Raw genomic sequence first — 114,061 nt, forward strand, 5'->3', positions numbered from 1 at the left:
ACGAAGGAACTCTATGCAACTGGTCAAGACCGAACGAGACACCCTCCTCAGGCCGCTGCAAACGGTCAGCGGCATCGTCGAACGCCGCCATACGTTGCCGATCCTCGCCAACCTGCTGATCACCAAGAACGGCCCGGACGTTTCGTTCCTGTCGACCGACCTGGAGCTGCAGATCACCACGCGCGCCGATTTCGGCGTCGGCGGCGACCAGGTGGCGACCACCGTCGCGGCCCGCAAGCTGCTCGACATCCTGCGCGCGATGCCTGACGGCCAGGTCACGCTGTCGCTCGCCGACAAGCGCCTCACCGTTCAATCGGGCAAGAGCCGCTTCGCACTGCAAACCCTCGCGGCCGACGAGTTCCCGACCGTCGCGCAGGCGAAGGATTTCGGCGCGACCCTCACCGTCCCGCAGAAGTCGTTCCGCCAGCTGCTCGGCATGGTGCACTTCGCGATGGCGCAGCAGGACATCCGCTACTACCTGAACGGCATGCTGCTCGTCGTCGACGGCGACCAGCTGATGGCCGTGGCCACCGACGGCCACCGCCTCGCGTTCTCGTCGATGAAGCTCGAAGGCGGCACGTTCGGCCGCCAGGAAGTGATCGTCCCGCGCAAGACGATTCTCGAGCTGCAGCGCCTGCTCGAGGACATCGACGACACCGTCACCATCGACATCGCGCAAACCCAGGCCAAGTTCACGTTCGGCCAGGTCGAGCTCGTGTCGAAACTCGTCGAGGGCAAGTTCCCCGACTTCCAGCGCGTGATCCCGAAGGCGCACAAGAACACGTTCGAGATCGGCCGTGAAGAACTGCAGCGTTCGCTGCAACGCGCGGCCATCCTGACCTCGGACAAGTTCAAGGGCGTGCGCTGCATCATCGCGCCGGGCCAGCTGAAGATCATGTCGACCAACGCCGATCAGGAAGAGGCGCAGGAAGAACTGGAAATCGCCTACCAGGGCGACACCGTCGACATCGGCTTCAACGTCACGTATCTGCTCGACGTGCTCGCGAACCTCAAGGTCGACACCGTGCAGGTGAGCCTCGGCGACGCCAGCTCGAGCGCGCTGATCACGGTGCCCGAGAACGAAGAGTTCAAGTATGTCGTGATGCCGATGCGCATCTGACGCGCGCGACATCACGACACACACCAGGGGGCGGCAAGCCCCTTTGGCGTTTTTATGGCGAACCGACAACCCGTCCTTTCGGTGCCTGACCGGCACCGTGGACGAGCCAGGAAACTGGAGCGGCCCGGCGATTTCTCTCGCTGAAACGTACCGCGCCGCCACTAGAGTGGCCTCGCAGAACCGGAAGATATCCATGAGTGAACAGCACAATTCGCAACCCGATAACAGCAGCTACGGCGCCTCGTCGATCCAGATCCTCGAAGGTCTGGAAGCGGTGCGCAAGCGCCCCGGGATGTACATCGGCGACACGTCGGACGGCACCGGTCTGCATCACCTCGTGTTCGAGGTGCTCGACAACTCGATCGACGAAGCGTTGGCCGGGTACTGCAACGATATTCACGTCACGATTCACGCCGACAACTCGATCACCGTGACCGACAACGGCCGCGGCATTCCGACCGACGTGAAGATGAACGACAAGCACGAACCGAAGCGCAGCGCCGCCGAGATCGTGATGACCGAGCTGCACGCCGGCGGCAAGTTCGACCAGAACAGCTACAAGGTGTCCGGCGGCCTGCACGGCGTGGGCGTGTCGTGCGTGAACGCGCTGTCGAGCTGGCTGCGCCTCACCGTGCGCCGCAACGGCAAGAAGCATTTCATGGAGTTCCATCGCGGCGTCGCGCAGGAGCGCGTGCTCGAGCAGGTGGACGGCGTGGAAGTGTCGCCGATGCTGGTGACCGGCGATACCGAGAACCGCGGCACCGAAGTGCACTTCATGGCCGATCCGACCATTTTCGGCACGGTCGAGTATCACTACGACATCCTCGCGAAGCGCATGCGCGAGCTTTCGTTCCTGAACAACGGCGTGCGGATTCGCCTGACCGACCTGCGTTCGGGCAAGGAAGACGATTTCGCGTTCGCCGGCGGCGTGAAGGGCTTCGTCGAGTACATCAACAAGACGAAGACCAACCTGCACCCGACGATTTTCCACGCCATCGGCGAGAAGGAAGGCGTCGGTGTCGAAGTCGCGATGCAGTGGAACGACAGCTACAACGAGAATGTGCTGTGCTTCACCAACAACATTCCGCAGCGCGACGGCGGCACGCACCTGACCGGCCTGCGGGCCGCGATGACGCGCGTGATGAACAAGTACATCACCGACAACGAAATCGCGAAGAAGGCCAAGGTCGAGACGACCGGCGACGACATGCGCGAAGGGCTGTCGTGCGTGCTGTCGGTGAAGGTGCCGGAGCCGAAGTTCAGCTCGCAGACGAAGGACAAGCTGGTTTCGTCCGAAGTGCGGGCGCCGGTTGAGGAAGTCGTCGCGAAGGCGCTGGAAGAGTTCCTGCTGGAAACGCCGATCGACGCGAAGATCATCTGCGGCAAGATCGTCGAAGCCGCGCGTGCGCGCGATGCGGCGCGCAAGGCGCGCGAGATGACGCGCCGCAAGGGCGTGCTCGACGGCGTCGGCCTGCCGGGCAAGCTCGCAGACTGCCAGGAGAAAGACCCGGCGAAGTGCGAAATCTACATCGTCGAGGGCGACTCGGCAGGCGGCTCGGCCAAGCAAGGGCGTGACCGCAAGTTCCAGGCGATCCTGCCGCTGCGCGGCAAGGTGCTGAACGTCGAGAAGGCGCGCTACGACAAGCTGCTGTCGTCGGAGCAGATCGTCACGCTCGTGACCGCGCTCGGCTGCGGCATCGGCAAGGAAGACTACAACCTCGACAAGCTGCGCTATCACCGCATCATCATCATGACCGACGCGGACGTCGACGGTGCGCACATCCGGACGTTGCTGCTCACGTTCCTGTATCGACAGATGCCGGACATGATCGAGCGCGGGTACGTGTATATCGCGCAGCCGCCGCTTTACAAGATCAAGGCGGGCAAGGACGAGCGGTATCTGAAGGACGACGTCGAGCTCAACGCGCACATGCTGCGCTTGGCGCTGCAAGGCTCGGAGCTGGTGCCGGGCGAGAACGCGGCAGCGATTTCCGGCGATGCGCTCGGGGAGCTGGCGCGGTCGTATCTGCTGTCGAAGAGCGTCATCGAGCGGTTGAGCCGGTTGTATGACCCGGCCGCGCTGGAAGCGATCATGGATGGGGTTGCGATCGATCTTTCCGATGAGGCTTCGACGGAGGCTTCGGCGAAGGCGCTGCACGCCGCGTTGCATGACGAGGCTTTGAAGAACGAAGTGCGCGTGGTGCCTTCGTATGATCCGGTGCGCGAGCAGCGGTCGCTGCATGTCGAGCGTACCCATCACGGGAACGTGCGGGTTTCGGTCATCGACCAGGAATTCCAGCACACGGCGGATTATCAGCAGCTCGTGACCACCGCGAATACGTTCAAGGGGCTTATTGGGGAAGGCGCGGTCATCAAGCGCGGTGAGCGCAGCATGGCCGTGACGGACTTCAAGAGCGCGATGAAGTGGTTGCTCGCGGATGCCGAGCGGAATGTTTCGAAGCAGCGGTATAAGGGACTCGGGGAGATGAACCCCGGGCAGCTGTGGGAAACGACGATGGATCCGACGGTGCGGCGTTTGTTGCGCGTGCAGATCGAAGACGCGATTGCCGCGGATGGGATCTTTACTACGCTCATGGGGGATGATGTGGAGCCGCGGCGGGCGTTTATTGAGAGCAATGCGTTGAGGGCGGGGAATATTGACGTTTGAATTTTTGTCGCAGACCGGACGAGTAAGCGCGACAAGCTCCACAATCCTGCAACTGCGTGGCTAAGTTATCGCACCTCTCGCACTGACTGCGGCGACCGCCTCACTATCTCGACCTGTGGACGCTCAATCCGTAGGTCGAGTATTCGAGTCACTCACGCTCCACCAATGAATTCCCTTCAGAATCAAGAAACTATGCCACTCTAGCCAGTGGCATTTTTTCATTCTGCTCTCCATCTTGACCAAAACTTGACTGTATCTGCGTATCCGGCCAAGTGGCTGGAGCGACGTGGGTGTACTTCTCCTCCATCTCAACCCTTTCCCAGCGATCCGCCCTTATGCGACATATCAGTTGTCTCATCGCTGTTTCGATAACTTCTATGGGGAAGAACGAGCCTTCACTTCCCCTATGACTGGGGATAAAGAGAGGACGAAGTCGCTTGTGCGCCTGGGCCACCGTTGCCTTTGTGTCAGGCTGGGCGCACGACCGGTGGCTCGACCGACTGAACGCCCGTCGTGTCCTGAATAGCAGGCGCCCCGAGCAGCGCGCGGAGCTACCGCTCATCGCTCTGCCGGCCGGTAGGTCGACCTCTCACACATCCTCACCTGTGATCAACCGGGCCAATCACAACCGAAGCCAAGCTGGGTCTCGGATGGGAAAAAAAAACCTAGCCGTCAGTTATAGATAAAATGTGCGCCATATCTGACAACATAGCAGGATTAGAAAGCGATGCTCGGCCTGACGCTTCGGGAAGAATTTAGGGGCAAACGCCTCAAGGGCACAGCCATTGAGTTGTCCAATGATCAGAACACCGGCGCGACGCAAATTGCAGCGCAGCAATTTCTGAAAATCACTTACCCCACGCACGACGTGCTAAAAGGGATCGAGGCAGTCGGTCCCAACCAAGGCCGTCCCGTGGTTGTAATCGGCGACCGCGGACTCGGTAAGTCGCACTTGATGGCCGCGCTCTACCACGCGGTGACCGACCCGGCATCCACCGGCGCGTGGCTCAATGCGTGGGCGACCACGTTGGCCGACCCGAGCATCGGGAAAATCGCGCTGCGCGACGGGATGCACGTCATCGGTGAAAGCCTGCACCGCCACCGCTATAAGTTCCTGTGGGACGTATTGTTCGAGAATCATCCGCACGGCGCCTTCATCAAGGGTAAATGGGAAGGCCAAGGCGCGTCCAAGACCGAAATCCCATCCGATAAGCTCATCATCGAATTGCTGGAGAACAAGCCGACAATGCTGCTGCTGGACGAGTTCCAGACGTGGTACGACGGCCTCACCAACACCAAGCAGTACCCATGGAAGAACTGGGCGTTCAACTTCATCCAGATTCTTTCGGAGATCGCCAAGGAGCGCCCTGACTTGCTGGTGCTGGTGATCTCCGTGCGCAATGGTGGCAGTGATGCATACCAGCAGGTGCATCGCGTCAACCCGGTCGCTATCGACTTCAAGGCGGGGGGCAGCGCGGAACGCATCCAGCAGGATCGCCGCCGGATGCTTTTGCACCGATTGTTTGATAACCGTTTGCAGATCGCTGACGGCACCATCGAATCGCTGATCGCGCAGCACGTCGCCGAATCTTTTCGCCTGCTCGACGTGCCGCCTGCCGAGCGAGAGCGTAAGCGCCGCGAGTTCACTGAGTCGTGGCCCTACGCGCCCCACCTGCTACGCCTGCTTGAAGAGCAGGTGCTGATCGCCACCGATGCACAGGAAACGCGCGACTTGATCCGCATCCTCGCCAACCTCTATAAGAGCCATGGTGACGCCGTGCCCGTGCTCACCGCTGCCGATTTCCGGCTGGATGACGACGCCTCCGGTATCGGCGCATTGCTGGAAGCCGTGGCAAACCAGCATCACCGCACCCTGCGCGAAAAAGCGCAGCAGAACATAATCTCGGTTCAGGAAGCGCGGCACGACCACGCCAGCGTCGCTCCACACCTGCAAGAGATCGTGGGCGCGCTGTGGTTGCGCTCGATTGCCGTGGGCAACCTCGCCGGTGCCGAACCGGCCGCGCTGCAACTGGACATCACCCGCGACAAGGCGATAGACGACAACGCCTTTCAGGTCGAGCTGGCAACTATCGTCGAGAACAGCTTCAATATCCATCAGGAAGGTACGAAGCTGCTTTTCCGCGAGGAAGAAAACCCGCGCGCCAAACTCATGGCCTACGCGCGCAACGATAAGCTGTTCGCCGACGGCACGGATCAGGAGCAGCTCGCCAAGCAGGTGCGCTACGTTATCGGCGGCAGCGACGAAGTCGCTAAGACCTTCCGCGTAATCGCCTTACCGAAGGCATGGGCCGCCGATCCGTGGATATCGCTCGACGACGCCGAACGGCCCGAGAAGTGGGACGACCGCTTGCCCATCCTCGTGTTGCCGGAAGAACCGGAAAGGCTCGACCCAACACTGGGCCGCTGGCTCAAAGACCAATTACAGAAGCGCCGCAACACGGTGCGCTTCCTGCTGCCACGCACGGGCAGCGCCAATGCCTTTCTGGATCGTGACCTGCTCGTCCTCGCCCGCGCCGAAATGAAGGCACAGGAATGGAGCAGCCAGAACCCCGAGTATAAGAAGCTGCACAAGGAATTCGAGAACACCCTGCGCGACATTCTCAAGAAGCGGTTCGACCGCTTCGCCGTACTACACCGCTGGAATTTCGCCGACCCTGCGCAATGCAAGTTCAGCGTCGAACGCCTCGACAAGCAAGGTTCGCAAATTCCCGAGGCCATCGAAGAGTCGCTGACAAGCGACCTGTTCGTGCCGGAGGACTTCGAGGAGCTAGTTCTCGAATTCGCCAACAACAACGAATCGGTCGGCAAGCTGCTGCGCGAACTGCAGGAGCCACGCCCCGCCGGTCAGGACTGCATCCCGTGGTTGGGCGAAACAGCGGTGAAGGAACGCCTTCTGCGCCTGTGCGCCAAGGGCAAGGTCGCCATCAACGTGCGCGGCATGGAATACCTGCAAACCCATCCGGGCGAGGATGAAGACACCGCATGGCGGCGTCTGCGACCCAAGCTCTCGCTGACGGGCCGCCACCTCGACGACGTATTTGTGATGCTACCCTCGGCGGTGCCTGCGACGGGTGGCTCCCCCCAGCCCGCGCCACCGCCGAACGGTGGCGTGGTTTTCGGTGACGATGGCACAACACCATCCGTGCCGCTCGCACCGGGCGGTGACACGACGACCGGCACGCCGTCAGCCCCCACGCCGGGCGGCATCTTCGGCGACCCTGCGACGCCCAAGCCGCGCACGTCGCTTTCCAACCCGGCCACGTCGCCGCTCAACCTAATCGGCAAGATCGAGGGATGGGGCATCGGCCCGGCCACCCGTGTGGCCGAGGTGTCCATCAAAGTGTCCGCTGCCACTGGCGCACAGCTCAAGGAGCTACTCAAGAAGCTACCGGAAGGCATGACCTTCGAGCTGAACCTTGAGAAGGAGGACGACTGATGGCACTGACCGCTAGCGCGCTGCATTCTCTGACACAAGGCTCCGATGCCGATGCTTGGTGCGTCATCATCGATCACGCGGTCGGTATTGCCTCGAAGCCACTGGCCACGGGCAATGCGCTCAGTGAGGTCGTCAAGCGCGACCGCGAAATCGGCGAGCTGGATTTGTTCCTCTCCTCCAGCGGTTGGGATTTGTGGCAAGCCTTCGATGGCAGCGTCGAGCGCACCTCGGATCGCTTGGTGCGCTGGTGGGGCGAAACTTTCAGCGCCAAGGCCGTGCTCATCCTCGATGGACTGTCTCTACGTGAAATGCCGTGGCTGTTACAGGGTGCGAAGGAGCGCGGTTTCACTTTGCACGGGGCCAGCGCCAACGCTTCCGAACTACCCGGAGAAACCGATGAATTCGCACGAGCCCTTGGCTTTGCCAGCCGGAGCAAGCTCCAGAACAACGGCGGCGGCCTCGCACACAAGTTGCAAGCTGCTAGCACCGAATCAGCGGATTTACCGTGGAAGGACTGTGAAGCCCTAATCAGCAGCACACCGAATCAGATCTTCTGGCACCACTGGCCAGACGCCAAACTGCACGACGGCTCCGGTGCAGGACAAGGGCTGGAGCCGTTAACGAAGGACGTGGTCGAGCAACTGACCAGCGACGACTTCTGGGCCTTCGTCGAACGCCTCGCCACCGGGCGGCGGCTGGTCATCACCTCCGACCACGGCTACGCGGCCACCGGTTACTTTCCCGATGCCGATGGAGAGGTCGGCCAGTTCCTCAAGCAGACGTTTTCCAGCAGGCGCAGCAAGCAGGGGGCGGGAGACAGCGGCCCCTTCGTGCCTCCCGTGGCATTGCAAATCAACAATTCGCACGGCGCACACCTGTTGGCATTGGGCCGCAGGAAATGGCGCAGCCAAGGCGGGTATCCGACGCTCACGCATGGCGGCCTATCACTGCTGGAAGTGCTGTCGCCCTTCGTCGAGCTGACCAAGTAAGGATTTAAGGCTGATGGCCACAAAGAAAGAACTACTCGCACAAGAGGTCGCAAAGGCCGTCGGCACAGGCAAGGCCGTCGCGCTGGAAACAGTGGACTTCAACGACCCGAACCGTCCCAAGACCTGCCTTGAGGTGGATTTCCCCATCCTGCCGGTCAATCAGGTGGCGGTGATTGAGGGCAACGCTGGCAAACCGATTTACCAGATGTCGAAGTGGTGGGCGCGGCGGCGGTCCAGCGTGTTCCGCTCGATGCTGATCGCAGCGGCGACCAAAGCGCCGGACGATCCTTCGCACGCGGCCCGGCTGGTGTGGGACAACTACTACGCCAACCACCAGAAGAAGGGCGCGTTCAAGCACCTGAAAGTGGCAGATATTTTCATGGGTGGAGGCACCACGCTGGTGGAAGGCTCGCGCCTCGGGATGCAGATGATCGGTAACGACCTCAACCCGGTCGCATGGTTCGTGGTCAAACAGGAACTGGCGAATGTCGATCTGGAGGAAGTGAAGAAGCTCCTCGCCGACATCGAGGCCGAGGTCAAGCCGCAGATCATGCCGTACTACTACTGCGACGGGCCAGAGGACGAGAAAGGCAAGTGGACACATCTGCCGACGAACAAGGTTATGCCCTCCGACTTCGACCCTCTCGCCATCTCACGCGACGAGCGCAAGGACTACCAGTACGAAGGCCCGGAGATCATCTACACCTTCTGGGCAAAGCACGGCCCGTGTCAGGTGACGGGCTGCGGCCACCGCACGCCGATCATGACCAGCCCAGTGATGGCGGTGAAGACGCTCGCCGTCAAACATTGGGGGCACACCTGCGGCAAGTGCGGCGAGGATTTCGACGTGGAGGAAGAAGCTGCGCGCATGGCACCCGACGCGCCGCTCTATGTTGCTCCCACCGAGTTTCCGTATTCCGTGCTCGACCGCAAGAAGGGCGTGATCTGCCCGCACTGCGGCCACACCGCATTGGTGAACCTTGGCAAACCAAAGAAACCGCATAAGAAGGTAGAACTGAGCCTGCTGGTGCATCCCCAGTGGCTGGCGGGCGCGCCGAAGCAGGATGTGAGCGGCCAGGCTTACGGCGGGTCGGCGCAGGACGACGTGGCGGCGACCACGCGATGGGATGCGGCACGCGCTGCAAACATTCGCCTGCTAGAGGTGCGCGGCGAGTTGCCGGATGAAGTGACCGACCCAGAAACGGGCGTCACCTTCGCGCCGGAAAAGGGCACGGTGCCGAAGAAGTCGCACTACGCCTGCTCGGCCTGCGGTACGACGCAGGATGTCCTGACCACCATCAAGGCCACCGGCAAGACCGGGCCGATGGCCGCCTATGCGGTGCAGGGCTACGCACCCAAGCGCGATGCGGGTCGCAAACCTTACAGCGGACGTTTCTTCGCTGCCTACGATGCGGCACACGCGCGACAGTACGACGCTGCGCTCACGGAATGGGAAGCGCGCAAGGATGTCGATCTGAAAGACTACTGGCCGCGTTCCGAACTGGCGTACGGCTTCATGACCCACCACCTGCAAGGCGGCGTGCCCAACCACGGCTTTACGCACTGGTGGACGATGTTCAACCCGCGTCAGTTGCTCGTTCACGCGCAACTGCTCAAAGCCATCGTCGAGGTCGGCAACTACGACTGGAGGACACGCGAGTATTTGCTCGGCGCATTCCAGCAGTACCTGCGTAACCAGAGTCAGTTTGGATTCTGGAATCCGCAGCGTGATACCCCCGAGCCAATGTTTTCGAACAATAACTTTCACCCGAAATCCACGGTTATTGAGAATTGCGTATTCCCGGCACTGGGGCGTGGCAATTGGGCAGCCTGCGTTGAGGGCATTGTCGAAGGACGCGAGTGGGCTGCTGAGCCTTGGGAAGCGGTAAGTCTTGAGGCACTGAAGCGACAAGCTCCTGCATTGGTCGAGCAAATTTCGGGCAAGAGCGAGAAGGTCTACCCCGGTGATCCGGTCGGCGAGGTTGGTACGTTCCAAGGCTCGTCCACTGACCTTTCGCATGTCCCCACGGCTAGCCTCGATCTGGTCATCACCGATCCGCCCTTTGGCGGGTTGCTCCATTATTCGGAGCTGTCTGACTTTTTTTACGTTTGGCTGCGCCTCGCGCTGAAGGACAAGTACCCGGATTACTTCCGAGCCGAGTACACGCCCAAGTCGCTGGAGGCGGTTGCCAACCGCGCGCGCGAGCCGGAGGACCCTGACGGTTTCTACCAACGCCTGCTCACACAGTGCTGGCGTGAAGCGCATCGCGTCCTCAAGCCCAGCGGCATTCTGGCCTTCACTTTCCACCACAGCGAGGACGAGCCGTGGGTGGCAGTGCTGGAGTCGCTGTTCGACGCGGGTTACTACCTCGAAGCGACGTACCCCATCCGCTCCGACGAAACCAAGGGTGAAGGCGAATTCGGCTCCAAAACCATCGAATACGACATCATCCACGTTTGCCGCAAACGCACGGAAGAACCCAAGCCGGTGAGCTGGGGCCGGATGCGTCGCGAGGTGATGGCCGATGTGCGCCTGTTGCAGGCCATGCTGGAAAACCACGCGAAGGAAGGGCTACCCGCCGCCGACATCCAAGTGATTCGGCGCGGCAAGGCGCTGGAATACTTCTCGCGCCACTATGGCAAGGTGTACGTAGACGAAGGGCGCTCCATCTCCGTCAAAGATGCGCTGCTCGGCATCAATCAGCTCATCGACGAAGACGCTGACAAGGGCAAGGAGCCGCCACCGGTCAACGCTGAACCGATGACACGCCAGTTCCTGCGAACCTTTGGCGTGGCTGCTGATTTGAAGCGCGACCAGTTGCAGAAGTTCCTGAAGGGCTCCATCACCACTCCGGACGAGTTTGTGCAGCGTGGTTGGTGCGCAGAGAAGAACAAGGTGTTCACCCGCACAGATCCGCTGGATTTCGCGCGCGAGTGGTCCGGCAAGCATCGCCGCCGCCTCATCTCCGATCTAGATCAGGCGCTGGTACTGATCGGCGCGTGCTTCGACAACAGCGGCATCAATGCCTCCGATACACTGAAGAACGAAAACTTCAAACCGCACGTCGCGCTGAAACCGCTGCTTGAATGGCTGCACCGCAATGGCCCGGATCAGGTTACTCGCAATGCTGCTTCGCGTGCAGCGTTAATCTATAACGCATGGCGAGCCAGCCAGGCACCACAGCCCGCACAGGGCTCCTTGTTCGATGACAATGGAGAGTACGAACGATGAGGCAATTGCTGGACACGGTGTGGCAGCGGCGTGGCACCAGTTGGGTGTGGGACGAGGAGGCGCGCAACCAGATTTGTGTTGCCAGCGAAGTGTGGAGCCTGCGCCAGTTCCTGCGCGCGGCCGGCAACTGGCCGGACGCTCTGCCGAGCAATGGCGACCAGACGCTGGTAGTGGCGGGATTGGATGGCAGTCTCGATCTACTGATGCCTACGGATGCCGAGGCGTGGCTGGGCGATGTGGTCAAGCCAGCCGTCCTATCGTTTCAGGATGCCTACGCGGGCGACGCGGCGCTAGTGTTCTGGCTGCCGACAGGTCACACTCGCATCAAAGTGCAGGTCTCCACCGACGCGGTGAACTGGCTGTGTGCCCCCCCGCACGGCCAGAGCCAGATTGATTTCGGACGCATCCTGTGGGGCGAGGCCAACGAATACCCGCAGGAAATCCTGCTGCGCGACGGCGGCAGGCCCGCAGGCCTATTCCACCTTCGGATTACGTGAGGCAAGGCTGAGTGACGACAGAGATTCAGTTCCAACCCGGCGAGCGCATTACCCATCACGAGTACGGCCAAGGCGTCGTGCTCGATCCGGCGCGTGACGGCTATCTGCGCGCGTTCTTTGGCGTCGGCGAGCGCCGAGTGCCGGTGGCCTCGCTGCGACGTGAGCTTACGCGGACCGAGCGTATCCTGCGCGCCGTGGATGGTGGTGTGGAGCGTGGGCGCAAGGCGTGGCTCTCCTATGAGGCGCACACATTGCCGGTGATGGAAAGCGCCTCGGCGCTGACCTCCGCCAAAATCGACCTGCTGCCGCATCAGGTGGTGCTGACCCACCGCATCGCCACCGCGTCGCCCCGTCGCTACCTGATCGCCGATGAAGTGGGCTTGGGCAAGACCATCGAAACTGCGCTGATCCTGCGCGAGCTAGCCAGTCGTGGCGAATTGAACCGCGCGCTGATGGTGGTGCCTGCCGGCCTTGTGAACAACTGGCACCGGGAATTGAACGAAGTGTTCAACCTCGACTTCGAGGTGTTCGGTTCCGAGGGTGACATCACCGACCGCAAGACCAATGCCTTCGCCAAGCACGACCGACTTATCGCCAGCATCGACACATTGAAGCGCCCTGCACGTATCAAGCGCTTGCTGGATGCGTCGCGTTGGGATCTGGTGGTGTTCGACGAAGCGCACCACCTGACGGCCTATCGCACCAGCGGCAAGGTGCGCAAGACCGAGAACTACAAGCTGGCCGAGGCGCTGAAGGATCACTCGCGCGACCTCGTGTTGCTGTCGGCCACGCCGCATCAGGGAAACCACTTCCAGTTCTGGATGCTGGTGCAACTACTGAACCCGACGCTGTTCCGCAGCCCGGAAGAAATGCTGGAAGAGCGACATCGGCTCAACACGGTGATGTTCCGCCGCACCAAGGCCGACGCATGCCAACCGGATGGATCGCCGCTCTTCGCGCGCCGCTGGGTTCACACCGAATCCTTTGTGATGAACAACGCCGAGAAGCTGTTCTATGAGAAGTTGCGCGAATACTTGGAGGACGGTTTCGACCTCGCGCGCCGTCAGGGCAACCAAGGTCGCGCGCTTGGCTTCCTGATGGCGATCTTCCAGAAGATTGCGGCATCGAGCTTCGCCGCTGTGCGCCGAACACTCAAGCGCCGCCTGCTGATGCTGACGCTGCAAGAGGCGTTTCTGCGCGATAAGGAATTGGATATTGAAGGCCGCGAACGGCTGACAGATGAGGCGCGCGAGCTGATCCACGAGGAATTCGATCTGCCGCACGACAACATTGGCCGCAGTGAGGTGGATCGTGTGCTCGCCGATCTGAAATACCGGCTGGTAAAGAAGCTGGATGAGGAGGCGTTGGAGAGGGCCTCCGACCCTTACGGCAGCGAGTATTCGGCCACACACGCGGAAGAAGCTGCGTCAGCGGTGGTGAACCTGCATCTACCGGAAGAACGCCTGCGCATTGGCGACCTGCTGCGCGTGTCCCCGGCGCATCGTGAAACAAAGATGCAGAAGCTGCTCGATGGCTTGGGCACGCTATGGCGGCAGAACTCGAACGAGAAGATCGTGATCTTCGCCACCTATCTCGGCACGGTGGACATGATCGCCCGAGAGATCGGGCAAACCTTCCCAGGTCAGGGTGTCGTGGTGCTGCGCGGCGGCGACCACGGCGCGAAGGTGGCGGCGGAACGACGCTTCCGCTTGAAGGACGGCCCGCGCGTGCTGGTATGTACGGCGGCTGGACGCGAAGGCATCAACCTGCAATTCGCGCGCATTCTGTTCAACTTCGACCTGCCATGGAACCCGATGGACATGGAGCAGCGCATCGGGCGCATCCATCGATACGGCCAGAGCCACACGGCGCAGGTCTACAACCTCGTGTTGTCGGACACCATCGAAGGCCGCATCTTCCTGTTGCTGGACGAGAAGCTGACCGAAATCGCACGCACGGTCGGCAAGGTGGATGAGCAAGGCAACGTGGCCGAAGACCTGCGCGCGCAGATTCTTGGGCAATTGTCCGAACGACTGAACTACGACAAGCTCTACCAGGAAGCGTTGTCCGACCCGGAACTGAAACGCACGCAAGTGGAATTGGAAGCGGCGCTCTCCAACTCCCGGGAGGCACGGCAAGTGGTGTTCGATCTGTTCCAAGACCTCGATGGCTTTAGTCTCGACGACTACAAGCCCTTCTCAGACGTGTCGTCCAGTCTGGATCGGCTGGTGCGCTTCCTCACAGCGGCAGTTGCCGATCGCCAGCAGAAGGTGGTGAAGGTGGACGACGCCACCTACGATCTCGTTACGGCAGAAGGCACGTGCCGCACCCGCTTTACCTTGAGCCGCGATGCGGCGACGAATCAAGACACACTGCAACTTATGGGCTTGGATCACCCGCAGGTGCAGGATGAATTGGGGCGCTGGCGCAGCATACCGCCAGAGGAAATTGGCATCGCCGTGTCGGGCGACGTGGAAGAGCCGGTGCTGCTGTCGCTGTGGATGGTCGAGGCGTCCGCCGGCAACGGTGAGCGCCGCGTCGTGGTGCAACCCATCGCTGTCAAGCAGGATGGCACGCGCGTTCCGGCGGTCGAGCGTTCAAGCGAAAAGTACCTAGTGGCCCCAACCACCACGCCGACCTTCCAGCCAGAACAGCGGATCAACCTATTCGTCCATACCGTTGAGCCAACATTGCAGCGAGAGTTAAAGCACAAGGGAACTGCAAACGGCGATGGCAGTTATTCGGCAGAATTGATTGGGTACGTGGAAATCCTGCCCGCGCTGGACATGAGCGTGGCCACCCCTTCCTAGATCATTTGGACAAGAGGGGGCAACCTAGTCGACGAAAGCTTCTTGCCAGCGAATACCTGCGAAGAAACGCACTGGGCAGATTTCAATTGGCGTTGACAGCTAGCACTAGGTACCGACCTCATCACCGCCCGCCTTCAGGTACTCATCCTTCAACCTCTGTCGATAACGAGCGTCCCTCGTTCGAATCGCATCAATCCATTCTACCCACTCCGCCTCACTCAGATAGGCGTGGGCTGATGATCGCCGTCCATCGATAAAAGCATCCTGGTCAGCCAGACTCAGACTTTCCCAATACCGATCCCACACATTCTCATACCAATACTGCGCATCGCCCTGCAGGTTGTATATCAACGACCCGAGTTCGTACCACGTAAGCCATGGCGGTGGCGGATTAAATCCGGCAGCCGAAACCGAGCGGACAAGCTCGACATCATTCGTCAGCAAATTGACCTGCTTCCCAGAGTAGCGATCGACACCGGAAAGGAATGCGTGAATCGACCCGTCTCGCACGAACTGGCGTGGCCCCACTCGCTCCCTGCCCGCGACCACAAGATTGACGTAGACCGGGAACTGCTGAACTTCGACATCCTGCATCACGCAGAATGCTTCGACGCCAAGGTTCCCCATCCATACCGCCCCGGGATAGTCCGGAAACGACTCTGATTGGAGTGTCTCCGGCGCTCCAGCAAACGTCTCGCGCAAGTACGTCAGATCCGCCTCGAAAAGCACCTCAATGGCCATCTGTTGCTGTTCGAACAGCTCTCGCGACGCACGCCTGCCCTGGCGCCCATCCATGAAGTCGCCAAAAATTCTCTTCCAGTTCGACACATCAACTCCCCGTCATTTGCCGACGATCTCGTCAGCAGCAAGCCCGCCTCCGAAATACCCGATGGACCCGAAAACCAGGCCACCGACAAGTCCCGTGATCACGGCGCCCGGTCCAGTCTCAATGCCGACCAGCGCTCCGGCAGCTGCGCCCATCTTCCAGCCAGCAATAGCACCGCCCCAGCCGCCCATCTGACGAATCACCTCTTTCTCAATCGGCTTCACGGACTTCGCCTTGAACGACTCGTTTGTGGCAACGGAAAGATCGTACGCGGTGAATCCGATTCCGATGACTTGAACCACGCGCGCGAACTTGACCAGACCGAGTGTGACAGCCAGCCCCCGCGTGGTGTAAATCCCGGACGGCGGAACCGTCGGATTCGGCTTGACGAGCACCTCCTTGTCGAGCCCTTCCGCGTAACTCTTGATACGGGCAATCCTGTTTTTCAGGTGAGGGTACTCCGCCGCGTATCTATCCAACGCAAGCCTGATCTCCTGCGTCGTCACAAGCTTGGCGCCTGCACGCTTGGCTTGCGCGATGTCGACGTAAAGCACCTTGCCCTTGAATCGATCAGCTCCACCTGGAAAGTCACTGCTAGTGGAAATGTAGCTCGTCAGCTTGTCGTAGCCCATCACATGCTCGGCGATACTCGCGCTCGAACCCGGCCCCCTTGGCCACAACCCGTACTTTTCCGGGTGCACTTCTCGCATCGCCTCGAGCGGCCCCAGCCGAAGTGCCTGCAAGTATGGATCGTGAATGGTCGTGTAGCAGCGCCGAACGAGAAACCCGTCTTTGCCCGGCTCATCTACCACCACAAGTACGAACACGCGCGCGGGCATCAAATGCCCGAGGACGTCGTATTGTGATCCCGAACGATCGTTTGTCGGCGCTCGATAAATGTAATCGCTCATCGGTCCCACCTTTCCAGAGCTTGAACGCCTAGCGCGATGTCGAGCTGTTGAGGGTTGTCTGTATAGACGCGAGGACAGTACCCCTGGCTATCGGTTAGCCCTTTGTACGTGGCACCGGTTGCGGAACGAATGTGATACGGCACGCCGGATATTGGATTTCCAGCACGATCCACAACGCGCACCTGCTCGTCGTACGATTCGCGACGAGGCTTCGGGAGCGGATTTCCTGCAGGGCCGAAGCCCATCTCGGCAAGTTCCCCTGATGTGAAGTCCAGAGAAGCAGTATCTTGAGATGCCCGCATCACCGGGCGGGGATGGCAACGGCAAGCGCACAGATCACCATCTAGCGCAGCGTGCTTGCCCATGATTGAGTCTGGCCGTCGTGGCCCGTGACCGACGATGACTCCCGTCGAGTCGCACGCTGAACAGTAAACTTTGGCCCCCAGAAATGTCACCGGCGTGCCGTGATGCATGAAGAAGTCCATGCCCTCCAGAACAACACCACCGTTCGAAGACCGGTCTCCTTTCTTGAGATAGAACCGTTTCATTCTTCTTCGCCTTATTTTATTAGGTGTGCGAAGTCATATCATGCAGATCATCACAAAACTATTGGACAGGTACGAAACCATATCTACGGCTAGCGCTGATCAACTCGTCACATCTACCAATCGGCCAATCTGTACATCACGGTGATTTATGAGATGCGGCAGACACTAAACTGTCCATACACACTGACTGACGTATCCACCTCGCACCTCTTCGACTGTTCCACTACACCTATGACTTTTTCGGATCGACTCGCAACCTTCCGCAAGCAGAGAGGGTTCACTCAACAGCAACTGGCCGATCGCGCAAAGGTTCACATGGTGCAGATCAATCGATATGAAGCCGGGCTGACTCGTCCGAATCTCGACGTGATGAAACGCCTCGCAATCGCTCTGTATGTAAGCACCGATTCGTTGCTGTTTGATTCGAGCGAGTTTCGACTGGACGAGGACTTTCGCCTGATTTTCGAAGGCTTGCGGGCACTCGGCCCCGACGACAAGCTCGTCGCCAAATCAGTACTTGAGGCTCTGCTTCTCAAGCATCGAATGTCTGTCGGCGGGCCCGTCGCGCCAGCAGTGGGAAAGATCGTTTCTCTTGGAAACGCGAATCCAATCAAAGACTGAAGAGAGCAAAGCAGTAAAAGCGCGGGCCGCATGGGCTGCCACCCATACGACCCGCTGACCACAACCAACTCACCTAAGGAGTCGGAAATGGCTAACGCCAATCATAAGTCACGCCCCGTCGTAACGGAACGCTTCGTCAAGGTTCAAGAATCAGCACGCTATCATTCCTTGTCTACCGCCCTCCGTGCCATCAGAGCACACCGGAGGCTGAACACGACGTATTACCCGTGGATCAAATTGGCGGGAGTATGGCTTGAGGACGCGGGATTCGAGGTAGGAGAACGCGTCCGGATTACTGTCGAGGACAAGCGACTCATCATCACGCCGATGTGATCGGCGCATTGCCCATGGTGGGCATCGCAAGTCACTATCCGCCCGGAAGCTCGGTGCCCGATACTTCGCACCGTTAGTAACTGTGACAAGCGACGATTGTTCTGCAAGTGCAGCGGGCCGGTCAGTCAGGTCCGCTGCCGTGTAGCCTTTCAGCACGAGCTGCAACCCATGCCAGGCGCACCGCCCATCTCCGTCGCCGAAATGCAAAAACCCCCGCCTTTACGGGCGGGGGTTCTTGGCTTAGGGAGCCTGACGATTACCTACTTTCACACGGGAATCCGCACTATCATCGGCGTAGAGTCGTTTCACGGTCCTGTTCGGGATGGGAAGGGGTGGGACCGACTCGCTATGGTCATCAGGCAAAGAGGGTTGTCGCGTTGCTTCGCAGCGCGACCAATCGGGAAGAAGCAGTAATTTTGGGGTTGTGAGGTTGTATCTCACACGTACGCGGTTACTCAACCGCTGTACGTCGAGTGCCTTGCACTCGACGCTCGATGTCCGTAAGCGCTAAAGCGCTAACGGGCATCGAGACAGACTTGTTATAGGATCAAGCCTTACGGGCAATTAGTATCAGTTAGCTGAACGCATTACTGCGCTTACACACCTGACCTATCAACGTCCTGGTCTCGAACGACCCTTCAAGGGGATCTAGTCCCCAGGGATATCTCATCTTAAGGCGAGTTTCCCGCTTAGATGCTTTCAGCGGTTATCTCTTCCGAACATAGCTACCCGGCGATGCCACTGGCGTGACAACCGGTACACCAGAGGTTCGTCCACTCCGGTCCTCTCGTACTAGGAGCAGCCCCCTTCAAATATCCAACGCCCACGGCAGATAGGGACCAAACTGTCTCACGACGTTTTAAACCCAGCTCACGTACCTCTTTAAATGGCGAACAGCCATACCCTTGGGACCGGCTACAGCCCCAGGATGAGATGAGCCGACATCGAGGTGCCAAACACCGCCGTCGATATGAACTCTTGGGCGGTATCAGCCTGTTATCCCCAGAGTACCTTTTATCCGTTGAGCGATGGCCCTTCCATACAGAACCACCGGATCACTATGACCTGCTTTCGCACCTGCTCGACTTGTCGGTCTCGCAGTTAAGCACGCTTATGCCATTGCACTATCAGCACGATTTCCGACCGTACCTAGCGTACCTTCGTACTCCTCCGTTACGCTTTGGGAGGAGACCGCCCCAGTCAAACTGCCTACCATGCACTGTCCCCGATCCGGATCACGGACCAAGGTTAGAACCTCAAACAAACCAGGGTGGTATTTCAAGGACGGCTCCACCGAAACTAGCGTTCCGGTTTCATAGCCTCCCACCTATCCTACACAGATCGGTTCAAAGTCCAATGCAAAGCTACAGTAAAGGTTCATGGGGTCTTTCCGTCTAGCCGCGGGTAGATTGCATCATCACAAACACTTCAACTTCGCTGAGTCTCGGGAGGAGACAGTGTGGCCATCGTTACGCCATTCGTGCAGGTCGGAACTTACCCGACAAGGAATTTCGCTACCTTAGGACCGTTATAGTTACGGCCGCCGTTTACCGGGACTTCAATCAAGAGCTTGCACCCCATCATTTAATCTTCCGGCACCGGGCAGGCGTCACACCCTATACGTCCACTTTCGTGTTTGCAGAGTGCTGTGTTTTTATTAAACAGTCGCAGCCACCAGTTTATTGCAACCCCTTCACCCTTTGCCCGCAGGGGCATCAAGCTACAAGGGCGTACCTTATCCCGAAGTTACGGTACCAATTTGCCGAGTTCCTTCTCCCGAGTTCTCTCAAGCGCCTTAGAATACTCATCTCGCCCACCTGTGTCGGTTTGCGGTACGGTCATCATTAGACTGAAGCTTAGAGGCTTTTCTTGGAACCACTTCCAATTGCTTCGCTCCCTAAGGAGCTCGCGCCACACCCTTGAATCCTGCGCCCGGATTTGCCTAAGCGCCTTCTCCAATGCAGCGACCGGGACTTCCAACACCCGGACAACCTTCCGCGATCCGTCCCCCCATCGCATCTAACAATGGTGCAGGAATATTGACCTGCTTCCCATCAGCTACGCATTTCTGCCTCGCCTTAGGGGCCGACTCACCCTACGCCGATGAACGTTGCGTAGGAAACCTTGGGCTTACGGCGAGGGGGCCTTTCACCCCCTTTATCGCTACTCATGTCAGCATTCGCACTTCCGATACCTCCAGCACGCTTTTCAACGCACCTTCGCAGGCTTACGGAACGCTCTCCTACCATGCGTGCAAAGCACGCATCCGCAGCTTCGGTATATAGCTTAGCCCCGTTACATCTTCCGCGCAGGACGACTCGATCAGTGAGCTATTACGCTTTCTTTAAAGGGTGGCTGCTTCTAAGCCAACCTCCTGACTGTTTTAGCCTTCCCACTTCGTTTCCCACTTAGCTATATTTGGGGACCTTAGCTGGCGGTCTGGGTTGTTTCCCTCTTGACACCGGACGTTAGCACCCGATGTCTGTCTCCCGTGATTGCACTCTTCGGTATTCGGAGTTTGCTATGGCGGGGTAATCTGCAATAGACCCCCCAACCATGACAGTGCTCTACCCCCGAAGGTGAGACACGAGGCACTACCTAAATAGTTTTCGGAGAGAACCAGCTATTTCCAAGTTTGTTTAGCCTTTCACCCCTATCCACAGCTCATCCCCTAACTTTTCAACGTTAGTGGGTTCGGACCTCCAGTACGTGTTACCGCACCTTCATCCTGGCCATGGATAGATCACTTGGTTTCGGGTCTACGCCCAGCAACTGAACGCCCTATTCGGACTCGCTTTCGCTACGCCTGCCCTATACGGTTAAGCTTGCTACTGAACGTAAGTCGCTGACCCATTATACAAAAGGTACGCCGTCACCCCTTACGAGGCTCCGACTGTTTGTATGCATGCGGTTTCAGGATCTATTTCACTCCCCTCCCGGGGTTCTTTTCGCCTTTCCCTCACGGTACTGGTTCACTATCGGTCGATCACGAGTATTTAGCCTTGGAGGATGGTCCCCCCATCTTCAGACAGGATTTCACGTGTCCCGCCCTACTTGTCGTACACCTAGTTCTTTCATACTGTTTTCGCCTACAGGGCTATCACCTGCTATGGCCGCACTTTCCAGAGCGTTCGGCTAACAATACAAATAAAGAGTACAAGGCTCATCCCATTTCGCTCGCCACTACTTTGGGAATCTCGGTTGATTTCTTTTCCTGCGGTTACTTAGATGTTTCAGTTCACCGCGTTCGCTTCACATGGCCTATGTATTCAGCCATGGATACTCCAAAAGGAGTGGGTTTCCCCATTCGGACATCTACGGATCAAAGCTTGTTTGCCAGCTCCCCGTAGCTTTTCGCAGGCTACCGCGTCCTTCATCGCCTGTGATCGCCAAGGCATCCACCACATGCACTTGTTCGCTTGACCCTATAACGAGTCTGTCTCTCCGACAGTCGTTACAGGTTGAGTTTTCGCGTTGTGCCGTATTCCAATTGATGTCGGTCCGGCGTTAGCGCTTTAGCGCTTACGCTGGCCCCACTCCCGAAGGGAGTAGACCCGAATCATCTTGAGATACATCGATACAATCACAACCCGGATAGTTTCCACGTCCATCTCAAGACGCTTCCGCTATCCAAATTACTTACTTCTTCCAGATTGTTAAAGAACGACAGCCGATACTTTCGTACCGCTCTGACTGGCTCAATCGCCAATGAAAAAGACTCGAATCGAACTTGATTCGAATATTTATCATTGAAGATTATTGAAAGCGGCCGGCATTATAACCGATTTAACCGCAGACAGCTAGCCTGTCTTAATCAACAGCCGATAAGCGTGAGCGCTCAACTTTGCGAGATAGCTCTGGAAAGGAGGTGATCCAGCCGCACCTTCCGATACGGCTACCTTGTTACGACTTCACCCCAGTCATGAATCCTACCGTGGTGACCGTCCTCCTTGCGGTTAGACTAGCCACTTCTGGTAAAACCCACTCCCATGGTGTGACGGGCGGTGTGTACAAGACCCGGGAACGTATTCACCGCGGCATGCTGATCCGCGATTACTAGCGATTCCAGCTTCATGCACTCGAGTTGCAGAGTGCAATCCGGACTACGATCGGTTTTCTGGGATTAGCTCCCCCTCGCGGGTTGGCAACCCTCTGTTCCGACCATTGTATGACGTGTGAAGCCCTACCCATAAGGGCCATGAGGACTTGACGTCATCCCCACCTTCCTCCGGTTTGTCACCGGCAGTCTCCTTAGAGTGCTCTTGCGTAGCAACTAAGGACAAGGGTTGCGCTCGTTGCGGGACTTAACCCAACATCTCACGACACGAGCTGACGACAGCCATGCAGCACCTGTGTATCGGTTCTCTTTCGAGCACTCCCACCTCTCAGCGGGATTCCGACCATGTCAAGGGTAGGTAAGGTTTTTCGCGTTGCATCGAATTAATCCACATCATCCACCGCTTGTGCGGGTCCCCGTCAATTCCTTTGAGTTTTAATCTTGCGACCGTACTCCCCAGGCGGTCAACTTCACGCGTTAGCTACGTTACTAAGGAAATGAATCCCCAACAACTAGTTGACATCGTTTAGGGCGTGGACTACCAGGGTATCTAATCCTGTTTGCTCCCCACGCTTTCGTGCATGAGCGTCAGTATTGGCCCAGGGGGCTGCCTTCGCCATCGGTATTCCTCCACATCTCTACGCATTTCACTGCTACACGTGGAATTCTACCCCCCTCTGCCATACTCTAGCCTGCCAGTCACCAATGCAGTTCCCAGGTTGAGCCCGGGGATTTCACATCGGTCTTAGCAAACCGCCTGCGCACGCTTTACGCCCAGTAATTCCGATTAACGCTCGCACCCTACGTATTACCGCGGCTGCTGGCACGTAGTTAGCCGGTGCTTATTCTTCCGGTACCGTCATCCCCCGACTGTATTAGAGCCAAGGATTTCTTTCCGGACAAAAGTGCTTTACAACCCGAAGGCCTTCTTCACACACGCGGCATTGCTGGATCAGGCTTTCGCCCATTGTCCAAAATTCCCCACTGCTGCCTCCCGTAGGAGTCTGGGCCGTGTCTCAGTCCCAGTGTGGCTGGTCGTCCTCTCAGACCAGCTACTGATCGTCGCCTTGGTAGGCCTTTACCCCACCAACTAGCTAATCAGCCATCGGCCAACCCTATAGCGCGAGGCCCGAAGGTCCCCCGCTTTCATCCGTAGATCGTATGCGGTATTAATCCGGCTTTCGCCGGGCTATCCCCCACTACAGGACATGTTCCGATGTATTACTCACCCGTTCGCCACTCGCCACCAGGTGCAAGCACCCGTGCTGCCGTTCGACTTGCATGTGTAAGGCATGCCGCCAGCGTTCAATCTGAGCCAGGATCAAACTCTTCAGTTTAAACCTGTTACTGTTTTCGGTTCGGTTAAGAACCGGTCGCTCACTCAAAGCTGACAGGAATATGAATTGCTTCATAAACCTGACTTACTTTAGTGTGAGACTCTTGATACTTTTGCTATCTGATCCGAGGATCAGCTCGCTTCCATCAAGCGCCCACACTTATCGGCTGTTAATTTTTAAAGAGCATTCTGCGAGGAACTTGGTGTTTCTCAGCAGCGCTGCGTTTTCAGCAGCAGAGAAGCGAGATTATTAACCGTTTTTTAAAACTCGTCAATAACTTTTTTAACTACTTCGTTTCGACGACTGCGGTTTAATTTCGTGTGCGCCAGGGTCGCTATAACCGACCTCAACAGCACCGCTTCCCTTCTTCCCCCCGCGCCGTGTTTCCGTTAGCGCGAAAGAGGCGAGATTCTAAGCATCTGCCCCGATCTCCGCAACCCCCTTTGTGAAATTTTTTTGACGTGCAGTTCCGCGGGCCGCCGAGCCTCCCTCGCGGTCATATATAAGCGACACGACAGGAGTGGCCTCGGTCGCCCGTGAACAGCCCCGCCGTATCGAAACCAACCCTCCGTCGCTCACCGCCCCACCATCGCCCTCACCACGCCGTCACGCCGGATCAACCCGTGATACAGGGCGGCCGCGAAGTGCGCGAGGAACGTCGCGAAGAACAGGTAAGCCAGCACCCGATGCGCGACCCTGAGCCAGGCGAACGTCACCGGGTCGGCCGAAACAAGCGCCGGCAGCTGCACGCCACCGCCCAGCGTCACCGGATACCCGCCGGCCGAAAGCATCGCCCACCCGATCAGCGGCATCGCGACCATCAACGCATACAGCACGAGATGCGACCCATGCGCGGCAACCTTCTGCCACCACGGCAGATCCTCAGGCAACGCCGGCGGCTTCGACACCATCCGCACCACGATCCGCACACACACCAGCACCAGCACGGCCACACCCAGTGGCTTATGAATCGCCACCAGAAACGCATGTCGCTCGGAGACGGACGACACCATCCCCACCCCGATAAACAGCATCGCGACGATCATCGCGGCCATCACCCAATGCAGCACCCGCGCCGGCAAACCAAACGTCGTAGAAGTCTTCATCACCGCCCCTCCGAACTCAACTTGGCCACGCCCGCCACCCCGGCCTCTTCACTCGTCCTGCGCAGATACGAATCCGCATAAGCGGCCGACCGCGCCGCCAGCAACGGATCCCCCGACACCTGAATCCCCTGCGGCAGCACCGTCGGGTCGTAATTCACGTCTCGACACGGTCCGCTGTCCTGCGCCTCCACCCGGTCGAGCACGAGCGTCCCCGCATCGATCGTCGTCCGCTGCGCGGGCCAGACCTTCGTCGCGTCGTCCACCGGATCGCCGGGCTCCGCCAAGGTGACCAGCAGCTTCCACTTCTGCGCACCGGCCGCGATGCGCTGCGTCACGTCCTGCTGCAACACGTTCGGATCCGCGGCCGTCGCAACGTCCCCTGCGCCGGCCGTCTGCTCCGGCACGACGCGCCACCGCACCGCCTGCCGCTTGCCCGCTGCGTCGACGAAGTAGAACGCGTTCAACCCGTAATAACTCTCGGTGACGTAACTCGCGCTCGGCTTCGCACCCTTCACCCACTGCAGGAACGCGGCCGTCTCCGGATGCGCGCCGAAAAACGCCTTCACCTTCGCCGGATCGGGCTTGCCCGTCTTCGGATCGGGCCGGGTCGCCAGCGTCTGCTGATAAAACGCCTGCGGCGTCGCCACCGGAAACACGGGCATCGCGTTCATGCCGGTCCGCCATTGCTCGCCATCCGGCGCGGTGAGTTTCAGCGCGAGGCTGCGGATCGGCACGCTGCTGTCGGGCGCATACGGATTCCCGCCCGGCAGCGCGAACCGCCCGACCACCGGCGTGCGCACCGCCTTGAAGAACGGCGCGACCGAATACGCGCTCGCGGCACCGTTGCCTTCGAAGTAACCGGTCACGCACACGCCCTTCGCGTGATTGCGCCGGTACCCGGGATGGATGCCGCTGTTGGTCTGCAGCGCGTCGACGAGCCGCTGCGGGGTCAGACGCGCCGGCGCGAGCCACCCGCCGGCATACCCGAACGCGACGGCCACGCCGGCCACCGCGCCGCCGATCGCGGCCCAGCGCCACCACCCGCGCCCGGGCTCGCGCTGCGGCGAAGAAGAAGAAGGTTGCTTCATGAATGCGCTCCCGATCGTCAGATCATTGTCGAACCCGCGTAGGACGCCACCCGCGCCGCTTTATTCCACGAAAATTTTTTTCCTATGCTTGATGGAATAATCGGTGCCGACCGGCGTCCTACGCGGCATCTCGACCCTTTCGGCAACCGGCCCGGCCATGCCCTCCACCGCCCTCGACGACGACGCGTTGCGCGAACTCCTCCCCAGGCTGCGACGCTTCGCGCTCTGGCTGGCGCGCGACGTCCACGCGGCCGACGATCTCGTCCAGTCGACGCTCGAGCGCGCGCTATCGCGCTGGACGAGCCGCCGTGACGACGCGTCGCTGCGCAGCTGGCTCTTCACGATCCTGTACCGGCAGTTCCTCGACGGGAAACGCAGCGCGAAGCGCTACAGCTGGCTGCTCGGCCGCATTCGTGACGACGACGAAGCGCACTGGCCGTCCGCCGAACGCGAATTCACGGCGCGCGCGACGCTCGAAGCGTTCGGCCGGCTCTCGGACGAGCAGCGCAGCCTGCTGCTGCTCGTCGCGGTCGAGGGCTTCACCTATCAAGAAGTCGCCGACCTGCTCGAGGTGCCGATCGGCACCGTGATGTCGCGGCTCTCCCGCGCGCGCCAGGCGCTGCGCCAGCTCAGCGATGGCGAGCTCCCCGCTCCTTCTTTGCGATTGATGAAGAATTGACGCCCTCCTCCGCCAAAAGTCGGAGGATTCCCACACCTGGCGATGCACGTCCGCATCGGAGAATGTTCAGCGCAGCGTTGATATCTCGATCATGCAAGACACCGCACTCACTGCAGGCCCACTCTCTTATTCGCAGTCCCGCGATACCTTTCGGCCGCGTCGTGCTGTCTTTCGACCCACACGCCGAACAGGACTGGGTGGAACCGCTTTCGTCGACTTCCTCGAACGTGGCTCCGTGCGCGATCGCCTTGTAGCGGAGTTTGTCTCGGAAGGACGACCAGGATGCGTCGTAGACGCTTCTCACCATCCTGGTTCTGGCGAGCTTGGCAGCCGAAACGTTGCCGATCGCGATGTAGTCGAAGCGCCGCACCAGATCGAGCGCGAGCTTGTGCTGAAAATCGGCGCGGGCATTCGCAACCTTGGCGTGCAGCTTCGCGATATACCGCTTGTGCTTTCGCGCGCGTTGCGCTTTTGCCAGCTTCTCTGCTGCTCGTTGGCCGAACCTGTCGTTCGGCAGCTTCTCGCCCGTCGAAAGTGTGGCGAAGTCTTTCAGGCCGAGATCGATGCCAACACCGGAACGGATCGGTCGGACCTGTACATCCGGCACTTCGATCACGATGTTCAGGAACCAGTTGCCGCGTGCGTCCTGCGCAAAATTCGTTCCGTCCTTGATCTTGCCATCGGGCAGCGGGCGGCTGCTGAATACGCGGAAAGTGCTGCCAGCGAAACGAAACGCATCGCCCTCGCGCTTCAGATCGCGGCCCTTCAGAGGTACCCAGCCAAGCGATTTCCTGCCGCGATAGCGCAGGTAAGGGCGCCGGTGTTGGCTGCGCGACTTCGCGTATTGTTCGCACGTTGCGTTGATCGTGCCGGAATGGATGCAAAGCTCTTTGCTAGAACCCGTCGTCAATACGTTCAAGTCGAACCCTGTCGGCCACTTCTTGTTCCACTTGAGGGCATGCTTCTGCGTGTCGTTGCAGAAGTTCCAGACGTAGTTCACCGCGCGGCTCTGCTTGTTAAGCAGCCCGTTGAGCGACTTTACCCGGTAGCGATAGACAAGGATCATGCCGGCCATCCTAGCCGGTGGACGAAGCTGCCTGTCAAACGCGCCCTGCGCTACCCGCCATGCGCCCCGAAGGAAGTCCCCTTGCGGGAAACGGCGGGGTTTCTCGGAGCACATCATGATGAACATTCCACCTAACGAACACGACCTTCAGGCCTACGTCGACGGCCAGCTCGACGACGAGGCGCGCGCCGCGGTCGAGCGCTATCTCGCGCTGCATCCGGAGCGCGCGGAACAGGTGAAGCAATGGCAGCAGGATGCGCAGCGGTTGCGGGCCGCGCTCGAAAGCGTGCGGATGCCGGCCGATAACCCTGCGCTCGATCCAGCGGCGATTCGCGGCCGGCAGGCGGAACGCTCGCGGATGCGGTTCGCGATCGCGGCTTCGTTCGTGTTCTGCGTCGGGCTGGGGACGTTTGGTGGGTGGCAGGCGCGTGGGTGGAATGCGGCGCCGGCTATCGCGCCGATGAGCGATGCGGTCGAGGCCTACCGGATGATGGTGGTCGATCAGACGGCGAAGGTGGATTACCGGCCGACGGGTGCGGGCGATTTGCAGGGGTGGCTCACCAAACGCGTGGGGGCGTCGGCGAGGCTGCCAGATTTGAGCGCGGCGGGGTTCCGGCCGGTCGGTGGGCGGTTGTTCACGACGGACAGCGGCGCTACTGCTGCGATGGTGCTTTATGAGGACGAGGCCGGGCGGACGCTGAGCTTCTATCTCCGGCCGGCGGAATCGAAACATCGGCTGCTGCCGGCCGGGCAACGCGTGGATGGTGCGTTGCTGGCACGGTATGGGTCGGTGAACGGGCTCAACTATGCGGTGGTCGGGCCGGCCGGGAGTCTTGGGGAGAAGGCGGTCGTGCAGGCGCTCGATCAGCAGACTTGAGTGGTACGATGCGCGCCGCGGTGGGGGCGTTGGCAAGGCGCCAGCGCCCTGCGCGGTGCGGCTTGGCTGGCTTGAGCGTGCTTACGCTCACCGCTTGAATGCACAGCGTTTCGAGTGACTTTGCTGAGCGGTTGTCCACATCGGAACGTTGTTCGGTGCCCTCACCTTTGAAATCACAGGGTTTTGAGTCGGCGCGGAACGGGATATCCACACCGGTCATGGCGGTGCCGCTTGCCGTCATCGGTCGACTCGCTCACCTTTGGTCTGCACAGTGTTTCGGGTTGTTTTGGGGCTGCGATATCCACACCCCTTGCGGTAAAACGAATGCCTGCGCCGGGTTCGATTGCTCTCACTGGTTGAACGCACAGGGTTTGGAGTTCTTTGGCTCCTGGATATCCACAACGCATCCAACCTCGGGGCGTCGCCCGCGAATTCTGCGAGTCATCCGATCGATTCCGGCAAAAAGCCCGCCAAACAAGGCATTCGGGGTGATCCTTCTTGTCGAAAACAAGACGCTCACCCATCCAATGCACAGAGATTCGACTGGACTGGCGTGCGGGTTGTCCACATGCCTCCTGCCGACAGCGGCAAGAACGGCGATGGCCTTTCAGCGCTCGACTATGCGCTGGAAAACAACGCGATCGACCGTCATCCGAATTAGCCGGAATCCGCGCCCAGCATGCGATCCTAACCCACGCTCACCAACCGGCCGCACAGCGTTCCGAATCGTTTCGTGCGCCGGTTATCCCCAAACGGAGGCAAAGCACCGTCGCATCACGAGCACGTCATCGGCATTGCCGCGATATGAGCATTCGTTAACGCCATGCGCCACGTCACCCAGCGCACCGTGAGCTCGCCCAGGTTGTCCCTGACCAGCATGTCCGGCATCACCACCCCAGCTTCGACGCGCAGCGTCTTGCCGCCGTATTCGTCCGTTTGCCGTTCGCCGGAGACCGGGCAGATATCGCCGGTGCGGACCTGCGTGACAGTGTCACGGTTCGGCTGCAACGGCGACGGCGGCTCAAGGAAATACTGCGATTCATCGGGAATGATGCCGTCCGCATATCGCTTGTCCTCCCACAACAGTCGCCAGTGCGTCTTGACGGGCGTTCTCGTCTCGTCGTTCCTTAGGTTCGGCGCGCGGATGTCCCGAATGAAATAATTGAAGCAGCCATTGCCGCGCAGACTGCGATTGCCGACCGGCACGATGCCAAGCAACTTCAATTGATCGACAACAACGGGTTCCCAGATGCCGTCACAAGGCACCTTCTCGCCTGACTTGATCACCGGGCCGACTGGTTCCGGAACCTCGGGCAAGTCCTCCGGAAACACCGGATACGGAAGCGTGTAGAAGGTGTTCCTGTATGCATTCGGGGACAGCAGCAGCCCCTCCGAGCGCAGTTGCGCCAGATCGTTGTTCAAACTCGACGGCTCGAGCGGTGCATGCTCCATCTGGTATTGCGATGCGTGCAGCAGTTGGGCCAGCGCGTTGACCTTCGGCGGATAGGGGGCAAACTGCGCACCACGCTCCCAGTAGTTGTAATGGGGGAAGAAATACGCGTTCAAATAGTTATACCTGTCGACTGCGTATTCCAGCGGCTCGCCGCGCTGCCAGACAAACCGATACCCGCGGGCCAGCTCGGACAATCCTTGATCGTAAGCGGCGAGAATTTCGCAGATGATCGGCAAGTGGCCGGCGTGCAATGGCTCCGGATCGTCTTCAGGCCACGTCTTCACCGCGTTCTCGTATTCGCTTGCAAAGATCGCAAACGCATCGCGTTTGCGCTTCCAAAGCGAAAAGCTGGTCAGGCGTTGAAGCAGCCAGAAAATCCTGCGCCGCGTCGCGTCATCCGTCAGGTCGTACAGCTTGATCGTCATCACCAATCCCCGCGCAACGGCGCCGGTTCCATAAACGTCATGATCGCTCCGCTGCGTTCACGCCGGCGTGCCATCGTTGCTCAAGCCACTTCGCTTCAATACCTCCCGCAGGCACACCGGACACACGTACTCACCGGCATCCCACAGCTTCACGAACGTGGCCCGATCGTCGATCCGGAATGCCGATTCGACGATGTCGATATCCGGCCCGAGCACCTTGCGCAAAAACGCTTCGTCAAACCAGTGCTTCGGTTCGTGCTTCATCGTGCCATCGGTCACCTGCACGACATGGCAATCGCGAATCACGTCGATCGTCAGGATCGCGGCCTCGATATCCGGCGACGTGCGCGTCGGCCAGATCAGCCCGTGAAGCTCGCATCGCGCGTGATTGCGAGGCCACTTTGCATTCGCCGCGACAACGGACGTGTCGAACGCCTGCTCTTTCGTCGTCGGTTGATAAGGCGTTTCGCCGGAGCGCACGAGCAGTTCGTCCAGGCACGCCAAACACTCATACGCGCGCAAGCGCTCCAGCGCCGCGATCTTCGGAAATGCCTTCACGTGCGCGACCTGATCGACAAAGGTCGCATCGACCTCGTGCTCGTCGAACTCGGCGCGCAACATCCACATCTCCCGGCTGTATCTCGGCCGGTCGAGCGAAACCTTCACGAGTTCGCCGGGCACACACTGCCCCCTCAGTTTGATGCGTGCGGTAACGCCCGTCGACGTCGTCGCCGTGGAAGCACGTCCGTGCCGATGGCAAACGATCAGTCCCATTACTTGCCCCAGTTGCGAGCGCCGCTCGCGTCACCCTGCTCTTTCTTCGGTTTCATCGCGTCGGTTTTCATCGTCGCTAACTCAGGATTCAAAGTCGACCGTCGTCCGTCGCGACGAGAAATGCGCAGTAATCGCCGAAATCACGGCCTGTCGCGTGACGACATCGATCGCCTCGTCGTGTCTCGGCTCCACGTACTTCATTGAATCGACGTAGACGACGAATGCAGGGCCGTTGTCCACGGTAGGCAGCAGCGCTTCGCCCAGCACCCGGACGGCACGCTCGCCATCGGACAGCACGATCGCACCGCGTGACACCGTCAGGACCTTGTACGTCATCGCTTTGCCTCGCGTGATTCAGTCGTTACGGAACTGCACCTCGAAACTCAAATCCCCTTGCCTCGGATCGTAGCGAAACTCGGCAACTCCCCACGCACACGGTTCGAGCTGTGCTACCGCAGGATGCTCGCTCACCACCGTCAAGCCCGCTGACTTCGCAATCGACCGCACGATCTTCGACTCGGTGATGCCTTTGTCGAAAAAGCGGATCGTATCGAACAGGATCGTCACGCTCGCGAGTTGCCCTTCATTCACGTCGATCACGCATTCGCCTGTGTGGCCGCCGAAGGTGATCTTCTGCAACACGCGATAACGCACCGCACCGTTCGCCGCTGGCTGCGCCGACGAACACAAGCGACGAATGTCCTCACCCAACTGCCCGTCGCTTCCGACCTCGATGCGAGTACGGTCCGCATGAACCGCACCGCTTTGCCAGTCAACCCGAATCGCCAGTGCCATGTCGCGAGGCCTTCACATCCTGAATGCCGGCGATTCTACAGACACGGAGGTTCGCACCTTGCCCACATGCCTCACGGGCTGCGGCTTGGTCCATCCGTTCACAGCACGCAGTGCATATCCCGCGCGAATCACAGTCGACGGACTGTGCTTATCCAAAGGTGTTAACAGGGTTCGTATACATACGTAGTGATAGTTAACAAGCCCTGTGCCTCACAGTGGATAACCTCCCTAACGCACTGAATTATCAACACGAAGCAGGATGCATAACCATGGGCACCTCACGTGAACAGCTCCGCGGAGCACAGAACAACTTTTCGTCGATTCACAGCCGCGACGACATATCCTCAATCGCTCCACTGTGAATCCAGAGGCTTGCAAGACGGTTATCCAGAGGGGAATGTGGATAACTTCGCGGCACCGACACGTTTCGCTGTGACACGAGGCATCACGCACGCGCAGCAACCAACAAGACCACCCACCCGCACACGCACCCCCGATTCAAAAAATTTTCACGAAGGGGCTTGTGCTCCTCAAAAACCCTCTCTATAATTCGCGGCTTCTTAGGCTCGTAGCTCAGTTGGTTAGAGCACCACCTTGACATGGTGGGGGTCGTTGGTTCGAATCCAATCGAGCCTACCAACGAACAAAATGAAGGGGTCCGGCAGCACACATTGCCTACAGGCAATGCGGCTCGCCAAACATACAAACGCCACGCGGCAACCTCGCGTGGCGTTTTTCTTTTTCCGGCCGAAACAGCGCATGTTGCCCCGATGTGTTGCGCGATCCACGGCATCGCATCCTTACCCGCCTATCGACCCGCAATTCACACCGAGTAGAATCGTGTGCGCATCGAAGCGCGCTGCGCGGCAAGCCTCCTGATCTCCAGCGCACCCAAACCGCATCAGAACAACGACGCGCGATCCGCGCGACTGAGAGCAAACGACCATGTCCGAGGTCACGACCACCACGCCGTCCGCGAGCAACGACGAAATCGCCGCGTACGTCGGCAAGAAAGCCACCTGGTACGAGCGGAAATGGACGATCGCCGAATCGCGCAAGAGCCGGCAGTCCTGGAACTGGGCAGCGTGCTTCCTGGGCCCGGTCTGGATGGCATATCGATGCATGTACTGGCAAGCGGCCGCCGTGCTGGGTGTCACGCTCGGCATCACGCTGGTCGAACTGCTGTACTTCCCGAAATACTTCGAATCGAGCACGCTCGACCCGGTCACGATCGCGATCGCGGTCTCGCTCGGCTGGTACGGGAACGGCATCTACAAGACACACGTCGAACGCAAGATCGACAAGCTGCGCCCGAACGCGACGTCCGGCGAATCGTTTCTCGCGCTGCTGGAGGCGCAAGGCGGCACGAACTGGCTCGCGGCAACCGGGTTCGCCGTCGCAACGCCGCTGCTCGGTTTCCTGATGATCATGGTCCGCAACCTCGTGGTCGGGACGTATTGATTGCGGTAACCGGCGACCGGGAAAGCAGGGCGGAAAGAAGCGGGCGGAGGGCGCCGTCGCCATGCATCCGCACGGCACGCGGCGCACGATTCCGCCGCCCTCAATGCAGATGCTTCAACTTGTCAGGATTCCGCACGACATAGATCGCGACGATCTTCCCGTCCTCGATCTCGAGCGCCGTGGTCTGCAGCTCGCCGTCGGATTCCAGCGTGACGAAACCCGGCAGCCCGTTGATGAACCCGGCCCGTACGAGTTTCGACGCGTGCGTGGCGAACAGCTCGGCCAGGTATTCGTGCACCTTCATCACGCGCTCGAAGCCGAACACCGGCTTGCCGGCGGCCGTGCGCTTGCCGCCGCCGTCCGAATGCAGGCTCACGTCCTCGGCGAGCATCGCGCCGAGCGCGCGCATGTCGCCGCTGCGTGACGCCGCGAAGAATGCTTCGGCCAACTCGATCCCGCGCTGCTTCTCGACATGAAAACGCGGCCGCGCCTCGCGCACATGCGTGCGGGCCCGCGCGGCGAGCTGCCGGCACGCGGCCGGGTCGCGCTGGATCGTCGTGGCGACTTCGTCGAATTCGAGGCCGAACACGTCGTGCAGCAGGAATGCCGCGCGTTCGAGCGGCGAGAGCCGTTCGAGCGCGAGCATCAGCGGCAGCGTGACATCCTCCTGTTCATCTTCCTCGACGACCGGCTCGGGCAGCCACGGACCGATATAGGTCTCGCGCTGGTGCCGCGCGGACTTCAGCTGGTCGAGGCACATGCGCATCACCATGCGGCGCAGGAACGCCTCCGGTACGCGCACCTCGGTGCGGTCGACGTCCATCCAGCGGATGAACGCTTCCTGCACCATGTCCTCGGCATCCGCGACCGAACCGAGCATCCGGTACGCGACGCGGATCAGCGTGCGACGCAGCGGATCGAAGCTCGCCGCCGCGTCGGCCCGTTCTTCGGGGCTGCCCTTGGCCGGATCGAGGTTCGTCATCAGGCCACCATCTGCGCGGTGGCGGCCTTCGCGTCGGCCGGATCGATCCACAGCCCGAAGCCGACGGCAAGCCGGTTCCAGCCGTTGATCACGTTGATCATCAGCGTGAGTTTCACCTGTTCCTCCTGGCTGAAGTGGTCGTTCAGCGCCGCATAGGCCGCTTCGTGCGCCGCGTGGCCCTCGGACAGCCGCGTCAGCGCCTCGGTCCAGCCGAGCGCCGCGCGTTCGCGGTCGGTGTAGCAGGGCGCTTCGCGCCACGCGGACAGCAGATAGATGCGCTGCTCGGTCTCGCCTTGCTCACGGGCTTCGGCCGTGTGCATGTTAATGCAGTTCGCGCACGCGTTGATCTGCGATGCGCGGATCTTGACCAGCTCGATCAGCGTCGGCTCGAGGCTCTTCGCGGCGGCGACCGACACGGTCATCCAGTTCTTCATCAGTGCGGGAGCGGCGGCAAACGGATTGAGTTTCGCAGTCATGGTTCCTTCTCCTTTCGTGTGGGTTCCGGTGATATGACGAGCGAGCCCCCCGCGTGTGTGACATCGGCGCAAAAAATTTTTTCGAAGTGCGCGTGGATGCGGATCGCCGGTGAAGGGTGGGGCGGTTGCCGCACCGATGACGGCGCACGGTCGCGTTCGTCAGACAAACTGCGCGTCGCGGAGCCGTCACTCACGATCGCCGCATGGATGTCATGGGCCGTCAGTAGCCGCGCGCGCCGGCAAGCGCGTTGCGAACACCTTCATCTGCACGCCCCGACAGGCATCGCCGGCTTGTCACGCATGCGACACGCGCACGGTCGACACTTTCATTTTTCTTTCGAACGCGCTGCATCGACATCCCGATTCGCAGCATTCACATTTCTGGCCCATACTGTTCTGCACGGGCAGATGAAGTGACGCCGCATCCGCGGCCCGGCGCGCGCGCCGGCTGCCCGACGACGCAGCAGCAGGTCGCACGTCAGCCGCGCGCATCACGCGCAAGGCTTTCCTTTTTCCGGCAACGCAACGCAGCGAATCGCGACGTGGACGGTTAACCGATGAGCCTCCTTGCATCACAGCTTCAGCGCCGTTTCCAGGACGTGCGCGCCCATAGCGTCGCATTGACCGCGACGCTGTCCGCCGAAGACCAGGCCGTGCAGTCGATGCCGGATGCAAGTCCGACGAAATGGCATCTCGCGCATACGACCTGGTTCTTCGAAACTGTCGTGCTGATGCGACGCGTGCCCGGCTACGCGCCGTTCAACGACGCATTCCAGTTCCTGTTCAATTCCTATTACGAAGCACTCGGCCCGCGCCATCCGCGGCCGCAGCGCGGGCTGCTCACGCGTCCGTCGCTCGACGACGTGCACGCGTACCGGCAGCACGTCGACGACGCGATGCTGCGTGCGCTGGCCGGCGCCGATCCGGCGCTGCTCGAGGCGATCGCGCCCGAGGTCGTGCTCGGCCTGCATCACGAGCAGCAGCACCAGGAGCTGATCGTCACGGACATGCTGCATGCGTTCTCGTGCAACCCGCTGAAGCCGGCGTTCCGGCCGCGCAACGGGACGGACGGCAACCAGGCGATGGCCGTGGGTGATGCCGGTGCGCCGCGCTGGCTGCATCAGCCGGGCGGGCTCGTCGAGATCGGCCACGACGGCGACGCGTTCTCGTTCGACAACGAACGCCCGCGCCACACCGCGCTTGTGCGGCCATACGAAATCGCGAACCGCCTCGTGACGAATGCGGAATTCGCGGCGTTCGTCGCCGACGGCGGCTACACGCGCCCCGAATTCTGGCTGTCCGACGGCTGGGCGACGGTGCAGCGGGAAGGGTGGCAAGGGCCCGCGTACTGGATGCCGGACGACGACGATGCGGCAGCCACGCGCGTGCGGCGCACGTTCGGCCTGCACGGCGTCGAACCGCTCGCGCCCGACGCGCCGGTGTGCCACGTGAGCTTCTACGAAGCGGCCGCGTATGCGGAATGGGCCGGCGCGCGGTTGCCGACCGAGTTCGAATGGGAAGCGGCGTTCGCGGCGGACGGCATCCGGCAGATGCTCGGTCACGTATGGCAGTGGACGCGCTCGTCCTACGAGCCGTATCCGGGCTTTCGGCCGCTCGCGGGTGTCGCGGCCGAATACAACGGCAAGTTCATGGTCGGCCAGCAGGTCCTGCGCGGCAGCAGCATCGCGACGCCGCCTGGGCACGAACGGCCGACGTACCGCAATTTCTTTCCGCCGGCCGCGCGCTGGCAATTCACGGGGGTGCGACTTGCGCGAGACGTCTGACCTCACGGCCACGAGCGGTGGCCAGCAACCCGCCCGCGATTCGCGGCCGAGCGCGTTCGAGCGCGACCTGATCGACGGACTGTCGCGCACGCCGCGCAGCATTTCGCCGAAATACTTCTACGATGCGGCCGGCTCCGAGCTGTTCGACCGCATCTGCGAACTGCCCGAGTACTATCCGACGCGCACCGAGCTCGGGATCCTGCGCGATCGCGCGGCCGAGATCGTGCGGCGCGTCGGCCCGCATGCGGACATCGTCGAATTCGGCGCGGGCTCGCTCGAGAAGATCCGCGTACTGCTCGACGCGTTCGCGGGCAACTACGCGAACGCGCCGGCGCGCTACGTGCCGGTCGACATCTCCGCCGACTACCTGCACGGCGCGGCCGCGCGGCTGCGTTCGGCCTATCCGTGGCTCGACGTCGCGCCGATCGCGGCCGACTACACGAAGGCCGAGCAGCTGGCCGAGCTGACCGCGACGCCGCGGCGGCGCATCGGCTTCTTTCCGGGCTCGACGATCGGCAACTTCTCGCCGGAAGAGGCCGACGCGTTCCTGCGTGACGCCGCGCGGCTGCTGCGCGGCGGCGGCCTGCTGGTCGGCGCCGATCTCGTGAAGGACGAGCGCACGCTGCATCACGCGTACAACGACGCGCAGGGCGTGACCGCGCAGTTCAACCTGAACCTGCTGGTGCGCGCAAACACCGAGCTCGGCGCGAATTTCGATGTCGATGCGTTCTCGCATTGCGCGTTCTACGACCGGGAGCGGCAGCGCATCGAGATGCATCTCGTCAGCGACATCGCGCAAACGGTCCACGTGCGCGGCCACGCGTTCCGCTTCGAAGCCGGCGAGCGCATCCACACGGAGAACTCGCACAAGTTCACGATCGACGGTTTCCAGGCGATCGCGCGCCGCGCGGGATTCGAGCCCGATACCGTGTGGACCGACGCGGACAACCTGTTCAGCGTGCACTGGCTGCGCAGCGTCGACGATATCCGCGCGTAACGCCCGCTCTCGCGAACCGCTCGCAGATGGTGCGGGCGGTTCGCTCCCCGCGCACGCCGGTGTGTTCCGACCGCCCGGTTTCGTGCCGAAAATCCTCCTTTTACCGACTCGATGCGCCGTTGCAACGGTGCGTGGCGTGCTGCCTCCGCCTTGTCCCGTAAGGCTTTGCGGCGGGCCGTAATCGTCCGTTACCGGTCTCGCATACCCGTTTCACCTGTGTCGGCACCGCGTGCCTAGACTCCGAACCGTATTCACATGACGCACGACACGTGCAGGGAGTCGCGAGATGAACAAGAAACTTATTCTCGGTGCAGTTCTCGGTGTAGCGGCGCTGGCAGCTTCGGGCGTCGCATCGGCCCACGTCGACCTGTCGGTCGGCATCGGCGTGCCGGGTGTTTACGCGGCGCCGGCACCGGTCTACGTGGCACCGCCTCCGCCGGTCATGTATGCGCCGGTCGGCTATCGCGACTATGGCTATCGCGATGACGGCTGGCGTGCGCGCGAATGGCGCGAACACGAGTGGCGCCGCCGTGAATGGCGCGAGCATGAGTGGCACGATCGCGGCGGCTGGCGCGGCGGCCGCTGGGATTAAGCGGTTCGGCTGATCGCAACAAGGGGAGAATGAAAACATGATGCCTATTCGACACATCAGGCTGTGCGTCACCGCCGCCATCGTTGCGCTCGCAACGATCGGCAGCGCGCACGCGGCGGGCTGCATGAAGGGCGCGGTGGTCGGCGGTGTTGCCGGCCACTACGCCGGGCACCACGCCGTCGTCGGCGCGGTCGGCGGCTGTATCGTCGGCCACCACATGGCCAAGAAGCACGCGGAAGAGCAGGCCGCGCAGCACAAGGCCGCCGTGCAGGGCATGCAGCCGGCGCAGTAAGCACGATCCACGATCGTCACCGGGGCGGCGCTGCGGCGCCGCGCCCGCCTGCTTCGTTTCCCCGTTCACGCATGACCGGATCGCGGCGTCGTCCGGATTGATCTGACGAATGCATGCCGCGTGCATCGTTACGATCATTTACAACGTCGAGTGGCGCGAAGGCCGCGCGTTCTTAGAATGCAATCACACGAACGCGCTCCAGGGAGCACAAGATGAAACATCAACGATATCTGTCCGTACTGACGGCCGCGCTGCTCGCGCTCGGCACGGTTTCCGCGTATGCGGCGGCCGGCGGCAATGGCGGCGGCAACGGCGGCGGTCATGGCGCAGGCGGCTCGGGCGGCAACGCGGGCGGCATGTCCGGCGGCCACATGAGCAGTTCGGCATTCGGCAACTCGAACAGCATGCATGCGGGCGACCGCGACAAGGGCCTGTCGCGCGCGGCCGACCGTTCCGATACGATCGCCGATCGCGCCGGCGTGCAGCCGGGCCACGGTCACACGCACGGGCATGCGCATGGCCATACCACGCATGCGTCGACGTCCACGCATCATTCGCATCACAATGCCTTCGGCCGCACGCTGTAAGCGCGGCACGAGAATGCGGCAGAAGGGCGCTTCGGCGCCCTTTTTTCATGGTGGCGGCGCCACGCGGCTGTCGCGCGAAAACATCGCGCCGACCCGATTTGCAACCAGCCGTAACCGCGCTGCGGACGCGCGAGAATGCGACTGGCTTTCACGCGGATAACAAACGGAAATTCGACGCCTGGAGCAGGTGTCGCAACGGTGCCTGCGCACGGTCCTCCGGTCGATAAAAAAAGGGCGGCTCATCGCCGCCCTTCGTTTCAGCGCCCGGCGCCTGCCAGCGGCGCCGCAGGTTCGAACAACGCGTCCGCCTGCCTGACACGCACGAAGCGCGCCGCGCCGTCGCCGTCCACCAGCGCACGGAAATGCGCTTCGCCGCACGCGAGCTTCGCCCGCTCGTGCTCGCTCGGCACGTTGCCGTCCGCATTCGGCGTATCGACGACGAAGTACAGCCGCTCGCCGCCGTCCTGTTCCGCGAGCACGGCCCAGTCCGGGTGATAACTGCCGAGCGGCGTCGGCACGCGGAACCATGCGGGCAGCTTCGCATACAGCTTCACGCCGTCGTGCGCTTCGAGCGCATCGGCGAACGCGCGCTCCGCATCCGTCTCGCATACGACCGCTTCGTGGATCGACTTCCGCGCATCGGGCCGCAGGTTGCGCAGATAGCCGGTCAGCGCCTCGCTCTCGAACGATTCGAGCGCATGCACGTGGCGCTCGCCGAGCCTGCGGTACGCGATGCCCGCGACGAGCGCGAGCCGCTTGCAGCGGTTGATCGCGTCGGCCGCGACCGCGATGAACTGCTGCGGGTTCACGCGGAAATCGTCGAGCCGGCCGCTGTCGGCCAGGATCGTCGCGAGCGAACGGCGCGTGAGCTGCGTGCGGTCCTGCAGCTCGGTGAGCAGGTCGGGCAGCGGCAGCTCGCCTTCGTCGATCAGCACCGTGCCGGCGCCGGCCACCTCGATCGCCTCGATGCCGGCCTTGCCGATGTCGATCTCGGCCTTGCGCCACTGCAGCCGCGCACGTGCGATATCCGGCGCGTCGTGCAACGCGGCCGTGCAGTCGCGCACGAGCTTCGCGTTGTCGAACTCGACGCGGTACACGGTGCGATGGCGAATCCGGTCCCACAGCGCGCGGAAGTCCTCGCCGAACACGACGGCCTTGCCCGATGCATCGCGACGCAACGCGATCTCACGGCGCTCGTCCGCGTTGCGCACCGCGAAGCGGCCCGACAGCTTGCGCAGCGTCGCGACGATCGGCCCGCGCAACATCTCGAACGCATCCGGCAGCACGAGCGCGCTCTGGCGCAGCGCATCCTTCAGCCGGTCGAGCACCTTGCCCTGCGCGTCGACGTAGCCCTGCTCGTGCAGATGGGTCCACAGCACGCGCGACAGCTCGATGCCGAGCGCATGCGCGGGCCCGTCGCCTTCCTGCACGGGCAATGCCGCGAACTGGTGTTCCTCGACGATCCCGAAACGGATGCCCGTGTCGGCCTCGATTTCCTTCTGCAGGTTCTCCGCGAACGACTCGTAGCGCTCGGTCGCGATCACGGTGAGCGTGTTCACGCCCGCATCGCGCACGCGGTCGCCGTCCTGGTCGACGGCGAGGCGCAGCCCGCGGCCGAGCGTCTGGCGGCGCTCGCGTTCGGTCTGGATGTCGCGCAGCGTGCAGATCTGGAACACGTTCGGGTTGTCCCAGCCTTCCTTCAGCGCCGAGTGCGAGAAGATGAACTTCAGCGGCGTATCGAACGACAGCAGCGCTTCTTTCTCGCGCATGATCAGGCCGTACGCGCGCTCCGCGTTCTCGCGGGCCGCGGCGCTGCTCTCGCTCGTGTCGGTCCAGCCGCCCTTCCGGTCGATCGAGAAGTAGCCGTTGTGCGCGCGCTCGACTTCGAGCGCCACGTCGACGCCGTCGAACAGCGCACGATAGGCCGGCACGCGTGCCGCGCGCGCATATTCCTCTTCGAAGATCAGCGCGTAGTCGCCTTTCACGGGCATCCCGCTCTCGTCGTAGCGGCGATAGCGTTCGACCGAATCGACGAAGAACAGCGACAGCACCTTCACGCCGCGTTCCGCGAGGCGCAGTTCCTTGTCGAGATGCTCACGGATCGTGCGGCGGATCATTTCGCGCTGCACCGCGAGCGTATCGATGTCGCCGAATGCCTCGCCGAGCGACAGGAACGCCTCGCCTTCCGGATGGCGCAGTTCGACGTATTCAGCGCTCTTCACCGCATGGACTTCGCCGACCCGCAGCCCCGCGTACAGCGCGCGTTTGGTCAGGCGTTCGAGGTCGTCGCCGTCGGTGACCGACACGATCTGGCGCTTCACGCCGGCCGCCGTCGCCACGTCGAGCTCGACGCGCGCGCTGATCGCGCCGCGCCGGTTCGACACGCCGACGAGCCGCACGTACGGCTTGTTGTGCGCATCCTCGACGATCGCCGACGCGATCTCGATCTGCTTGACGAGCTTGCGCTCGTACGCGTCGACCGCGTCGAGCCGGTACACCATGTGGTGACGGTCGACGTGGGTCGCCGAATAGCGCAGCGTGCAGAGCGGCGCCATCGCGGCGAGCGCTTCGCGCCCGCGGCCTTCGAGCCCGCCGTCGACGCTCTGCGGCTCGTCGACGATCACGATCGGCCGGGTCGCGCGGATCAGGTCGATCGGCTTCTCGCCGCCGGTCTTCTCGCTGTCCTTGTAGAGGTTGTTGATTTCCTTCTTGTTGATCGCGGCGACGGTCATCACCATCACCTGGATCGCCGCGCTCGCCGCGAAGTGGCGCACCTGGCCGAGCTTCGCGGAGTCGTACAGGAAGTAGTCGTACGGGACGCCCGCGTACAGCGCGCGGAAATGGTCCTCGGTGATCGCGAGCGTCTTGTGCACGCCTTCCTTGATCGCGATCGACGGCACGACGATCACGAACTTCGTGAAGCCGTAGCGGCGGTTCAGCTCGAAGATCGTGCGCAGGTACACGTAGGTCTTGCCGGTGCCGGTCTCCATCTCGACGGTGAAGTCGCGCGAGCCGGGCAGGCCGGACGGCGGCAGCCCGCCGCGCAGCTGCACGTCGGCGAGATTGCGCGCGAGCGCGTCGTCGGTCAGCGACAGCCGGTTGCCGACCCCCTGTTCCGACACCGCGAAGCCGAGCGAGCCTTGCGCCGCGGCCGTCGTGCCGGGCGCGGCGTTCGCGAGCACGCTGAAGTCGCCGCGATACGATTCCTGGCCGCGAAACAGGTCGCAGACGGCGTCGATCGCCTCGCGCTGATAGTCGAGATCCGCTTCGAAATGCAGCCGCATCACAGGCTCCGCACGCGCTTCACGCCGTGCTGTTCGAGCAGCGCGGCGAGATTGAGCTTCGCGACGTCGTCGACGAAGCCGCTGTCGCGGAACAGGCACGTGACGTCGCGCGATGCGCCGGTCGCGTCGAGCAGCGCGACGATGCCGTCGGCGAGCGGGCCCGCGTCATCGCGCGAGATCCGCGCGTCGAAGCACGCGACGATCGCGCGGCCGATCAGGTGCACGGCCTTGCCGGCCACCGCGTGATGTTCGACCGGCGTGCACAGGTCGAGGCCGAGCTTCAGCGTCAGCTCGGCGAGCAGGTCGTCCTCGGTGCGGCCGGTCTTCACGTGCTCGACGGACGCGAACAGCGCGTGGTCGAAGTCGTCGCGGCGCGGGTCCCACTCGATCACGTTGGTCGTGTCGAGCCGGTACACGCGGAAGCCGAGGTCGCCATAGCTTTCCGGATAGTCGCGCGCGACCTGCTGCGCGGCGCGGCGCAGGCGCTCCTTGGTGACTTCGGCGAGCGTTGCGGGCTTCTTCAGCTTCGCGCAGAAATCGGCCGCGCTCTGCTGCGTCTTGTCGCGGCGGTCGAGCGCTTCGGGCAGTTGCACGAGCACGTAGCGGCGCGCGCCGCCGTCGGTCGCGTTCACCTGCATCACCGCGTGGCCGGTCGAACCGGAGCCCGCGAAGCAGTCGAGCACGATGTCGTCGCCGCGCGTGCACCAGCCGATCACGGCGGCCGCGAAGTCGACCGGCTTCGGCAGGTCGAACGGGATCCCGAGCGTCTTCAGCAGCGCGTCGTCGGAGCCGGCGAACGGCAGCACCGACGGCACGTTCTCGTACATGTTCTCGTCGAGGTAGTAGATCCGCTGCGGTTGCGTGCTTTCATCCGCGCCGAATTCGATCTGGCCGCGCTCGATCAGCGCCTGCATCGTCGCGGGCGGGTTGCGCCAGCCGCGTGCCGGCATCGCGCACGGCTTGCCGGTGACCGGGTGGATCAGCGGCGTGAAATACTCTTCCGGCGCCTTCTTCTTGTTCGGCCAGGCCATCGACACAAGGCGGTACACGCGGCCGTCTTCCGACAGGCGGTCGTACATCACCTCGCCGCCGGACAGGTTGGTCTGCGCCTTCATCCACGCGCGGTACGCCTTTTGCGCGTCCTTCGGGTTGCCGCTGCGGTACACGGCGTCGTGCGCGGCGTCGAGCATGCGCTGCGCATTGCGCTTCGGGCGCTTGAGCGGCGCCTGTTCGAGCAGCGTCTCGGCGTTGCGCGCGAACAGCACCAGCGATTCGTGCTGGTACGCGACGCCGCGCGCGTCGCCCTTGGGGTTGCGCTTGTCCCACACGGCGACGCCGAGCTCGTTCTCCTCGCCGAAGATCTCGCGCAGCATCAGCACGAGCGCATGCACTTCGTGCTCGTCGATGTGCACGGCGATCAGCCCTTCGTCCGACAGCAGCGCGTGCGCGAGCTTCAGGCGCGGATACATCATGTTCAGCCAGTCGGTGTGGAACCGGCCGTTCGCCTCGGTGTTGGTGCTGCGCTTCACGCCGCCCTGGGTCTGCCCGGTCATCGCCAGGTAGTGGCGGATGCTGTCGCTGAAGTCGTCCGGATAGACGAAATCGCTGCCCGTGTTGTACGGCGGGTCGATGTAGACGAGCTTCACCTTGCCTGCGTAGCTCTTGTGCAGCAGCTTCATCACGTCGAGGTTGTCGCCCTCGATCACGAGGTGGCGCGTGTCGTCCCATGCGACGCTGTCGTCGGGGCAGGGCCGCAGCGTGCCCGTCGACGGCGTGAGCGCGGCCTGGCGCGCGCTGCGCTTGCCGTGCCAGTGAAAGCCGTAGCGCTCGTCGGCGTCGCCGACCGTGCGTTCGCCGATCAGCGCCTTCAGCACGTCGACGTCGACCGACGCGCCGCCGGGGCCTTCGGTCACGAGTTCGGGGAACAGCGCCTTCAGGCGCGCGACGTTGTCGGCGGTGAAATCCGTCGACATCGCCTGCGGGCTGGCCGCATCGAGTTTCTGCATCGTCTTTTCCATCGGAGCCCGGCCGCGCGCGCCAGGACGTCGGGCGCGCTCACGGCACCGGCGGCAATGGCCACCCGGGCAAACCCGAAACGCTATCGAGTCGGTCGGCGCAGGTCAAGCGCCGATGTGAGCCGAACGCGTGCACATCGGCCGCGATCGCCCGTCCCACGGGCCGCACGCGGCTTCGGGCCGGTTCTCGCACGGCCGGCCGGCGGCGGTTTTCCGGGCATCGCGGGGCGCCGCGGAGAGGACGAAAAAAAGGGCACGGTCGGCGCAAAGCGCCGGCGTGCCCGCATGGAGAATCCCGGACGGAGGGAATGGCGGGGCGCAACCCGCCCCGCTTTACGTCAAAAACGCGTACGGATGCCCGACGTCAGTTCGAGCTGGTTCTTCGCGCCGAACGTCGACGACACCGTGTAGCCGCCATGCAGCTTCATGTAATCGCCGGCCAGGTACACCTCGGTGCGCTTGCTCAGGTGATAGAACACCGACCCGTAGATCGTCTCCTTGAAGCCGTTGCTGACGCCGTTGGTCAGGCTGAACGCGCCCAGGTTCGCGTTCGGCGTGAAGCCGTCGGCGTTGTTCGCGGCGTTCTTGATGCGCATCTGCTGGTAGCCGAGCTCGTAGTCGAGCGCGCCCTTCGGCGCGATCTTCATCGACACCGTCCACGAATCGTCGTGACGCTGGCCGAGCGCGCCCTGGTCGCCGTTGTAGCGGAAGTAGCCGGCATTCAGGCGCACGATGTCGAACGTGTAGTTGCCGCCGACCGAGAACGTCTGGTTCGTGTAGCCGCCGTTGTTCACGTGGTTGTAGAAGCCCGACACGTTGAACGGCCCGCCGTTGTAGCCGAGCGCGAGCTGGTACGCGGAGCCGGTCGCGAACTGCGTCGAGTTGCTGAACTGGTAGCCGGCGCTCGCGAAGATGCCGTTGTTGAACAGCTTCTTCCACGCGATGCCGTTGTTGTAGCGCGTGCCGGTCGGGCCGGCCGCGTAGAAGATCATCTGCTTGAAGTTGTTCGAGTTGGTCCAGCCGCCTTCCTCGGTCGTCAGTTTCGCGCTGCCGTACGGATCGCCGTAGATCGCCGCCGCGTCGCGCGCGATCGTGTTCTGGAAACCGGCCGTCAGCTTGCCGAAGCGCTCGTCCTCGACGCCGACCCATGCGTCGCGGTCGAAGATCTGGCCGCTGTCTTCCATCTGGCCGTTCGCGACCACGAATTCGCTTTCGAGGCGGAAGATGATCTTCGTGCCGCCGCCGATGTCTTCAGCGCCGCGCAGGCCCCAACGGCTGCCGCTGAACCACGGTTCGCCTGCGTTGCCCATCCCGATGACGTGATTGCCGTTCGCGTCGGCGTGGGTCCGGTAGGTCGGAAAGCTCAGGTCCATCAGGCCATAGAGCTGCACGCTCGACTGCGCATGCGCCTGGGTGCCGGCGCACAGGCCTGCCGCCGCGATGGAAAGGGCAAGGGTTTTTCGTTTCAAGATCGTCTCCTCCGAGCTGCCGCATTGAAATCTGGTCGTTGGCAGTACGCAATGTATGCCGACTCTTGCCGGCCACAGCGAGAGGGCCGACGCATAGCATCGTAGAGCGTGCAATCCTTCACGACGCTTTCCCGGACGCAAGAATCGGATCGGTGAAAACACCGAACGCGCAACAATCACGAATCGTGCAGGCGCGAGCAAGCGCACCTGCCGGGCAGCCGGCAGGCGTTCGGGCCATTTCGTGCTACGAATCGATGATCGGGACTGCGGACGAACGCCCGTCAGTCCTGCGCGCTCTTCGTGCGCAGGATGTAACCGAGCCCGCGCAGCGTGATGATCTCGGCCGTGCTGCCGGCGAGATGCTTGCGCAGCCGGTGGATGTAGATGTCGATCGCGTCGGCGCTCGGTTCGTCGTCGAGCGCGAACACGCTGTCCATCAGGCGCGCCTTCGACACGGTCTTGTTCTGCTGCAGCATCAGCGTTTCGAGGATCGCATGCTCGCGGCGGCGCAGCGCGAGCACCGCTTCGCCGCAGCGGAATTCGCGCGTGCCGAACGCATAGACGAGATCGCCGCACACGAGCTGGGTCGTGCCGACGCCGGCCTGCCGGCGGATCAGCGCGCGAATCCGCGCGACCAGCTCGCGCGACTCGAACGGCTTCACGACGTAATCGTCGGCGCCGGCGCCGAAGCAGTCGACCTTGTCGTCGACCGAGCCGTGCGCGGTCAGCATCAGCACCGGCACGTTGTCGTTGCGGCGCCGCAGCCGCGCGAGCACTTCCTTGCCGCTGATGCCGGGCAGGCGCATGTCGAGCAGCACGGCGTCGTAGCGCTCGGTCTTCAGCACCGTGTCGGCGCGCTCGCCGTCGCCGACGCAGTCGACCGCGAAATCCTCGCCGCGCAGCAGGTTCACGATCCAGTGCGCGAGTTCGGCGTTGTCTTCGACCAGCAGGAGTTTCATGACGACATCTCTTCAATCATAGGCGGGCAACCGCACCGTTACGACGATACCGCGATTGCCGGGCCCCGGCGCGAGCGACGCGCTGCCGCCGTGCGCCTGCGCGATCTCGCGGACGATCGCAAGCCCGAGGCCCGAGCCTTCGGTATCGGCCGACACGCGGTAGAAGCGCTTGAACACGTGCGGCCGCGCTTCGGCCGGGATGCCGGGGCCGTTGTCGACCACGTCGAGCACGATCGCGTCGCCGTCGCGCCGCGCGACCACCGTCACGCAGCCGCCCGGCTGCGTGTAGCGCACCGCGTTGTCGACGAGGTTCATCACCAGCGCGGTCAGCAGACTGTCGCTGCCCGCGACGTCGAGCCGTTCCCCGAGATCGGCGCCGAGGTCGATATCGCGCCGCTGCGCGAGCACGATCGTTTCCTCCAGCACGCTCGACACCACGGCCGCGAGGTCGACGCGATGGGTCAGGAGCGTCGACGGCGTCGCCTCCGCGTGCGCGAGCAGCAGCAGCTTGTCGGTCACGTCGGCCATCTTGCGGCTGCTGCGCTGCATGCTGTCGAGCACCGACGCGAGTTCCGGATCGTCGTGGTCGCGCCGCTGTGCGTACTGGATCTGCGTATCGAGCACCGCGATCGGCGTGCGCAGCTGGTGCGCGGCGTCCGCGATGAAGCGGCGCTGCGTGGCCGTGTGCATGTTGAGCCGCGCGATGCACTGGTTGATCGCGTCGACGATCGGCCGCAGTTCGTGCTGCAGCCGCTCGGGGCGGATCGGCTCCAGCTCCATCGGCCCACGGTCGGCGACATCGTCCTTCAGCTTCATCAGCGGACGCAGCTCCAAGGTCAGGCCGAGGTAGACGAGCACCACCGCGAGCATCAGCATCAGCGACAGGCGCACAAGCTGCGGCCGCCAGATCGTGTCGACCATCGCGTTGCGCGAACCCGTCGTCTTCGCGACGACGACCGTGACCGTCTCGACCTGACCCTCGTCGTACAGCTGGCGATCGTAGGCCACCGCACGCAGCGGCAGGCCGTCGAGCGCCGTGTCGTACAGCGTCGGCTCGACGCCGTGGCGCGCGGGCAGGTCGAGCGCCGGCGTGCCGGCGAGCAGGCGGTCGTGGCCGTCGATCACCTTGTAGAACACCGAATCGCGCGACGGCGATTCGAAGATCTCCAGCGCGGCCGGCGGCACGTCGGCGACCGGCAGCCCGTTGCGCCATTCGACGTCCTCGCCGATCGTGCGCGCGGACGCGACGAGCGCGCTGTCCTGCACGAGCCCGGCCGTGCGCCGCGCGGTGTCGTACGACATCGCGCCCGCGATCAGCACAAAGGCCGCGAGCGGCAGCAGCAGCCACCACAGCAGCCGCCCGCGCAGGCTGTGCGCCATCCTGTTGCGCTCCTTCTCGGAAATGCCGAACCGCGCCGGGGGCGCCGGCGCGGTCGGGGGTGTCATGTCATGCGTCCGGCGGCCGCGTTCAGAACGCGGCGGGGCGCCACTTCAGAAGCCGCTTCTCGAGCCAGGTCAGCAGATAGTCTGCGGCCAGCGCGACCACGGCCAGCACGATCATCGCCGCGAACACGCCGCTTGCGTTGAACGCACCCTGGGCGGTGGAGATTAGCAGGCCGATGCCCTGCTTGGAACCCAGGAATTCGCCGACCACCGCGCCGACCAGCGCGAAGCCGAAGCTCACGTGCAGGCTCGCGAGAATCCAGCTCAGCGCGGACGGGATCACGACTGCCGTGGTGATCTGCCGGCGCGACGCGCCGAGGATCTGCGCGTTCGCGATCAGGTAGCGGTCGGCTTCGCGCACACCCTGGAACGCGTTGCCGAACACCACGAAGAACACCATCACGACGGCGAGCGCGATCTTCGACGCCATCCCGAGGCCGAGCGCGATCACGAAGATCGAGCCGAGCACGACGCGCGGAATCGAGTTCGCGATCTGGATATACAGGCCGAACACGTCGGCCATCAGCTTGTTGCGGCCGAGCACGATCCCGCAGATCACGCCGGCAACCGAGCCGATCACGAAGCCGATCCCGGTTTCCTCGAGCGTGACCCACACCTGCGTGAGCAGCGGGCCCTGCGACGTGCCGTTCACGAACCAGTCCTGGATCTGTTCGAAGATCAGCGACGGCATCGAGAAGAAGAACGGATCGATCCACTTGAGCCGTGCGGCGAGTTCCCACCCGCCCAGCACCAGCACAAGCACGGCGATCCGCAGCCCGACGATCAGGTTGCGCCGGCGGCGCAGCCGGCGTTGCGCGGCGCGCTCGTCGTCCTCGAGCGTCGTCGCCGGAAGGGCGGTGGGGGGAAGCGTCATGTCGGTCATGCTCCTGTCCTTGCTGTTCTTTGCGTGCGGCGTATGCGTCAGCCGATCTGCACTTCTTCGCGCAGGTCGTGCCAGATGTCCTTGGAAATTTCGATGAAGCGCGGGTCGTAGCGAATCTCCGACGTGACGCGCGGGCGCGGCAGGTCGATCTCGTACACGCGCTTGAGCGTCGCGGGGCGCGCGGTCAGCACGAACACGCGGTCGGCGAGCGCGATCGCCTCCTCGAGATCGTGCGTGACGAACACGACCGAGCCCTTGTTCGCCGACCACAACTGCAGCAGCTCGTCCTGCATCAGCGTGCGCGTCTGCATGTCGAGCGCGGAGAACGGCTCGTCCATCAGCAGGATTTCCGGCTGGTTGATGAAGGTCTGCGCGAGCGCGACGCGCTTGCGCATCCCGCCGGACAGTTGATGCGGGTAGTGCTTCGTGAACTTGTCGAGGCCGACCTTGCGGATCCACTCCTCGGCCTGCGCGTACGCGACGTCCTTCGAGCGGCCGCGAAACAGCGGGCCCGCCGCGACGTTGTCGATCACGTTGCGCCACGGGAACACGGCGTCGGCCTGGAACACGAAGCCGATGCGCGGATCGATCCCGTCGACCGGGCGGCCCATCACGCGCACTTCGCCCGACACGGGCTTGAGCAGCCCGGTGATCAGGTTGAGCGTCGTCGACTTGCCGCAGCCGGTCGGCCCGACGATCGCGATGAACTCGCCGCGCGCGACGCTCATGCTGAAGTCGCGCAACGCGACGGTGGCCTTGCCTTCCGGCGAAATGAAGCGGCACGACACGTTGCGAAACTCGATCGCCGGTGTGCTCGGGGAGACAGCCTGATTCATCTCATTCGTCCTGCGGGTGAGGAAGGCGTCGCGTCGTGACGCAACGCCGGGCCGGTCAGCGGGCCGGAACGGGGAGCGCCCGGCGGCGGGATCGCCGCCGCCGGCGCCGATGCTTACTTCGCGTTCACGAAATCGTTCGTGTAGGTACGCGCCAGGTCGATGTGCTTGCCCTTCACCGACGGGTTGAACGCCGACAGCACCTTCAGTACGGTCGCCGGGCCGTCGGCCGGCATCTTCGCGTCGGCGGTGTACATCGGCAGCGACGCCTTCAGTGCCGTGACGTACAGCGCCTTGTCCTTCTGGTAGTCGGCCGGCATCTTCGCGGCGATATCCTCGGCGCTGTGCGTGTGGATGAACTGCATCGTCTTCGCGAACGCGTGCGCGAGCTTGGTCGCCTGCTCCTTGTGCGAATCGGCCCATGCCGACTGCACGTACAGGCTCGCGGCCGGGTAGGTGCCGCCGAGCGCCGCACGCGTGCCGTCGACGGTGCGCATGTCGACCAGCACCTTCGCGTCGCCCATCTTCTCGAGCGCGGACACCGTCGGTTCGGTCGTCATCCCGGCGTCGATACGGCCCTGCTTGATCGCGGCGATGAAGCTCGCGTCGGCGCCGACCGGCAGCATCGTGTACTGCGTCGACTGCACGCCGTGCGCGAGCGCGAGGTATTGCGTGAGGAAGCTCGTCGACGAGCCGAGGCCCGTCACGCCGAGCGTCTTGCCCTTCGCGTCGGCCATCGACTTGAAGGTCGGCGCGGCCTTGGTCGACACCATCTCGACTTCGCCCGGCACCTGGCCGAACACGGCGATCGCCTTGACGTCCTTGCCCTTGCTCTGCAGGTCGATGGTGTGGTCGTAGAAGCCGACGACGCCCTGCACGGCGCCCGCCAGCAGTTCGTTCTCGGCGTCGACGCCGGCCGGCTGCGACAGCAGCTCGACGTCGAGCCCTTCGGCCTTGAAGTAGCCGAGCTCCTGCGTGAGCCGCGCGGGCAGGTAGATCAGCTTCGCGATCCCGCCGACCATGATCGTGATCTTGCCGCCGTCATCGGCGAAAGCGGGGGCAGCGGCAAGCGCGCAGCTCAGACTGGCTGCAACGGCGAGGGTGCGCAGGATGGGTCGCATCGGGTCGTCTCCGTTCGTTGTATTCGTATGGCGCGATGCTTGCTGCATCGTCACGACGAGTATAGGGAGACGAAACCTTCCGCTACCTTTCGCGGGCCGGCGATTCCTTTAGGGGTTTTCCAGCAACGGGGGGCCGGAACGGGGAGCGCGGCACGCGACGGGTTCGCGTTTCGCGCGGCCGTGTGCGATCCACGGCGAACCGGTGCAGTTGCGGACCGGCAATCGATTTATCCGATTTGAATTAGGACGAGTTCGATAAATACGATAAACATGAATGGACAGGATCGTTATTGGCTTGTTCAGGTGGTTTTTCGTTGCGATATCCGCATAAGATCCTTAATTCCGGAAAACTCAATCAATAATAAATACACTTTCATTAAATAATCGCGGGCATTAAAGTCAGGCGTGGCGCACGCTTGGGTTCTTTGAGTGCTGTTTGATGCAGTCAGGCCGTATCGACAGGCGTCGTCATGTTTTTTGAAAAAACGCAATTCGAGATATGAAAACAATAACCGTCGCCGTGGCCGACGACCATCCGGTAGTCCTGGAATCGCTTGATCGACTGTTGCAACGGCATCCGCCTTTTCGCCTCGTGCATACCTGCCGCAGCGGCACGGAACTGATTGCCGCGCTGACGCGATCTCCTGTCGATATCGCCGTCGTCGACTATTCGATGAGCCGCGGCGAGCAGCCGCTCGACGGCCTCCCGCTGCTGCGCAAGCTGCGCGATATCGCGCCCCGCACGCGCTGCGTGATGTTCACCGCGCATTCGAATCCGAGCGTGCTTGCGGCCGCACTGAAGCTCGGCGTTGCCGCGATCGTCAGCAAGGATGACCCGCTCGCCGAGATCGTCGACGCGTGCCGGCGGGTCGGTACGGCCCGCGCGCGTTACCTGTCGCCGACGGCGCGGGCCGCCGTCGAGCGCGGCGAGGCGGGCACGCTCGGCGGGCACCCGGCGCTCACGGCGCGGGAGCTCGAAGTCGTACGGTTATTCGCATCCGGGCATACGCTGCAGGACATCGCGAAGCAGCTCGGCCGCTCGGTCAGCACCGTGTCGACGCAGAAATACACGGCGATGCGCAAGCTGCAGGCCGATTCGAACACCCACCTGATTCGTTACGCGTACGAAATCGGGCTGATCTGACGGCGCGGTCATTTGTACGTGACCGTGAAGGTGGCCGAGCTGTTCGCGATGCCCGGCTTCGCGGTCGCACCGGTCTGGTAGTAGCGGGCCGACAGCGGCACCGAGAAGGTCGCGGACGCCGACGGCGAGTCGCTGACCTTCCACGGCGTGCCGAGCTCGACGGGCGTGTCGTCGCCCTTGAGCAACTGGATGCCGACACCGGAGGCCGTGCTCGTCGACGACAGCGCCAGCACGCCTTTCGATGCATCGACTGCCTTGCCGTCCAGCGTCAGGTTGACTTCGAACGCGCCCGCCACGCCGGTATCGCAGCGCAGGCCGATCGCGAAGCCCTTCGATTTCGACGTCGAGCCGGCGCCCGAGCCGATGCCGGACGACGCGCTCAACGCATGGGCCCCGAGGTCGACCGACACCGACGGGGTGGTCGTCGTGCAGGTCGTCGACTGGAACGAGATGTTGTCGAAGCCGTACATCAGGTAGCGGGTTGCGTCGGCGGTCGAGTTGTTCGGGCCGCCGATCAGCACCGTCAGGACCGACAGCACCGGAAACGGCTTCGCGACCGACGGTGTCGCGCCGCTCTTGACCAGCTCGACGTCCACTTTCGCGGTAACGGCAGTCTTCCCGATCGACTTGATCGTCGTGCCCATCGGCAGCGACGACGTGCCGTGCCCGCGGTTGCCGTCGTAGGTCACGTAAAGCGCAAGCCCGTTGGCCGTCAGGTCCGGGTCGTCCGCCCATCGATACAGCGTGGCCTCGACGGCCTTGCTTCCGGGTACCTTCATCCAGCAACTCGCGGCGATCTCGATGCCTTCCTTGCTCCACAGCACGGTGCCGATCGGGGCGTCCGCCGAGATCTTGAAGCTGGACGGCAGCTCGCCGAGCTTCGACGACGACGTGTTGACGCAGGTGGCCGTGGACGCGTGCGTATTGCCGACGCCGGCCGCGCACAGCACCAGCGCGCCGAGCGCCATTCGAAGGCCGGCGCCGCGATTCCCGTCGCGACCGCACGGGTGCGGGTGCGGGCTTCTATTCATTCTGCGGTGTTCCATCACGATTCTCCTGCCGGGGCGCGCCGGACCTCGGGCGCGTCCGCGGGTGGGTTGTCCAGTTCGCAGGGCGCCTCGATGCGCTCGATGCCGATCGGCGCCGCGCGTTGCTCCAGCGGCGGCAGCGCGACCCGGATCGTGCACCGCCACGCATCGGCGTGCCCCCATTTCACGGTCAGCGTGTCGTTCGGCTCGGATAGCCGGGCGTAGACCTGGCCACCCTGCGACACGATCCCGACGTTGTTGCCGCGCCCGTCGAACACCGGTGCGCCGAACGGCAGTTCCGTGCCCGCCGGCGCCGCCGCATGGATCAGCAGCGGGCGGCCCGTCACCGTCGGATAACGCAGCATCACGATCGCCCCCTGGCGCGGCGCGACCTGCTGGCTCGTCGTCTGCAGCTCGACGTCGGCCGGCAGGCCGCGCGGGTCGATCTCGACCTGGTTCACGCGATACGGGCTCAGGTACGGGACGACCGCGTAGCCGCGCCGGTCGAGACGGATGCCGCTGTAGCCGGCCACGGTTGCGCCGCCGGCGGCCGGCGCCGCGACGACGGCCATTGTGTCGGCCGTATACGGGACGGCCGTCACGCCGCCCGGATGGGCGACGACCGTGCCGCTGACGCCGAGCGATGCCGACCCGTAGTCGTTGCCCTTGCCGAGCATCCCCTGCAGTGCGGCGACCGGCGTCCGGTACTGACCCGAGACCGTGCCCGAGTAGGTCGCGTCGGCATTGCGTGCCGCGGAAACCGAGTAATTGCCCTCGTACGCCGCGCCGACGAAACCGGTCGCGGTTGCCGTCGACGTGAAGCCGTTCAGGCTGTCGCGCGCGGCATAGACGCTCAGTCGCGGCGATCGCGCGCTCGCGCCGAGCGGGACCGACACGCTCAGCATCGCCTGCGTATCGGCGTTGCCGCCGGACGCGAGCGAGCGGTTCACGGATACCGTGTAGTCGAACTGGCGGTAGCGGTTGCTGTAGCTGACCTGGAATTGCGTGTCGGTGCCGCTGCGTGTCCAGTAGTTCTGCGTGTAGCCGCTCACGTACAGCTGGCCCCAGCGCTCGCCGAGCGGCTGCGCGGCGGTGACCGACACGCGGTTGCGCGCGCGCCACGCGGGTCGCGCGGCCGCGCCGGTCAGGTTGCGTTTCGCGTTGTCGACGAACGTGAGCGCATTGCCGAAGTCGAGGTACCCCGACGACGAGAAGCGATAGGCAGCCACCGACAGGTTGCTGTTCGTCGCGTCGATCGTCTTGCTGTACGTGACGCGCACGCTCGACCCGCGCGTCCGCTGCCCGTATGCCGACGTGAACGCGCCGGACACGTCGAGCGCCAACGCGCCCAGCGGCGTGTTGAACGCACCTCCGGCGAGCACGTTCCGGTAGTGCTCGTTCGCGAGCACGCCGCCGTACAGCGTCAGCAGGTTGTTCACGCCGCGGCTGTAGGTCGCCTGCACCACGCGCGGCGTGTACGACAGGTCGACGTTGCGCACGGTGCCCGCGACGAAACCGAACCGGCTGCGCCCCGGCCGCAGCGATTGCGCGACCGCCGCGTACGGCACGCTGAAGGTGCGCTCGCTGCCATCCGCCTCGGTGACGGTGACGACGAGGTTGCCGCCATAACCGGTCGGGAACAGGTCGTCGATCACGAACGGGCCCGGTGGCACCGCCGTGTCGTAGATCACCGCGCCGTTCTGGCGGATCTTCACGCGCGCGCTGGTGTTTGCGATGCCGCGCACGACCGGTGCGTAGCCGCGCTGCGAATCGGGCCACATCCGGTCGTCGGTCGCGAGCTGCACGCCGCGGAACGCGAACGTATCGAACAGCTCCCCGGACGTGTTCGCGTCGCCGATCCGCACGCGCGCCGTCAGTGCCGACAGGTCGCGCTGTACGTAGGTATTCGCCACGCTGTAGTGGCGGCCGCCGTGCTGCTGCCAGTTCAACGCGCCGTCGTGGCGAAAATACCAGCCACCGACGTTGATGCCCGCATTCAGGCCGACGTACGCGGTGGTCGCGCCTTGGCCGTGCGTGACGTTGCGGTACAGGTTCGTGTTGTAGCCGACCCAGCCGGCCGTCACGCCGTCGTCCCACCGTGACGGATCGACGTAGCCGCGCGCCGAGCGCCGCAGCAGCGCCTGCGGGATCTGCACGTCGAGGCGCGCCGCGCCTGCATCGAACGACGCGGTTGCGCCGGGCAGCAGCGCTTCGAGCGGCTGGCACGCGTCGGCCGCATCGAGCAGTGCGAGCGCGCCGGGTGCGAACCGTCCCGGGTCCGCATTGAACTTGTCCAGCAGCGGGCGGCCGATGCATACCTGCGCGACGTCCGGGCGCACCTCGCGTACCGTCACGTCGTCGCGGCCGAGCATGACGCCGTTCAGGTAGATATCCGAACGATACTGGCCGGGCCAGACCGGATTGCCCTGTTCGTAGCGCGACAGGTCGAGCCCGCCGGGTGGCGATGCGACGAGGTCGGGATTGAAGCGCACGGCGCCGGCGCCAGTCCCGGCCTCGCCGATCCTCGGCGGCCGGTCGTCGGCGGGTTCGGGTTCGTGCTCGCTTGCGGCGGCGCCGAGCGGCAGCGCCGAACACGCGAGCAACGCCATTGCGTACGATCGGCGCGGGACGGGCACGGCCAGGCGGGCGCACCACCTCGTTGCACGGTCAGCGCGTTCCATGAAATTCGCTCCAGATACTCGAATTGAACGTGTCGCGCACGGGGCGGCGCCCCGGCGCTGAAGATGTCGGCCTCGCGGTGCGGACGGCGCAGCTAGCGGGTGTCGTCGAGCACCGCCTGCCACTCGACGCCGGTGCCGAAGTCATTGATCGTCGAATAGTCGAACTTCGTGCCGGGCGGCAGCGCCGGCAATGCCGCATCGAGCGGAAAGACGTGCGATGCCTGCGGCGCGATCATTGCACCGTCGCTGAGCGAGAAAGTGCGACCGCCGTGCACGATGCGCGCCGACAGCACGACGACGTTGTAAGGCGTCGGATTCGTCGCGCGCAGCGCGTGACCTTTGCCATCCGGCGCGGTCGCGAGCGACCACTTCAGTTGCCTCGCGGCGGCAATGGCGCCGTCCGCGTTCAGTCCGACCGGCCGGAAGAACAGCTTGATCCGCGAGCGAAACGCGAGCTGCAGCACGGTGGTGGACTGCGTCTCGTCGACGCCGGGCGGCACGTCCAGCACGTTCAGCCAGTACACCGATTCGCGATCCTGCGGCAGTGCGTCGCCGGTGTAGACGATCCGCACGGTTTGCCCCCGGCCGGGGTCGATCCGGAACACGGGCGGCATCAGCACGAACGGCACCTTCGTGGTGCCGGGTCGTGCGCGTGGGTCGCCGTCGTCGAGCCACGTCTGCACGAGCGCGGGTTGCGCGCCGTTGTTGTCGAGCTTGACGGTCACTTCACGGTCGCCTGCCGGGTAGATCACGCGGGTGCCGGACACGATGACGCTCGCCGCGGCCTGCTGCGCGAAGCACACGAGCGCGGCGCAGATGCACAGCGAGAACTGGCGCAAAAGGGACGGGAGAATCGGAATCATCATATGTAGCGCGATGGGCAGGGAACGCCGGCGGCCGGCGCACCCTGCGGCACGGTCATGCCGGCGACACCCGCGGTGCCGCCGGCCGATATCGCCGCGACGCGTGCTGCCCGTCGCGGCAGCCTGGGGATCAGAGGTAGTCGATCGAGTAAGTGACCGACGTGCTCACGCCGCCGGCGGTCGCCACGCCCTGCGCGTAGTACTGCGCGCCGTAGACCATCGTGGCGCTGTTGTTGGCGATCGGCACCGAGGTCTTGCCCGGGTCGCGCTGGCTGGTGTCGCCCGCCTTCAGCGCATTGCCGTCCATGTCGATCAGCTGCACGGACACGTTGTTGGCCGCGTTGATGACCGCCCGGTTGGTCAGCGTGCCGTCCGCGGTGTTCACGTTCGGGCCGGCTTCGAAGAAGGTGCGCACCGACTTGCCGGTCGCGTTCGTGCAATTGCTGAGCGCGATCGTGAAATGGGTCGCGCCGGTGATTGCGCCCTTCGACGACAGCGTGCTCGCACTCACGCCAGGCAGCCCGACCGTGCCGTTGTTGGTGCCGTTGTTGATCTTGACGTCGCAGGTCGCGCCGCTCAGCGTGCCCGTGATGTTCACGGTGCCGTCGTACGCATGCGCGGTAAGCGGCGCGAGCGCCATCGCGGCGGTGACCGCCGACGCCAGGGTTAGTTGCTTGATCATGGTCTGCTTCCTCGGTGATTTGCTCGAAAAAACTCCGCCGGCCGTTCAACGATCCGGTCGGATAAATTTAGCTTTCCAGGAAAGGGCGCCACAATCGCAAACGATCCAGAAATGCCGCGTTTTCCATTGAATCAGCATTCCTGAATATCGAGACAACGTGGCGCCCGTTCTGGCAGCGCGCCGGCTATCGCACTGCGCGCCGCAGTACCGCCAGCGAGACGGCGATTGCCGTCACGCCCACCGCGACGGCAATCTTGCCGAGCGTCCCGACTGCCTCCGTCCCGCTGTTGTCCGACGGGAACGGATTGACCCACGGCTCGCGCGGCTCGCGCGGCGCGAACAGGTTGTTGAGCCAGCCGACAAGATCGCTGGACGACAGACCGCCGGATACGGCCGCACATTCCGCATGGTGCATTTCACGCATGATGTTTGCCCTCTGGAAAAAATTGGAATGGATAAACGGGCCCGCCGCGCATCACTTCGGTGCCGGCAGGTTCGGGTCGAACAGGCCTTCCATCACGCGATTGAAGACCCTGAGCGTCTGCGCCACGCCATTGACGAGGCCGTATGCCTTGCCGCCGATCACGCCGAGCGCTGCGCCCGCGATCAGGCCGACACCCGCGCTGAGGATGCCGAAGCCCAGGATCCCGCCCTGGCTGCCGCCCGTCGCCGCGCCCTTGAAGCCGCCGGCGACCAGGCCGGCCGTGGCGCCGAGCAGCGCTGCACCGACGGTGCCGAAAAAGCCGCCGCCGCTCACTTCATGGCATTCCACCGTGGTCAACTCACGCATTTGCGTTTCTCCTTGTTACTGCTGGGTGCCGATCGCGCAAGGCCGGATCGGCATCGGCCGTCTCGCCGCCCGTCGGGCGGCCAAGTGCTTCGCAACGCCGCAGCGTTACGCCGGCTCGGGCGCGACGCGCGCGTCGACGGGTAGCTCATGGACTGCGCCGCCCGCGATCTCGATTACGCGATCCGCGCTGCGGATCGTTTCCGGACGGTGCGCGATGATGATCCGCGTGACGTTCATCGCCCGCACCGCATCGTTGATCAGGCGTTCGCGCGCGAGATCGAGATGGCTCGTCGCTTCGTCGAGCACCAGGATCGCCGGCTGGCGATAGAACGCGCGGGCGAGCAGCACGCGCTGGCATTGCCCGCCCGACAGCGACGACCCCATGTCGCCGACGAGGCTCCGGTAGCCCATCGGCATCGCGACGATGTCGTCGTGGATCTGTGCGAGTCGCGCGGCCCGCTCGACGCGCGCGTCGTCGGGCTGCGGGTCGAAGAAGCCGATGTTGTCCGCGATCGAGCCCGCGAACAGGATGTCGTCCTGCATCACGCAGCCGATCCGGTCGCGATACGGATGCAGGCCGAGCTTGCGGATGTCGATGCCGTCGACCTGCACGCTGCCGTGCTCCGGCGCGAGCAGACCGAGCAGCAGCTTCGCCATCGTCGTCTTGCCGTGGCCCGACGGGCCAACCAGCGCGACCGATTCGCCGGGCGCGATCGAGAATGAACAGCCGTCGAGCACCCATGGCTCGGTTTCCGCGTAGCGGAAGCGCACGTCTCGCACGTCGATCGCGGGTGGCGTTGCATGGCCCGCCCGCGGCGGCCGCACGACCTTCGCCTCCATGTCGGCTTCGACGTCGGTCAGCACGATGTCGGCGAGACGCTCGCCGTGCAGGCGCAGCATCCTGAAGTCGATCAGCGTGCCGATCAGCCCGGCGCCGCGCGCCATGAACTGGTCGGCAAAGCTGACGAACGCGACCAGCATCCCGGCCGAGAACTGCCCGTCGAGCACCTGCTTCGCCGCCAGCCAGACGAGCACCACGCGGCCTGCCCCGGAAATCACGCCCTGCAGCGTCGAGAAGCCGATCGACAGCCGCTCGATCGCGACGTGCTTGTTGGTGGTTTCGACGACTGCGTTCGCATAGGTGGCGACGCGCGCTTCCTGCTTGTTCGCGAGCTTGATCGCCTGCACGCCGCGGATCGATTCGAGCAGGTTCGACTGCGCGCGCGCCGCGTAGACGATCTGTTCCTCGTTCGCCTGCCGGAACGGCCGGTACGCGATCCAGCGTATCGCGCCGTACGCGGCGAACAGGCCGAGCACGAGCCACGTGAGCGAAGGGCTGTAGACGAACAGCATCGCGAGCGTCGCGATCGCCATCACGCCGTCGAGCAGCGCGCCGATGAACTGCGTGGTCAGCGTGGCCTGGATCGTATTGATCGCGCCGAATCGCGACACCACGTCGCCGATATGGCGCTGCTCGAAATACGCCATCGGCAGCCTGAGCAGGTGCGCGCAGACGTTGGCGGTCCACTGCACGCCGAGCAGGCTCGAGAACCACGTCACCACCCATGAGCGCAATGCCGACACCGCGTTCTGGAACAGCACGACGAGCAGGAAGCCGATGCCGAGCAACGTCAGCAGGTCCGCATCGGCCGACACCAGCACCTGGTCCATCACCCACTGCATGTAGAACGGCGTGGCGATGCCGAACACTTCCAGCGCCGCCGACAGCAGCAACACCTGCGCGAACGTCGTGCGGAGGCCCGTGACGCCGCCGACGAGCTTCGTCATCGAGATCGCCTCGCGCGCCTGCGTGCGCTCGAACGACGGCGACGGCATCAGCTCCAGCGCGACGCCGGTGAAGTGCTCGGACACTTCCGCGAGTGGCACGTCGCGACGCCCGCGCGCCGGATCGTGGATCGTGATCCGGCCGCGCGACACCGACTTCAGCACGACGAAGTGGTTCATGTCCCAGTGCAGGATGCACGGGCGGCGCAGCTTGCCCAGTTCGTCGAGTTCGAGCCGCAGCGCGCGCGACGCGAGGCCGAGCCGGTACGCGATCAGCATCACGTCGTTGAGGGTCGCCCCCTTCAGCGACGGACTGAAGCGTCGGCGCAGGCTGACGAGGTCGAGGTCGTGGCCATAGTGGCTCGCGACCATCCCGACGCACGCGAGCCCGCATTCGGCCGCCTGCGTCTGCAGGATCACCGGCAGGCGGCGGCGCCAGCCGAATTGCAGCGCATCGATCCATTTCATGATTGAACGGGCTCCGTGACGAATGCGTTGAGGGTGCGCATCAGGCCGACACGCGGCGACCGAGCGCATACAGCGGCTCAAGCACCCACTCGACCAGCCGGCGCCGGTCGATCAGCACGTCGGCCTCGAGCGCCATCCCGGGCCGCAGCGCCTCGCGCTTGCCGTACGCGACGATGTCCTGGCGATCGAGCGCGACGACGATGCGGTAGAGCTGCTCCGGTACGTTGGCGCGCCCGGTCAGGTTCGCGACTTCCTGCGGCGACAGCGCGGTACGCGACACCTCGGTCACGCGCCCGAACTGCTGGCCGAATTTCTGGAACGGGTACGCCTCGTAGCGCAGCACGACGCGCGCGCCGGTGCGCACGAAGCCGATCGCACGGCTCGGCACCATCAGCTGCGCCTCGAGCGGCGCGCCTTGCGGCAACAGCGACACCGCCGACTGGCCCGCATTGACGATCTGCCCGGGCTTCGCGAGCAGCGCGGCCACGACGCTTGCCTGCGGTGCGCGCAGGATGACCGTGCGACGCGCTTCGTTCTCGGCGATCGACTGCTCGACGTCCGCGAGCTTGCGCTCGATGTCGTTCTGCTGGTTGCGGGTGGTGAGCGGCAGCTCGCGCAGCTGCTGGCGGGTCTGGTCGAGTTGCTGGCCGACGTCGAGCCGCAGGCGGGCAAGCTCCTGCAGCCGCGCCCGCGCGTCGAGCAGCACGCCTTCCTGCTGCTCGACCTGGCTGTTCGACGCATAACCCTGTTCACGCATCGACTGCAGCTTGTCGAGCTGGTGTTGCGCGAGTTCGGCCTGGCGCAGCCGCTGCGCGTTCTGCCGCGCGATCTGCGTGAGCTGGTCGTCCAGCGCCGCCGCGCGCGTGCGCAGGCCGCGCTGCGCTTCGCCGCTCAGTTGCGACTGGCTGGTCAGATCGGTCTCCAGGCGCGAGCGCTGGAACTTCAATTGCCGGGCAACCGTTTCGCGCGTGCCGCCCAGTTCGGTCGCCACTTCAGCCGAGATCGCCAGCAGTTCCGCACCGGCCGCCACCGCCTGTCCTTCGCGCACGCGCGTGCCGACCACGGTGCCCGTCAGCGGCGGCGCCACCGTCAGCAGCCCCGTCGCCGGCAACAGCTGGCCGGTCACGCGCTCGCGCTTCGTGTAGCTGCCGAACACGAAAAACGCGACGACCACGAGCGTCAGTGCGGTCGCGACGCCGATCGTCAGCCAGCGCCAGGGCGGCGAATACAGGCTGACGCTACCCATCAGCTTGTGCCGGGTCGCGTCGAGCGCTTCCTGACGGAACAGGGAATCGGTCATGAGCGGACTCCCGCGGCAGGTGCCGGGCCGTCGGCGCGGCAGCCGATGGCGGCCACGTCGTCGTCGCCGAGCGTGCCGAGCGAGGCGGACAGTTGCAGCCGCGCACGCAGGTAGCGGTAGCGCGCGTCGGCGAGATCGCGGATCGCTTCGAAATAGCGCTGCTGCGCATTCAGTTCGTCGATCTGCGTGCGCAGCCCGACTTCGCGCCCGAGGCGGGTCGACTTCACCTTGCTGTCGGCCGACGCGAGCGCGCGCTCCTGCGCGCGGATCAGCGCGATGCCGTTGGTGATGCCGAGATACGCGGCACGGGCGTGCTCGCGGGCCTTGCGGCGCGCATCCTCGAGCGCGTCGCGCGCCTGGTCGCGCCGGCGGTAGGCTTCGCGGCTCGCCGACAGCGGGCCGCCGCCGGCGAACAGCGGGATCGTGACCGTCACGCCGATCATCGACGAGCGGGTTTTCGACGTCGTCCCGAACACGGTGTCGAGCCCGTTCTCGTTGGCGCCGCGGCTCCAGTTCGTGCCGTAGCTCGCCTGCAGGTTCACGACCGGCAGGTGCGCGCCCGTCGCGGCGACGATGTCGGCCCGCGACTGGTCGAGCTGCTTGCCGGCGATCCGCACGTCGACGTTGTCGCGGGCCGCGTCGTCCATCGCGGTCGCGAGATCGACCGGCGCGGCCTGCGGCGCGCATTGCCACGAGATCGGCGCCAGCTCGGCCGCCGTCAGCCCGGTGATTCGCTGCAACGTGCCGCTCGCGATCGCCAGATCGGTTTGCGCGCTCACCGTGCGCGCCAGCGCTTCGTCGAGATTCGCGCGCGCCTCGTCGACGTCGGTCCGCGTGCCGTCGCCGATTCGCAGTGCGGCCTGCGCCTGATCGAGTTGCTTATGGAATGCCTGCTGCGCGGCTTCGGCGGCCTGCAACACTTCGCGTCCGAACAGGACGTCGAAATAGGCGCCGGCGACATCGGTAATCAGGGTTTGCGACGCTTTCTCGTACTCGATGTCCGCCTGCTCGGCGAGCGTGCCGCCGCGCTTGAAATCGGCGACGCGGGACACGTCGAACAGCGGCTGCGTGACGGTTGCGGAAGCGCTGTGACGGCGGACCGCCGCCGCGTACGCGGCGGTGGGCTGGTCCTGCTTCGTGTAGCTGCCGTTGAGCTCCGCACGCGGCAGCAGGCCTGCGAGACCTTGCCAGCGTTTCTCGCGGCCGGCGAGCTGCGCGTTGCGCGCCGCGCCGATGCCCGCATCGAAGCGCCGCGCCGCGTTCACCGCGTCGAGCAGGTCGGCCGCGTGCGCCGGCCATGCGGCGCCGAGCCAGCCGAGAACGGCCACCAGCCGGAAGGATCGTGTCGAAATCATCTGCCTGTACGCGCCGCTGCCTGTCGGTCGGTCGCGGGAACCGCGGCGAGGTCACGCCGCAAAGCAGAGGATTATTCAGTCAGACGCGGCGACAAGATATCGACGTTCGTCCATTTCGATATCGAACCGCATTACGTTCACTGCACGGTGATGTGCCAGACGCGACGGGGCAGGTGCATCAGCGCCAGCCGATCAGCACGCGCCCCATCGCGTCGAGCCCCATGTCGTACAGGTGCGACACGAACGGCACGAGGTTCGGCACCATCAGTTGCACGAGCAACAGCCCGACCAGCATCGTGACGGGAAAGCCGATCTGGAACACGCCGATCTGCGGCGCCGCGCGGTTCAGGATGCCGAGCGCGAGGTTCGCGATCAGCAGCGCCGCGACCACCGGCAGCGCGAGCAGCAGCCCCATCTCGATCACGACCGTGCCGAACGCGGCGAGCGTGCGCCAGCCGGGCGCATGCAGCAGGTCGGCCGACACCGGCAGCGACTGGAACGACGCGGCGAGCGCGGCGAACACCTGCAGATGGCCGTCCAGCGCGAGGAACGCGAGCATCGCGACCGCGTTCAGGAAGCGGCCCATCACGGGCGTCGCGCCGCTCGTGTGCGGGTCGAAGAAGGTAGCGAAGCCGAGGCCCATCGACAGCCCGATGAAGTCGCCGGCCGCCTCGACGGCCGCGAACACGATCTGCATCGTGAAGCCCATCGCGACGCCGATCAGGAACTGCGTGACGACGATCCAGATGCCCTGCGCGGAGAACACGGTGACGTCCGGCATCGCGCCGAGGGTCGGCGCGACGACCAGCGCCATGAACGCGGCGAGGCCGATCTTGACGCGCACGGGCACCGCCGCGTGGCCCACGACCGGCGCGGTCGCGACCAGCGCGAGCATTCGCACGAACGGCCACAGGAAGGCAGTGAGCCAGCCGTTGAGCTGCGCGTAGGTAACCGAGAACATCGCCGCCGGGGGGAGCGCGGCTCAGCCGGCGCCGAGCGTCGCGACGTGCAGCAGCGTCTGCCGCAGGTAGTCGAGCATCGTCGTCAGCATCCACGGGCCGGCGATCACGAGCGTCGCGGCGACCGCGAGCAGCTTCGGGATGAACGACAGCGTCGCCTCGTTGATCTGCGTCGCGGCCTGGAACAGGCTCACGACGAGGCCGACCGCGAGCGCGACCAGGAGAAGCGGGGCGGCGAGCAGCAGGCCGACCATCATCGCCTGGTGCGCGAGGGTCATCACTTGTTCGGGGGTCATCGCGCGATTCCTCCGCGGCTTACGTAAAGCTCTGCGCGAGCGAGCCGATCAGCAGCTGCCAACCGTCGACCAGCACGAACAGCATCAGCTTGAACGGCAGCGACACGGTGGACGGCGACACCATCATCATCCCCATCGACATCAGCACGCTCGCGACGACCATGTCGATGATCAGGAACGGAATGAAGACCGTGAAGCCGATCTGGAAACCCGTCTTCAGCTCGCTCGTGACGAACGCGGGCACCAGCAGCGACAGCGGCACGTCCTCGGGCCCCTGCATCGGCGCGGCCTTCGAGATCTTCGCGAACAGCGCGAGATCGGTCTCGCGGGTCTGCTTCAGCATGAAGGTCTTGAACGGCGCGACGCCGCGCTGCACGGCCTGCTCCATCGGCATCGAGCCGTCGGAGAACGGCTTGTAGCCGTCGTTGTAGGCACGGTCGAGCACCGGCGACATCACGAAGAAGGTGAGGAACATCGCGAGGCCGACGAGCACCTGGTTCGGTGGCGTCGTCGCGGTGCCGAGCGCCTGGCGCAGCAGCGACAGCACGATGATGATGCGCGTGAAGCTCGTCATCATCAGCAGCATCGCCGGCAGGAACGACAGCATCGTGAGCAGCAGCATCGTCTGCACGCTCAGCGAATAGGTGGTGCCGCCGTGCGGGCCGGGGCTCGCGTTGAACGCGGGCAGGCCGTTCGCCTGCGCGCAGGCGAGCGCGGGGGCCAGGCAGAGGATCAGCGCGGGCGCGAAGCGCGCCGCGCGACGCAGGAATTCGTGTTTCATCGGAATGCGGAAACGGAAAGAGGGCGCGGCGCCATGTCAGCGGTCCTTGCCGCGACCGAGGCGTTTCGCGGCTTCGCCCGCGAGTGCGTCGCGAAACCGCGAACCGAACGTGCCGGGCAGGCCGGCGTCGGACGGTGCGGCGCCGGCAGGTGCATCGGCCGATGCCACCGTCGCGGTGGCCGCCGCCGTGCCGGCCGGCAGCGTATGCAGCAGCCGCACGTTGCCCGGCGCGACGCCGAGCACGAGCCAGGTGTCGCCGATCTCGACGATCGTCGCGCTTTCCTTCGCGCCGAGCCCGACGCTCGACACGACCTTCAGCGGGCCGCCGCGTCGCGCGGGCTGGAAGCCGAAGCGGCGCGCGAGCCACGCGCACGCGAACACGAGACCGATCACGACCGCGAGCCCGACGAGCGTCTGCAGCACCGCGCCGATGCCGAGCGACGGCGCGGCCGAACCGACCATCACGCTCGACGCGATCGAACCGGCGTGGTTCACCGCGTTCATGTCGGCGGCGCCGGCCGGCGCGCAAGCGAGCGTCGCGACGACGGCAGCCGCCGCCGCGATCGCGATGCGCACGCGGCGGCCGGGCTTCGCGACGTTCATCGATTCAGCTTCCGGATGCGTTCGGCCGGGGTAATGATGTCGGTGAGACGGATGCCGAACTTGTCGTTGACGACCACGACCTCGCCCTGCGCGATCAGGCAGCCGTTCACGAGCACGTCCATCGGCTCGCCGGCCATGCCGTCCAGCTCGACCACCGAACCCTGCGCGAGCTGCAGCAGGTTGCGGATCGCGATCTTCGTGCGGCCGAGCTCCACGGTCATCTTGACCGGGATGTCGAGAATCATCTCGATGTCGTTGTGCGTCGAGCTCGCCGCGGCCTTCGACAGCGGCTGGAACACGCCGGCGCCCGTCGCGCCCGGCTGCACCGGCTGCTGGTTCTGCTCGGCGAGCGCGGCGGCCCAGTCGTCGATGCCCTGATCCTCTTCCGCCGCGGCCGGTGCCGCCTGAGCGGCGGCGGCCGATGCCGCGAGGGCCGCATCGGCCATCGCTTGCACGTCGTCCTCGGGCGTCTGGTTCAGCTCACTCATATCCACCTTCCTTCATCGTATCGCCCGCGCTGATCATCTTCTGCACGCGCAATGCATATTGACCATTGAAAATTCCGTAGCCGCATTCCATCACCGGCACGCCGTCGACCTTCGCGGTGATCGTGTCGTCGATCTCCAGCGGCAGCACGTCGCCCGCGCGCAGGTTCAGGATCTTCTCGAACGTCGACGAGATCTCGGCGAGATTCGCGCTCAGCTCGACCTCGGCGGCCTGCACCTGCTGCGACAGCACGCGCACCCAGCGGCGGTCGACTTCGAGCGCCTCGCCCTGGATCGGCGAACTGAGCACGTCGCGGATCGGCTCGATCATCGAGTACGGCATGCAGATGTGCAGCGTGCCGCCCGTCGGCCCGAACTCGATCGAGAACTGCGTGACGATCACGATCTCGTTCGGCGTCGCGACGTTCGCGAACTGCGTGTGCATCTCGGAGCGCACGAATTCGAACTGCAGCGGCCGCACGCTCTTCCATGCGGTCGCGTAGTGCTCGAACACGAGGTTCAGCAGCTTGCCGATGATCCGCTGCTCGGTGGCCGTGAAATCGCGGCCCTCGACGCGCGTGTGAAAGCGCCCGTCGCCGCCGAACAGGTTGTCGACGACGAAGAACACGAGGTTCGGGTCGAACACGAACAGCGACGTGCCGCGCAGCGGCTTCACGTGCACGAGGTTCAGGTTCGTCGGGATCGGCAGGTTGCGGGTGAACTCGCTGTACTTCTGCACCTTCACCTGGCTCACGGAGATTTCCGCCGTGCGCCGCATGAAGTTGAAGATGCCGATCCGCAGCAACCGCGCGAAGCGGTCGTTGATGATCTCGAGGCCGGGCATCCGGCCGCGGACGATTCGCTCCTGCGTGGCGATGTTGTAGGGACGGACGCCCGACGTGTCGCGCTGCTCGTCGACCGTATCGGCTTCGCCCGTGACGCCCTTGAGGAGGGCATCGACCTCCTCCTGGGACATGAACTCCTGGTGGCCCATGCGCGCTCCTTTCGCGGCCGCGTTACTGGACGACGAATTCGGTAAACAACACGTCGTCGACCTTCGCGCGCTGGTTGCCCGGCTGCGTCGGCTGCTCGATCAGGTCCCGCAGTTCCTTCGCGAGCGAACGTTTGCCGTCCGGCGTCGCGAGTTCCTCGGGATGCTTGTTCGACAGCGCGAGCAGGATCCGGCTGCGGATCTCCGGCATCCGCGCGGTCAGTTGCTCCTGCGCCTTCGGGTCGGTGAGCTTCAGCGACAGGCCGACGCGCAGGTAATGCTGCGCGCCGTCGTCCGACTGCAGGTTCACGGTCAGCGGGTCGAGCGGGAAGAACACCGGCGCGGCAAGCGGCGCCGGCTCGGCGGGTGCGCTCGCATGGCCGACACCTTCCTTGCTCAGGAACACGTACATGCCGCCGGCGGCGGCGGCGGCCGCGCCGAGCGCGATGACGGCGATGAGCGCGATGCGCTTGAACTTGCCGGAGGAAGCCGGCTTGTCGGCGGTCGGGTTTGCGGTCGTGGAGGCCATGTGAATGCGTGCGTGATGTCTCGTAGCATGCATTGTTCGGCATCCGGGCCGAGCCCGATGGGCGGAAAAGAGGGGGGATTTGCGGCTATCTCAGCCGATTGTCGGCCGCGTGTCGGCTCGATGCAGGGTGCGGGCGGCGGCGCCACGCGTCATGCCGGGCGCGGCCGAGGGCGGCCCGGCATGCCAGGCGGGCGTCGGCCGCCCGGCGCGGGCCGTCAGATCGGCAGCAGCGTGAGCAGCGGCGCGATCAGCACCATCGCGACGCCGGCGATCATCATCGTGAGGCTCGACACGACGCCTTCCTCGCTGCCGATCTCGCGCGCCTTCGCGGTGCCCACGCCATGGGCGGCCGCGCCGAACAGCGCGCCGCGCGCGAGCCGCGTGCGCATCGGCACGAGCGCCAGCACGATCTCGCCGAGCAGCATCCCGCAGATGCCGGTCGCGATCACGAACAGGGCCGTGAGGTCCTTCGGCGCATGGATCTTGTCGGACACGGCGAGCGCGAACGGCGTCGACACCGAGCGCGTCATCAGCGAGCGCTGCAGTTCGGGCGACAGGTGCAGCAGTTTCGCGAGCAGCAGCGACCCGCACACGCCCGCGCCGATCCCGACCGCGACGCCGACCGACAGCGACAGCCAGTGCCGGCGGATCAGGTCGCGATATTCGTAGATCGGCACCGCGAACGCGATCGTCGCCGGGCCGAGCAGCCACATCAGCCAGCGCGTGTCGCGGAAGTAGACCGAATACGGGATGCCGGTCAGCAGGACGAGCAGCACCAGCACGCCCGGCACGAACACGAGCGGCGAGAACAGCAGCGTCTTCTTGTACGCGTAGAGCCGCTTCGACGCGACATACAGCACGACCGTCAGCACGAAGCAGCCGAACGAGATCGCGGTATTCACGTGGTCGGCGGACAGGTTGGACAGCAAGGCAGGCATGCGCGGCTCCGGCTCAGTGGGCGGGCGCGGCGCTCAGGCGCGCCCGGCGGCGTTCGGCGAACACGCGCTGCACGGCCAGCCGGCGCTCGAGCTTCGCGGCGAGATCGACCGCGACGGCCACCGCGACCATCACGAACGCGGTGCCCGCGAGCATCACCAGCGCGATGCGCCAGCCGTCCTCGCGGAACAGCCCGCCGTACTGGACGGCCGCGACGGCGGCCGGCACGAAGAACAGCAGCATGTCGGACAGCAGCCAGTTCGCGCCGTCCTTCACCCACGCGGGCGCGACGCGGCCCGAGAACAGCAGCACGAGGAGCACCGCGAGGCCGACCACGCCGGACGGAATCGGCAGCCCGATCGTCCGCACGGCCCAGTCGACGGCCATCCACAGCGCGCCGAGCGCGGCGGCCTGCAGCGCGATCCGGCCCGCGCGCGTCATGCTGCCCGGGGCGGCGGGGCGGGCGGCGGCAGTAGCGGTCGGCTTGGTCATGGCAGGCTCCATACAGATATTCCGTTGATGGTGCGAGTATAGGGTTTCCCCTAACCATAAATAAAATGACTTGTCTCTATCCTTTACATTCCAGTTTGGAATTCAGTTTGGATCGTTGCACCAACTTGGGGAGTTTTCGATGGAATTGCGCGCGCTGCGGTACTTCGTCGAGGTGGTCCGCCAGCAGAGCTTCACCGCGGCGGCCGACCGGCTGTTCGTGACCCAGCCGACCATCAGCAAGATGGTGAAGGCGCTCGAGGACGAGATCGGCTCGCCGCTGCTGCTGCGCGACGGCCGGCAGATGGTGCTGACCGATGCGGGGCGCATCGTGTTCCAGCGCGGCCAGGACGTGCTCGCCGCGCAGGCGCAGCTGCAGTCGGAGCTGAACGATCTCGGCACGCTCGGGCGCGGCGAACTGACGATCGGCGTCCCGCCGCTGGGCGGCTCGCTGTTCACGCCGATCATCGCCGCATACAAGCAGCGTTATCCGAACATCGAGCTGAAGCTGTTCGAGCAGGGCGCGCGGATGATCGAGGCCGCGCTGATGTCGGGCGAGCTCGAGCTCGGCGGGCTGCTGGAGCCGGTCGACCCCGGCACGTTCGAGCGGCTGCCGATGGTGCGCGCGCCGCTATGGCTCGTCGCGCCGCGCGAGTCGCGCTGGGAGGATCACGCGGCCGTGCCGCTCGCGGATCTCGCGCGCGAGTCGTTCGTGTTCTATGCGGAAAGCCTTGCGCTGCACGACGCGGTGCTCGATGCGTGCCGGAAGGTCGGCTTCACGCCGTCGATCGTGAGCCGCAGCGGCCATTGGGATTTCATGGCCGCGCTCGTGCATGCGGGGGTCGGCATCGCGCTGCTGCCCGAGCCGTATTGCCGGCGGCTCGATGCGGACCAGTTCACGTGCCGGCCGATCGTCGAGCCGGAAATCACGTGGGCGATCGCGCTCGGCTGGTTGAAGAAGGGTTACCTGTCGCACGCGGCGCGTGCTTGGCTCGACGTCGCGCGGGCGACGCTGCCGGTCGCGCCCGTCGACGATCTCGCGTTCGGCGGGTTGCGGGCGCGGGAGTGACGGGCGCAAGCCCGGTGATCAGACGTGCTGGATCGGCCCTGGATATCGGGCAACGGTAAGGTCGTGCGTGACCAGCGTGACGCCCTCGGAAATCGCCTGTGCGATCAGCAGCCGATCGAACGGATCACGATGAACTACCGGCAACTGCTCGACGGCAAGAACATGCACGCTCGTGATCGGCAGTTCCACGTAGCCGGCGTCGAGCAGGTTGCGGCGGAGCAGATGGGGATCGACCTGGAAGTCGTCGCGATCCAGTCCGCGCTTGATGACGATCTCCCAAAGACTCGCGACGCTGAAAAGCAGCGTATGGGCGGGATCCTCGATGAGCGTGCGAGCACGGTGCGGCAATTCGGCCGCGCCGGCTGCCGCCCAAAGAATCAGATGGGTGTCGAGCAACAATTTCACGCGTCACCCTCGAACAGCTTCCGGACGGCATCGCCACCCATCGTGTCGAAATCGTCCGGGACACGAATCTGTCCCTTCATGAAACCGATCCGGGCCGGCGGAGCGGCTTCGGGCGCATCGATCGGCACCACCTTGACCAGCGGCTTGCCGGCCTTCGCGATCACGAACGGCTCGCCGGCGTGGACCGCCTCGTCGATCAGCCGCGACAAATTCGTCTTCGCGTCATGCATGTTGTAGGTCTGCATCGCATCCCCCAATATGAACTAAGTTTAATTTACACATTAGCTTAGTTCATATTGGGTTGCACGAGCAAGCCAGATTGACCACGAAGCGCGGGACAGGTCGTGCTGCGCGTTCAATGCCCCATCGCCGGCCCCGCGCCCTTCTTCGGCTTCGTGATCCACACGAGCGCCGCGAGCGCGCCGAACATGAACGCCGACAGCAGGAAGAAGTCGTTGGTCGCCATCATGAAGCCCTGCTGCGTGACGAGCTGGTTGAGCTGCGCATTGGCGGTCTGCCCGACGATGCCGAGCTGCGCCAGCGCGCCCTGGTAGTCGGTCGTGTTCTGCGCGTAGATGCTCACCGATTCCGAGAGCCGCGCGTGGTGGTAGATCGCGTCGTTCTCCCAGAACGTCGAGCTGGCCGCGGTGCCGATCGCGCCCGACAGCGTGCGCAGGAAGTTCGACAGCCCCGACGCGCTCGCGAGCCGCTCGTCGGAGACGCTCGACAGCGTGATCGTCGTCATCGGCACGAAGAAGCACGCGACGCCGATCCCCTGCACGAGCCGCGGCAGGATCACGTGGTTGAACGGCACGTCGAGCGTAAACGTCGAGTTCCAAATCGACACGCCGGCGAACACGATGAACGCGAAACTCGCGACCATCCGCAGGTCGAGCCGGTGCATGTTGCGGCCGATCAGCGGCGACAGCACGAGCGCGAGCAGCCCGACCGGCGCGGTCGCGAGGCCGGCCTTGCCGGCCGTATAGCCCATCACCGTCTGCAGCCACAGCGGGAAGATCACGACCGAGCCGAAGAACGCCATGAAGCCGAACGAGATGATCAGCGCACCGAGCGCGAAGTTGCGGTCCTTGAACAGCGACAGGTCGACCACCGGCTCCTTCTCGGTCGCCTCCCACACCAGCATGAACGCGAGCGACACGACCGCGATCAGCGCGAGCGCGACGATGAACGACGAGTTGAACCAGTCGCGGTCCTTGCCGAGGTCGAGCATCATCTGCAGGCACGACACGCCGATCACGAGCAGCGCGAGGCCGACCGCGTCGATCCGCTGCTTCGACGTCTTCGTCTCGCGGCCGCGCAGCAGGAAGTACGCGCAGACCGCCGAGAACACACCGATCGGCAGGTTGATGTAGAAGATCCACGGCCACGTGTAGTTGTCGCTGATCCATCCGCCCAGCAGCGGGCCGAAGATCGGCGCGACGATCACCGTCATCGCCCATAACCCGAGCGCGAGCCCGCGCTTCGCGGGCGGGTAGCTGCGCATCAGGATCGTCTGCGACAGCGGCACCATCGGCCCCGACACGAGGCCCTGCAGCAGCCGGAACGCGATCAGCGTCTCGAAGTTGTTCGCGAGGCCGCACAGCGCCGACGCGATCGTGAACGCGAGCACCGACAGCGTGAACAGCCGCACTTCGCCGACGCGCCGCGCGAGCCAGCCGGTGAGCGGCACCGCGATCGCGGACGCAACCGAGTACGACGAGATCACCCAGGTGCCTTCGCTCGTCGCGACGCCGAGGCTGCCCGAGATGGTCGGTACCGCGACGTTCGCGATCGACGTATCGAGCACCTCCATGAAGGTGCCGAGCGCGAGCCCGACCGTGAGCAGCGCGAGCGCACCGCCGGTGAGCGGCGCGGGTTCGGCAGCAGGGGAGGCGGCGGATGCCGTGGTGGCGGACATCGGAATCTCCTAGACGCGGCGCGCGCGACGCGCCGGTGCAACGCACGGGTGCGCAACGCAGCGCGGCCCGGCCGGGTGGAACGGATAAGGGAAAAAGTGAAGCGCGTGCCCTGTCATCTTCTGCCCAGACAGAGAAATAAGCGAATGCTTAACCTAGACATGGGGCCTCCGCGCGCATCAGCTGTCCGCGTCGTCGGGTTTCGGGCAACCGGTCGTGCCGGGCCCGTTGGCGATGAAGCGCTGCAGCAGGCCGGTGAGCGTCGCGAGTTCGTCGGCCGAGAAACCGTCGAGCTGCGCGTTGAGCGCGGTCGCGATCAGCGACGGCAGCGCGCGGGCCGCGTCGGCACCGCGTTCGGTCAGCGTCAGCTCGATCATCCGGCGATCCTGCTCGCTGCGCGAGCGCGCGACCAGCCCCTTGCGTTCGAGCCGGTCGAGCATCCGCGTCATCGACCCGCTGTCGTACGACATCTTGCGAGACAGCTCGAACGGCGTGCTCGCGTAACCGCGCGACAACAGCAGGATCACGCCGATCTGCTGCGCGGTGAGGTCGAGCGGCTCGAGCGCGCGATCCATTCGCTCGACGAGCGCCTGCTTCGCCTTCGACAGGTAATAGCCGAGGCTCGTTTCCAGCGCGATGTTCTCGGGATCGTAGAGGCCGCCGGTCATGCGATTGCGCACACAGCAATAGTGCGTTTCAGGTTAAAACGCGCCCAGTATCTTGAAAAATGATTGCTTAGTCAATATTATTTGAGGCAACCAGTTACGACGTGCATGTTGCACTGCCGGAGACGATGTTCTGACCGATTCGCCCGCACTGCCGGGCCCCCGAGGATGTTCGCGATGCTGTTCCTGAAAAATGCCGCCGGCGCGCTGCGCCGCAACCTGACCGATACCGCTCATCATGTGTTTTCCGGGCCGCACCGCGGCTGGAAGATCGCGCTGTACGTGACGATGCTGGTCGTGCCGGGCGGCTCGCTCGCGGCGCTCGGGTTCGCGTGGTTCGATCATCGCCGGCAGCGCAACGCGAAGGGCGGCGCACGCCGCACCAGCCAGCCGGCGGCAACGGAGCCGTCGTCATGGCGGTCCGCCGCCGACCCCGTCCCGGTACCCGTGCGCTGCCACTGACGCCGCGCCGCTCCCGCCATCCCGACTGATCGCCGGCCGCGGCCCTCGCGGCGGCCGGCACGCACCTGTCTCCCCGCAAGCGATCCGTAATGGCCGGTAAACCGGCCGCTCGCACCGGTAACACATTCAGGCCCCCTGGCACCGTACCCTTAGGGCTGCGCAGCTTCCCCGCCGTCAGTTACCATTTGTCCGCCAGCGGCAACGACCGCATCGCGCGGCGCCGCTCGCCGGCCGTCGCGCCCAGACAGGAAAACCACGATGCCGTACGCCTCCCTCCCGCGCGCCCTTCGCCCGCTGAGCGCCGCCGTCGCCGTTGCGACGGCCGTGCTGCTCGCCGGCTGCGCCGTCGGGCCCGACTATCACCGGCCCGACACGTCGATCCCTGCCGCATTCAAGGAAGCGCCGGCCGGCTGGAAGGTCGCGCAGCCCGCCGACCGCACCGACCGCGGTGCGTGGTGGACGGTCTACAACGATCCGCAACTCGATGCGCTGATCGGCAAGCTCAACGCATCGAACCAGACCATCGCGCAATCGGCGGCCGCCTACCGGCAGGCGCGCGCGCTCGTCACCGAGGCCCGTGCCGCGTATTTCCCGACCGTCGGGCTGACCGCGTCGGGCTCGCGTGCCCGCACGCCGCGCACATCAGTGTCGTCGGGCTCGTCGTCGAGTTTCGGCAGCGGTTCGTCCGGATCGATCAACAACAGCTACAGCGTCGGCCTCGACGCGAGCTGGGAACCCGACCTGTGGGGCAAGGTGAGCCGCACCGTCAGCGCGCAGCGCGCCGGCGAAGCGGCGGCCGCGGCCGATCTCGCGAACGCGCGGCTGTCGCAGCAGGCGCTGCTCGCGCAGACCTATTTCCAGCTGCGCACGTCCGATGCGCTGCAAAAGCTGCTCGACGACACCGTGAAGTCGTACCAACAGTCGCTGCAGCTGACCCAGAACCAGTATGCGCAAGGCGTCGCCGCGCGCGCCGACGTGATCCAGGCGCAGACGCAACTGCAAAGCGCGCAGGCGGCGTCGATCGACAACGGCGTCGCACGCGCGCAGTACGAGCATGCGATCGCGACGCTGATCGGCGAACCGGCGTCGACCTTCTCGCTGCCCACGAACCCGCTCACGGCCGAGCCGCCGATCACGCCGGTCGACGTGCCGTCCGCGCTGCTCGAGCGCCGGCCCGACATCGCGGCGGCCGAGCGCCGCGCGGCGGCCGCGAACGAGCAGATCGGCGTCGCGATTTCCGCGTTTTTCCCGACGCTCACGCTGTCGGCCACCGGCGGCGTCCAGAGTTCGGTGTGGTCGCAGCTGTTCACGCTGCCGGCGCGTTTCTGGACGGTCGGCCCGCAGCTTGCGGCGACGCTGTTCGACGCGGGGCTGCGCGCGGCGCAGACCGACGCCGCGCGCGCGACCTACGACCAGGATGTCGCCGCGTATCGCCTCGCGGTGCTCACCGCATTCCAGGACGTCGAGGACAACCTCGCGTCGCAGCGCATCCTCGCGCAGGAAATCGACGTGCAGCGGCAGGCCGTCGAGAGCGCCGAGCACTCACTCGCGATCGTCACGAACCAGTACAAGGCCGGCACGGTGGCGTACCTGAACGTGCTGACCGCGCAGACCACCGCGTTCACCGCGCAGCAGAAGCTCTCGACGATCGCCGGGCAGCGGATGGCATCGTCGGTCGGGCTCGTGAAGGCGCTCGGCGGCGGCTGGGATGCGTCGGACATGGCACGCGAGAACGGCGACATGGCTGCGCCGGCACCGGTGCCGGCGTCCGGTGCGGCGGCCGCGCCGCTCGCGCAGAAGTAACGGAAGAGGGCGACGCGCCGCGCGCGTCAGCGCTGCGCGTCGCCGAAGATCAGCGACACCTCGTTGTTTCCGATCGGGTGGCCGAGCAGGTTCAGCAGTCCGGCGAGGTTCGCCTGCTGCTCGGGCGCCGCATGCGCGGTGCCACGGAACGATCCCTGGCCCGCGCCGAAGTTGCCGTGCCCGTCGAGGAACAGCGGGCCCTGCGTCGTCGACAGGTCGAGATCGGCGCCCGCCCCCTTCGCCTGCAGCACCGCGCGGTACGAGCCGAGCGGCTTCACGCGCGACACGCGCGAACTCATCGAATCGATCGTCACCGTCAGCTGGCCGAACGCGTTGTTGCCGAACAGGCGCCAGTCGCTCCAGCCGACCCGCACGTCGCCCTGCAGGTCGAGCGTATTGAACGGCGTGCCGAGCCCCGCGAGCAGCGACGCCGGCACGGCCATCGTGCCCGCCGACAGCACCGCACCGCGCCACGTCGCATCGAGCGTGACGGCGTCTGGCATCGCCTCGGTCTGCCGCATGCGCATCTGCACGCGCCCGGTCAGCAGCGGCCAGAAGCGCGTGGTCCATTCGACCCGGCCCGGCAGCAGCGTCGCCGCGCTCTGGTCGGCGCCCGGCGCGAGCATCAGCGTGCCCGAGCCGTGCCACAGCGACCCGTCCGGATCGACGAGATTCACATGCCCGCCGGTCGCGCGCGCGAATTGCGGCGCGATCCACGCGGCCGGCGCGAGCGCGACGAGCGTCACCGCCGTCGCCAGTCCGCCCGCCAGTACCCACGGCAATGCGGTGGCGAGCCGCTTCGTCCACGGCCTCATCGGCCGACCGCCACTTGCGTCATCCACTGCGTCATTTCTGCGTCGACGGTTGCATCACGGCCGTCAGGTCGACCTGGCCATCTTCCTTCAGCGCGGTCGCGTGCGCCTCGCCGACCTGCACCTTGAACTGCCGGCGCGCGTCGTCGAGCCACTGCGTCCACGCCGGGAACGACACGTTCTTCATCTGGACCTGCACGCCGTTGCCGACGATCTGCACCTGCGCGCCCTGCAGCCCGTGATCGGACAGCGACGCGGTCAGCGCGTCCTTCAGCGCCAGGCCAGTGGGCGCGACGCCCTGCGCCGCGGCGGTCAGCGACTTCGCCTCGTTCGCCTGCGCGGTCATCTGCGCGAGTTCGCGGCGCATCGTCGGCAGCTCGCGCTGGATTCGCGCGCGGCCTTCCTGCGCGGGCGCCCACAGCACCGAATAGGCGATCACGACGGCCAGCACGGCGCCGCCCCAGCCGAGCAGCATCTTCTCGCGCTGCGAGCGCTCACCCCAGAACTGGGCCAGCGTCTGGTTCAGTTGTTCCGTTTTCATGAGCGGCTCCGGATCGTCCATTTGCCCGTGTTGCTGTCGACTTCGCCGGACAGTCCGTTACGCGCGAGGCGCTGCGGGAAATCGGGATCGACCTTGACCTCCGGCTTGAAGCCGACGTCGAGCCGCCGGTCGTGATAGTCGAGCGACGCGATGCCGTTCAGCGGCAGCGCGCCCATCGAGCGCGTCAGCCCGCTCGACAGCGCGAGGAAATCGTTCGGCGACAGTTCGCCGGCCGCCAGGCGCAACTGGTCGAGCTGGCGCTGCATCTGCGCGGGCGGATCGAGCACCGTCGTCGTCTTCGGGAACGCGGACAGCAGCGTTTCGGTGATCTGCGCCGACAGCGCATCGCGCTCGCGCGACAGCTTCCACCAGTGCAGGTTCATCCCGATCACCGCGACGCCGAGCGTCGCCGCGACGAGTGCGAGCGGCACGCGCAGACGCTTCACCGTCGCGCGGTCGAAGCGCCACGGCTGCGACTCGAATTCGAACTGGCACAGATCGAATCGCTCGGTCAGCGCGCGCCGTGCGAACGTGTCGAACGACAGCGGCGCGGCACCCGGCAGCAGCGGGCCGTCGGTGCGGCCGACCGACGCGAGCCGCGGCTCCGCGCCCGGTTCGCCGAGTTCGTACAGTTCGACGTCGCCGCCGCCCGCGAGCGCGGCCAGCGTGCCGGCCGCGCGCGCCGCAGGCGCCGCGAAGCCTTCGCCGAGCGCGCCGCGCGCGACCGCGAGTTCCAGGCGCGGCGCACCGGCCGCGACCGGCAGCGCGCCGGCCTCGACGAGCGCCGGTTCGACCGCCGCCGCGAGCCCGAGCACCGCGGCGACCGCGGGCGGGTGGGCGGGCGGCTCGACGGCGCCCGCGGCCAGCGCGGCATCGGCAAGGTTGGCAATCTCACCGTCGGCCGGCGCGGCGGCTGCGACCGCGGCTGCGGCCTCCGCCGAAGTGCGCGGCGCCGGGAGGCAGCGGGTCGCGGGCACCGCGCTCAGATGCCGGTGGCCGGCCGCCGTGAACGCGTCGCAGATCGTGCGGAACCACGCGCGATCGACGATCGCCAGCACGCGGCGCCCGTCGGGCAGCGCGGCCGGATCGAGCGCGATGTGGCAGCCGAGCGGATCCTGGATCAGCTGATCCTCGACGATGTTGGGCAGCGCCTGGCGCAGCTTCGGTCCCTTCAGCGGCGGCACCATCGCGGCCAGCAGCAGCACGTCGCGCGCGGCGACGATCAGCACCGTCGCATTCGCGCGCGGCAGCAGCGCAAGCGCGGCGCGACCCGCGCGCTGCACATGGCCGGCCTTGTCGACAAGCGTGAACGGCAGTTCGGGCCACTGCCATTCCTGCAACGGCACGGCAGGCTCGCGCGGCGGCAAAGAAACAATCAACGTGCTCACAAGAGCTCCTCTCCCGAATGGCGTTGTTATAGCTGGTCGCGGATGCGCACGACCCGCGTCGAGTGCGTGGTCGGATCACGATACACGAGCGAGGTGCGGTCGACCTCCGCGCGATCGTGCTGGATCCGGCCATGCACGATGAAATAACTCGAATTGACGTCGACGAGGTTCGAGTCGATCGTCACGTTCGGCGCGCCGGCACCGCGCAGCGCGAGCTGCACGTCGCCGACGTTGCGGAAAAACACGGTCTCGCGGCGCGACACGAGCGCCTGTGCCGACGACACGCTCATCCCCGGCACGAGCGCCGCGATCACCTCGGCCGGCGCGGTATTCATGTTCACGGGCGTCGTGGTCGGCAGCACGGTGACGAACGGGCGCAGCCGCGCGACCATCTCGGGCGTCACGCCGTCGACGTCGAGCAGGCTGTCGACACCCGTCATCATCAGCGGCGCGGGCCCGCGGTCGCCGCCGGACATGCCGGGATCGTCGGTGAAGCCGCCGCCGCCCTCCTGGTCGGTGGTCACCGGCGCGATGGCCGGCGCCGTGCCGCCGCCGCCCGGCAGCGTCGGCATCTGGAAGCGCGTCGCCGAATGCATGAGGCCCGCACGCACCTGCAGCGCGATGCGCTTCGCGAACGCGCCGTCGAAGCCGAGCGTGGTCAGCAGGCGCTGGAACGCCTGCAGCTGCGTCACGTTCAGCTGCAACACGCCGGGCGCCGGCGACGCCACGAGGTTGCGCAGGTTGAACTTCGCCTGCGCGTCCTCGATCGAGCCGGAGATATAGGTGTCTTCGCCGCCGTTGTCGTTCGGCGCGCCGATTCGGCCGAGGAAATCCGACAGCTTCGTCTTCGCGATCGGCACGCCCCAGATTCCGCCGAGATACGTGATGCCGGGCGCCGTGTCGCCTTCGGAGCGCAGGATCATCCGCGTCCAGTCGAGCGCGCCGCGCGCGACCCACTGCGCCTGCGCGATCACGCGCTGGTTCTCGATGCGGCGGATCTGCACCTGCTGGCGCCACAGCATCCCCGAGACGAGGATCGCCGACAGCGCGACGACCAGCAGCGCGGTGATGATCGCCGCGCCGCGCTCGCGGCGGCGTGCACGCGTGCGCACGGCAGCGCGGTGGGTGAGCAATGAATGGTGACGGCGCGCGCGCATCGTCATTCCCCGACGAGGAAGATGCGCGTGACCGGCACGCGCAGCGACGTCGCGCCGATGCTGACCTGCAGCCCCGTCACCGCACGCGCTGGCGGCGCGTTGCCGATCTGCGGCACCTTGAGCGCATCGTTGTTCTGCGCGAGCGCATCGTCGGCCGTCTGCAGATTGGTGGTCCAGCCCACGCGCGGCACGTACAGCTTCGCGTCGATCGCGCCAACGCCGCCCATCAGCGCGACCCAGCTCCAGCCTTCGACGCTGCTGTCCTTCAGCGTGCTGCGCAGCCGGTTCGCGTCGTCGATCGGCGGCGACGCATAACGCACGACGCGCCCGCCGGCGATCCGGTAGCGGACCACCTGCAGCCGCGGCGCGGCGCCCGGCACCTCGAATTCGCGGACGATCTGCAGCGTATTGCCGGCGACGCCGATCGCCGGCTGGCCGGCCTCGTCGTCAGTCGCGGCAAGCCGCGCGTCGATGCGCATCTGGTCGAACATCTGCGCGAAGACGCGCTCGTCTTCCATCGCGGCCGCCACCTTGTCGCGGCCGCGCATGATCTGGTCGAGCCCGCGCCACGCGAGGATCGCAACCACCGCGAGGATCGCGATCGCGATCATCAGCTCGATCAGCGTGAAGCCGCGGGCGGAGCGGGTGGGCGAGCGTCGCATCGGCGCGTCAGAGCGGACGGCTGGTTTCATTCGCGATCACCGTCACCATCTGTGCGAGCACGCCGGAATGCCCGGGCATGCTCACCGAAACCCGGACACGCCGGAACACGGGGTTCGGCGTGGTGCTCACGCGTTGCGTGCAGACGAGCTGCACGTTGCCTTGCGAGCAGTCGAAACTCTGCTCGCCGATTTCCGGCCACGCATGCGTGAGCCGCAGTTGCGCGAGCGCGTTGTCGGCGCTCCAGCCGGCGAGCAGCCGGCGATGGAGGTCGGACGCGTTGGTCGCCATCGTGCCGACCGCGCGGATCGACGCGGCGAGCGCGACCGCGATGATCGCGAGCGCGACGAGCACCTCGATCATCGTGAAGCCGCGGGATGGGGAAACGGGGAAGGGCAGGCGACGACGCATCGTCATTGCACCTCGTAGCGGCCGTTGCCGGTGCCGACGATTGTCGCGCTGCCGACGGCCGAATGCAGCGTCACGCGCACCGGCGTGTCGATGCTCTCGGTGCCGAACACGACCCGGCTCGCGCGCGTGTCGGAACCCGGGTAGTCGATGTCGGCGCCCGTGACGCCGTCGTCCCAGTCGCGCGGGCGCAGCAGGTCGTCGCGCAGCGTGCGCCAGCCGTCGGCCGAACTCACGTCGAACCGGAAGCCGTGCGCGGTCGGTTGCCACGCAATCGGGCGCGCACGCACCTGCGCTTCGTCGCCGGCGGTCTCGAACAGCAGCGCGACGCGTTGCGCTTCCTCGCGCAGGTCGGTGCGCGGATTGCGCGTCAGCGACAGCGACGCGAGCGATACGAGCAGCCCCGCGATCACGAGCACGACCAGCATTTCGAGCAGCGTGAAGCCGCGCGCGCCGCGCTTCAGCGGCCCGCTATCGGCACGCGCCGGGACGAACGGCGCCGCACCGCGACGCACACGGCAATCGCGGCCGCAGCGGGAGGCCGTGCGAATGGCGAGCATGAAGAACGGGAACGAAGCGGCGGGCCGATCAGCGACGGCTTATTGCCACGAACCGATGTCGGTATCGTTGCCTTCGCCGCCTTCCTTGCCGTCGGCGCCGTAGCTGAACACGTCGATCTCGCCGTGCACGCCCGGGTTCAGGTACTTGTAGCCGTTGCCCCACGGGTCGTTCGGCAGGCGTTCGAGGTAACCGCCGTCCTTCCAGTTATTCGGGATCGGATCGGTGGACGGCTTCTGGATCAGCGCGTTCAGGCCCTGATCCTGGCTCGGATAACGACCGTTGTCGAGACGGTACAGCTTGAGGGCCTGCATGATCGTGCCGATGTCCTGCTTCGCGGCGATGCGGCGCGCTTCGTCCGGGCGGCTCATGATCTTCGGCACGATCAGCGCCGCCAGGATCCCGAGGATCGCGACCACCACCATGATCTCGATCAGCGTGAAACCGCGCTGACGACGCACGGCCGCGTTGCGGCGAGTGATCCACGTTTGCATGACTGACTACCTCTTTCCAAAAAAATGTCGTTGGTTGAGTGACGCACCCGGCACACCCGGACGATTCCCTGACGGCAAGCTTCCGAACCCGCGGGCGCGGAGCACGCATTGTAAGGCGCGCATTGCCGAGGGCTTTCACCCAACGCAAATTTCATATACATCCGTACAATAGCGCGCATGAACGCGCTCTCGATCCGGATCCTTTCCCTAGCCCTCTTCGCGGGTTTGTGCGCGACGGCCACCTACTGGGTCGTCACGCTATCGGCCCGCGAAGCGCCGCTGCCCGCCGCCGCCGCGCGGCTGCCGATCCGCACCGAGGACGCCGCGGCGCTCTTCGGCGGTCAGCTCGACAAGAATCCCGTGCAGGACATCCACCTGTTCGGCATTCTCTCGCTCGACCGCGGCGCCGCCGCGATCGTCGGCATCGGCGGCGAACCGCCGCGCGCCGTGTCGCTCGGCGCGGAGGTCACGCCCGGCGCGAAGCTCGCCGAAGTCCGCCCCCGCTCGATCATCGTCGACCGCAACGGCGCCCGCGCCGAAATCCAGCTCCCGGCGAACACGCCGTCCCCCGCGATCTACATGCGTTGAACGGTGACGGCCCGACTTCCTTGTCAGGCCGTTACTGCACCATGTTGTTCAGCTCGATGATCGGCAGCATCACGGCCAGCACGATCACGAGCACGATGCCGCCCATCGCCAGGATCAGCAGCGGTTCCAGCAGGCTCGTCAGGAACATCGTGCGGCGCTCCAGCTCGCGCGCCTCGCCTTCGGCCGCACGGTCGAGCATCGTCGTCACGTCGCCCGTCGCTTCGCCGGAACGGATCAGGTGCACGAGCACCGGCGGAAACGTCTTCACGTTGTTCAGCGCGCGAGACAGCGCGGAGCCTTCGCGCACGCGCACGATCGCGTCGTCGATGTTCGCGCGCATCGCACGGTTCGACAGCGTCTCGCCGGCCGCCTGCAATGCGCGCAGGATCGGCACGCCGGCCGCGGTGAGGATGCCGAGCGTGCTTGCGAAACGCACCGTGTTGTAGCCGCGCACGAGCTTGCCCGCGAGCGGCGCGGTCAGCACCCAGCGGTCGAACGCGAGCCGCGGCCCGTCGCGCGACAGCGTCGCCTTCACGAACCACACGATCAGCGCGACCGCGATCAGGATCGCCCACCACCAGTGCCGCACGAAATCCGACAGCGCCATCATCACGATCGTCAGCATCGGCAACTGCTGTTTCGTGCTAGCGAACACGTTGACGACCTGCGGCACGACGTAGCTCAGCAGGAACGTGACGATGCCGAACGCGATCAGCGTGACGATCCCCGGATACGTAAACGCCAGCAGGATCTTCTGCTTCAGCGCGTTGCTCTGCTCGATGTAGTCGGCCAGGCGCGACAGCACGATGCCGAGCTTGCCCGTGTGCTCGCCGGCCGCGACCAGCGCACGGTAGATTTCCGGGAAATCGCGCGGATGCTGGCCCAGCGCATTCGCGAGCGAATGGCCGCCGAGCACCTCGGCGCGGATCGCGGCCATCAGTTCGCGGATGTAGTCGCGTTCAGACTGCTCGGTCAGCACGCCGAGCGCCTCGTCGAGCGGCAGCCCGGCGATCAGCAGGCTCGCGAGCTGGCGCGTGAGGATCGCCTGTTCGCGCTGCGACAGCTTGCGGCCGAACGCGAGCCGCTGCGAACGCGCGCCGCGCGTCGCGCTGGCGGCCGGCTCGACGACGAGCGGCGTGAGCCCCTGCGTGCGCAACTGGCCACGCGCGGACCGCGCGCTGTCGGCATCGATGACGCCTTTCTGCGCGCGTCCCGCCGAATCGATTGCTTCGAAACGGAATGCCGGCATCGCGCTATGCGCCTCCCGTCACGCGCAGCACTTCCTCGAGCGACGTCGCGCCGGCCGCGAGCCAGCGCTCGGCGTCGTCGCGCAGCGTGCGCATCCCTTCCGCGCGGCCGGCGGCCAGAATCTCGGCGTCGGCCGCATTGCGATGGATCAGCGCGCGGATCGAGTCGTCGACCAGCAGCAGTTCGTATACGCCGCGCCGGCCCGAGTAACCCGAATGCCCGCACTTGTCGCAGCCGACCGGATGCCACACGATGCGGCCGTCCTCGTGCCGCTCTTCCTTGCAGACGGGGCAGAGCTGCCGCACCAGACGCTGCGCGAGCACGCCGAGCAGCGACGACGCGAGCAGGTAGGGCTCGACGCCCATGTCGGTCAGTCGCGTGACGGCCGATGCCGCGTCGTTCGTGTGCAGCGTCGCGAGCACGAGGTGGCCCGTCAGCGACGCCTGCACCGCGATCTGCGCGGTTTCGAGGTCGCGGATTTCGCCGATCATGATCACGTCCGGATCCTGGCGCAGAATCGAGCGCAGCGCACGGGCGAAGGTCATCCCGATTCGCTCGTTCACCTGCGTCTGGCCGATGCCGCCGAGATCGTATTCGATCGGGTCCTCGACGGTCATGATGTTGGTCGTCGCGGTTTCGAGCCGCGACATCGACGCATACAGCGTCGTCGTCTTGCCCGAACCCGTCGGGCCCGTGACGAGCACGATGCCGTGCGGGCGCGCGATCAGCTTGTCGAACTCGCGCAGCGTGTCGCGGCCCATCCCGAGCGCCTCGAGGTTCAGGCGCTGCGCATCCTTTTCCAGCAGACGCAGCACCGCGCGCTCGCCGTGCCCGGTCGGCAGCGTCGACACACGCACGTCGACCGGCCGGCCGCCGACGCGCAGCGTGATGCGGCCGTCCTGCGGCAGGCGTTTCTCGGCGATGTCGAGTTGCGCCATGATCTTGATCCGCGAGATCAGTGCGCCGTGCAGTGCCTTCTTCGGGCGCACGACGTCGCGCAGCGTGCCGTCGACGCGAAAGCGCACGACCGACGCATTCTCGAACGGCTCGATGTGAATGTCCGATGCGTGTTCGCGCGCCGCTTGCGTGAGCAGCGCGTTGATCATCCGGATGATCGGCGCGTCGTCTTCCGATTCGAGCAGATCCTCGACTTCGGGGATGTCCTGCATCAGCCGCGACAGGTCGACTTCGCCTTCGACCTCGCCGACCACCTGCGCGGCGCTGCCGTCGTGACGCGAGTAGGCCTGGTTGATCGCCTGCGCGAGTTCGTCGGCCGGCACGCGGTGCACGGAAATCGAGCCGAAATTGCGCGCGATTTCCGCGAGCGCGGCGTCGCTCGTGCGTTCGCTGATCCACACCTCGAGCGTGTCGTCGAGCTGATGCGCGATCAGCACCTGGCCGCTCTTCGCGAAGCCGTACGGCAACAGGCGCGCGGCGAGCGGCGACGGCGGCTGCCGTTCGGCCGGCGCGCCGTCGTGGGCGGAAGACGCGAGCACGTCGCTCACTGCGAGGCTCCCGGCGTGGCGGTCAGCGGCTGTTGCGGCACCGCCTGCAGCGGTACGCCCTGCGGCTGCGCGGGTGCCTGTTCGGCCGGCGGCGCCACCTGGCGCTGCATCTGCTGGCGGCGCATCTTGTCGAGATCGAACAGGTTTCCGGCCGGCGTGCCGCCCTGGCTCGGGCCCAGCGGCATCGGCGGGACGACCGGATCGTCCTTGTCGCGGATCACGTTGTTGTCCGACTTGTATGCGCCCGTCACACCCTGGATGTAGTCGTAGCGGTTGGCCGTGACTTCCTGCGCGGTACTGCGATCCGAAATGATCACCGGGCGCAGGAACACCATCAGGTTGGTCTTCTGGCGCTGCTTCGATTCCGAACGGAACAACTGGCCGATCCACGGGATGTCGCCGAGCAGCGGTACCTTGCTGTTCGCCACCTGGTAGTTGTCCTGCATCAAACCGCCGAGCACGATGATCTCGCCGTTGTCCGCGAGGATCGTCGACTGGATCGAGCGCTTCGTGAAGGTCGGGCCGGTCTGCGCGTTCGTGGTACTGCTGACGACCGCCGAATCCTCCGTGTAGAGCTGCAGCTTCAGGATTCCGCCTTCGGTAATTTGCGGCTTCACGTGCAGCGTCAGGCCGACGTCGCGACGGTCGTAGGTATTGAACGCATTGCTCGTCGTGCCGCTCGTCAGGTTCGAATACGACCCGGTCGCGATCGGCACGTTCTGGCCGACGACGATCTTCGCCTCTTCGTTGTCGAGCGTGATCAGGTTCGGCGTCGACAGCACGTTCGCGTCGCTCACGCCCGCGAAATATTGCAGCAGCGCGCCGAGCCCCTGCACGCCGAACATGTTGTGCAACCAGCCGATGTTGAGGCCCTGGTTCAGCCCCGCGATGTTGGCCGCCAGCCCGGTGGTGGCCGCCGTACCGCCGGTCGTCAGGTTGATGATGCTGTTGCCCGCCACGTTGCCCGCCGTGGCCGCCAGGTTCGTGCCGCCGAGAAACTGGCCGCTCGCCACCTGCCACTGGATGCCGAGGTTGCCCTGCGTCGTCGAATTCAGTTCGACGATCAGCGCTTCGATATAGACCTGCGCACGCCGCGCGTCGAGCTGGTCGATCACCGAGCGCAGGTTCCGGTAGACCGGATCGGACGCGGTGATGATCAGCGAGTTGGTCGCCGCATCGGCCTGGATCATCCCGCCCGGCTGGTTGTCGTCGCCCTTGTCCTTGTCGCCGCCGAGCAGGCCGGCGCTGCCGAGACCACCGCCGCTGCCCGACGAACCGCCGTACCCGGACGACGATGACGAACCGCCGAGGCCGCCCGACGGCAGCGGTGGCGTGCCGGACGTGCCGGTCGAGAAGTTGCCGCTCGACGACGAGCCGCCGCTCTGGTTGAAGCTGTTCGCATCGTTCGACGACGCCGACGAGCCGCTGTCGTTGCCGCTCTTGCCGAGCATCCCGCGCAGCGTCTTCGCGAGCTTGGTCGCATCGGCGTTGCGCAGCGGCACGACGTGCATGTTGCCGGGCACCGCGCTCGGTGCGTCGAGCTGCTGCACGAGGCGCTTCGCGGCCGCGAGGCGCGCCGCGTTCGATGCGCGCAGCAGCAGCGAGTTGGTGCGCGGGTCGGCCGTGACCGATACCTTCAGCGTCGCGTCGCTGTTGCCGATCGCACCCGGGTCGAGCATTTTCTGCAGTTGCGCGGCGAGGTCGATCGCGTTCGCGTTGCGCAGCGGCACGACCTGCACCTGCGCACCCGCGGCGCTGTCGACGCCCGCGATGATCTGCGCGATGCGGCGCACGTTGTCCGCGTAGTCGGTCACGACGAGCGTGTTGTTCGCCGGATAGGCCGTCACTGTATTGTTCGGCGAGATCAACGGCCGCAGCACGGGCAGCAGGTTGTTCGCCGATTCATTGTGCAGCTCGAACACCTGCGTGATCACCTGGTCGCCGCGCGCCTGCGGCGCATTGCCGACATAGGTCGGCACGCCCTGCAGCTTCGCGTCGGCCTCGGGCACGACCTTCAGCACGCCGTGATCCTGCACGAGCGCGAAGCCCTGCATGCGCAACGCCGACTGCAGCGTCTTCAGCGCCTGGTCTTCCGGCACCGGGCGTTCGGCAACGAGGTTGAGCTGCCCCTTCACGCGCGGGTCGACGATGATGGTCTTGCCGGTCGCGGCGCCGATCGCCTTGGCGACCTGGTCGATATCCGCGTTGACGAAGTTGAGCGTGACCTGAGCGTAGGCGGCCTGCGAGACGATGATGCCGGCGACGATCAGGGTCGTGGCAACGCGCCGCATAACGAAGCGATTTCTTGTCATGGATGAATGGGTCGATGCCGGCTCAGGCCACTTCCGGCGGTAGTGCTGGGATCCAAGTCCGAAAGAGGCGACATTAGCAGTTTTTCATGTCCGAAATATCACATTGATCAGAGGACTGTCTCACATACGACATGTGATCGGCCAACCGTATGCAATATGTAATATTTTGAGCTACCCTCGGCATGCCGGCCATCGCCCCGTTTCTCGATGAACCGACATGGAAATACGGTATAACCGGACTGCTGCATGCCTGCCTGTCGCAACCTGACGGACTGTCGGTATGATACGGGCGACGCGTTTCTCGCCGTACTGGTAATAGACACGGGTTTTCCCGACCTTCGCGCAATTCCTTTTCGTTTCCGCACCATGAACAGACGGTTCGCTTCGATCGTGTTGATCGCCGCCGGCGCGTGGTTCGCCAGCGCAAACGCACGCGCGGATTGTTTCGACGAGGCGGCCAAATACCAGCAGGTCAATCCGCTGATCCTGCGCGCGATCGCGTGGCAGGAGTCGCACAACCGGCCCGACGCGCTGAACAAGAACACCAACGGCTCGATCGACTACGGCCTGATGCAGATCAATTCGATCCATCTGCCGACGCTGTCGCGCTACGGGATCGGCCGCGACACGCTGATGGAACCATGCAAGAACGTGTACATCGCCGCGTGGCATCTCAAACAGAAGATGAACCGCTACGGCAACACGTGGCAGGCCGTCGGCGCCTATCATTCGGAAACACCATCGCTGCGCGACAAGTACGCGCGGCAGATCGCCGGCATCCTGTCGCAATGGAAGCTGCTGCCGCCCGCGCAATGACGCTGCGCCGCGTCGCGGCCTGACGCCGTGCCGGCCGGCCGGCGCGCGTTTGATGCACAATGCGGGCTCACGCCGCAACTTCGCCCGTCCGCGGGCCGATCGCGCCCCGGAAGGGCGCCGCGGCCGCTTTTTCATTTTTTCCGTTGGTGCGTACCGCAATGAACCAGCCGTTGCCCGTCACCGTGCTGTCCGGCTTCCTCGGCGCCGGCAAGACCACGCTGCTCAACCATATCCTCGCGAACCGCGCGGGCCTGAAAGTCGCCGTGATCGTCAACGATCTCGCGGCGGTCAACATCGACGCGTCGCTTGTGCGCGACGCGCAGGCGCTGTCGCACGTCGAGGAACGCCTCGTCGAAATGTCGAACGGCTGCATCTGCTGCACGCTGCGCGACGACCTGCTCGTCGAGATCCGCAACCTCGCGTCCGAGGGCCGCTTCGACGCGATCATGATCGAATCGACCGGTATCGCGGAGCCGATGCCGATCGCCGAAACTTTCACATTCGTCGACGACGATGGCACGTCGCTGTCGAAAATCGCGCGGCTCGACACGCTCGTTACCGTGGTCGACGCATACAACTTCCTGCGCGACTACGGCTCCGACGACGCGCTCGCGACGCGCGGCATCGCCGCGTCGGAAGACGACGACCGCACGCTCGTCGAGCTGCTGATCGAGCAGATCGAATTCTGCGACGTGCTGGTGATCAACAAGGCCGACCTCGTCGCTGCCGACGAACTCACGCGCCTGCAGCACATCCTCGCGCGGCTCAATCCGCGCGCGCACCAGGTCGTGTCGACGTTCGGCAACATTCCGCTGAATGAAGTGCTGAACACGGGCCGCTTCGATTTCGACGAGGCGGCGAACGCGCCGGGCTGGCTCGCGTCGCTCGATCACGATCACACGCATTGCGACGACCCCGACTGCCACGATCAGCATCACGCGCACGTGCACGGTGAAGCCGACGAATTCGGGATCGGCAATTTTGTTTACCGCGCGCGCCGGCCGTTTCATCCGGCGCGACTCTGGGCGCTGCTGCACCAGGAGTGGCCGGGCGTGTTGCGCAGCAAGGGCTTCTTCTGGCTCGCGACGCGCAACGACATCGCGGGCTCGCTGTCGCAAGCGGGCGGCGTCTGCCGGCATGGCCCGGCGGGTCTGTGGTGGGCCGCGCAGGATCGCTCGGAATGGCCGGACGACGACGATCTGCTCGCCGAAATCCGTACCGAATGGCAGGGCGATCTCGACGATCGCACGGTCGGCGATCGCCGGCAGGAACTCGTGCTGATCGGCATCGCGCTCGACGCCGATGCATGGCGCGAGAAACTCGATGCGTGCCTGCTGACCGATGCGGAATTCGCACTCGGCGCGGCGGGATGGAGCGTGTTCGACGATCCGTTCCCGGAATGGGATGTCGATTCGCACGACGACGACGATCACGGCGACACGCAGATCGTGCACGCGTAACGGCTTGTAAAACAACCGTTAAATCTTGCAAGAGCGGCGCGGACTGTGGCGAAAATGCCGCGCGCGCCCAACAAAAAACCCGCCGAGAGGCGGGTTTTTTCTGGAACAGGCGCTGGTTTAACGCTTGTTGACGGCGTCCTTGAACGCCTTGCCAGCCGTGAACTTGACCGTCTTGGCTGCCGGGATCTTGATGGTTTCGCCGGTCTTCGGGTTGCGGCCCGTACGTGCTGCGCGCTTGCCCGAACCGAAGCTGCCGAAGCCGATCAGCTGAACCGCATCACCCTTCGACACGGCCTTCTTGATGACTTCGAGCAGCGTGTCCAGCGTTTCGCCGGTTTGAGCCTTGCTGGCGCCCGTTTGGGCGGCGACGGCGTCGATCAGTTCCTGTTTGTTCATTAAGGTTCCTTTATCAGGTTAGGTTGACACGAACAGCGCGAACGCGCCGATTATACGTGCGCGAACCGTGCCGTCGAGAGTCAGACTCCGACGGCACAGCGCCGAATCCTGGCCCGCGCGACGCGCCCTCCGGCTTGCCGGCGGCCACCCCGCGGTACGGCGTTGCTATGATAGCGCAGCGCAAACCCAATAACGACAAGGGTTTCAAAGATTTTCATCGGTATTTCGCCGAATGAATCGTCGATTGCCTGTTTTTTGACCTGCGCCAACCGGACAGGATACGCAGCGCGGTCCGCCCGTGCGCCGCCCCGTTGGCTTTTTCCAACGGCCGCTCGGACGCCCCCGCGCAATCCCTTGCCAGGCTTGGCTGCCACGTTTTTTGTTTCGCATGCCCGACCGACTTGTTCCCGCCACGCTCGCGCTTCGCGACGACGGCACGCCCGTCTCGCCCGAGTTCGGCGACCTCCATCGCGACGCGTCAGGCGCACTCGCGCACACGCATCGCACGTTCGTCGCGGGCAACGGGCTGCCGGCGCGCTGGCACGGCCGCCGCACGTTCACGGTCGTCGCGACGCGCTTCGGTGCAGGCGACAGCTTCCTGTCAACCTGGGCCGCGTGGCGCGACGATCCCGCACGCTGCGAACGGCTGCATTTCGTCTCGGTCGAGCCGCACCCGTTCTCGCGCGACGACCTGCGCCAAGTGCTTTCCCATATCGTTGCGAACACAACCATATCGGCGGACGTCGATGCTCTCGTCGACGCATGGCCGATGCTTGTGCCGGGCCTGCACCGGCTCGAATTCGACGCAGGGCGTGTGGTGCTCACGCTCGCGTTCGGCGATGCGATCGACATGTTGACGAAGCTCGTCACGCGCGCCGATGCCTTCTGTCTCGACGGCGTCGCAACATCGAACGACACGGATCAGTGGTCGAACGACGTGGTCCGTGCATTCGCGAAGATCGCCGGCGAAGGCGCGACGTTTGCGACGCATGCGCATTCCGACGCCATCAAGCATGCACTCGGCGAAGCAGGCTTCACGTATCGCGAGGTCGACGATCTGCTCGTCGGCGAATATGCGCCACGCTGGCGCTCGCGCCGGCACGAACCGCCGCGCGCGCTGCCCGTTGCGACGCGCCGCGCGATCGTGATCGGCGCGGGCCTGGCGGGCTGCGCGGTCGTCGAACGTCTGGCCGCGCGCGGCTGGGACGTCACGCTGATCGAGCGGCACGAACGGATCGCAAGCGAAGCGTCGGGCAATCCGGCCGGCGTATTCCACCCGCTGATGACACGCGACGACAACGTCGCGAGCCGGCTCACGCGCAGCGGCTTCCTGCACGCGATCACGCGCTGGCGTGCGCTCGAACGCGCAGGTCATGCGTTCGCGCGCAGCACGCACGGGATGATCCATCTCGCCGAATCGGCTGACGATTTCGCGCGGATGCGCGACGCATTCGATGCATTCGGCGCGCCGTCCGACTATGCATCGCTGCTCGATACCGATGCGGCGCGCGCCCATCTGAACCTGCCGGTCGCGCATGGCGGCCTGCGGTTTCCACAAGGCGGCGCCGTCTGGCCGGCCGGGCTTTGCGCGGCGCAATGCGCGGCGGCCGGCGAACGCGTGCGATTGCTCGCCTCCACCGGCGTCGCGCGGCTCGAGCGGCGGGGCGACACGTGGCATGCGCTCGACGCGGCGGGTAGCACGCTGGCCGAAGCCCCCGTCGTCGTGCTCGCGAACGCCGGCGACGCCGTGCGTCTCGCCGGGCTGCAGCATGTCGCGCTGCAACCGGTGCGCGGGCAGCTCACGCTGCTGCCGCCCGGCAGTGCGGCGCCGCTGCCGTGTCCGACGATCGGCGACGGTTACGCGGTACCGCTCGACGACGGCACGCTGCTGATCGGCGCGACGTTCGAACCCGACGACGTCGATCCCGCGATGCGTCCGGCCGGCCACGTCGAAAATCTCGACCGCGTACGGCACTTGCTGCCGGGCCTGATCGGCGACCTGCCCGACGTCGGCACGCTGGGCGGCCGCGTCGCGTTCCGCTGGGTCGTCGCCGACCGTCTGCCGCTGATCGGCCCGCTCGCCGACGAAGCGCAGGCCGTCGCAAATGCACGCGCGCTGAGCGGCGCCAAGGCGCGCGACCTGCCGCGCATGCCCGGGCTCTACGGCGCCTTCGGCTTCGGCTCGCGCGGCCTCGTATGGGCCGCCCTCGGCGCCGAATTGATCGCATCGCAACTCGAAGGCGAGCCGTGGCCGCTCGAGCGCGAACTCGCCGAAGCCGTCGACCCGGCACGCTTCCTGATCCGCGCACTGCGCGCTCGCCGCATCGCCTCGGCCGGCTGACCGGCCGCACGCATCCCTCACAGTTTCCCGATTTTCCTGTGCAAGGTTATCCACCCGACGCTGTGGATAACCTTGCGAAATCCACACGCACTTCGTGTGTAATCACAGTGGACGTAAACTGGGTAACTCCGCACAGCTGTGAGAGACCCCAAAAGTTGCTCAACTCAAACCTCTGTGCACGAACAGCCTGTGCAACGGGTTATGGCTTCCGCAACGCATTGATCCGTCAGCGTAAACCGAAGTTATCCACAGAACTGTGCCGGTCTTGTTAACTTCTACTACGTATATATACAAGTAAACCTTTGAAACCAAAGGCCTGAGGTGCCGCACAGCGCCGCGAGTCGATTCAATGGGTTCCAGACCGAAAAAGCTGTGGCACAATCGGTGTCCTTCGCGTTCGTTCGGCCAGGCGCCGGACATGCTTCAATGGAACGGTCGGCACGTTTTCGAATCTGAATCTTCGAGACTGCGCTGTCCGTTCACACACCAGGCCGACAATCCAGATCGGCAATCTGTGCGACGTTCCGCCGTGTGGCGGAACAGGCGGATCCCATGTCCCGCCGTCGTCGACCACAACAATCAAATTCGGGGCGACACCCAGCCGGCGCGCATCCATTTCTGACGTTTGACCCTGCGTCGCTGGCGGTTGCTTCCAAAGGAGAAGTCACCACGATGAAGTCGGCGTTCTCATTTCTGCCCAACTGGCCGCTCGCGCCGGATGCCGTGTTCTGGGCCGGGCTCGCGTTGTTCGCGGCCGGCCTGTGCGGCGAGCTGTGCTATCGCGCGTGGCGCTTGCCGCGCATTACCGGCTATGCGGTGATCGGTCTGATCGCCGGTTCGTTCGGGTTCGGCGTGATCGACGCGAGTACCGACGAAACCTCGCGACTGCTGATCGACGTCGCGCTCGGCCTGCTGCTGTTCGAACTCGGCAGCCGCCTCGACCTGCGCTGGATCCGGCGCAATCCGTGGCTTATCGCGTCGAGCCTTGCCGAAGCCACGCTGACGTTCGTGCTCGTGCTGTTCGTGATGCTCGCGCTCGGCGTATCGGGGATGGTCGCGCTCGTGCTGTCGGCGATCGCGATCGCGACGTCGCCGTCGATGGTGATCCAGCTCAAGACCGAACTGCGCGCGGAAGGGCAGGTGTCGCAGCGGCTCATCACGCTCACCGCGCTGAACAGCGTGTACGCGATCGTGCTGACCAAGCTCGTGACCAGCTGGCTCCACCAGGAAGCGTACGGCAACGTTTTCGCGACGATCCTGCAACCGCTGTACCTGATCGCCGGCTCGTTCTTCGTCGCGTACCTGGTCGCGCGTTCGTGCAATTTCCTGTTCCGCCACATGACGTCGACGATGCGCGACGAGCATTCGTTCGTCGCACTGTTCGGGCTCGTGATGCTTGCGATCGCGGTGGCACAGGCGCTGAAGCTGTCGACGCTGCTCACGCTGCTGCTCGCCGGCATCATCGTGAAGAACCTCGAAGCGCGTCCGCAGCTGTGGCCCGAGCACTTCGGCACGGCCGGCTGGCTGCTGACGGTGGTCCTGTTCGTGCTGACGCTCACGTCGTTCACGTGGGGCGACCTCGCGCTCGGCGGGCTGCTCGCGATCGTGCTGATCGTCACGCGGCTCGTCGCGAAGCTGGCCGGCGTCGTCGCGTTCGCGAAGCCGAGCGGCATCGGGATGAAGCAGGGCGTCGCGCTTGGCATCGCGCTCACGCCGATGTCCGCGCTGTCGTACCTGCTCGTCGACGATACCTACCAGCTCTATCCGAATTTCGACCCGCACCTGCGCGCGATCGTGATGTGCACGATCGTGGTCTTGCAGCTCGTCAGTCCGTTCGTCGTCTACCGATGCCTGTCGGCGGTCGGTGAACGCAGCGACAGCAACTGATTCAGGAACCTGCCATGGCACTCGAAACCTTCGTCAATTCCGAACCGTTCACGTTCGGCGTCGAACTGGAGATCCAGGTCGTCAACACGCACAACTACGACCTGACCAAGGCTGCATCCGACCTGATGCGCCTGATCCAGGGCGAAACCTTTCCGGGCAATATCACGCCGGAAATCACCGAGAGCATGATCGAGCTGTCGACCGGCATCTGCCATACGCACGAGCAGGCGGTCGGCGAGCTCCATGCGATCCGGGACGTGCTCGTGAAGGCGGCCGACCAGCTCAACGTCGGGCTCGCCGGCGGCGGCACGCACGCGTTCCAGCAATGGAGCGACCGGCAGATCTACGACGCGCCGCGCTTCCAGTACATCTCCGAGCTGTACGGCTACCTGGCCAAACAGTTCACCGTGTTCGGCCAGCACGTCCACATCGGCTGTCCCGATTCCGACAGCGCGCTGTTCCTGCTGCACTCGATGTCGCGCTTCATTCCGCACTTCATCGCGCTGTCCGCGTCGTCGCCGTTCGTGCAGAACGTCGACACGGGCTTCCAGTCGGCACGCCTGAATTCGGTGTTCGCGTTCCCGCTGTCGGGCCGCGCGCCGTTCGTGCTGACCTGGGACAGCTTCGAGGAGTACTTCACGAAGATGGTGAACACGGGCGTCGTCAACTCGATGAAGGATTTCTACTGGGACATCCGCCCGAAACCCGGCTTCGGCACGATCGAGGTGCGCGTGATGGACACGCCGCTGTCGGTCGACCGTGCGGCGGCGATCGCCTGCTACATCCAGACGCTCGCGCGCTACCTGCTGACCGACCGGCCGCTGAAGCTGTCGGAGGACGACTACCTCGTCTACACGTTCAACCGTTTCGAAGCGTGCCGTTTCGGGCTCGAGGGCACCTGCGTGAATCCTCAGACGGGTGAACGCCGCACGATCGCGGAAGACATCCTCGACACGCTCGACCGGATCGCGCCGCATGCGGCCGCGCTCGGCTCGCGCGCGGCGCTCGACGAGATCGGCGCGCTGGCGAAAGCGCGCGTGAACGACGCATCGTGGTTGAGAACCGTTTTCAAACAGGAAAAATCGCTGAACGAGACGGTCCGCCAGCAGTGCTTACGTTGGCGTGAATGAAAAAATGTTTTGCAGATTGCAGGCTCGACCGCGTCGCGATTCGCTGAACGACGCTCGGCATGGTTTCAGGCCGAAATCGTTGCCAGTCGTCCTGAAAATCTGTGGATAACCCGATATTCCGCTGCAAAGTCAACGGTCTGCGGGTGGGATAACCCGGTGGATCATTGCCATTCCCCCGATGGCCGATCCGAACCGGAAAATGTTGGCGCGCCCCGATCCGCGGGCGCGCGGCATAGCAGGCACAACGAAAAATTTCAGTTATCCAGCGATTTTCCACAGAATGCAGGGGATAACTTAGCTGTGCGATTTTCCACTGTCGCTTAGAATGTCGGCTTTGCGGACACCGGAACGACGCGTGTCTCACCGGTCGCCGCGAACGCGACCGCCGCGTGTGCCTCGCGACGGCCGTGCTGACGCACTCGCAAGAGTGCGTCTGTTTTGAGATAGACATTCGATCTCCACACTACGGCCGCTCGGCAATCCGGGCGGCGGCAAAGCGAAAAGACTATGAGCGAAGGCGTTTACGGGAACCAGGCTTCGGGACGTGTCACCCACAGCCTGCTGCGGTTGAGTACGGCCATGCGAAGCCAGGCATGGGATTGGGCGGAAGGCGCGGGCCTCACGCCGACGCAGGGCGAGATTCTCGTGCTGCTGCTGCAGCGCAAGGGTCCGATGCGGCTCGGCGAGATCGCGCGCGAGACGCAGCTCACCGCGGCCACCACGAGCGATGCGGTCAGCACGCTCGAGACGAAGGGGCTCGTCGAGAAGCGCCGTGCGCTGGACGATGGCCGCGCGCTGGCTGTGCGCCTGTCGGCCCGTGGCCGTACGGCCGCGAAGAAGGCGCTGCAATGGCCGGAATTCCTGACGAAAGCGGTCGGCAAGCTCGGCGCGGACGAGCAGGGCGCACTGTACCGCGCGCTGCTGAAGACGCTGCGCGAACTGCAGGTGGCCGGTGCGACGCCGCCGCAGCGCATGTGCGTGACGTGCGCCCACTTCCAGCCGGGCAAGCTGTCGAAGAAGACTGTGCATCACTGCGCGGCGCTCGACATCTCGATGTCCGACAGCGACCTGCGTCTCGACTGCTCGGTGCAGGAAGAAGCCGACGCGGCGACGCAGAAGAAGACCTGGAAGATTTTCGCCGGCTGACGTCCGTCGATCGACCGGGAGGCCGATGATGAACGCTGAAGTCGTGGCGATCCGCCACGTGCATTTCGAGGATCTCGGGAGCTTCGAGCAGGTGCTCGGCGAACGGGGCCGGCGGGTGCGCTACGTCGATGTCGGGTCGTCGCGGGTCGAGGTGCTCGACCCGCTCGCGCCGTCGCTGTTCGTCGTGCTCGGCGGGCCGCTCAGCGTGTACGACGATGCGCAGTATCCGACGATCGCGCCGCTCGCGGCGCTCGTGCGCCAGCGCATCGACGCAGGGCTGCCGATCCTCGGCATCTGCCTCGGCGCGCAGTTCATCGCCCGTGCGCTCGGCGCGCGCGTCTATCCGGCTGCGCAGCACGAACTCGGCTGGGCGCCGCTGACGCTCACCGACGCCGGCCGCGCGTCGCCGCTGCGCCATCTCGATGGCGCGGCGACGTCGATGCTGCACTGGCATGGCGACACGTTCGACCTGCCGGGCGGCGCGATTCATCTCGCGTCGACGCCGGCGTGCCGCCACCAGGCATTCGCGTGGGGGCAGCACGTGCTGGCGCTGCAGTGTCATCCGGAAATCCGCACGGACCGCTTCGAACCCTGGTTGATCGGGAACGCGGGCGAAATCGCCGCGACGCCCGGCATCGACGCGCGCCAGTTGCGCGCCGATACCGCGCAGCATGGCCCAGTGCTCGAGACGGCCGCGCGGCGCATGTTCGCGGAGTGGCTCGACAGCGTCGGGCTCTGACGTCGCGGGCGGCGCCGGTCGCCGCAAACCTGTTGCCCGGCCTGCATCCGTTGCAGGCCGGCGTGTCGCTGCGTCCCTCGCATTTCCAGCATCGCCGGCAAGCTGCCGGCCGCACCTGACCAACCGCTTACTGCCACGCACGCCAACTGCAGGCTTCAAGACTGCGTGCTACGCTCGTCCGCTCTTTCCCTTTCCTGGCGAGCGGCCTCCATGACTGCGCTGTTTTCCCCGTTCACGCTGCGCGGCGTGACTCTTCCGAACCGGATCGTGATCTCCCCGATGTGCCAGTATTCGGCCGAGCGCGGCGAAGCGACCGACTGGCACATGATTCACCTCGGCCATCTCGCGCTGTCCGGCGCGGGCCTGCTCTGCATCGAGGCGACCGCCGTCGAACCCGACGGGCGCATCACGCATGGCGATCTCGGCCTGTGGGACGACGTGACCGAAGCCGCGCTGAAGCCGGTGCTGGCCGCGATCCGCAAGCATTCGCCGATTCCCGTCGCGATGCAGCTGTCGCACGCGGGGCGCAAGGCGTCGAGCGCCGCGCCGTGGGAGGGTGGTCAGCTCGTGTCGGTCGCCGACGGCGGGTGGCTGCCGCACGGACCGTCGGCCGTGCCGCACAAGGACGGCGAGACGCCGCCGCTCGCGCTCGATGCCGCGGGCCTGAACCGGATCCGAGCTGCGTTCGCGGCCGCCGCGAAGCGCGCGGCGCGGCTCGGCATCGACGCGATCGAAGTGCACGCGGCGCACGGCTACCTGCTGCACCAGTTCCTGTCACCACTCGCGAACCAGCGCACCGACGAATACGGCGGCTCGCTTGAAAACCGGATGCGTTTTCCGCTCGAGATCTTCGAGATCGTGCGCGCGGCGTTTCCGGACGATCGGCCGGTCGGCGTGCGCGTATCCGCGACCGACTGGGTCGAAGGCGGCTGGGAGCTCGACGACACGATCGCGTTCGCGCACGAACTGAAGCGCCGCGGCTGCGACTGGATCGACGTGTCGTCCGGCGGCGTATCGCCGCTGCAGAAGATTCCGCTGTCGCCCGGTTACCAGGTGCCGTTCGCGCAGGCCGTGAAGCGCGCGGTCGGCATGCCGACGATCGCGGTCGGCCTGATCAACGAGCCCGCGCATGCGAACCGGCTCATCGAGTCCGGCGATGCCGATTTCGTCGCGATGGCGCGCGCGATGCTGTACGACCCGCGCTGGCCGTGGCACGCGGCGGCCGAGCTCGGCGCGCAGGTGACGGCGCCGCCGCAGTACTGGCGCTCGCAGCCGCGCGAGCACAAGGCGTTGTTCGGCGACATCGCCTTCGGCCAGCGTTGAGCGTCAAGCGCGCAATATTGCGCGCGATGTTGAACGAAGCAATCGTGAACGTGTAGGATGCAGGTGATTCGCCGCATGCCCCGACGCGGCACCACCCGGTGCCGCGTTTTCGTTTTGCGCGACGCCAGGCCGCGGTCGCGGCCGTCTTCCATTCATTCGTCTTCACAAGGATTCGTTCGATGAGTTCACGCAGGATCGCGGTGCGCCGCTCGGGAGTACACGGCAAGGGCGTATTCGCCGTGGCGCCGATCAAGGCCGGCGAGCGCGTAGTGGAATACAAGGGCGAACGAATTTCGTGGAAGGAAGCGCTGCGCCGCCATCCGCACGACCCGAGCGAGCCGAACCATACGTTCTACTTCGCACTGGACGAAGGCGGCGTGATCGACGGCAAGATCGACGGCAACAGCGCGCGCTGGATCAACCATTCGTGCGCGCCGAACTGCGAAGCCGAGGAAGTCAAAGGCCGCGTGTACATCCATGCGCTGCGCGACATCGGGCCGGAGGAGGAGCTGTTCTACGACTACGGCCTCGTGATCGATGCGAAGCTGACCAAGACGCTCAAGCGCGAATACGCGTGCCATTGCGGCGCGGCCGCGTGCCGCGGCACGCTGCTCGCGACGTCGGACGACGCCGAAAAGAAGAAAAAGAAGAAGGACAAGAAGGACGGCAAGTCCGAGTCCAAATCGAAGGACAAGAAAAGCAGGAAGTAACGCAGGCGGCGGCGCATCGTGCGCTGCCGATTCAGCGGACGGTTGCCGCGCTGCGCAGCCGTTGTTCCTGCTTCTTGATCCGGCGGGCGGGCCGGCCAACGGTCGCCCGCCCGCCGCAAATCACCCGGTTATCGCTCAACTCAGTGCGTCGATGCGGCCGCCGGCGTTTCGCTGGCCGGCTTCTCCGTATGCGCGGCGAGCGGTACCCTCACCACGAAGCGCGAGCCGCCTCCCGACGCATCCTCGTACGACACGGTGCCGCCATGCATCGCGATGATGTCGTGCACGATCGCGAGACCGAGCCCGGCGCCGGTCTCGACGCCGTTGCCGCTTTGCGCGTCGCCGCGGAAGAAGCGCTTGAACAGGTCGGCCTGCTGGTTCGCGGGAACGCCCGGGCCGTTGTCCTCGACGACGATCTCGGCGGCCGGCTGGCCGCCTTCGAGTGCGCCGCGCGCGACGTTCACCGTGATCCGCGCGCCGTCCGGCCGCGCGAGCGGCACGTATTTCAGCGCATTGTCGAGCAGGTTCGCGATCACCTCGCGCAGCAGCACGGGGTTGCCGCGCACGGTCAGCTTATGGTCGTCGCCGGGGTCGTCGCTGCGCTGGAAGCCGAGGTCGACATGCGACACGAGCGCGCGCGGCACCCATTCGGCACCCGTCTCGAACGCCATCGCCGCGAGGTCGACGTCGACGAAACGCGCGGCCTGTTCACCCGGCTCCGCACGGGCGAGCGACAGCAGCTGGTTCGACAGCCGCACCGCGCGGTCGGCGGCCGCGCGCAGCTCGCGCACCGCGGCGAAGGTCTGGTGCGGGTCGCGCGCGACGGCCGCCTGCTCGGCATGCAGCTTCACGGCCGTGAGCGGCGTGCGCAACTGGTGCGCGGCATCGGCGATGAACTTGCGCTGCGCGTCGAGCGCGGTCTTCAGGCGGCCGAGCAGCGCGTTCATCGCGCTCGTCAGCGGCCGGATCTCCAGCGGCACTTCGGTTTCGTCGACCGGCTCCAGCGACGTGTGGGTCTGCCGGTTCAGCGAATCGGCGAGATGCGTGAGCGGGCCGAGCTGCTGGTTCACGACGCGCCAGACGATGCCCCAGCCCGCGAGCAGCAGCAGCAGCAGCGGCATCATGATCGCGACGAGGAATTCGGCCGCGATCCGGTAGCGGTGCCGCACCGGCTGCGCTACCTCGACGACCATCGGCTTGCCGCCCTCGACGTCGTCGACGCGCACCTGCGCGACCCGCACCGCGCGGTTGTCGTACTCGGCCTCGAACACGTAAGCGTGATGCATGCGGCGCACGTTGATGCCCTGCAGCGGCAGCTTCGGATCGCCGGCGAGTTCCTGTTCGCCGTCGCTGATCCGGTAGATCAGCGCTTCGGCGGGATCGGAGAACATCGCCTGCGCGAGCGGCGGCACCGTGAACGGCGCGTCGGGGCCGGCGATCTGGATCTGTTTCGAGATGGCGGTCGCGAGATCGGCGAGCGAGCGGTCGATCACGTGCTGCGTGTATTGCCACGCGAGCCAGTAGGCGATCAGGCCGCTCATCAGCGCGAGCATCGACAGCGGCGCGGCGAGGCGCCGGAGCAGCGAGCGGCGCAGGCTGGTGGTCACAGCCGGATCAGGAGACATTTCGACGGGCAAATGGATAAGCGCCGCTCACGGGGAGCGGCGCGGTCGTGCGCCGGGCGACGACGCGGGGCAGGGCGCGGACGCCGGCGGCACGCGGCCGGCCGGCGTGCGGCGCCGCTCAGACGCTCGCCGTCTGGCGGATTTCCTGCAGCAGGTAGCCGAAGCCGCGCACCGTGACGATTTCGACACGGCACTGCTCGAGTTTCTTGCGCACGCGGTGCACGTAGACTTCGATCGCGGTGTCGCCGAGATCGCCGCCGAAGTGCGTGAGGTGATCCTGCAACTGGGCCTTGCTGACGACGCGGCCGTGACGCAGCAGCAGCATCTCGAGCACCGCGAATTCGCGCGGCGACAGTTCGAGCGGCTTGTCGTCGTTGAAGATGCGGCGGTCGACGCCCGACAGGCGGACGCCGCCGAGCGACACTTCCGGACGCGGCATGTCGCTGTGCGGGCCGCTGCGGCGCATCACCGCGCGGATACGCGCTTCGAGCTCGGCCGGCTCGAACGGCTTGAGCATGTAGTCGTCGGCGCCCGAATTCAGGCCCTGGATCCGGTCGTTCAACTCGTCACGCGCGGTCAGCACGATCACGGGCGTGTGGCGGTTGGTCTGGCGGAAGCGCGTGAGCAGCGTCATCCCGTCGATGCCCGGCAGGCCGAGGTCGAGGATCACGAGTTCGTGGCGGTTCTGTGCCAGCGCCTGTTCGGCAAAAATGCCGTCATGCACCATGTCGACGGTGAAGCCAGCCTGCTCGAGGCTGCTCTGGATACCGCGTGCGATGGGGCGGTCGTCTTCGATCAGAAGGAGTCGCATGAAGTTCGCTCAAGTACAATGGGTTGGCGGTTCAGGCACGCGGACAGCACGACGCCGTTTCCACAGGGGCGCCGCATCAACGACATCAAGCGTGGCGGCCAGCGAACGATTAAATCCAATCATGTCCGATATCTCGATCAACGACCTTGAAGCCGCGATCAATTTCTGGCGCGCCCGCTCGCCGTCGAGCGGCGACGAACTCAAACTCTGCGAAGAGGCCAGCGCGCTCTCCAAGCCGTATGCGCTGCTGATTGTACAGCGCGAAAGCGCGCTGCAACTGGAAGGTTTGGACCCCAAGGCGCGGAAAGCGTACGAGACTTACGTGCGCCTTAAGGATGGCTTGGAAAGCTGAAGGCTTTCGCTGACTACATCCTAGAAAACGTTCATCGAAATGAAAAGTTGACGCACCGCGCATCGAAAGATGCGCGGCGGTAGAGGGAGGCCTCAGGCGGCCGGGTGCGCGTGCGCGCCCGCACGGTCGATGAACAGCGCCAGTTCGATATCGCGTTCGGTCAGGCCGTCGGCGTCGTGGGTCGACAGCGTGACGTCGACGCGGTTGTACACGTTGAACCATTCCGGATGGTGGTTCATTTCCTGCGCCTTGATCGCGACGCGCGTCATGAAGCCGAAGGCTTCGTTGAAATCGGCGAAGCGCAGGCTGCGCTGGATCGCATCGCGGCCCGGCACGGCCGTCCAGAGCGGCAGGCCTTCGAGCCGGGTCTTGCGTTCTTCTGATGTGAGCTTGTGGATCATGTTGCACCTCTCGTTCGGTAACGGCGCCCGCGCGCGGCTGCGCCGCGCGGTGCAGCCGGCATCGGTCATTGTTTCATAGTTGTGGGACGGGCATCCGGGGACGGAGGCCGGAATGCGGCGCGCCCTTGCGTGTCACGCGTCGGCGTCGTCGGGCCAGCCTTCGCCCGTGCCGCGGTGCAGCACGCGGTCGGTCGCGAGCACCGCGCCGGCCGCGAATTCGGGCAGCGTCGCCAGCCGGTCCGCCAGCGCGCGGCCGTCGACATCGGCGAGCGCGAACAGCTGCGCGAAATCGTCGATCACGAAGTAGGTCTTCTGGAACGTATCGATCCGGTACTTCGTGCGCATCACGCGCTCGAGATCGAAACCGAGCCGGTTCGGCGCCGCGCTTTCGAGGCTGTACAGGCTTTCACCCTTGCTCGACACGATCCCGGCGCCGTAGATCGACAGCCCGTTCGTGCCGCGCGGGTCGCGGATCAGCCCGAATTCGACCGTATACCAGTAGAGCCGCGCGAGCCGCGCCAGCGCCGCTTCGTCGTCGGCGACCGCGAGCGCGGTGCGGCCGTACGCCTGCATGTAGTCGGCGAACACCGGGTCGATCAGCAGCGGCACGTGGCCGAACAGGTCGTGGAAGCAGTCGGGTTCCTGCAGGTAGTCGAGCTGGTCGGGACGGCGCATCCACCAGGTGACCGGGAAACGCCGGTTCGCGAGGTGCTCGAAGAACACGCGGTCGGGCACGAGGCCCGGCACCGCGACGATCTCCCAGCCCGTTGCCGGCTTCAGCTGGCGGTTCACGTCGGCGAACGATGGCACGCGATCGGCCGGCAGGTCGATCTTCCCGAGCCCCGCGACGAACGCATCGCCCGCGCGCCCGCGCAGCAGCGCCGACTGGCGCGCATAGAGCTGCTTCCACACCGCATGGTCGACCTGGCCGTAGCGGGCCAGCGGCTGGTCGATGGTGAAATCCGCGCGGGTTTCGAGGCCCGCGTCAAACTGCTCCTGCAGTTTCGCGGTGACGACGGTGGACATGATCAGGCTCTGCACGATGTGGTTGGGAACCATGCAAGTGTAGAGCGGCCTGCGCGCGGAATGGGCGCAATATTGGCGTTGATTCGCATGATGATGCGATAATTGCGCATCAAATCACGAATCAATGCGGAGAATGCTCATGCTGGAACTCGATCACTTCGATCTCGCGCTGCTGGACGTGCTGCAGCGCTTCGGTCGCGCGACGCATCAGCAGCTCGGCGAGGAGGTGCCGCTGTCGCCGTCGCAGATCGGCCGGCGGCTGCAGCGGCTCGAGGCGGCGGGCGTGATCGAAGGCTACCGCGTGATGCTGCGCCCCGAAAAGCTCGGGCTCGGCGTGACCGCGTTCACGAGCCTGAAGCTGAAACACCATGGCGATTCGATCATCGAGCAGTTCCAGCAGCAGATCGACGTGCTGCCCGAAGTGCTCGAATGCCATGCGGTGGTGGGCGACGCCGATTATCTGCTGCGGATCGTCGCGCCGGACCTGAACGCGCTTTCGCAGTTCGTGATGAAGAAGCTGATGCGCGTGCCGGGCGTCGACAGCGTGCGCTCGAACATCGTGCTGACGACCTTCAAGCGCAACGGCGCACTGCCGCTCGCGCACCTGGCGCCCGGCGCCGCGTGACGCGGCACCGGGGCTGAGGGCGGCGCGTACTGCGCCGCCGGCAGGGCCGGATCAGGCGGCCTCGTGCGGCGTGTCCGCGTTCAGCAGGTCGACGTACGCGACCGCGACGAGATCGTCCTGCGACACGCCGAGCTTCGTGAACACGTCGTGCGCTTCGGCTTCACCGCCGGCTTCGTCGTCGTCGGGGCCGAGCACGACTTCCAGTTCGATGAAGTCGCCGAGGCCGTCGACGCGGTCGAGGTGAATGCGCGTGCGGCCCGCGAGGTATACGTGCCGTTCCTTCGTCACGATCCCGCGGGTGGTCAGTGCGGTGGCGAGCAGCGCGTGCATCGCGTCGGGATTCGTCACCGGGCTGCGCGTGTAGTACGACGCCTTCGGGCCGTCGCGGTCGTCGCGCTGGTAGAAGATCAGTTCGGCCGGCGTGCCGTCCTCGAAGCGGCGCAGCTTCAGCCGGCCGCGCGGCACGTCATAGAAGAAATCCTGCTGGCGGTAGAACAGCGGCGCTTCGGTCGCGAGCGTCGCCGCGCGTTCGCGCAGCTGGTCGAATGCGCGGGCGCGGGCTTTGATCTCGATGTTGCGGGCCATGCGGGTCTCCTTCGATAAGGGATCTCGCGGTGTGCGAACGCACAATCTAGCAAAAAGGCGGGGATGGTGGCGTGACGACAGGCGGGGGGCGTGGCGAGATGACGCGTGTTGCGCGCGACGCCGGCGCCCGGTGCGTGGCGGCCGCGCCTTCATCAGCACCGCTCATATCGCCCACTGGGCTTCGATCAGCCGCAGCGCGGCCGCGATCGCCGGTTCGTCGCGCCGCGCGGCGAGCGTCACGAACGTCAGTTCGGTCGGCACGGTCACGCGCTCGACGATCGTCAGCGCATGCGCGTGCGCTTCGGCCAGCGCGGTCGAGTCGCGCGCGAGCGTCAGCCCGATTCCCGATTTGACGAGATCGAGCATCGACTGCTCCTGGTCGACCTCGGCAACCTTCACGGGCTGCGCGCCGGCGTTCGCGAAGCGCCGCGACAGCAGCCGGTGGTGCGCGGACGCCGGCGGCGTCCAGATCCACGGCAGCGCGGCGAGCGCGCGCCAGTCGTGCGCGCGCTGCACGCGCTCCTTCCAGCCGGCCGGTGCGAGCACGCGGTACTGGAAATGCGTGAGCGTGACGGTATGGAACAGTGCGCCGTCGAGCGGGTCGTCCTCGCCCGGCCGGCCGATGTAGTAGCCGACGTCGAGCGCCTGCGCGCGCACCTGTTCGATCACCCAGCCCGACATTCCGTGCCGCAGCGCCGTCTCGATCTGCGGATGGGTCTCGACCAGCGCGCGCAGGAAGCCGCCGAGCCGCAGGAAGCCCGGATCGAGGATCGTGCCGATCCGCAGCCGGCCGCGCACTTCGTGCCGCAGCGCAGCAGCGGCGCGCTGCACGTCGGCGGCCGCGGCGAGCGCGCGTTCCGCATGCGGCAGCAGCGTCTGGCCGTCGCGCGTGAGCGCGAGGCCACGCGACGTGCGCGTGAACAGCGCGACGCCGAGCGTTTCCTGCAGATGCTTGATCTGCAGGCTGACGGCCGGCTGCGTCAGGTGCAGTTGCGCGGCGGCGCGTGTCAGGTTGCCTTCGCGCGCGACCGTCGCGAACGCGCGGAGCAGGGTGAGATCCATCGTCGTGATATGAGCGCGGCTTATAACGCAGTTCAGCATAACTCATTGGATCGGCGGCCGGCTGCCGGAGTACGCTTCAGCGGTCGTGGCGCGTGGCCCGCATCCGGCCGGGAGTCCTGCAGGGTAGGCAGGCACTGCCGCAAGCGCGGCCCGCGACGCACTATGCTGGAAATGACACGCGGCACACAACAACGAGATTTGGATGGGCCGGAGGAAGCGCTGAAGCGCAAACTAGGCTCAACTGGAGACACAAGTGACTACTCAACGCACGCTCGAAGGCGAATTCGATTACGTGATCGTCGGCGCGGGCACCGCGGGCTGCGTGCTCGCGAACCGCCTGACCGAGGATCCCGACATCCGCGTGCTGCTCCTCGAAGCGGGCGGCAAGGACGACTATCACTGGATCCATATCCCGGTCGGCTATCTGTATTGCATCGGCAACCCGCGCACCGACTGGCTGTACAAGACGCAGCCCGAAGCGGCGCTCAACGGCCGCGCGCTGTCGTATCCGCGCGGTCGCGTGCTCGGCGGCTGCTCGTCGATCAACGGCATGATCTACATGCGCGGCCAGCGCGAGGATTACGACAGCTGGGCGCAGGAAACGGGCGACGCCGGCTGGTCGTGGGACAGCGTGCTGCCGATCTTCAAGCGCAGCGAGGATCACCACGCGGGCGCGAGCGACGCGCACGGCGCGGGCGGCTACTGGCGCGTCGAGAAGCAGCGGCTGCGCTGGGAGATCCTCGAGTCGTTCGCGCAGGCCGCGCAGCAGACGGGCATCCCGGCGACCGACGATTTCAATCGCGGCGACAATTCCGGGGTCGGCTATTTCGAGGTGAACCAGAAGCGCGGCGTGCGCTGGAATACGTCGAAGGCGTTCCTGCGGCCCGCGATGGCGCGCCCGAATCTGACCGTGATCACCGGCGCGCAGGCGCAGCGCGTGATCTTCGAAGGGCGGCGCGCGGTCGGCGTCGAGTATCACGGCGGCGGCACCGATTACGTCGCGCGGGCGAGCGCGGAAGTGCTGCTGACGTCCGGCGCCGTGAATTCGCCGCAATTGCTCGAACTGTCGGGGGTCGGCAGCGGCCGACGGCTGCAGGCGCTCGGCATCGACGTCGTGCACGATCTGCCCGGCGTCGGCGAAAACCTGCAGGATCACCTGCAATTGCGGATGGCGTTTCGCGTCGAAGGCGTGCGCACGCTCAACACGCTGTCCGCGCACTGGTGGGGCAAGCTGATGATCGGCGCGGAATATGCGTTGCTGCAGCGCGGGCCGATGTCGATGGCGCCGTCGCAGCTCGGCGCGTTCGCGAAATCCGATCCCGACGATCCCGCGCTCACGCGGCCCGATCTCGAATACCACGTGCAACCGCTGTCGCTCGAACGCTTCGGCGAGCCGTTGCACAGCTTCAACGCGTTTACGGCGTCCGTCTGCCATCTGCGGCCGACGTCGCGCGGTAGCGTGCACATCGCGAGCGCCGATCCGGGCATGGCGCCCGCGATCGCGCCGAACTATCTGTCGACCGAGCACGATCGCCATGTCGCCGCGAACGCGCTGCGCCTCACGCGCCGGATCGCGTCCGCGCCGGCGCTCGCGCGCTATCGTCCCGAGGAAATCCTGCCGGGCGCGCAGTACCGGACCGAGGCCGAGCTGATCGCGGCGGCCGGCGCCGTCGGCACGACGATCTTTCATCCGGTCGGCACCTGCCGGATGGGGCGTGCCGATGACGAACGCGCGGTGGTCGACAGCCGGCTGTGCGTGCGCGGTATCGCCGGGCTGCGGATCGTCGATGCATCGGTGATGCCGTTCATTACATCGGGCAACACCAATTCGCCGACGCTGATGATCGCCGAGCGCGCGAGCGACATGATCCGTGCCGATCGCCGCGCGGCGCGCGAAGCGACGACGGTGCGAACCGACGCGGCGGTGACGGTCGCGTGACGGAACGCTGACGCGCACGACAGCGGGCCGTCATGATGGCGTCCGCTGATTCGATATGCGAAACAAGCTGCCGTTGCGTCGCGCGTGTCGATTGCGGCGATTCGAACGGCAAGATCCATGCAAGCCGCGCGGTTGCGCGGCTTTTTTGTTGCGCGCGTGCAGGGCCGTGCGGATGGTCAACGGACGATGATGCACGTGTCAAAAAAGCGTGGCGAAAAACCGTGCACAGCCCATACGGCATGGCGGCCAGCCATATAAGTGCAAATCCCGATGATTGCACTGCACCAACGGCGCGACAATGTTGCGCAATGTGCATACGCGTCGGCGCGGGAGACCACCCTCGAGGCGTACCACGGCGCCCGGGGGCAGCCGGCCGATCCGCTGACCTGTTCGCGGGCGCTTGCGCCACGCTTCCCGGTGCTTCGCCTGACTTCGTACGGAAGGGAACATGATTCTCGGCGACACGATTCTGGAAACACGCGGACTGACGAAGGAATTCAGGGGTTTCACCGCCGTAAACGGCGTCAATCTGCGTGTGCGTCGCGGCGCGATCCATGCGCTGATCGGGCCCAACGGCGCGGGCAAGACGACCTGCTTCAACCTCCTCACCAAGTTCCTGACACCGACGGCCGGCCAGATCGTCTTCAACGGGATCGACATCACCGACGAGCGGCCCGCGCAGGTTGCGCGGCGCGGCATCATCCGTTCGTTCCAGATCTCGGCCGTGTTCCCGCACCTGACCGCGCTGCAGAACGTGCGCATCGGCCTGCAACGCGCGCTCGGCACCGAATTCCATTTCTGGCGCAGCGAACGCACGCTGAAGCGGCTCGACGATCGCGCGATGGACCTGCTCACGCAGGTCGGCCTCACCGATTTCGCGCAGGTACCGACCGTCGAGCTGGCATACGGCCGCAAGCGCGCGCTCGAGATCGCGACGACGCTCGCGATGGAACCCGAATTGATGCTGCTCGACGAGCCCACGCAGGGGATGGGCCACGAGGACGTCGACCGCGTGACCGCGCTGATCAAGAAGGTCGCGAGCGGCCGCACGATCCTGATGGTCGAGCACAACATGAACGTGATCGCGGGTATCTCCGACACGATCACCGTCCTGCAACGCGGCGAGGTGCTGGCCGAAGGCTCGTATGCGGAGGTGTCGAAGAATCCGCTCGTCATCGAGGCCTACATGGGCAGCGCCGACGCGGCGCTCGCGGGGGCGCACGCATGAAGCACAGCGAACGGGAGGAACGCGAATTGAGCGGCGTCGAAAGCGGTACGCCCGCGCTGGAGATCACGGGCCTGGAGGCCTGGTACGGGGAATCCCACATATTGCACGGTGTCGACCTCACGGTGCACCGCGGCGAGGTCGTCACGCTGCTCGGCCGCAACGGCGCGGGCCGCACGACGACACTGCGCGCGATCATGGGCCTCACGGGCCGCCGCAGCGGGTCGATCAAGGTCGCGGGCAACGAGACGATCGGCCTCGCGACGCACCGCATCGCGCATTTCGGCGTCGGCTACTGCCCGGAGGAACGCGGGATCTTCTCGAGCCTGTCGTGCGAGGAGAACCTGATGCTGCCGCCGCCGATCGGGCCGCGCGAACACGCGATGTCGCTCGACGAGATCTACGCGATGTTTCCGAACCTCGCGTCGCGCCGGCAGAGCCAGGGTACGCGGCTGTCCGGCGGCGAACAGCAGATGCTTGCGGTCGCGCGGATCCTGCGCACCGGCGCGAGCCTGCTGTTGCTCGACGAAATTTCCGAAGGCCTCGCGCCGGTGATCGTGCAGACGCTCGCACGGATGATCGTCGCGCTGAAGGCGCGCGGCTACACGATCGTGATGGTCGAACAGAATTTCCGCTTCGCCGCGCCGCTCGCCGACCGCTTCTACGTGATGGAGCACGGCACGATCGTCGAGCATTTCCATGCGTCCGAACTGGAAGGCAAGATGCCGACCCTGCACGACCTGCTCGGGGTGTGACGCCGCCCCGTATCTTTTGCCGCTAGCCGTGGCGGCCCTCGAACAACCACAACGCATCAGAACAACAAGGAGACGTCAATGAAAATGAAGACCCTCGCACACGCTTGTCTCGCGCTCGCGACCGCCGCGTTCACTGCCGGCGCCGCCCAAGCCGCGGATACCGTGAAGATCGGCTTCATCACCGACATGTCGGGGCTTTACGCGGACATCGACGGGCAGGGCGGCCTCGAGGCGATCCGCATGGCGGTCGCCGACTTCGGCGGCAAGGTGCTCGGCAAGCCGATCGAGGTCGTCTATGCCGATCACCAGAACAAGGCCGACATCGCCGCGTCGAAGGCGCGCGAATGGATGGATCGCGGCGGGCTCGACCTGCTGGTCGGCGGCACGAACTCGGCGACGGCGCTGTCGATGAACCAGGTCGCGGGCGAGAAGAAGAAGGTCTACATCAACATCGGCGCGGGGGCCGACACGCTGACCAACGAGCAGTGCACGCCGTACACCGTCCACTACGCGTACGACACGATGGCGCTCGCGAAGGGCACCGGATCGGCGGTGGTGAAGCAGGGCGGCAAGTCCTGGTTCTTCCTGACCGCCGACTATGCGTTCGGCAAGGCGCTCGAGAAGAACACGTCGGATGTCGTGAAGGCGAACGGCGGCCAGGTGCTCGGCACGGTGCGTCACCCGCTGTCCGCGTCGGACTTCTCGTCGTTCCTGTTGCAGGCGCAATCGTCGAAGGCGCAGATCCTCGGCCTCGCGAACGCGGGCGGCGACACGATCAACTCGATCAAGGCCGCGAAGGAGTTCGGCATCACGAAGACGATGAAGCTCGCCGCGCTGCTGATGTTCATCGACGACGTGCACAGCCTGGGCCTCGAGACGACGCAGGGCCTCGTGCTGACCGACAGCTGGTACTGGAATCGCGACGCGGCGTCGCGCCAGTGGGCGCAGCGCTACTTCGGCAAGATGAAGAAGATGCCGTCGAGCCTGCAGGCGGCCGACTACTCGTCGGTGACGACCTACCTGAAGGCCGTCCAGGCCGCCGGCACGACCGACTCCGACAAGGTGATGGCCGAGCTGAAGAAGATCAAGATCAACGACTTCTACGCGAAGGGCTACATCCGCACGGACGGCAGCATGATCCACGACATGTACCTGATGGAAGTGAAGAAGCCGTCGGAATCGAAGGAGCCGTGGGACTACTACAAGGTGCTCGCGACGATTCCGGGCGAGCAGGCGTTCGGGACCAAGCAGGAGACGCGCTGCGCGCTGTGGAAGTAAGCGAAACGTAGCGGCGCGCGCGGGCGCGCCGCGCAGTGGCGGCTGCGGCGATGTGCCCGCTGCGCCGCCCGCGTGCGCAATGCATGAAGGTTGCGCACGCAACGAAACTCATTCTGACGGCTAAGTCGATGGAAATCTTTGGCATTCCGTTGCCGGCGATGCTGAGCCAGTTGCTGCTCGGGCTCGTCAACGGCTCGTTCTACGCGATCCTGAGCCTCGGGCTCGCGGTGATCTTCGGGCTGCTCAACGTGATCAACTTCGCGCACGGCGCGTTGTTCATGCTGGGCGCGATGCTCGCGTGGATGGGCCTGTCGTATTTCGGGCTGCCGTACTGGGCGATGCTGGTGCTGGCGCCGCTGATCGTCGGTGCGTTCGGGATCGCGATCGAGCGCTCGATGCTGCGCTGGCTGTACAAGCTCGATCACCTGTACGGGCTGCTGCTCACGTTCGGCCTCACGCTGGTCGTCGAAGGCGTGTTCCGGTCGATCTACGGCTCGTCCGGCCAGCCGTACGACGTACCGTCGCAGCTTTCCGGCGCAACCAACCTCGGTTTCATGTTCCTGCCGAACTACCGTGCGTGGGTCGTCGTCGCATCGCTCGCGGTGTGCCTCGCGACGTGGTTCGTGATCGAGAAGACGCGCCTGGGCGCCTACCTGCGCGCGGGCACCGAGAACCCGAAGCTGGTCGAGGCGTTCGGCGTGAACGTGCCGATGATGATCACGCTCACCTACGGCTTCGGCGTCGCGCTCGCCGCGTTCGCGGGCGTGCTGGCCGCGCCGGTGATCCAGGTGTCGCCGCTGATGGGCCAGCCGATGATCATCACCGTGTTCGCGGTGGTCGTGATCGGCGGGATGGGCTCGATCCTCGGCTCGATCGTCACGGGCCTGCTGCTCGGCGTGATCGAGGGCTTCACGCGCGTGTTCTATCCCGAAGCGTCGGCCACCGTCGTGTTCGTGATCATGGCGATCGTGCTGCTGTTCCGCCCGGCGGGCCTCTTCGGCAAGGAAAAATGATGCAGAGAAAAGTGCTCTACGGCGTGCTGCTCGCCGCACTGCTCGCGGCGCCGTTCATCGGCGCGTATCCGGTGTTCGTGATGAAGGTGCTCACGTTCGCGCTGTTCGCGGCCGCGTTCAACCTGCTGATCGGCTATACGGGGCTGCTGTCGTTCGGCCATGCGATGTTTCTCGCGACCGCCGGCTACGCGACCGGCTACTCGATACAGACGCTCGGTGTCACGCCGGAGCTCGGCGTGCTCGCGGGCACCGTCGCCGCGACGCTGCTCGGGCTCGTCGTCGGGCTGTTCGCGATCCGCCGGCAGGGCATCTACTTCGCGATGATCACGCTCGCGTTCGCGCAGATGGTCTACTTCATCTACCTGCAGGCGCCGTTCACGCACGGCGAGGACGGCCTGCAGGGCGTGCCGCGCGGCCACCTGTTCGGGCTGCTCGACCTGTCGAACGACGTCGCGCTGTACTACGTCGTGCTGGCGGTGGTGGTTGCCGCGTGCGCGTTCATCGTGCGGGTCGTCCATTCGCCGTTCGGCCAGGTGCTCGTCGCGATCAAGGAGAACGAAGCGCGCGCGATCTCGCTCGGCTACGACACCGATCGCTTCAAGCTGCTCGCGTTCATCCTGTCGGCCGGGCTCGCCGGGCTGGCGGGCTCGCTGAAGGTGCTCGTGTTGGGCTTCGAGACGCTCTCCGATGCGTACTGGACGATGTCGGGCCTCGTCGTGCTGATGACGCTCGTCGGCGGGATGGGCACGCTGTTCGGGCCGCTGCTGGGGGCCGCGCTGATCGTCGCGCTGGAAGACCGGCTCGGCGACATCGGCGAATGGCTCGCGTCGACGACGGGCGTTGCGTGGTTCCACTCGCTCGGCGAATCGGCGACGATCGTCACGGGGCTGATTTTCATCGCGTGCGTGCTGGCATTCCGGCGCGGCATCGTCGGCGAAATGGTCGCGCGGATCAAACCGCTCAGGGCGTCCTGAGCGCGGGGCCGCACGCGTCGCGTGCACGTTGATGCGAAGCACCATCCGGCACGCTTCGGAAGGGTGCCGCAGCGGGCTCGGGCCGGCGCCGCGCGGCAGACTGGTGCCCCATTTTCGTGCGGCGATGCACCATAGGGGTAAATGCTAAGTTGTCGCTCGGTGAAAGGTCCTTTAATCTTCGCCCTAGTTCTGATGCACCGCGAAACGAATTTGCAGGTGGAGAACGAGGAGACAATCGAGGCACAAAGTGCCCGGACCCTAAAGCGCTGTTGGACGGAATCCAACAGCGCTTTTTCATTTGCGTGCACGAATTTGCGTCGATGGTGCATCGAGCGGCGCCATTGCCGTGTTCCACGCCACCGTTCGCGCCGCGCATTTTCCGCGCTTCACCGCGTCCCTCCGCTTTTCCATTTTCCGCAATCCATTCGCAGACGACGTGCAGCCATGCGCATACCGTCCGGGCTTACCCGGTTGGCGTGCGCGAAAAGCGTCCGTTACACTTGGCTTTCGCCGACCGTGCGGTCGGGAATATCGGTCGGCAGTTCTCCTACAAGCAGAATGCAGAAGAGGGAGTACGGTTGGATGAGAAGCGCGGGACGTTGGATCGGGGCAGGAAGGGCGGCTGGCGCCGCTCGTTCGTCGTGGGGTGCGAGTGGTGCCATCGCGGCTTTCCCGGGCCGTTCTGCAGCCTGTATGGGCGTTCCGTCGCGATTCCGGGTCGTTGCGTTCGCATCCGTATCCGCAGCCGCGTTGGCATCCGCATGAGCTGCCGGTTTTCCGATCGTCCGCCGCTCGCGTACCTGGCCGAACCAGGCCGGATCGACGCACCTTCCGACCATCGTTGCGCACGCATCGATCGCCCGCACGATTCCGCATTTCTTCGCTTCCTTCATCCTGACGACACTGCCGCTGCGCATCGTGGCGGTCGAACGACCGCGCCGGCCGGTATCCGGCGCGCGCGTGCGGGGTGCCGGCCGGGCGCTGTCGCGCACGCGATGCTTCACGGGAAAACGAGCGTAGGCGTGGCAAGGCGAGATAGTTAAATTATTAACTTGTTTTGGGGACCGGGAGCCGCCCGAGCGACCCGTGGCTTTTTCGAGCAGCGTTTGGAGACAACGTAAATGAAGATGAATCGATGGATGGAGGCCGTGCTTGCCGCGGGCCTCGTGTGCGCGGCGGCAACGGCGTCGGCGCAGGTGAAGATCGGCGTGACGCTGTCGGCCACCGGGCCGGCCGCGTCGCTCGGGATTCCGGAAAAGAACACGATCGCGCTGCTGCCGAAGGAAATCGCGGGCAAGAGCGTGCAGTACATCGTGCTCGACGATGCATCCGACACGAGCCGCGCGGTGCAGAACGTGCGCAAGCTGATCGACGAGGACCACGTCGACGCGATCATCGGCTCGTCCGTCACGCCGAACTCGCTCGCGATGCTCGACCCC

The 114,061-nt window shown here is 65.1% G+C and carries 100 protein-coding genes, 1 tRNA gene, 3 rRNA genes and 1 pseudogene (1 of these 105 cut by a window edge); 41 read left to right on the forward strand and 64 right to left on the reverse strand.

Annotation, left to right across the window (positions count from 1 at the left end):
• Positions 1 to 13: 13 nt before the first annotated feature.
• The 7 genes from dnaN to ACN22W_RS00035 all read left to right on the forward strand — a co-directional run bounded on the left by dnaN (position 14) and on the right by ACN22W_RS00035 (position 14,773).
• Entirely contained in the window at positions 14 to 1,120 is a 1,107-nt protein-coding gene (gene dnaN, locus ACN22W_RS00005) for a DNA polymerase III subunit beta (RefSeq protein ID WP_006750113.1), read from the forward strand.
• Positions 1,121 to 1,313: 193 nt separating this feature from the next.
• Positions 1,314 to 3,788 (forward strand): DNA topoisomerase (ATP-hydrolyzing) subunit B, encoded by a 2,475-nt coding sequence (gene gyrB / locus ACN22W_RS00010; RefSeq protein ID WP_048244769.1) that lies wholly within the window; start codon positions 1,314 to 1,316, stop codon positions 3,786 to 3,788.
• Positions 3,789 to 4,515: 727 nt separating this feature from the next.
• Positions 4,516 to 7,245, forward strand: a complete 2,730-nt coding sequence (locus ACN22W_RS00015; RefSeq protein ID WP_419685622.1) for a DUF499 domain-containing protein — start codon at positions 4,516 to 4,518, stop codon at positions 7,243 to 7,245.
• Entirely contained in the window at positions 7,245 to 8,234 is a 990-nt protein-coding gene (locus ACN22W_RS00020; RefSeq protein ID WP_419685623.1) for a hypothetical protein, read from the forward strand. Before ACN22W_RS00015 ends, ACN22W_RS00020 begins: the two co-directional genes overlap by 1 nt.
• Before the next feature lie 13 nt (positions 8,235 to 8,247).
• Positions 8,248 to 11,466: a DUF1156 domain-containing protein gene (locus ACN22W_RS00025; protein ID WP_419685625.1), complete on the forward strand. Its 3,219-nt coding sequence runs from the start codon at positions 8,248 to 8,250 to the stop codon at positions 11,464 to 11,466.
• Positions 11,463 to 11,963 carry a hypothetical protein gene (locus ACN22W_RS00030; RefSeq protein ID WP_419685626.1) on the forward strand — a complete coding sequence of 167 codons (501 nt, stop codon included), beginning with the start codon at positions 11,463 to 11,465 and terminating at the stop codon, positions 11,961 to 11,963. Before ACN22W_RS00025 ends, ACN22W_RS00030 begins: the two co-directional genes overlap by 4 nt.
• Positions 11,964 to 11,974: 11 nt before the next feature.
• Positions 11,975 to 14,773 (forward strand): DEAD/DEAH box helicase, encoded by a 2,799-nt coding sequence (locus tag ACN22W_RS00035; protein ID WP_419685627.1) that lies wholly within the window; start codon positions 11,975 to 11,977, stop codon positions 14,771 to 14,773.
• Between the two features lie 105 nt (positions 14,774 to 14,878).
• On the opposite strand, the gene ACN22W_RS00040 is transcribed toward ACN22W_RS00035, so the two are convergent.
• Genes ACN22W_RS00040 through ACN22W_RS00050 form a run of 3 tightly spaced genes read right to left on the reverse strand, consistent with a single transcriptional unit; the run spans position 14,879 to position 17,058 of the window.
• Positions 14,879 to 15,601, reverse strand: coding sequence for a hypothetical protein (locus tag ACN22W_RS00040; RefSeq protein WP_419685629.1), 723 nt, complete (start codon positions 15,599 to 15,601; stop codon positions 14,879 to 14,881).
• Between the two features lie 12 nt (positions 15,602 to 15,613).
• Positions 15,614 to 16,510 carry a glycine zipper family protein gene (locus tag ACN22W_RS00045; protein WP_419685630.1) on the reverse strand — a complete coding sequence of 299 codons (897 nt, stop codon included), beginning with the start codon at positions 16,508 to 16,510 and terminating at the stop codon, positions 15,614 to 15,616.
• Positions 16,507 to 17,058: a PAAR domain-containing protein gene (locus ACN22W_RS00050; RefSeq protein ID WP_419685632.1), complete on the reverse strand. Its 552-nt coding sequence runs from the start codon at positions 17,056 to 17,058 to the stop codon at positions 16,507 to 16,509. Before ACN22W_RS00050 ends, ACN22W_RS00045 begins: the two co-directional genes overlap by 4 nt.
• A gap of 231 nt (positions 17,059 to 17,289) precedes the next feature.
• On the opposite strand from ACN22W_RS00050, the gene ACN22W_RS00055 reads away from it, so the two are divergent.
• Positions 17,290 to 17,679, forward strand: coding sequence for a helix-turn-helix domain-containing protein (locus tag ACN22W_RS00055; RefSeq protein ID WP_419685634.1), 390 nt, complete (start codon positions 17,290 to 17,292; stop codon positions 17,677 to 17,679).
• 87 nt (positions 17,680 to 17,766) lie between these two features.
• Positions 17,767 to 18,012 (forward strand): SymE family type I addiction module toxin, encoded by a 246-nt coding sequence (locus tag ACN22W_RS00060; RefSeq protein ID WP_419685636.1) that lies wholly within the window; start codon positions 17,767 to 17,769, stop codon positions 18,010 to 18,012.
• Positions 18,013 to 18,259: 247 nt separating this feature from the next.
• On the opposite strand, the gene rrf is transcribed toward ACN22W_RS00060, so the two are convergent.
• From rrf to ACN22W_RS00085, 5 genes are all read right to left on the reverse strand, one after another.
• Positions 18,260 to 18,372 (reverse strand): 5S ribosomal RNA (gene rrf / locus ACN22W_RS00065).
• A 183-nt stretch (positions 18,373 to 18,555) separates the two neighbouring features.
• A 23S ribosomal RNA gene (locus ACN22W_RS00070) occupies positions 18,556 to 21,437 on the reverse strand.
• A gap of 436 nt (positions 21,438 to 21,873) precedes the next feature.
• A 16S ribosomal RNA gene (locus tag ACN22W_RS00075) occupies positions 21,874 to 23,406 on the reverse strand.
• Together the 16S, 23S and 5S rRNA genes form the textbook arrangement of a ribosomal RNA operon.
• A 575-nt stretch (positions 23,407 to 23,981) precedes the next feature.
• Positions 23,982 to 24,512: a cytochrome b gene (locus tag ACN22W_RS00080; protein WP_164991980.1), complete on the reverse strand. Its 531-nt coding sequence runs from the start codon at positions 24,510 to 24,512 to the stop codon at positions 23,982 to 23,984.
• Complete coding sequence (locus ACN22W_RS00085; protein WP_419685638.1) at positions 24,512 to 25,600, reverse strand: catalase family peroxidase; 1,089 nt, start codon at positions 25,598 to 25,600, stop codon at positions 24,512 to 24,514. Before ACN22W_RS00085 ends, ACN22W_RS00080 begins: the two co-directional genes overlap by 1 nt.
• 157 nt (positions 25,601 to 25,757) lie before the next feature.
• Between ACN22W_RS00085 and ACN22W_RS00090 the strand changes: the two genes are divergently transcribed.
• Positions 25,758 to 26,279 carry a sigma-70 family RNA polymerase sigma factor gene (locus ACN22W_RS00090; protein ID WP_343494417.1) on the forward strand — a complete coding sequence of 174 codons (522 nt, stop codon included), beginning with the start codon at positions 25,758 to 25,760 and terminating at the stop codon, positions 26,277 to 26,279.
• A 16-nt stretch (positions 26,280 to 26,295) separates the two neighbouring features.
• Here ACN22W_RS00090 and ACN22W_RS00095 read toward each other — a convergent pair.
• Positions 26,296 to 27,345: pseudogene (locus ACN22W_RS00095) on the reverse strand (RNA-guided endonuclease InsQ/TnpB family protein); the annotation flags it as partial.
• 115 nt (positions 27,346 to 27,460) lie between these two features.
• On the opposite strand from ACN22W_RS00095, the gene ACN22W_RS00100 reads away from it, so the two are divergent.
• Positions 27,461 to 28,222, forward strand: coding sequence for an anti-sigma factor family protein (locus ACN22W_RS00100; RefSeq protein WP_419685639.1), 762 nt, complete (start codon positions 27,461 to 27,463; stop codon positions 28,220 to 28,222).
• A gap of 774 nt (positions 28,223 to 28,996) precedes the next feature.
• Here ACN22W_RS00100 and ACN22W_RS00105 read toward each other — a convergent pair.
• The 4 genes from ACN22W_RS00105 to ACN22W_RS00120 all read right to left on the reverse strand — a co-directional run bounded on the left by ACN22W_RS00105 (position 28,997) and on the right by ACN22W_RS00120 (position 31,669).
• Complete coding sequence (locus ACN22W_RS00105; RefSeq protein ID WP_419685640.1) at positions 28,997 to 30,106, reverse strand: Imm72 family immunity protein; 1,110 nt, start codon at positions 30,104 to 30,106, stop codon at positions 28,997 to 28,999.
• Between the two features lie 51 nt (positions 30,107 to 30,157).
• A complete protein-coding gene (locus ACN22W_RS00110; protein WP_419685642.1) occupies positions 30,158 to 30,721 on the reverse strand; it encodes a hypothetical protein in 564 nt (187 codons plus the stop codon).
• Positions 30,722 to 30,955: 234 nt separating this feature from the next.
• Positions 30,956 to 31,210 carry an Imm74 family immunity protein gene (locus ACN22W_RS00115; RefSeq protein WP_419685643.1) on the reverse strand — a complete coding sequence of 85 codons (255 nt, stop codon included), beginning with the start codon at positions 31,208 to 31,210 and terminating at the stop codon, positions 30,956 to 30,958.
• An 18-nt stretch (positions 31,211 to 31,228) separates the two neighbouring features.
• Complete coding sequence (locus ACN22W_RS00120; RefSeq protein ID WP_419685644.1) at positions 31,229 to 31,669, reverse strand: hypothetical protein; 441 nt, start codon at positions 31,667 to 31,669, stop codon at positions 31,229 to 31,231.
• Positions 31,670 to 32,231: 562 nt separating this feature from the next.
• Between ACN22W_RS00120 and ACN22W_RS00125 the strand changes: the two genes are divergently transcribed.
• Together ACN22W_RS00125 and ACN22W_RS00130 are read left to right on the forward strand one after the other, a co-directional pair.
• Positions 32,232 to 32,308, forward strand: a tRNA-Val gene (locus tag ACN22W_RS00125).
• A gap of 306 nt (positions 32,309 to 32,614) precedes the next feature.
• The gene (locus ACN22W_RS00130) at positions 32,615 to 33,130 is read left to right on the forward strand and encodes a DUF2628 domain-containing protein (RefSeq protein ID WP_419685645.1); all 516 of its coding nucleotides are present in this window, start codon (positions 32,615 to 32,617) and stop codon (positions 33,128 to 33,130) included.
• A gap of 100 nt (positions 33,131 to 33,230) precedes the next feature.
• On the opposite strand, the gene ACN22W_RS00135 is transcribed toward ACN22W_RS00130, so the two are convergent.
• Positions 33,231 to 34,112 carry a sigma-70 family RNA polymerase sigma factor gene (locus ACN22W_RS00135; RefSeq protein WP_129513314.1) on the reverse strand — a complete coding sequence of 294 codons (882 nt, stop codon included), beginning with the start codon at positions 34,110 to 34,112 and terminating at the stop codon, positions 33,231 to 33,233.
• Positions 34,112 to 34,588: a carboxymuconolactone decarboxylase family protein gene (locus ACN22W_RS00140; RefSeq protein ID WP_419685647.1), complete on the reverse strand. Its 477-nt coding sequence runs from the start codon at positions 34,586 to 34,588 to the stop codon at positions 34,112 to 34,114. The genes ACN22W_RS00135 and ACN22W_RS00140 overlap by 1 nt, the downstream gene beginning before the upstream one ends.
• Positions 34,589 to 35,145: 557 nt before the next feature.
• On the opposite strand from ACN22W_RS00140, the gene egtB reads away from it, so the two are divergent.
• The 5 genes from egtB to ACN22W_RS00165 all read left to right on the forward strand — a co-directional run bounded on the left by egtB (position 35,146) and on the right by ACN22W_RS00165 (position 38,840).
• Positions 35,146 to 36,372 carry an ergothioneine biosynthesis protein EgtB gene (gene egtB, locus ACN22W_RS00145; protein ID WP_419685648.1) on the forward strand — a complete coding sequence of 409 codons (1,227 nt, stop codon included), beginning with the start codon at positions 35,146 to 35,148 and terminating at the stop codon, positions 36,370 to 36,372.
• Positions 36,356 to 37,369, forward strand: coding sequence for an L-histidine N(alpha)-methyltransferase (egtD, locus tag ACN22W_RS00150; RefSeq protein ID WP_343494402.1), 1,014 nt, complete (start codon positions 36,356 to 36,358; stop codon positions 37,367 to 37,369). Before egtB ends, egtD begins: the two co-directional genes overlap by 17 nt.
• 286 nt (positions 37,370 to 37,655) lie before the next feature.
• Positions 37,656 to 37,961, forward strand: coding sequence for a hypothetical protein (locus ACN22W_RS00155; RefSeq protein ID WP_048248003.1), 306 nt, complete (start codon positions 37,656 to 37,658; stop codon positions 37,959 to 37,961).
• A gap of 37 nt (positions 37,962 to 37,998) precedes the next feature.
• Positions 37,999 to 38,253 (forward strand): hypothetical protein, encoded by a 255-nt coding sequence (locus tag ACN22W_RS00160; protein ID WP_419685650.1) that lies wholly within the window; start codon positions 37,999 to 38,001, stop codon positions 38,251 to 38,253.
• A gap of 212 nt (positions 38,254 to 38,465) precedes the next feature.
• Complete coding sequence (locus ACN22W_RS00165) at positions 38,466 to 38,840, forward strand: hypothetical protein (protein WP_412022767.1); 375 nt, start codon at positions 38,466 to 38,468, stop codon at positions 38,838 to 38,840.
• Between the two features lie 257 nt (positions 38,841 to 39,097).
• Here the strand turns inward: ACN22W_RS00165 and ACN22W_RS00170 are convergent, their stop codons facing one another.
• The 8 genes from ACN22W_RS00170 to ACN22W_RS00205 all read right to left on the reverse strand — a co-directional run bounded on the left by ACN22W_RS00170 (position 39,098) and on the right by ACN22W_RS00205 (position 50,847).
• Positions 39,098 to 42,124 (reverse strand): type III restriction-modification system endonuclease, encoded by a 3,027-nt coding sequence (locus tag ACN22W_RS00170; protein WP_419685651.1) that lies wholly within the window; start codon positions 42,122 to 42,124, stop codon positions 39,098 to 39,100.
• The gene (locus tag ACN22W_RS00175; RefSeq protein WP_129513321.1) at positions 42,124 to 44,142 is read right to left on the reverse strand and encodes a site-specific DNA-methyltransferase; all 2,019 of its coding nucleotides are present in this window, start codon (positions 44,140 to 44,142) and stop codon (positions 42,124 to 42,126) included. The genes ACN22W_RS00170 and ACN22W_RS00175 overlap by 1 nt, the downstream gene beginning before the upstream one ends.
• Before the next feature lie 335 nt (positions 44,143 to 44,477).
• Positions 44,478 to 45,608 (reverse strand): porin, encoded by a 1,131-nt coding sequence (locus tag ACN22W_RS00180; protein ID WP_419685652.1) that lies wholly within the window; start codon positions 45,606 to 45,608, stop codon positions 44,478 to 44,480.
• Positions 45,609 to 45,889: 281 nt separating this feature from the next.
• Entirely contained in the window at positions 45,890 to 46,567 is a 678-nt protein-coding gene (locus tag ACN22W_RS00185; RefSeq protein WP_129513322.1) for a response regulator, read from the reverse strand.
• Between the two features lie 12 nt (positions 46,568 to 46,579).
• The gene (locus tag ACN22W_RS00190) at positions 46,580 to 47,947 is read right to left on the reverse strand and encodes a sensor histidine kinase (RefSeq protein ID WP_343494423.1); all 1,368 of its coding nucleotides are present in this window, start codon (positions 47,945 to 47,947) and stop codon (positions 46,580 to 46,582) included.
• An 88-nt stretch (positions 47,948 to 48,035) separates the two neighbouring features.
• Positions 48,036 to 48,893 carry an ABC transporter permease gene (locus ACN22W_RS00195; RefSeq protein ID WP_129513323.1) on the reverse strand — a complete coding sequence of 286 codons (858 nt, stop codon included), beginning with the start codon at positions 48,891 to 48,893 and terminating at the stop codon, positions 48,036 to 48,038.
• 38 nt (positions 48,894 to 48,931) lie between these two features.
• Positions 48,932 to 49,729 (reverse strand): ABC transporter ATP-binding protein, encoded by a 798-nt coding sequence (locus ACN22W_RS00200; protein WP_048247995.1) that lies wholly within the window; start codon positions 49,727 to 49,729, stop codon positions 48,932 to 48,934.
• 113 nt (positions 49,730 to 49,842) lie between these two features.
• A complete protein-coding gene (locus tag ACN22W_RS00205; protein ID WP_048247994.1) occupies positions 49,843 to 50,847 on the reverse strand; it encodes an ABC transporter substrate-binding protein in 1,005 nt (334 codons plus the stop codon).
• A gap of 499 nt (positions 50,848 to 51,346) precedes the next feature.
• On the opposite strand from ACN22W_RS00205, the gene ACN22W_RS00210 reads away from it, so the two are divergent.
• Positions 51,347 to 51,991, forward strand: a complete 645-nt coding sequence (locus tag ACN22W_RS00210; protein WP_419685653.1) for a response regulator — start codon at positions 51,347 to 51,349, stop codon at positions 51,989 to 51,991.
• Positions 51,992 to 51,999: 8 nt separating this feature from the next.
• Here ACN22W_RS00210 and ACN22W_RS00215 read toward each other — a convergent pair whose 3' ends face one another.
• The 18 genes from ACN22W_RS00215 to ACN22W_RS00300 all read right to left on the reverse strand — a co-directional run bounded on the left by ACN22W_RS00215 (position 52,000) and on the right by ACN22W_RS00300 (position 69,015).
• Entirely contained in the window at positions 52,000 to 53,022 is a 1,023-nt protein-coding gene (locus ACN22W_RS00215) for a fimbrial protein (RefSeq protein WP_419685655.1), read from the reverse strand.
• 14 nt (positions 53,023 to 53,036) lie between these two features.
• A complete protein-coding gene (locus ACN22W_RS00220) occupies positions 53,037 to 55,628 on the reverse strand; it encodes a fimbria/pilus outer membrane usher protein (protein WP_419685656.1) in 2,592 nt (863 codons plus the stop codon).
• 164 nt (positions 55,629 to 55,792) lie between these two features.
• The gene (locus ACN22W_RS00225; protein ID WP_419685658.1) at positions 55,793 to 56,566 is read right to left on the reverse strand and encodes a fimbria/pilus periplasmic chaperone; all 774 of its coding nucleotides are present in this window, start codon (positions 56,564 to 56,566) and stop codon (positions 55,793 to 55,795) included.
• 127 nt (positions 56,567 to 56,693) lie between these two features.
• Positions 56,694 to 57,245 carry a fimbrial protein gene (locus ACN22W_RS00230; protein WP_419685660.1) on the reverse strand — a complete coding sequence of 184 codons (552 nt, stop codon included), beginning with the start codon at positions 57,243 to 57,245 and terminating at the stop codon, positions 56,694 to 56,696.
• 184 nt (positions 57,246 to 57,429) lie between these two features.
• On the reverse strand, positions 57,430 to 57,669 hold the full coding sequence (locus tag ACN22W_RS00235; protein ID WP_059866657.1) for a hypothetical protein: 240 nt from the start codon (positions 57,667 to 57,669) through the stop codon (positions 57,430 to 57,432).
• Between the two features lie 51 nt (positions 57,670 to 57,720).
• On the reverse strand, positions 57,721 to 58,035 hold the full coding sequence (locus ACN22W_RS00240; protein WP_419685662.1) for a hypothetical protein: 315 nt from the start codon (positions 58,033 to 58,035) through the stop codon (positions 57,721 to 57,723).
• A 105-nt stretch (positions 58,036 to 58,140) separates the two neighbouring features.
• On the reverse strand, positions 58,141 to 60,288 hold the full coding sequence (locus ACN22W_RS00245) for a peptidase domain-containing ABC transporter (protein ID WP_419685663.1): 2,148 nt from the start codon (positions 60,286 to 60,288) through the stop codon (positions 58,141 to 58,143).
• A 40-nt stretch (positions 60,289 to 60,328) separates the two neighbouring features.
• Positions 60,329 to 61,588: an HlyD family secretion protein gene (locus tag ACN22W_RS00250; protein ID WP_419685665.1), complete on the reverse strand. Its 1,260-nt coding sequence runs from the start codon at positions 61,586 to 61,588 to the stop codon at positions 60,329 to 60,331.
• Positions 61,585 to 62,943, reverse strand: coding sequence for a TolC family outer membrane protein (locus ACN22W_RS00255; protein WP_419685667.1), 1,359 nt, complete (start codon positions 62,941 to 62,943; stop codon positions 61,585 to 61,587). Before ACN22W_RS00255 ends, ACN22W_RS00250 begins: the two co-directional genes overlap by 4 nt.
• Before the next feature lie 178 nt (positions 62,944 to 63,121).
• Positions 63,122 to 63,904 (reverse strand): flagellar biosynthetic protein FliR, encoded by a 783-nt coding sequence (gene fliR / locus ACN22W_RS00260; protein WP_129513324.1) that lies wholly within the window; start codon positions 63,902 to 63,904, stop codon positions 63,122 to 63,124.
• A 21-nt stretch (positions 63,905 to 63,925) separates the two neighbouring features.
• Positions 63,926 to 64,198: a flagellar biosynthesis protein FliQ gene (gene fliQ, locus ACN22W_RS00265; protein WP_006401718.1), complete on the reverse strand. Its 273-nt coding sequence runs from the start codon at positions 64,196 to 64,198 to the stop codon at positions 63,926 to 63,928.
• 19 nt (positions 64,199 to 64,217) lie between these two features.
• A complete protein-coding gene (fliP, locus tag ACN22W_RS00270; protein WP_048247991.1) occupies positions 64,218 to 64,979 on the reverse strand; it encodes a flagellar type III secretion system pore protein FliP in 762 nt (253 codons plus the stop codon).
• 36 nt (positions 64,980 to 65,015) lie between these two features.
• Positions 65,016 to 65,582, reverse strand: a complete 567-nt coding sequence (fliO, locus tag ACN22W_RS00275; protein WP_419685671.1) for a flagellar biosynthetic protein FliO — start codon at positions 65,580 to 65,582, stop codon at positions 65,016 to 65,018.
• Positions 65,579 to 66,070 carry a flagellar motor switch protein FliN gene (fliN, locus tag ACN22W_RS00280; RefSeq protein WP_412022752.1) on the reverse strand — a complete coding sequence of 164 codons (492 nt, stop codon included), beginning with the start codon at positions 66,068 to 66,070 and terminating at the stop codon, positions 65,579 to 65,581. The genes fliO and fliN overlap by 4 nt, the downstream gene beginning before the upstream one ends.
• The gene (fliM, locus tag ACN22W_RS00285; protein WP_129513327.1) at positions 66,063 to 67,061 is read right to left on the reverse strand and encodes a flagellar motor switch protein FliM; all 999 of its coding nucleotides are present in this window, start codon (positions 67,059 to 67,061) and stop codon (positions 66,063 to 66,065) included. The genes fliN and fliM overlap by 8 nt, the downstream gene beginning before the upstream one ends.
• Positions 67,062 to 67,083: 22 nt before the next feature.
• Positions 67,084 to 67,620 (reverse strand): flagellar basal body-associated protein FliL, encoded by a 537-nt coding sequence (fliL, locus tag ACN22W_RS00290; protein ID WP_069746340.1) that lies wholly within the window; start codon positions 67,618 to 67,620, stop codon positions 67,084 to 67,086.
• A gap of 182 nt (positions 67,621 to 67,802) precedes the next feature.
• Positions 67,803 to 68,525 carry an LrgB family protein gene (locus ACN22W_RS00295; RefSeq protein ID WP_193097370.1) on the reverse strand — a complete coding sequence of 241 codons (723 nt, stop codon included), beginning with the start codon at positions 68,523 to 68,525 and terminating at the stop codon, positions 67,803 to 67,805.
• Positions 68,526 to 68,538: 13 nt separating this feature from the next.
• Entirely contained in the window at positions 68,539 to 69,015 is a 477-nt protein-coding gene (locus tag ACN22W_RS00300; protein ID WP_129513329.1) for a CidA/LrgA family protein, read from the reverse strand.
• Positions 69,016 to 69,154: 139 nt separating this feature from the next.
• Between ACN22W_RS00300 and ACN22W_RS00305 the strand changes: the two genes are divergently transcribed.
• The gene (locus tag ACN22W_RS00305) at positions 69,155 to 70,081 is read left to right on the forward strand and encodes a LysR family transcriptional regulator (protein WP_129513330.1); all 927 of its coding nucleotides are present in this window, start codon (positions 69,155 to 69,157) and stop codon (positions 70,079 to 70,081) included.
• An 18-nt stretch (positions 70,082 to 70,099) separates the two neighbouring features.
• On the opposite strand, the gene ACN22W_RS00310 is transcribed toward ACN22W_RS00305, so the two are convergent.
• The 4 genes from ACN22W_RS00310 to ACN22W_RS00325 all read right to left on the reverse strand — a co-directional run bounded on the left by ACN22W_RS00310 (position 70,100) and on the right by ACN22W_RS00325 (position 73,070).
• Complete coding sequence (locus tag ACN22W_RS00310) at positions 70,100 to 70,486, reverse strand: type II toxin-antitoxin system VapC family toxin (RefSeq protein WP_412022749.1); 387 nt, start codon at positions 70,484 to 70,486, stop codon at positions 70,100 to 70,102.
• Complete coding sequence (locus tag ACN22W_RS00315) at positions 70,483 to 70,731, reverse strand: type II toxin-antitoxin system Phd/YefM family antitoxin (protein ID WP_412022748.1); 249 nt, start codon at positions 70,729 to 70,731, stop codon at positions 70,483 to 70,485. Before ACN22W_RS00315 ends, ACN22W_RS00310 begins: the two co-directional genes overlap by 4 nt.
• 110 nt (positions 70,732 to 70,841) lie before the next feature.
• Positions 70,842 to 72,404 (reverse strand): DHA2 family efflux MFS transporter permease subunit, encoded by a 1,563-nt coding sequence (locus ACN22W_RS00320; protein WP_129513331.1) that lies wholly within the window; start codon positions 72,402 to 72,404, stop codon positions 70,842 to 70,844.
• Between the two features lie 177 nt (positions 72,405 to 72,581).
• Positions 72,582 to 73,070 carry a MarR family winged helix-turn-helix transcriptional regulator gene (locus tag ACN22W_RS00325; protein WP_129513332.1) on the reverse strand — a complete coding sequence of 163 codons (489 nt, stop codon included), beginning with the start codon at positions 73,068 to 73,070 and terminating at the stop codon, positions 72,582 to 72,584.
• A 174-nt stretch (positions 73,071 to 73,244) separates the two neighbouring features.
• On the opposite strand from ACN22W_RS00325, the gene ACN22W_RS00330 reads away from it, so the two are divergent.
• Both ACN22W_RS00330 and ACN22W_RS00335 read left to right on the forward strand, forming a co-directional pair.
• Positions 73,245 to 73,529 (forward strand): multidrug ABC transporter ATPase, encoded by a 285-nt coding sequence (locus ACN22W_RS00330; protein ID WP_419685673.1) that lies wholly within the window; start codon positions 73,245 to 73,247, stop codon positions 73,527 to 73,529.
• 258 nt (positions 73,530 to 73,787) lie between these two features.
• Entirely contained in the window at positions 73,788 to 75,332 is a 1,545-nt protein-coding gene (locus ACN22W_RS00335; protein WP_419685675.1) for an efflux transporter outer membrane subunit, read from the forward strand.
• 26 nt (positions 75,333 to 75,358) lie between these two features.
• On the opposite strand, the gene ACN22W_RS00340 is transcribed toward ACN22W_RS00335, so the two are convergent.
• Genes ACN22W_RS00340 through gspG form a run of 8 tightly spaced genes read right to left on the reverse strand, consistent with a single transcriptional unit; the run spans position 75,359 to position 81,350 of the window.
• Positions 75,359 to 76,147 carry a type II secretion system protein N gene (locus tag ACN22W_RS00340; RefSeq protein WP_129513334.1) on the reverse strand — a complete coding sequence of 263 codons (789 nt, stop codon included), beginning with the start codon at positions 76,145 to 76,147 and terminating at the stop codon, positions 75,359 to 75,361.
• 31 nt (positions 76,148 to 76,178) lie between these two features.
• Entirely contained in the window at positions 76,179 to 76,685 is a 507-nt protein-coding gene (gene gspM, locus ACN22W_RS00345) for a type II secretion system protein GspM (RefSeq protein ID WP_129513335.1), read from the reverse strand.
• On the reverse strand, positions 76,682 to 78,073 hold the full coding sequence (gene gspL, locus ACN22W_RS00350; protein WP_419685676.1) for a type II secretion system protein GspL: 1,392 nt from the start codon (positions 78,071 to 78,073) through the stop codon (positions 76,682 to 76,684). The genes gspM and gspL overlap by 4 nt, the downstream gene beginning before the upstream one ends.
• 26 nt (positions 78,074 to 78,099) lie before the next feature.
• The gene (gene gspK / locus ACN22W_RS00355) at positions 78,100 to 79,230 is read right to left on the reverse strand and encodes a type II secretion system minor pseudopilin GspK (protein ID WP_419685678.1); all 1,131 of its coding nucleotides are present in this window, start codon (positions 79,228 to 79,230) and stop codon (positions 78,100 to 78,102) included.
• A gap of 2 nt (positions 79,231 to 79,232) precedes the next feature.
• Positions 79,233 to 79,922 carry a PulJ/GspJ family protein gene (locus ACN22W_RS00360; protein ID WP_048247973.1) on the reverse strand — a complete coding sequence of 230 codons (690 nt, stop codon included), beginning with the start codon at positions 79,920 to 79,922 and terminating at the stop codon, positions 79,233 to 79,235.
• A complete protein-coding gene (gene gspI, locus ACN22W_RS00365) occupies positions 79,900 to 80,307 on the reverse strand; it encodes a type II secretion system minor pseudopilin GspI (protein WP_419685679.1) in 408 nt (135 codons plus the stop codon). Before gspI ends, ACN22W_RS00360 begins: the two co-directional genes overlap by 23 nt.
• Positions 80,304 to 80,858: a GspH/FimT family pseudopilin gene (locus ACN22W_RS00370; RefSeq protein WP_419685680.1), complete on the reverse strand. Its 555-nt coding sequence runs from the start codon at positions 80,856 to 80,858 to the stop codon at positions 80,304 to 80,306. Before ACN22W_RS00370 ends, gspI begins: the two co-directional genes overlap by 4 nt.
• Positions 80,859 to 80,897: 39 nt before the next feature.
• The gene (gene gspG, locus ACN22W_RS00375) at positions 80,898 to 81,350 is read right to left on the reverse strand and encodes a type II secretion system major pseudopilin GspG (protein ID WP_129513338.1); all 453 of its coding nucleotides are present in this window, start codon (positions 81,348 to 81,350) and stop codon (positions 80,898 to 80,900) included.
• A gap of 177 nt (positions 81,351 to 81,527) precedes the next feature.
• Between gspG and ACN22W_RS00380 the strand changes: the two genes are divergently transcribed.
• A complete protein-coding gene (locus tag ACN22W_RS00380) occupies positions 81,528 to 81,938 on the forward strand; it encodes a type II secretion system protein N (protein WP_129513339.1) in 411 nt (136 codons plus the stop codon).
• 31 nt (positions 81,939 to 81,969) lie between these two features.
• Here ACN22W_RS00380 and gspF read toward each other — a convergent pair whose 3' ends face one another.
• Genes gspF through gspD form a run of 3 tightly spaced genes read right to left on the reverse strand, consistent with a single transcriptional unit; the run spans position 81,970 to position 87,003 of the window.
• A complete protein-coding gene (gene gspF / locus ACN22W_RS00385; RefSeq protein WP_193097377.1) occupies positions 81,970 to 83,187 on the reverse strand; it encodes a type II secretion system inner membrane protein GspF in 1,218 nt (405 codons plus the stop codon).
• A gap of 4 nt (positions 83,188 to 83,191) precedes the next feature.
• Positions 83,192 to 84,682, reverse strand: coding sequence for a type II secretion system ATPase GspE (gspE, locus tag ACN22W_RS00390; RefSeq protein WP_419687344.1), 1,491 nt, complete (start codon positions 84,680 to 84,682; stop codon positions 83,192 to 83,194).
• Between the two features lie 5 nt (positions 84,683 to 84,687).
• The gene (gene gspD, locus ACN22W_RS00395; protein WP_419685681.1) at positions 84,688 to 87,003 is read right to left on the reverse strand and encodes a type II secretion system secretin GspD; all 2,316 of its coding nucleotides are present in this window, start codon (positions 87,001 to 87,003) and stop codon (positions 84,688 to 84,690) included.
• A 366-nt stretch (positions 87,004 to 87,369) separates the two neighbouring features.
• Here gspD and ACN22W_RS00400 point away from each other — a divergent pair, with 366 nt between their 5' ends.
• Positions 87,370 to 87,819: a lytic transglycosylase domain-containing protein gene (locus tag ACN22W_RS00400; RefSeq protein WP_129513343.1), complete on the forward strand. Its 450-nt coding sequence runs from the start codon at positions 87,370 to 87,372 to the stop codon at positions 87,817 to 87,819.
• A 146-nt stretch (positions 87,820 to 87,965) separates the two neighbouring features.
• Positions 87,966 to 89,279: a GTP-binding protein gene (locus ACN22W_RS00405; protein WP_419687346.1), complete on the forward strand. Its 1,314-nt coding sequence runs from the start codon at positions 87,966 to 87,968 to the stop codon at positions 89,277 to 89,279.
• A gap of 117 nt (positions 89,280 to 89,396) precedes the next feature.
• Here the strand turns inward: ACN22W_RS00405 and ACN22W_RS00410 are convergent, their stop codons facing one another.
• Complete coding sequence (locus tag ACN22W_RS00410) at positions 89,397 to 89,675, reverse strand: HU family DNA-binding protein (RefSeq protein ID WP_006401505.1); 279 nt, start codon at positions 89,673 to 89,675, stop codon at positions 89,397 to 89,399.
• 388 nt (positions 89,676 to 90,063) lie between these two features.
• Here ACN22W_RS00410 and mnmC point away from each other — a divergent pair, with 388 nt between their 5' ends.
• The 7 genes from mnmC to ACN22W_RS00445 all read left to right on the forward strand — a co-directional run bounded on the left by mnmC (position 90,064) and on the right by ACN22W_RS00445 (position 98,951).
• Positions 90,064 to 92,016, forward strand: a complete 1,953-nt coding sequence (gene mnmC / locus ACN22W_RS00415; protein WP_419685688.1) for a bifunctional tRNA (5-methylaminomethyl-2-thiouridine)(34)-methyltransferase MnmD/FAD-dependent 5-carboxymethylaminomethyl-2-thiouridine(34) oxidoreductase MnmC — start codon at positions 90,064 to 90,066, stop codon at positions 92,014 to 92,016.
• 672 nt (positions 92,017 to 92,688) lie between these two features.
• Complete coding sequence (locus tag ACN22W_RS00420; RefSeq protein WP_412022737.1) at positions 92,689 to 93,903, forward strand: cation:proton antiporter; 1,215 nt, start codon at positions 92,689 to 92,691, stop codon at positions 93,901 to 93,903.
• Positions 93,904 to 93,917: 14 nt separating this feature from the next.
• Entirely contained in the window at positions 93,918 to 95,033 is a 1,116-nt protein-coding gene (locus tag ACN22W_RS00425) for a YbdK family carboxylate-amine ligase (RefSeq protein ID WP_343494392.1), read from the forward strand.
• A gap of 507 nt (positions 95,034 to 95,540) precedes the next feature.
• A complete protein-coding gene (locus ACN22W_RS00430) occupies positions 95,541 to 96,179 on the forward strand; it encodes a MarR family winged helix-turn-helix transcriptional regulator (RefSeq protein ID WP_043184842.1) in 639 nt (212 codons plus the stop codon).
• Between the two features lie 28 nt (positions 96,180 to 96,207).
• Positions 96,208 to 96,918 carry a glutamine amidotransferase gene (locus ACN22W_RS00435; protein WP_129513348.1) on the forward strand — a complete coding sequence of 237 codons (711 nt, stop codon included), beginning with the start codon at positions 96,208 to 96,210 and terminating at the stop codon, positions 96,916 to 96,918.
• A gap of 210 nt (positions 96,919 to 97,128) precedes the next feature.
• On the forward strand, positions 97,129 to 98,241 hold the full coding sequence (locus ACN22W_RS00440; RefSeq protein WP_419685689.1) for an NADH:flavin oxidoreductase/NADH oxidase: 1,113 nt from the start codon (positions 97,129 to 97,131) through the stop codon (positions 98,239 to 98,241).
• 179 nt (positions 98,242 to 98,420) lie between these two features.
• The gene (locus ACN22W_RS00445; protein WP_412022734.1) at positions 98,421 to 98,951 is read left to right on the forward strand and encodes an SET domain-containing protein; all 531 of its coding nucleotides are present in this window, start codon (positions 98,421 to 98,423) and stop codon (positions 98,949 to 98,951) included.
• Between the two features lie 140 nt (positions 98,952 to 99,091).
• On the opposite strand, the gene ACN22W_RS00450 is transcribed toward ACN22W_RS00445, so the two are convergent.
• The gene (locus ACN22W_RS00450) at positions 99,092 to 100,576 is read right to left on the reverse strand and encodes a sensor histidine kinase (RefSeq protein WP_419685691.1); all 1,485 of its coding nucleotides are present in this window, start codon (positions 100,574 to 100,576) and stop codon (positions 99,092 to 99,094) included.
• Between the two features lie 118 nt (positions 100,577 to 100,694).
• Entirely contained in the window at positions 100,695 to 101,387 is a 693-nt protein-coding gene (locus ACN22W_RS00455) for a response regulator transcription factor (RefSeq protein ID WP_006401494.1), read from the reverse strand.
• Between the two features lie 121 nt (positions 101,388 to 101,508).
• Here ACN22W_RS00455 and ACN22W_RS00460 point away from each other — a divergent pair, with 121 nt between their 5' ends.
• The gene (locus ACN22W_RS00460) at positions 101,509 to 101,739 is read left to right on the forward strand and encodes a DUF3717 domain-containing protein (protein WP_034183818.1); all 231 of its coding nucleotides are present in this window, start codon (positions 101,509 to 101,511) and stop codon (positions 101,737 to 101,739) included.
• 92 nt (positions 101,740 to 101,831) lie between these two features.
• Here ACN22W_RS00460 and ACN22W_RS00465 read toward each other — a convergent pair whose 3' ends face one another.
• Both ACN22W_RS00465 and phhA read right to left on the reverse strand, forming a co-directional pair.
• Positions 101,832 to 102,140, reverse strand: coding sequence for a 4a-hydroxytetrahydrobiopterin dehydratase (locus ACN22W_RS00465; protein WP_048247945.1), 309 nt, complete (start codon positions 102,138 to 102,140; stop codon positions 101,832 to 101,834).
• Between the two features lie 132 nt (positions 102,141 to 102,272).
• Positions 102,273 to 103,199, reverse strand: a complete 927-nt coding sequence (gene phhA / locus ACN22W_RS00470) for a phenylalanine 4-monooxygenase (RefSeq protein WP_419685692.1) — start codon at positions 103,197 to 103,199, stop codon at positions 102,273 to 102,275.
• A 106-nt stretch (positions 103,200 to 103,305) separates the two neighbouring features.
• Between phhA and ACN22W_RS00475 the strand changes: the two genes are divergently transcribed.
• Positions 103,306 to 103,791, forward strand: a complete 486-nt coding sequence (locus tag ACN22W_RS00475; protein ID WP_006408082.1) for an Lrp/AsnC family transcriptional regulator — start codon at positions 103,306 to 103,308, stop codon at positions 103,789 to 103,791.
• Between the two features lie 51 nt (positions 103,792 to 103,842).
• Here the strand turns inward: ACN22W_RS00475 and ACN22W_RS00480 are convergent, their stop codons facing one another.
• Together ACN22W_RS00480 and ACN22W_RS00485 are read right to left on the reverse strand one after the other, a co-directional pair.
• A complete protein-coding gene (locus ACN22W_RS00480) occupies positions 103,843 to 104,376 on the reverse strand; it encodes a class IV adenylate cyclase (protein ID WP_129513353.1) in 534 nt (177 codons plus the stop codon).
• Between the two features lie 162 nt (positions 104,377 to 104,538).
• A complete protein-coding gene (locus tag ACN22W_RS00485; protein WP_419685695.1) occupies positions 104,539 to 105,438 on the reverse strand; it encodes a LysR family transcriptional regulator in 900 nt (299 codons plus the stop codon).
• A gap of 253 nt (positions 105,439 to 105,691) precedes the next feature.
• Between ACN22W_RS00485 and ACN22W_RS00490 the strand changes: the two genes are divergently transcribed.
• From ACN22W_RS00490 to ACN22W_RS00515, 6 genes are all read left to right on the forward strand, one after another.
• Positions 105,692 to 107,377: a GMC family oxidoreductase gene (locus ACN22W_RS00490; RefSeq protein ID WP_419685697.1), complete on the forward strand. Its 1,686-nt coding sequence runs from the start codon at positions 105,692 to 105,694 to the stop codon at positions 107,375 to 107,377.
• A gap of 448 nt (positions 107,378 to 107,825) precedes the next feature.
• Complete coding sequence (locus tag ACN22W_RS00495; RefSeq protein WP_021160426.1) at positions 107,826 to 108,605, forward strand: ABC transporter ATP-binding protein; 780 nt, start codon at positions 107,826 to 107,828, stop codon at positions 108,603 to 108,605.
• Positions 108,602 to 109,357, forward strand: coding sequence for an ABC transporter ATP-binding protein (locus tag ACN22W_RS00500; protein WP_419685699.1), 756 nt, complete (start codon positions 108,602 to 108,604; stop codon positions 109,355 to 109,357). The genes ACN22W_RS00495 and ACN22W_RS00500 overlap by 4 nt, the downstream gene beginning before the upstream one ends.
• Before the next feature lie 78 nt (positions 109,358 to 109,435).
• Positions 109,436 to 110,635, forward strand: a complete 1,200-nt coding sequence (locus tag ACN22W_RS00505; protein ID WP_193097388.1) for an ABC transporter substrate-binding protein — start codon at positions 109,436 to 109,438, stop codon at positions 110,633 to 110,635.
• A 128-nt stretch (positions 110,636 to 110,763) separates the two neighbouring features.
• A complete protein-coding gene (locus ACN22W_RS00510) occupies positions 110,764 to 111,648 on the forward strand; it encodes a branched-chain amino acid ABC transporter permease (protein WP_419685700.1) in 885 nt (294 codons plus the stop codon).
• A complete protein-coding gene (locus tag ACN22W_RS00515; protein ID WP_412022727.1) occupies positions 111,648 to 112,622 on the forward strand; it encodes a branched-chain amino acid ABC transporter permease in 975 nt (324 codons plus the stop codon). The genes ACN22W_RS00510 and ACN22W_RS00515 overlap by 1 nt, the downstream gene beginning before the upstream one ends.
• 494 nt (positions 112,623 to 113,116) lie before the next feature.
• Here the strand turns inward: ACN22W_RS00515 and ACN22W_RS00520 are convergent, their stop codons facing one another.
• On the reverse strand, positions 113,117 to 113,626 hold the full coding sequence (locus tag ACN22W_RS00520; RefSeq protein ID WP_419685701.1) for a hypothetical protein: 510 nt from the start codon (positions 113,624 to 113,626) through the stop codon (positions 113,117 to 113,119).
• A gap of 117 nt (positions 113,627 to 113,743) precedes the next feature.
• Here ACN22W_RS00520 and ACN22W_RS00525 point away from each other — a divergent pair, with 117 nt between their 5' ends.
• Positions 113,744 to 114,061, forward strand: partial view of an ABC transporter substrate-binding protein gene (locus ACN22W_RS00525; protein ID WP_193097390.1) — the 5' portion only. 840 nt of this gene lie beyond the right edge of the window; only the first 318 of its 1,158 coding nucleotides appear in the window; the start codon lies at positions 113,744 to 113,746; the stop codon falls past the right edge of the window.

It is taken from the genome of Burkholderia theae (assembly GCF_048565265.1).
Lineage (GTDB): Bacteria > Pseudomonadota > Gammaproteobacteria > Burkholderiales > Burkholderiaceae > Burkholderia > Burkholderia theae.

Bases quoted from the DNA above. Each gene is read 5' to 3' on its own strand.
- gspD (WP_419685681.1), bottom strand. From the start codon at position 87,003: ATGACAAGAAATCGCTTCGTTATGCGGCGCGTTGCCACGACCCTGATC.
- ACN22W_RS00360 (WP_048247973.1), bottom strand. From the start codon at position 79,922: ATGAAACCAGCCGTCCGCTCTGACGCGCCGATGCGACGCTCGCCCACC.
- ACN22W_RS00140 (WP_419685647.1), bottom strand. From the start codon at position 34,588: ATGACTGCGAAACTCAATCCGTTTGCCGCCGCTCCCGCACTGATGAAG.
- ACN22W_RS00220 (WP_419685656.1), bottom strand. From the start codon at position 55,628: ATGGCGTTGCTCGCGTGTTCGGCGCTGCCGCTCGGCGCCGCCGCAAGC.
- ACN22W_RS00325 (WP_129513332.1), bottom strand. From the start codon at position 73,070: ATGACCGGCGGCCTCTACGATCCCGAGAACATCGCGCTGGAAACGAGC.
- ACN22W_RS00015 (WP_419685622.1), top strand. From the start codon at position 4,516: ATGCTCGGCCTGACGCTTCGGGAAGAATTTAGGGGCAAACGCCTCAAG.
- ACN22W_RS00030 (WP_419685626.1), top strand. From the start codon at position 11,463: ATGAGGCAATTGCTGGACACGGTGTGGCAGCGGCGTGGCACCAGTTGG.
- ACN22W_RS00475 (WP_006408082.1), top strand. From the start codon at position 103,306: ATGCTGGAACTCGATCACTTCGATCTCGCGCTGCTGGACGTGCTGCAG.
- ACN22W_RS00500 (WP_419685699.1), top strand. From the start codon at position 108,602: ATGAAGCACAGCGAACGGGAGGAACGCGAATTGAGCGGCGTCGAAAGC.
- fliL (WP_069746340.1), bottom strand. From the start codon at position 67,620: ATGCATGCTACGAGACATCACGCACGCATTCACATGGCCTCCACGACC.
- ACN22W_RS00155 (WP_048248003.1), top strand. From the start codon at position 37,656: ATGAACAAGAAACTTATTCTCGGTGCAGTTCTCGGTGTAGCGGCGCTG.
- ACN22W_RS00455 (WP_006401494.1), bottom strand. From the start codon at position 101,387: ATGCGACTCCTTCTGATCGAAGACGACCGCCCCATCGCACGCGGTATC.
- ACN22W_RS00195 (WP_129513323.1), bottom strand. From the start codon at position 48,893: ATGACCGACATGACGCTTCCCCCCACCGCCCTTCCGGCGACGACGCTC.
- ACN22W_RS00380 (WP_129513339.1), top strand. From the start codon at position 81,528: ATGAACGCGCTCTCGATCCGGATCCTTTCCCTAGCCCTCTTCGCGGGT.
- fliM (WP_129513327.1), bottom strand. From the start codon at position 67,061: ATGGGCCACCAGGAGTTCATGTCCCAGGAGGAGGTCGATGCCCTCCTC.
- ACN22W_RS00250 (WP_419685665.1), bottom strand. From the start codon at position 61,588: ATGACCGATTCCCTGTTCCGTCAGGAAGCGCTCGACGCGACCCGGCAC.
- ACN22W_RS00080 (WP_164991980.1), bottom strand. From the start codon at position 24,512: ATGAAGACTTCTACGACGTTTGGTTTGCCGGCGCGGGTGCTGCATTGG.
- fliN (WP_412022752.1), bottom strand. From the start codon at position 66,070: ATGAGTGAGCTGAACCAGACGCCCGAGGACGACGTGCAAGCGATGGCC.
- ACN22W_RS00330 (WP_419685673.1), top strand. From the start codon at position 73,245: ATGCTGTTCCTGAAAAATGCCGCCGGCGCGCTGCGCCGCAACCTGACC.
- ACN22W_RS00120 (WP_419685644.1), bottom strand. From the start codon at position 31,669: ATGGCACTGGCGATTCGGGTTGACTGGCAAAGCGGTGCGGTTCATGCG.
- ACN22W_RS00240 (WP_419685662.1), bottom strand. From the start codon at position 58,035: ATGCGTGAGTTGACCACGGTGGAATGCCATGAAGTGAGCGGCGGCGGC.
- ACN22W_RS00205 (WP_048247994.1), bottom strand. From the start codon at position 50,847: ATGCGACCCATCCTGCGCACCCTCGCCGTTGCAGCCAGTCTGAGCTGC.
- ACN22W_RS00420 (WP_412022737.1), top strand. From the start codon at position 92,689: ATGAAGTCGGCGTTCTCATTTCTGCCCAACTGGCCGCTCGCGCCGGAT.
- ACN22W_RS00200 (WP_048247995.1), bottom strand. From the start codon at position 49,729: ATGAATCAGGCTGTCTCCCCGAGCACACCGGCGATCGAGTTTCGCAAC.
- ACN22W_RS00430 (WP_043184842.1), top strand. From the start codon at position 95,541: ATGAGCGAAGGCGTTTACGGGAACCAGGCTTCGGGACGTGTCACCCAC.
- ACN22W_RS00060 (WP_419685636.1), top strand. From the start codon at position 17,767: ATGGCTAACGCCAATCATAAGTCACGCCCCGTCGTAACGGAACGCTTC.
- ACN22W_RS00050 (WP_419685632.1), bottom strand. From the start codon at position 17,058: ATGAAACGGTTCTATCTCAAGAAAGGAGACCGGTCTTCGAACGGTGGT.
- ACN22W_RS00505 (WP_193097388.1), top strand. From the start codon at position 109,436: ATGAAAATGAAGACCCTCGCACACGCTTGTCTCGCGCTCGCGACCGCC.
- dnaN (WP_006750113.1), top strand. From the start codon at position 14: ATGCAACTGGTCAAGACCGAACGAGACACCCTCCTCAGGCCGCTGCAA.
- gspM (WP_129513335.1), bottom strand. From the start codon at position 76,685: ATGAAAACGGAACAACTGAACCAGACGCTGGCCCAGTTCTGGGGTGAG.
- gspK (WP_419685678.1), bottom strand. From the start codon at position 79,230: ATGCGCGCGCGCCGTCACCATTCATTGCTCACCCACCGCGCTGCCGTG.
- fliP (WP_048247991.1), bottom strand. From the start codon at position 64,979: ATGAAACACGAATTCCTGCGTCGCGCGGCGCGCTTCGCGCCCGCGCTG.
- ACN22W_RS00485 (WP_419685695.1), bottom strand. From the start codon at position 105,438: ATGGATCTCACCCTGCTCCGCGCGTTCGCGACGGTCGCGCGCGAAGGC.
- ACN22W_RS00340 (WP_129513334.1), bottom strand. From the start codon at position 76,147: ATGAGGCCGTGGACGAAGCGGCTCGCCACCGCATTGCCGTGGGTACTG.
- ACN22W_RS00210 (WP_419685653.1), top strand. From the start codon at position 51,347: ATGAAAACAATAACCGTCGCCGTGGCCGACGACCATCCGGTAGTCCTG.
- ACN22W_RS00425 (WP_343494392.1), top strand. From the start codon at position 93,918: ATGGCACTCGAAACCTTCGTCAATTCCGAACCGTTCACGTTCGGCGTC.
- ACN22W_RS00510 (WP_419685700.1), top strand. From the start codon at position 110,764: ATGGAAATCTTTGGCATTCCGTTGCCGGCGATGCTGAGCCAGTTGCTG.
- phhA (WP_419685692.1), bottom strand. From the start codon at position 103,199: ATGGTTCCCAACCACATCGTGCAGAGCCTGATCATGTCCACCGTCGTC.
- ACN22W_RS00465 (WP_048247945.1), bottom strand. From the start codon at position 102,140: ATGATCCACAAGCTCACATCAGAAGAACGCAAGACCCGGCTCGAAGGC.
- ACN22W_RS00235 (WP_059866657.1), bottom strand. From the start codon at position 57,669: ATGCGTGAAATGCACCATGCGGAATGTGCGGCCGTATCCGGCGGTCTG.
- ACN22W_RS00170 (WP_419685651.1), bottom strand. From the start codon at position 42,124: ATGCGGCTGCATTTCGAAGCGGATCTCGACTATCAGCGCGAGGCGATC.
- ACN22W_RS00045 (WP_419685630.1), bottom strand. From the start codon at position 16,510: ATGAGCGATTACATTTATCGAGCGCCGACAAACGATCGTTCGGGATCA.
- egtB (WP_419685648.1), top strand. From the start codon at position 35,146: ATGAGCCTCCTTGCATCACAGCTTCAGCGCCGTTTCCAGGACGTGCGC.
- ACN22W_RS00190 (WP_343494423.1), bottom strand. From the start codon at position 47,947: ATGGCGCACAGCCTGCGCGGGCGGCTGCTGTGGTGGCTGCTGCTGCCG.
- fliO (WP_419685671.1), bottom strand. From the start codon at position 65,582: ATGAACGTCGCGAAGCCCGGCCGCCGCGTGCGCATCGCGATCGCGGCG.
- gspF (WP_193097377.1), bottom strand. From the start codon at position 83,187: ATGCCGGCATTCCGTTTCGAAGCAATCGATTCGGCGGGACGCGCGCAG.
- ACN22W_RS00460 (WP_034183818.1), top strand. From the start codon at position 101,509: ATGTCCGATATCTCGATCAACGACCTTGAAGCCGCGATCAATTTCTGG.
- ACN22W_RS00245 (WP_419685663.1), bottom strand. From the start codon at position 60,288: ATGAAATGGATCGATGCGCTGCAATTCGGCTGGCGCCGCCGCCTGCCG.
- ACN22W_RS00215 (WP_419685655.1), bottom strand. From the start codon at position 53,022: ATGAATAGAAGCCCGCACCCGCACCCGTGCGGTCGCGACGGGAATCGC.
- ACN22W_RS00135 (WP_129513314.1), bottom strand. From the start codon at position 34,112: ATGACGAACCTCGATCCGGCCAAGGGCAGCCCCGAAGAACGGGCCGAC.
- ACN22W_RS00100 (WP_419685639.1), top strand. From the start codon at position 27,461: ATGATGAACATTCCACCTAACGAACACGACCTTCAGGCCTACGTCGAC.
- ACN22W_RS00255 (WP_419685667.1), bottom strand. From the start codon at position 62,943: ATGATTTCGACACGATCCTTCCGGCTGGTGGCCGTTCTCGGCTGGCTC.
- fliR (WP_129513324.1), bottom strand. From the start codon at position 63,904: ATGTTCTCGGTTACCTACGCGCAGCTCAACGGCTGGCTCACTGCCTTC.
- ACN22W_RS00110 (WP_419685642.1), bottom strand. From the start codon at position 30,721: ATGTTGCGCGCCGAGTTCGACGAGCACGAGGTCGATGCGACCTTTGTC.
- ACN22W_RS00305 (WP_129513330.1), top strand. From the start codon at position 69,155: ATGGAATTGCGCGCGCTGCGGTACTTCGTCGAGGTGGTCCGCCAGCAG.
- ACN22W_RS00130 (WP_419685645.1), top strand. From the start codon at position 32,615: ATGTCCGAGGTCACGACCACCACGCCGTCCGCGAGCAACGACGAAATC.
- ACN22W_RS00445 (WP_412022734.1), top strand. From the start codon at position 98,421: ATGAGTTCACGCAGGATCGCGGTGCGCCGCTCGGGAGTACACGGCAAG.
- ACN22W_RS00400 (WP_129513343.1), top strand. From the start codon at position 87,370: ATGAACAGACGGTTCGCTTCGATCGTGTTGATCGCCGCCGGCGCGTGG.
- ACN22W_RS00335 (WP_419685675.1), top strand. From the start codon at position 73,788: ATGCCGTACGCCTCCCTCCCGCGCGCCCTTCGCCCGCTGAGCGCCGCC.
- gyrB (WP_048244769.1), top strand. From the start codon at position 1,314: ATGAGTGAACAGCACAATTCGCAACCCGATAACAGCAGCTACGGCGCC.
- ACN22W_RS00230 (WP_419685660.1), bottom strand. From the start codon at position 57,245: ATGATCAAGCAACTAACCCTGGCGTCGGCGGTCACCGCCGCGATGGCG.
- ACN22W_RS00295 (WP_193097370.1), bottom strand. From the start codon at position 68,525: ATGCCTGCCTTGCTGTCCAACCTGTCCGCCGACCACGTGAATACCGCG.
- ACN22W_RS00160 (WP_419685650.1), top strand. From the start codon at position 37,999: ATGATGCCTATTCGACACATCAGGCTGTGCGTCACCGCCGCCATCGTT.
- ACN22W_RS00085 (WP_419685638.1), bottom strand. From the start codon at position 25,600: ATGAAGCAACCTTCTTCTTCTTCGCCGCAGCGCGAGCCCGGGCGCGGG.
- ACN22W_RS00515 (WP_412022727.1), top strand. From the start codon at position 111,648: ATGCAGAGAAAAGTGCTCTACGGCGTGCTGCTCGCCGCACTGCTCGCG.
- ACN22W_RS00300 (WP_129513329.1), bottom strand. From the start codon at position 69,015: ATGACCAAGCCGACCGCTACTGCCGCCGCCCGCCCCGCCGCCCCGGGC.
- ACN22W_RS00225 (WP_419685658.1), bottom strand. From the start codon at position 56,566: ATGATGATTCCGATTCTCCCGTCCCTTTTGCGCCAGTTCTCGCTGTGC.
- ACN22W_RS00115 (WP_419685643.1), bottom strand. From the start codon at position 31,210: ATGACGTACAAGGTCCTGACGGTGTCACGCGGTGCGATCGTGCTGTCC.
- ACN22W_RS00025 (WP_419685625.1), top strand. From the start codon at position 8,248: ATGGCCACAAAGAAAGAACTACTCGCACAAGAGGTCGCAAAGGCCGTC.
- ACN22W_RS00495 (WP_021160426.1), top strand. From the start codon at position 107,826: ATGATTCTCGGCGACACGATTCTGGAAACACGCGGACTGACGAAGGAA.
- ACN22W_RS00320 (WP_129513331.1), bottom strand. From the start codon at position 72,404: ATGTCCGCCACCACGGCATCCGCCGCCTCCCCTGCTGCCGAACCCGCG.
- gspG (WP_129513338.1), bottom strand. From the start codon at position 81,350: ATGCAAACGTGGATCACTCGCCGCAACGCGGCCGTGCGTCGTCAGCGC.
- ACN22W_RS00090 (WP_343494417.1), top strand. From the start codon at position 25,758: ATGCCCTCCACCGCCCTCGACGACGACGCGTTGCGCGAACTCCTCCCC.
- mnmC (WP_419685688.1), top strand. From the start codon at position 90,064: ATGCCCGACCGACTTGTTCCCGCCACGCTCGCGCTTCGCGACGACGGC.
- ACN22W_RS00435 (WP_129513348.1), top strand. From the start codon at position 96,208: ATGAACGCTGAAGTCGTGGCGATCCGCCACGTGCATTTCGAGGATCTC.
- ACN22W_RS00410 (WP_006401505.1), bottom strand. From the start codon at position 89,675: ATGAACAAACAGGAACTGATCGACGCCGTCGCCGCCCAAACGGGCGCC.
- ACN22W_RS00185 (WP_129513322.1), bottom strand. From the start codon at position 46,567: ATGAAACTCCTGCTGGTCGAAGACAACGCCGAACTCGCGCACTGGATC.
- ACN22W_RS00055 (WP_419685634.1), top strand. From the start codon at position 17,290: ATGACTTTTTCGGATCGACTCGCAACCTTCCGCAAGCAGAGAGGGTTC.
- ACN22W_RS00165 (WP_412022767.1), top strand. From the start codon at position 38,466: ATGAAACATCAACGATATCTGTCCGTACTGACGGCCGCGCTGCTCGCG.
- ACN22W_RS00020 (WP_419685623.1), top strand. From the start codon at position 7,245: ATGGCACTGACCGCTAGCGCGCTGCATTCTCTGACACAAGGCTCCGAT.
- ACN22W_RS00370 (WP_419685680.1), bottom strand. From the start codon at position 80,858: ATGCTCGCCATTCGCACGGCCTCCCGCTGCGGCCGCGATTGCCGTGTG.
- ACN22W_RS00450 (WP_419685691.1), bottom strand. From the start codon at position 100,576: ATGTCTCCTGATCCGGCTGTGACCACCAGCCTGCGCCGCTCGCTGCTC.
- ACN22W_RS00315 (WP_412022748.1), bottom strand. From the start codon at position 70,731: ATGCAGACCTACAACATGCATGACGCGAAGACGAATTTGTCGCGGCTG.
- ACN22W_RS00175 (WP_129513321.1), bottom strand. From the start codon at position 44,142: ATGGAAAAGACGATGCAGAAACTCGATGCGGCCAGCCCGCAGGCGATG.
- gspI (WP_419685679.1), bottom strand. From the start codon at position 80,307: ATGACGATGCGTCGTCGCCTGCCCTTCCCCGTTTCCCCATCCCGCGGC.
- ACN22W_RS00480 (WP_129513353.1), bottom strand. From the start codon at position 104,376: ATGGCCCGCAACATCGAGATCAAAGCCCGCGCCCGCGCATTCGACCAG.
- fliQ (WP_006401718.1), bottom strand. From the start codon at position 64,198: ATGACCCCCGAACAAGTGATGACCCTCGCGCACCAGGCGATGATGGTC.
- ACN22W_RS00440 (WP_419685689.1), top strand. From the start codon at position 97,129: ATGACTGCGCTGTTTTCCCCGTTCACGCTGCGCGGCGTGACTCTTCCG.